At 61.9% G+C, this 104,820-nt stretch carries 94 protein-coding genes, 3 tRNA genes, 2 rRNA genes and 3 pseudogenes (2 of these 102 cut by a window edge); 71 read left to right on the top strand and 31 right to left on the bottom strand.

Annotated features, from left to right (window positions below; all coding sequences use genetic code 11):
* The 6 genes from FE240_RS15475 to FE240_RS15450 form a co-directional block, all read left to right on the top strand.
* Positions 1-2,193: ribosomal RNA gene (locus FE240_RS15475) — 23S ribosomal RNA — on the top strand (it extends 697 nt beyond the left edge of the window).
* Positions 2,194-2,297: 104 nt separating this feature from the next.
* A 5S ribosomal RNA gene (rrf, locus tag FE240_RS15470) occupies positions 2,298-2,412 on the top strand.
* A gap of 30 nt (positions 2,413-2,442) precedes the next feature.
* Positions 2,443-2,519 (top strand) — tRNA-Asp (locus tag FE240_RS15465).
* Positions 2,520-3,118: 599 nt separating this feature from the next.
* Complete coding sequence (gene tmaR, locus FE240_RS15460; RefSeq protein WP_193002243.1) at positions 3,119-3,436, top strand: PTS system regulator TmaR; 318 nt, start codon at positions 3,119-3,121, stop codon at positions 3,434-3,436.
* A 190-nt stretch (positions 3,437-3,626) separates the two neighbouring features.
* Positions 3,627-6,713 (top strand): transglycosylase domain-containing protein, encoded by a 3,087-nt coding sequence (locus tag FE240_RS15455; RefSeq protein WP_193002240.1) that lies wholly within the window; start codon positions 3,627-3,629, stop codon positions 6,711-6,713.
* A gap of 39 nt (positions 6,714-6,752) precedes the next feature.
* The gene (locus tag FE240_RS15450) at positions 6,753-7,241 is read left to right on the top strand and encodes a methylated-DNA--[protein]-cysteine S-methyltransferase (protein ID WP_193002238.1); all 489 of its coding nucleotides are present in this window, start codon (positions 6,753-6,755) and stop codon (positions 7,239-7,241) included.
* Between the two features lie 193 nt (positions 7,242-7,434).
* Here the strand turns inward: FE240_RS15450 and FE240_RS15445 are convergent, their stop codons facing one another.
* From FE240_RS15445 to FE240_RS15425, 5 genes are all read right to left on the bottom strand, one after another.
* Positions 7,435-8,634, bottom strand: a complete 1,200-nt coding sequence (locus tag FE240_RS15445) for a NupC/NupG family nucleoside CNT transporter (protein ID WP_193002235.1) — start codon at positions 8,632-8,634, stop codon at positions 7,435-7,437.
* Between the two features lie 169 nt (positions 8,635-8,803).
* On the bottom strand, positions 8,804-9,757 hold the full coding sequence (locus FE240_RS15440; RefSeq protein WP_193002233.1) for a LysR family transcriptional regulator: 954 nt from the start codon (positions 9,755-9,757) through the stop codon (positions 8,804-8,806).
* Between the two features lie 61 nt (positions 9,758-9,818).
* Positions 9,819-10,346 carry a glutathione peroxidase gene (locus FE240_RS15435; protein ID WP_042044922.1) on the bottom strand — a complete coding sequence of 176 codons (528 nt, stop codon included), beginning with the start codon at positions 10,344-10,346 and terminating at the stop codon, positions 9,819-9,821.
* A gap of 38 nt (positions 10,347-10,384) precedes the next feature.
* On the bottom strand, positions 10,385-10,954 hold the full coding sequence (locus FE240_RS15430; RefSeq protein ID WP_193002231.1) for an NnrU family protein: 570 nt from the start codon (positions 10,952-10,954) through the stop codon (positions 10,385-10,387).
* 99 nt (positions 10,955-11,053) lie between these two features.
* Complete coding sequence (locus FE240_RS15425) at positions 11,054-12,190, bottom strand: glycerate kinase (protein WP_193002228.1); 1,137 nt, start codon at positions 12,188-12,190, stop codon at positions 11,054-11,056.
* A gap of 246 nt (positions 12,191-12,436) precedes the next feature.
* On the opposite strand from FE240_RS15425, the gene FE240_RS15420 reads away from it, so the two are divergent.
* Positions 12,437-12,808, top strand: a complete 372-nt coding sequence (locus FE240_RS15420; protein WP_193002225.1) for a YacL family protein — start codon at positions 12,437-12,439, stop codon at positions 12,806-12,808.
* A 31-nt stretch (positions 12,809-12,839) separates the two neighbouring features.
* Positions 12,840-13,091 (top strand): hypothetical protein, encoded by a 252-nt coding sequence (locus FE240_RS15415; protein WP_042044926.1) that lies wholly within the window; start codon positions 12,840-12,842, stop codon positions 13,089-13,091.
* A 95-nt stretch (positions 13,092-13,186) separates the two neighbouring features.
* Here FE240_RS15415 and FE240_RS15410 read toward each other — a convergent pair whose 3' ends face one another.
* On the bottom strand, positions 13,187-14,266 hold the full coding sequence (locus FE240_RS15410; protein ID WP_193002222.1) for a protein kinase family protein: 1,080 nt from the start codon (positions 14,264-14,266) through the stop codon (positions 13,187-13,189).
* A gap of 124 nt (positions 14,267-14,390) precedes the next feature.
* Positions 14,391-14,723, bottom strand: coding sequence for a cupin domain-containing protein (locus tag FE240_RS15405; protein WP_193002219.1), 333 nt, complete (start codon positions 14,721-14,723; stop codon positions 14,391-14,393).
* Positions 14,724-14,924: 201 nt separating this feature from the next.
* Here FE240_RS15405 and FE240_RS15400 point away from each other — a divergent pair, with 201 nt between their 5' ends.
* The 4 genes from FE240_RS15400 (at position 14,925) to dhaM (ending at position 18,931) form a co-directional block, all read left to right on the top strand.
* Complete coding sequence (locus tag FE240_RS15400) at positions 14,925-16,280, top strand: NCS2 family permease (protein ID WP_042044929.1); 1,356 nt, start codon at positions 14,925-14,927, stop codon at positions 16,278-16,280.
* A 212-nt stretch (positions 16,281-16,492) separates the two neighbouring features.
* Positions 16,493-17,563, top strand: a complete 1,071-nt coding sequence (gene dhaK / locus FE240_RS15395) for a dihydroxyacetone kinase subunit DhaK (RefSeq protein WP_193002216.1) — start codon at positions 16,493-16,495, stop codon at positions 17,561-17,563.
* 10 nt (positions 17,564-17,573) lie between these two features.
* A complete protein-coding gene (gene dhaL, locus FE240_RS15390; RefSeq protein ID WP_193002213.1) occupies positions 17,574-18,209 on the top strand; it encodes a dihydroxyacetone kinase subunit DhaL in 636 nt (211 codons plus the stop codon).
* Positions 18,206-18,931: a dihydroxyacetone kinase phosphoryl donor subunit DhaM gene (gene dhaM, locus FE240_RS15385; RefSeq protein ID WP_193002210.1), complete on the top strand. Its 726-nt coding sequence runs from the start codon at positions 18,206-18,208 to the stop codon at positions 18,929-18,931. Before dhaL ends, dhaM begins: the two co-directional genes overlap by 4 nt.
* A 104-nt stretch (positions 18,932-19,035) precedes the next feature.
* Here the strand turns inward: dhaM and ydiK are convergent, their stop codons facing one another.
* Entirely contained in the window at positions 19,036-20,121 is a 1,086-nt protein-coding gene (ydiK, locus tag FE240_RS15380; RefSeq protein ID WP_193002207.1) for an AI-2E family transporter YdiK, read from the bottom strand.
* On the bottom strand, positions 20,102-21,448 hold the full coding sequence (locus tag FE240_RS15375) for a bifunctional NUDIX hydrolase/phosphatase PAP2 family protein (protein WP_226798851.1): 1,347 nt from the start codon (positions 21,446-21,448) through the stop codon (positions 20,102-20,104). The genes ydiK and FE240_RS15375 overlap by 20 nt, the downstream gene beginning before the upstream one ends.
* Before the next feature lie 150 nt (positions 21,449-21,598).
* Here FE240_RS15375 and FE240_RS15370 point away from each other — a divergent pair, with 150 nt between their 5' ends.
* Positions 21,599-22,000 carry a hypothetical protein gene (locus FE240_RS15370; RefSeq protein ID WP_042044935.1) on the top strand — a complete coding sequence of 134 codons (402 nt, stop codon included), beginning with the start codon at positions 21,599-21,601 and terminating at the stop codon, positions 21,998-22,000.
* Between the two features lie 82 nt (positions 22,001-22,082).
* On the opposite strand, the gene FE240_RS15365 is transcribed toward FE240_RS15370, so the two are convergent.
* Positions 22,083-23,189, bottom strand: coding sequence for a hypothetical protein (locus FE240_RS15365; RefSeq protein WP_226798849.1), 1,107 nt, complete (start codon positions 23,187-23,189; stop codon positions 22,083-22,085).
* Positions 23,190-23,400: 211 nt separating this feature from the next.
* Between FE240_RS15365 and FE240_RS15360 the strand changes: the two genes are divergently transcribed.
* Positions 23,401-23,712, top strand: a complete 312-nt coding sequence (locus FE240_RS15360) for a DUF1496 domain-containing protein (protein WP_193002201.1) — start codon at positions 23,401-23,403, stop codon at positions 23,710-23,712.
* A gap of 197 nt (positions 23,713-23,909) precedes the next feature.
* Here FE240_RS15360 and FE240_RS15355 read toward each other — a convergent pair whose 3' ends face one another.
* From FE240_RS15355 to FE240_RS15340, 4 genes are all read right to left on the bottom strand, one after another.
* Positions 23,910-24,398 carry an arginine repressor gene (locus FE240_RS15355; RefSeq protein WP_193002198.1) on the bottom strand — a complete coding sequence of 163 codons (489 nt, stop codon included), beginning with the start codon at positions 24,396-24,398 and terminating at the stop codon, positions 23,910-23,912.
* Between the two features lie 201 nt (positions 24,399-24,599).
* The gene (gene pyrI, locus FE240_RS15350) at positions 24,600-25,058 is read right to left on the bottom strand and encodes an aspartate carbamoyltransferase regulatory subunit (protein ID WP_193002195.1); all 459 of its coding nucleotides are present in this window, start codon (positions 25,056-25,058) and stop codon (positions 24,600-24,602) included.
* Between the two features lie 10 nt (positions 25,059-25,068).
* On the bottom strand, positions 25,069-25,989 hold the full coding sequence (gene pyrB, locus FE240_RS15345; protein WP_193002192.1) for an aspartate carbamoyltransferase: 921 nt from the start codon (positions 25,987-25,989) through the stop codon (positions 25,069-25,071).
* Between the two features lie 271 nt (positions 25,990-26,260).
* Positions 26,261-26,803, bottom strand: coding sequence for a hypothetical protein (locus FE240_RS15340; protein WP_193002190.1), 543 nt, complete (start codon positions 26,801-26,803; stop codon positions 26,261-26,263).
* A gap of 228 nt (positions 26,804-27,031) precedes the next feature.
* On the opposite strand from FE240_RS15340, the gene FE240_RS15335 reads away from it, so the two are divergent.
* Positions 27,032-27,108, top strand: a tRNA-Trp gene (locus tag FE240_RS15335).
* A gap of 416 nt (positions 27,109-27,524) precedes the next feature.
* Here the strand turns inward: FE240_RS15335 and FE240_RS15330 are convergent.
* Complete coding sequence (locus tag FE240_RS15330) at positions 27,525-28,451, bottom strand: AraC family transcriptional regulator (protein ID WP_193002187.1); 927 nt, start codon at positions 28,449-28,451, stop codon at positions 27,525-27,527.
* Between the two features lie 115 nt (positions 28,452-28,566).
* Between FE240_RS15330 and yqhD the strand changes: the two genes are divergently transcribed.
* The 4 genes from yqhD to FE240_RS15310 all read left to right on the top strand — a co-directional run bounded on the left by yqhD (position 28,567) and on the right by FE240_RS15310 (position 34,130).
* Complete coding sequence (gene yqhD, locus FE240_RS15325; RefSeq protein WP_193002185.1) at positions 28,567-29,730, top strand: alcohol dehydrogenase; 1,164 nt, start codon at positions 28,567-28,569, stop codon at positions 29,728-29,730.
* Positions 29,731-30,214: 484 nt separating this feature from the next.
* Positions 30,215-31,741, top strand: coding sequence for a Re/Si-specific NAD(P)(+) transhydrogenase subunit alpha (gene pntA / locus FE240_RS15320; protein WP_193002183.1), 1,527 nt, complete (start codon positions 30,215-30,217; stop codon positions 31,739-31,741).
* An 11-nt stretch (positions 31,742-31,752) separates the two neighbouring features.
* Positions 31,753-33,237: a Re/Si-specific NAD(P)(+) transhydrogenase subunit beta gene (gene pntB, locus FE240_RS15315; RefSeq protein ID WP_193002179.1), complete on the top strand. Its 1,485-nt coding sequence runs from the start codon at positions 31,753-31,755 to the stop codon at positions 33,235-33,237.
* Positions 33,238-33,359: 122 nt separating this feature from the next.
* Complete coding sequence (locus FE240_RS15310) at positions 33,360-34,130, top strand: substrate-binding periplasmic protein (protein ID WP_193002176.1); 771 nt, start codon at positions 33,360-33,362, stop codon at positions 34,128-34,130.
* On the opposite strand, the gene asnC is transcribed toward FE240_RS15310, so the two are convergent.
* Positions 34,127-34,588: a transcriptional regulator AsnC gene (gene asnC / locus FE240_RS15305; RefSeq protein WP_042044950.1), complete on the bottom strand. Its 462-nt coding sequence runs from the start codon at positions 34,586-34,588 to the stop codon at positions 34,127-34,129. The genes FE240_RS15310 and asnC overlap by 4 nt on opposite strands.
* Positions 34,589-34,742: 154 nt before the next feature.
* Here asnC and asnA point away from each other — a divergent pair, with 154 nt between their 5' ends.
* Complete coding sequence (gene asnA / locus FE240_RS15300; RefSeq protein WP_042044951.1) at positions 34,743-35,735, top strand: aspartate--ammonia ligase; 993 nt, start codon at positions 34,743-34,745, stop codon at positions 35,733-35,735.
* A 153-nt stretch (positions 35,736-35,888) separates the two neighbouring features.
* On the opposite strand, the gene clpB is transcribed toward asnA, so the two are convergent.
* The 8 genes from clpB to rpsU form a co-directional block, all read right to left on the bottom strand.
* Positions 35,889-38,462 (bottom strand): ATP-dependent chaperone ClpB, encoded by a 2,574-nt coding sequence (gene clpB, locus FE240_RS15295; RefSeq protein ID WP_193002173.1) that lies wholly within the window; start codon positions 38,460-38,462, stop codon positions 35,889-35,891.
* A gap of 123 nt (positions 38,463-38,585) precedes the next feature.
* On the bottom strand, positions 38,586-39,326 hold the full coding sequence (pgeF, locus tag FE240_RS15290; RefSeq protein WP_193002170.1) for a peptidoglycan editing factor PgeF: 741 nt from the start codon (positions 39,324-39,326) through the stop codon (positions 38,586-38,588).
* 267 nt (positions 39,327-39,593) lie between these two features.
* Positions 39,594-41,771 (bottom strand): catalase/peroxidase HPI, encoded by a 2,178-nt coding sequence (gene katG, locus FE240_RS15285; protein WP_193002167.1) that lies wholly within the window; start codon positions 41,769-41,771, stop codon positions 39,594-39,596.
* A gap of 311 nt (positions 41,772-42,082) precedes the next feature.
* Positions 42,083-42,158: transfer RNA gene (locus tag FE240_RS15280), tRNA-Ile, on the bottom strand.
* Between the two features lie 149 nt (positions 42,159-42,307).
* Entirely contained in the window at positions 42,308-44,170 is a 1,863-nt protein-coding gene (gene rpoD / locus FE240_RS15275; protein WP_042047741.1) for an RNA polymerase sigma factor RpoD, read from the bottom strand.
* A gap of 236 nt (positions 44,171-44,406) precedes the next feature.
* Entirely contained in the window at positions 44,407-46,191 is a 1,785-nt protein-coding gene (gene dnaG / locus FE240_RS15270) for a DNA primase (RefSeq protein WP_193002165.1), read from the bottom strand.
* 79 nt (positions 46,192-46,270) lie between these two features.
* Complete coding sequence (locus FE240_RS15265) at positions 46,271-46,714, bottom strand: GatB/YqeY domain-containing protein (RefSeq protein WP_193002162.1); 444 nt, start codon at positions 46,712-46,714, stop codon at positions 46,271-46,273.
* Positions 46,715-46,729: 15 nt separating this feature from the next.
* A complete protein-coding gene (rpsU, locus tag FE240_RS15260; RefSeq protein WP_005350755.1) occupies positions 46,730-46,945 on the bottom strand; it encodes a 30S ribosomal protein S21 in 216 nt (71 codons plus the stop codon).
* A 181-nt stretch (positions 46,946-47,126) separates the two neighbouring features.
* Here rpsU and tsaD point away from each other — a divergent pair, with 181 nt between their 5' ends.
* On the top strand, positions 47,127-48,140 hold the full coding sequence (gene tsaD / locus FE240_RS15255) for a tRNA (adenosine(37)-N6)-threonylcarbamoyltransferase complex transferase subunit TsaD (RefSeq protein WP_193002158.1): 1,014 nt from the start codon (positions 47,127-47,129) through the stop codon (positions 48,138-48,140).
* 65 nt (positions 48,141-48,205) lie between these two features.
* On the opposite strand, the gene putA is transcribed toward tsaD, so the two are convergent.
* Together putA and FE240_RS15245 are read right to left on the bottom strand one after the other, a co-directional pair.
* On the bottom strand, positions 48,206-51,370 hold the full coding sequence (gene putA, locus FE240_RS15250; protein WP_193002155.1) for a bifunctional proline dehydrogenase/L-glutamate gamma-semialdehyde dehydrogenase PutA: 3,165 nt from the start codon (positions 51,368-51,370) through the stop codon (positions 48,206-48,208).
* Positions 51,371-51,632: 262 nt separating this feature from the next.
* Complete coding sequence (locus FE240_RS15245; RefSeq protein ID WP_193002152.1) at positions 51,633-52,232, bottom strand: TIGR04211 family SH3 domain-containing protein; 600 nt, start codon at positions 52,230-52,232, stop codon at positions 51,633-51,635.
* Positions 52,233-52,527: 295 nt separating this feature from the next.
* On the opposite strand from FE240_RS15245, the gene FE240_RS15240 reads away from it, so the two are divergent.
* From FE240_RS15240 to fliE, 32 genes and pseudogenes are all read left to right on the top strand, one after another.
* Positions 52,528-53,778 carry a methyl-accepting chemotaxis protein gene (locus tag FE240_RS15240; protein WP_193002149.1) on the top strand — a complete coding sequence of 417 codons (1,251 nt, stop codon included), beginning with the start codon at positions 52,528-52,530 and terminating at the stop codon, positions 53,776-53,778.
* Between the two features lie 42 nt (positions 53,779-53,820).
* Positions 53,821-54,252: a GNAT family N-acetyltransferase gene (locus tag FE240_RS15235; protein WP_193002145.1), complete on the top strand. Its 432-nt coding sequence runs from the start codon at positions 53,821-53,823 to the stop codon at positions 54,250-54,252.
* A gap of 58 nt (positions 54,253-54,310) precedes the next feature.
* Positions 54,311-57,175, top strand: a complete 2,865-nt coding sequence (gene glnE / locus FE240_RS15230) for a bifunctional [glutamate--ammonia ligase]-adenylyl-L-tyrosine phosphorylase/[glutamate--ammonia-ligase] adenylyltransferase (protein WP_193002141.1) — start codon at positions 54,311-54,313, stop codon at positions 57,173-57,175.
* Between the two features lie 75 nt (positions 57,176-57,250).
* Complete coding sequence (locus tag FE240_RS15225) at positions 57,251-58,252, top strand: sensor domain-containing diguanylate cyclase (RefSeq protein ID WP_042047751.1); 1,002 nt, start codon at positions 57,251-57,253, stop codon at positions 58,250-58,252.
* 113 nt (positions 58,253-58,365) lie between these two features.
* On the top strand, positions 58,366-59,139 hold the full coding sequence (locus tag FE240_RS15220) for a DeoR/GlpR family DNA-binding transcription regulator (protein ID WP_042047752.1): 774 nt from the start codon (positions 58,366-58,368) through the stop codon (positions 59,137-59,139).
* Positions 59,140-59,166: 27 nt separating this feature from the next.
* The gene (gene glmS, locus FE240_RS15215; protein WP_042047753.1) at positions 59,167-60,999 is read left to right on the top strand and encodes a glutamine--fructose-6-phosphate transaminase (isomerizing); all 1,833 of its coding nucleotides are present in this window, start codon (positions 59,167-59,169) and stop codon (positions 60,997-60,999) included.
* A gap of 414 nt (positions 61,000-61,413) precedes the next feature.
* Complete coding sequence (hypF, locus tag FE240_RS15210; RefSeq protein ID WP_193002138.1) at positions 61,414-63,684, top strand: carbamoyltransferase HypF; 2,271 nt, start codon at positions 61,414-61,416, stop codon at positions 63,682-63,684.
* 11 nt (positions 63,685-63,695) lie between these two features.
* The gene (locus FE240_RS15205; RefSeq protein ID WP_193002135.1) at positions 63,696-63,953 is read left to right on the top strand and encodes a HypC/HybG/HupF family hydrogenase formation chaperone; all 258 of its coding nucleotides are present in this window, start codon (positions 63,696-63,698) and stop codon (positions 63,951-63,953) included.
* The gene (hypD, locus tag FE240_RS15200; protein WP_193002132.1) at positions 63,947-65,068 is read left to right on the top strand and encodes a hydrogenase formation protein HypD; all 1,122 of its coding nucleotides are present in this window, start codon (positions 63,947-63,949) and stop codon (positions 65,066-65,068) included. The genes FE240_RS15205 and hypD overlap by 7 nt, the downstream gene beginning before the upstream one ends.
* Positions 65,055-66,047: a hydrogenase expression/formation protein HypE gene (gene hypE, locus FE240_RS15195; RefSeq protein ID WP_193002128.1), complete on the top strand. Its 993-nt coding sequence runs from the start codon at positions 65,055-65,057 to the stop codon at positions 66,045-66,047. The genes hypD and hypE overlap by 14 nt, the downstream gene beginning before the upstream one ends.
* A 9-nt stretch (positions 66,048-66,056) precedes the next feature.
* Entirely contained in the window at positions 66,057-66,398 is a 342-nt protein-coding gene (hypA, locus tag FE240_RS15190) for a hydrogenase maturation nickel metallochaperone HypA (protein ID WP_193002125.1), read from the top strand.
* Positions 66,399-66,400: 2 nt separating this feature from the next.
* Entirely contained in the window at positions 66,401-67,381 is a 981-nt protein-coding gene (hypB, locus tag FE240_RS15185) for a hydrogenase nickel incorporation protein HypB (RefSeq protein WP_193002122.1), read from the top strand.
* Positions 67,382-67,828: 447 nt separating this feature from the next.
* Complete coding sequence (gene hybO, locus FE240_RS15180) at positions 67,829-68,974, top strand: hydrogenase 2 small subunit (protein ID WP_193002119.1); 1,146 nt, start codon at positions 67,829-67,831, stop codon at positions 68,972-68,974.
* A gap of 2 nt (positions 68,975-68,976) precedes the next feature.
* On the top strand, positions 68,977-70,032 hold the full coding sequence (gene hybA, locus FE240_RS15175; RefSeq protein WP_193002116.1) for a hydrogenase 2 operon protein HybA: 1,056 nt from the start codon (positions 68,977-68,979) through the stop codon (positions 70,030-70,032).
* A complete protein-coding gene (hybB, locus tag FE240_RS15170; RefSeq protein WP_042044498.1) occupies positions 70,019-71,215 on the top strand; it encodes a Ni/Fe-hydrogenase cytochrome b subunit in 1,197 nt (398 codons plus the stop codon). Before hybA ends, hybB begins: the two co-directional genes overlap by 14 nt.
* Positions 71,212-72,915 (top strand): hydrogenase 2 large subunit, encoded by a 1,704-nt coding sequence (gene hybC / locus FE240_RS15165; RefSeq protein WP_193002113.1) that lies wholly within the window; start codon positions 71,212-71,214, stop codon positions 72,913-72,915. Before hybB ends, hybC begins: the two co-directional genes overlap by 4 nt.
* Positions 72,915-73,427 (top strand): HyaD/HybD family hydrogenase maturation endopeptidase, encoded by a 513-nt coding sequence (locus FE240_RS15160; protein ID WP_226798847.1) that lies wholly within the window; start codon positions 72,915-72,917, stop codon positions 73,425-73,427. The genes hybC and FE240_RS15160 overlap by 1 nt, the downstream gene beginning before the upstream one ends.
* Positions 73,424-73,903, top strand: a complete 480-nt coding sequence (gene hybE, locus FE240_RS15155) for a [NiFe]-hydrogenase assembly chaperone HybE (protein WP_193002110.1) — start codon at positions 73,424-73,426, stop codon at positions 73,901-73,903. The genes FE240_RS15160 and hybE overlap by 4 nt, the downstream gene beginning before the upstream one ends.
* 28 nt (positions 73,904-73,931) lie before the next feature.
* A complete protein-coding gene (locus FE240_RS15150) occupies positions 73,932-75,491 on the top strand; it encodes an ABC transporter substrate-binding protein (protein ID WP_193002106.1) in 1,560 nt (519 codons plus the stop codon).
* Positions 75,492-75,496: 5 nt separating this feature from the next.
* The gene (locus tag FE240_RS15145) at positions 75,497-76,462 is read left to right on the top strand and encodes an ABC transporter permease (RefSeq protein ID WP_226798845.1); all 966 of its coding nucleotides are present in this window, start codon (positions 75,497-75,499) and stop codon (positions 76,460-76,462) included.
* Positions 76,452-77,255, top strand: coding sequence for an ABC transporter permease (locus FE240_RS15140; RefSeq protein WP_193002100.1), 804 nt, complete (start codon positions 76,452-76,454; stop codon positions 77,253-77,255). Before FE240_RS15145 ends, FE240_RS15140 begins: the two co-directional genes overlap by 11 nt.
* Entirely contained in the window at positions 77,255-78,037 is a 783-nt protein-coding gene (locus FE240_RS15135; protein ID WP_193002098.1) for an ATP-binding cassette domain-containing protein, read from the top strand. Before FE240_RS15140 ends, FE240_RS15135 begins: the two co-directional genes overlap by 1 nt.
* Positions 78,031-78,618, top strand: coding sequence for an ATP-binding cassette domain-containing protein (locus FE240_RS15130; protein ID WP_193002096.1), 588 nt, complete (start codon positions 78,031-78,033; stop codon positions 78,616-78,618). Before FE240_RS15135 ends, FE240_RS15130 begins: the two co-directional genes overlap by 7 nt.
* A 131-nt stretch (positions 78,619-78,749) precedes the next feature.
* Complete coding sequence (locus tag FE240_RS15125; protein ID WP_193002093.1) at positions 78,750-79,616, top strand: FliM/FliN family flagellar motor C-terminal domain-containing protein; 867 nt, start codon at positions 78,750-78,752, stop codon at positions 79,614-79,616.
* A 4-nt stretch (positions 79,617-79,620) separates the two neighbouring features.
* Positions 79,621-79,998 carry a lateral flagellar motor switch protein LfiN gene (gene lfiN / locus FE240_RS15120; protein WP_042044507.1) on the top strand — a complete coding sequence of 126 codons (378 nt, stop codon included), beginning with the start codon at positions 79,621-79,623 and terminating at the stop codon, positions 79,996-79,998.
* On the top strand, positions 79,998-80,729 hold the full coding sequence (fliP, locus tag FE240_RS15115; RefSeq protein WP_193002091.1) for a flagellar type III secretion system pore protein FliP: 732 nt from the start codon (positions 79,998-80,000) through the stop codon (positions 80,727-80,729). Before lfiN ends, fliP begins: the two co-directional genes overlap by 1 nt.
* 1 nt (position 80,730) lies before the next feature.
* Positions 80,731-81,000 (top strand): flagellar biosynthesis protein FliQ, encoded by a 270-nt coding sequence (gene fliQ / locus FE240_RS15110; RefSeq protein WP_042044510.1) that lies wholly within the window; start codon positions 80,731-80,733, stop codon positions 80,998-81,000.
* Entirely contained in the window at positions 80,997-81,779 is a 783-nt protein-coding gene (lfiR, locus tag FE240_RS15105) for a lateral flagellar biosynthetic protein LfiR (RefSeq protein ID WP_193002088.1), read from the top strand. The genes fliQ and lfiR overlap by 4 nt, the downstream gene beginning before the upstream one ends.
* The gene (gene flhB / locus FE240_RS15100; protein WP_042044512.1) at positions 81,776-82,909 is read left to right on the top strand and encodes a flagellar biosynthesis protein FlhB; all 1,134 of its coding nucleotides are present in this window, start codon (positions 81,776-81,778) and stop codon (positions 82,907-82,909) included. The genes lfiR and flhB overlap by 4 nt, the downstream gene beginning before the upstream one ends.
* A gap of 3 nt (positions 82,910-82,912) precedes the next feature.
* A pseudogene (lfhA, locus tag FE240_RS15095) lies at positions 82,913-84,995 on the top strand (lateral flagellar biosynthesis protein LfhA).
* Positions 84,996-85,545: 550 nt separating this feature from the next.
* On the top strand, positions 85,546-86,790 hold the full coding sequence (locus FE240_RS15090; RefSeq protein ID WP_042044514.1) for a sigma-54-dependent transcriptional regulator: 1,245 nt from the start codon (positions 85,546-85,548) through the stop codon (positions 86,788-86,790).
* Between the two features lie 12 nt (positions 86,791-86,802).
* Positions 86,803-87,129, top strand: a complete 327-nt coding sequence (gene fliE / locus FE240_RS15085; protein WP_084214651.1) for a flagellar hook-basal body complex protein FliE — start codon at positions 86,803-86,805, stop codon at positions 87,127-87,129.
* A gap of 54 nt (positions 87,130-87,183) precedes the next feature.
* Here fliE and FE240_RS19015 read toward each other — a convergent pair whose 3' ends face one another.
* Positions 87,184-87,318 carry a hypothetical protein gene (locus FE240_RS19015; protein WP_264293216.1) on the bottom strand — a complete coding sequence of 45 codons (135 nt, stop codon included), beginning with the start codon at positions 87,316-87,318 and terminating at the stop codon, positions 87,184-87,186.
* Between FE240_RS19015 and fliF the strand changes: the two are divergent.
* Positions 87,256-88,511, top strand: a pseudogene (gene fliF, locus FE240_RS15080) (flagellar basal-body MS-ring/collar protein FliF); the annotation flags it as partial. The gene FE240_RS19015 and the pseudogene fliF sit on opposite strands and share 63 nt — an antisense overlap.
* 36 nt (positions 88,512-88,547) lie before the next feature.
* Here the strand turns inward: fliF and FE240_RS15075 are convergent.
* A protein-coding gene (locus FE240_RS15075; protein ID WP_102948393.1) for an IS3 family transposase occupies positions 88,548-89,752 on the bottom strand; the annotation gives its coding sequence in 2 pieces (ribosomal slippage) (positions 88,548-89,434 and positions 89,434-89,752; 1,206 coding nt in all).
* A 112-nt stretch (positions 89,753-89,864) separates the two neighbouring features.
* Between FE240_RS15075 and FE240_RS15070 the strand changes: the two genes are divergently transcribed.
* The 5 genes and pseudogenes from FE240_RS15070 to FE240_RS15050 all read left to right on the top strand — a co-directional run bounded on the left by FE240_RS15070 (position 89,865) and on the right by FE240_RS15050 (position 93,676).
* Entirely contained in the window at positions 89,865-90,230 is a 366-nt protein-coding gene (locus tag FE240_RS15070; RefSeq protein ID WP_193002086.1) for a hypothetical protein, read from the top strand.
* Positions 90,223-91,251, top strand: a complete 1,029-nt coding sequence (locus tag FE240_RS15065) for a FliG C-terminal domain-containing protein (protein WP_193002083.1) — start codon at positions 90,223-90,225, stop codon at positions 91,249-91,251. Before FE240_RS15070 ends, FE240_RS15065 begins: the two co-directional genes overlap by 8 nt.
* Positions 91,252-91,254: 3 nt before the next feature.
* On the top strand, positions 91,255-91,941 hold the full coding sequence (locus FE240_RS15060) for a FliH/SctL family protein (protein ID WP_193002081.1): 687 nt from the start codon (positions 91,255-91,257) through the stop codon (positions 91,939-91,941).
* Positions 91,934-93,266 (top strand): annotated as a pseudogene (lfiI, locus tag FE240_RS15055) (lateral flagellar FliI-like assembly ATPase LfiI). The gene FE240_RS15060 and the pseudogene lfiI overlap by 8 nt, the downstream one beginning before the upstream one ends.
* On the top strand, positions 93,260-93,676 hold the full coding sequence (locus tag FE240_RS15050; RefSeq protein ID WP_193002078.1) for a flagellar FliJ family protein: 417 nt from the start codon (positions 93,260-93,262) through the stop codon (positions 93,674-93,676). Before lfiI ends, FE240_RS15050 begins: the two are co-directional and overlap by 7 nt.
* Here FE240_RS15050 and flgN read toward each other — a convergent pair.
* The 3 genes from flgN to flgA form a co-directional block, all read right to left on the bottom strand.
* Complete coding sequence (flgN, locus tag FE240_RS15045) at positions 93,659-94,096, bottom strand: flagellar export chaperone FlgN (RefSeq protein ID WP_226798843.1); 438 nt, start codon at positions 94,094-94,096, stop codon at positions 93,659-93,661. The two genes, FE240_RS15050 and flgN, sit on opposite strands and share 18 nt — an antisense overlap.
* Positions 94,093-94,371, bottom strand: a complete 279-nt coding sequence (gene flgM / locus FE240_RS15040) for a flagellar biosynthesis anti-sigma factor FlgM (protein ID WP_193002075.1) — start codon at positions 94,369-94,371, stop codon at positions 94,093-94,095. Before flgM ends, flgN begins: the two co-directional genes overlap by 4 nt.
* A 71-nt stretch (positions 94,372-94,442) precedes the next feature.
* Positions 94,443-95,138 carry a flagellar basal body P-ring formation chaperone FlgA gene (flgA, locus tag FE240_RS15035; protein ID WP_193002071.1) on the bottom strand — a complete coding sequence of 232 codons (696 nt, stop codon included), beginning with the start codon at positions 95,136-95,138 and terminating at the stop codon, positions 94,443-94,445.
* A gap of 162 nt (positions 95,139-95,300) precedes the next feature.
* Here flgA and flgB point away from each other — a divergent pair, with 162 nt between their 5' ends.
* The 12 genes in view from flgB to FE240_RS14975 are tightly spaced (at most 27 nt apart) and all read left to right on the top strand, a layout consistent with a single transcriptional unit that may run on beyond the window.
* Entirely contained in the window at positions 95,301-95,678 is a 378-nt protein-coding gene (gene flgB, locus FE240_RS15030) for a flagellar basal body rod protein FlgB (RefSeq protein ID WP_193002068.1), read from the top strand.
* Positions 95,679-95,680: 2 nt separating this feature from the next.
* A complete protein-coding gene (gene flgCL / locus FE240_RS15025) occupies positions 95,681-96,103 on the top strand; it encodes a lateral flagellar basal body rod protein FlgCL (protein ID WP_193002065.1) in 423 nt (140 codons plus the stop codon).
* A 5-nt stretch (positions 96,104-96,108) separates the two neighbouring features.
* Positions 96,109-96,846, top strand: a complete 738-nt coding sequence (locus FE240_RS15020; RefSeq protein WP_193002063.1) for a flagellar hook assembly protein FlgD — start codon at positions 96,109-96,111, stop codon at positions 96,844-96,846.
* 19 nt (positions 96,847-96,865) lie between these two features.
* Entirely contained in the window at positions 96,866-98,059 is a 1,194-nt protein-coding gene (gene flgE / locus FE240_RS15015; protein WP_193002061.1) for a flagellar hook protein FlgE, read from the top strand.
* A 9-nt stretch (positions 98,060-98,068) separates the two neighbouring features.
* Entirely contained in the window at positions 98,069-98,803 is a 735-nt protein-coding gene (gene lfgF, locus FE240_RS15010) for a lateral flagellar basal-body rod protein LfgF (RefSeq protein WP_165821710.1), read from the top strand.
* 27 nt (positions 98,804-98,830) lie between these two features.
* A complete protein-coding gene (gene lfgG / locus FE240_RS15005; RefSeq protein WP_193002058.1) occupies positions 98,831-99,616 on the top strand; it encodes a lateral flagellar basal-body rod protein LfgG in 786 nt (261 codons plus the stop codon).
* A gap of 3 nt (positions 99,617-99,619) precedes the next feature.
* Complete coding sequence (flgH, locus tag FE240_RS15000; protein ID WP_404800033.1) at positions 99,620-100,291, top strand: flagellar basal body L-ring protein FlgH; 672 nt, start codon at positions 99,620-99,622, stop codon at positions 100,289-100,291.
* 8 nt (positions 100,292-100,299) lie between these two features.
* Positions 100,300-101,418 carry a lateral flagellar basal body P-ring FlgIL gene (gene fgIL / locus FE240_RS14995; protein ID WP_193002055.1) on the top strand — a complete coding sequence of 373 codons (1,119 nt, stop codon included), beginning with the start codon at positions 100,300-100,302 and terminating at the stop codon, positions 101,416-101,418.
* Positions 101,419-101,817 (top strand): rod-binding protein, encoded by a 399-nt coding sequence (locus FE240_RS14990; protein WP_193002052.1) that lies wholly within the window; start codon positions 101,419-101,421, stop codon positions 101,815-101,817.
* Complete coding sequence (gene flgK, locus FE240_RS14985; RefSeq protein ID WP_193002049.1) at positions 101,814-103,136, top strand: flagellar hook-associated protein FlgK; 1,323 nt, start codon at positions 101,814-101,816, stop codon at positions 103,134-103,136. Before FE240_RS14990 ends, flgK begins: the two co-directional genes overlap by 4 nt.
* A gap of 10 nt (positions 103,137-103,146) precedes the next feature.
* Positions 103,147-104,046: a flagellar hook-associated protein FlgL gene (flgL, locus tag FE240_RS14980; protein ID WP_193002047.1), complete on the top strand. Its 900-nt coding sequence runs from the start codon at positions 103,147-103,149 to the stop codon at positions 104,044-104,046.
* Positions 104,047-104,058: 12 nt separating this feature from the next.
* Positions 104,059-104,820, top strand: the 5' portion of a protein-coding gene (locus FE240_RS14975; RefSeq protein WP_193002044.1) for a hypothetical protein. It continues 243 nt past the right edge of the window; only the first 762 of its 1,005 coding nucleotides appear in the window; its start codon is at positions 104,059-104,061; the stop codon falls past the right edge of the window.

The following is a 104,820-nucleotide window of genomic DNA, read 5'->3' as shown; positions in this document are numbered from 1 at the left end:
TGAGTAACATCAACTGGAGGACCGAACCCACTAACGTTGCAAAGTTAGGGGATGACCTGTGGCTGGGGGTGAAAGGCCAATCAAACTCGGAGATAGCTGGTTCTCCCCGAAAGCTATTTAGGTAGCGCCTCGGACGAATACTACTGGGGGTAGAGCACTGTTAAGGCTAGGGGGTCATCCCGACTTACCAACCCTTTGCAAACTCCGAATACCAGTAAGTACTATCCGGGAGACACACGGCGGGTGCTAACGTCCGTCGTGAAGAGGGAAACAACCCAGACCGCCGGCTAAGGTCCCAAAGTTCTGGTTAAGTGGGAAACGATGTGGGAAGGCTCAGACAGCTAGGATGTTGGCTTAGAAGCAGCCATCATTTAAAGAAAGCGTAATAGCTCACTAGTCGAGTCGGCCTGCGCGGAAGATGTAACGGGGCTCAAACCAGGCACCGAAGCCGCGGATTTGCACTCAGTGCAAGTGGTAGGGGAGCGTTCTGTAAGTCTGCGAAGGTGTATCGAGAGGTATGCTGGAGATATCAGAAGTGCGAATGCTGACGTAAGTAACGATAAAGGGGGTGAAAAGCCTCCTCGCCGGAAGACCAAGGGTTCCTGTCCAACGTTAATCGGGGCAGGGTGAGTCGACCCCTAAGGCGAGGCCGAAAGGCGTAGTCGATGGGAAGCAGGTTAATATTCCTGCACGGCATGTAATTGCGATGGGGGGACGGAGAAGGCTAGGTGGGCCAGGCGACGGTTGTCCTGGTGAAAGTGCGTAGGTGGTGTTTCTAGGCAAATCCGGAGACACAACACTGAGACACGAGACGAAGCCACTACGGTGGTGAAGCCATTGATGCCCTGCTTCCAGGAAAAGCCTCTAAGCTTCAGATTGCATGTCATCGTACCCCAAACCGACACAGGTGGTCGGGTAGAGAATACCAAGGCGCTTGAGAGAACTCGGGTGAAGGAACTAGGCAAAATAGTACCGTAACTTCGGGAGAAGGTACGCTCTTGATGGTGAAGTGACTTGCTCACGGAGCTGTTGGGAGTCGCAGTGACCAGATGGCTGGGACTGTTTATCAAAAACACAGCACTCTGCAAACACGAAAGTGGACGTATAGGGTGTGACACCTGCCCGGTGCCGGAAGGTTAATTGATGGGGTTAGTGGTAACACGAAGCTCTTGATCGAAGCCCCGGTAAACGGCGGCCGTAACTATAACGGTCCTAAGGTAGCGAAATTCCTTGTCGGGTAAGTTCCGACCTGCACGAATGGTGTAACCATGGCCATGCTGTCTCCACCCGAGACTCAGTGAAATCGAAATCGCCGTGAAGATGCGGTGTACCCGCGGCTAGACGGAAAGACCCCGTGAACCTTTACTACAGCTTGGCACTGAACATTGAACCTACATGTGTAGGATAGGTGGGAGGCTTTGAAGCGATGACGCTAGTTGTCGTGGAGCCGACCTTGAAATACCACCCTTGTATGTTTGATGTTCTAACGCAGGTCCCTGAATCGGGATCGCGGACAGTGCCTGGTGGGTAGTTTGACTGGGGCGGTCTCCTCCCAAAGAGTAACGGAGGAGCACGAAGGTTGGCTAATCCTGGTCGGACATCAGGAGGTTAGTGCAATGGCATAAGCCAGCTTAACTGCGAGACGGACAGGTCGAGCAGGTGCGAAAGCAGGTCATAGTGATCCGGTGGTTCTGTATGGAAGGGCCATCGCTCAACGGATAAAAGGTACTCCGGGGATAACAGGCTGATACCGCCCAAGAGTTCATATCGACGGCGGTGTTTGGCACCTCGATGTCGGCTCATCACATCCTGGGGCTGAAGTTGGTCCCAAGGGTATGGCTGTTCGCCATTTAAAGTGGTACGCGAGCTGGGTTCAGAACGTCGTGAGACAGTTCGGTCCCTATCTGCCGTGGGCGTTGGATGATTGAAGGGAGTTGCTCCTAGTACGAGAGGACCGGAGTGAACGAACCTCTGGTGTTCGGGTTGTCACGCCAGTGGCACTGCCCGGTAGCTAAGTTCGGAATCGATAACCGCTGAAAGCATCTAAGCGGGAAGCGAGCCCTGAGATGAGTCATCCCTGACCCCTTGAGGGTCCTAAAGGGCCGTTGGAGACCACAACGTTGATAGGCGGAGTGTGTAAGCGCAGCGATGCGTTGAGCTAACCCGTACTAATTACCCGTGAGGCTTAACCATACAACACCCAAGAAGTGTTTTGAGCGCTTGTGACGAAGTGAGAACGACTTTAGTGCTTGTGATGAGAATCATGAGTGCAATCAGCTTTTCGGATTACGATTTTGCCTGGCGGCCATAGCGCGGTGGACCCACCTGTTCCCATGCCGAACACAGAAGTGAAACGCTGTAGCGCCGATGGTAGTGTGGCAGATGCCATGCGAGAGTAGGACACTGCCAGGCACCCAATTTAGCAATAAGCTAGCCGAATGCGGAGCGGTAGTTCAGTCGGTTAGAATACCGGCCTGTCACGCCGGGGGTCGCGGGTTCGAGTCCCGTCCGCTCCGCCACTAACTATTGAAGGCCTTCCCTGATGGGAAGGCCTTTTTGCTTTTGCATGGGGCGTTTATTGCTGTGTATCGCTGTATTGCGAATCGCCGGACGACCACAGAGGTGGTCATCGCCTCGGCCTTCGGATACCCCCTAATCCCTGCATCTCACCCTCTGCCACTCGCGTGGCAGCCACCCCGTCGTGCAAGAGAAGCCCAGTCGAGCGACTGGTTTTTTTGTTTGGTGCGAGAGGGGCGGCGCTCTTGAATGTATTTAAGGCGCCAACGTAGCCGACGCAGGGCCTGTTGGCTTGACGCTCCGAGAAGGATGGTTTTTAGGGCGCGCTTTGCCATGAAGGAAAGGCCATTTTTCTAAACGGTGCTCTTTTCATGTTAGGGAAAAGCGTCCCATATCATTATCTTGTCGTTTTTTGAACATAGGATAAGGGACAACGTTCGACCGATTTTTACCGCCTGCGATCAACAAAAGCCTGCATTTGTGGTCATTCCAGACGGTGTGGGGTTTGTTTCGCTGCGTGAACTCGGTAAAGTAGGGGGATGTCTGCGAGGCTGGCAGGCCTCCTCGCCAATTTCTCTGACACTTAACATGCGGTATTGCTATGGAACCAGTAAACAAGTCTGCATTCAGCGATGTATTGGAATATGTTCGTATGTCCCGTCGCCAGAATAAGCTCAAGCGTGAGATTCAGGATATCGAGAAGAAAATCCGTGATAACCAGAAGCGGGTACTGCTGCTCGACAACCTGAGTGACTACATCAAACCCAACATGAGCGTGGAAGAGATCCAGGCTATCATCGCCAACATGCGCGCCGACTATGATGAGCGTGTTGACGAGTACATCATCAAGAATGCCGAACTCTCCAAGGAGCGTCGTGAGCTTTCTACCAAGATCAGAGCGATGAGCTCCCAGAAGTAAATGCGAACCGGCCGATAGGCCGGTTTTTCATTTTTCCGCTGACGATGAAGGCTCCAGATAGCAACCCTCAGGGCTGCTTTGCCTTTTTGCCCCACCCCCTGTTACCATCAATTCAGACACGCATCCTTCTCTGCATGCGTGAGCACGGATAACAATTCTTATAAGTTGCGCAACCATCATGGAGCTTCATATGGGCGCATCAAAACAGACGGATTCAAACATAGTGGCACCTGAGGATAACTCCGAGGTTAAGCCGGTTAAACGCCGCTTTTCCTGGTTTAAATGGATATTTTGGCTGCTCGTTCTCCTCATCGTCGGAGCTGCAATAGCATTGCTGTTATTCGAGATGAAGACCTCGACTCTGCAGTCGCGTGAGTTCTCACGCTATGCCTCTGACCTGACCTATCAGGTTGAGCCTGGCCCCAGCTCCCATATTGTGTTTCCAAGTGCAGGCCCTTTTGATAAGCGTTTGGGTTATGTTGCCCTGCCTGATATTCAGGAGCGCTTACAACAGCGTGGCTTCGAGGTGCATCAACAAGTGCGCTTCTCCGATGAGCTCCAGAACTATGCGGAGCACGGCTTCTTCGTGCCCTATACCGAGAAGGTGCAGGCGGGTCTCACACTGCATGATTGCCGCGCCGACACCGTCTATCAGTTCCGCTATCCCAGTCACCACTATCCCAAATTCGATTCGATCCCCGAATTGGTTGTTCAGTCGCTGCTGTTTATCGAGAACCGGGATCTGCTCAGTGATGAGGAGCCGCTGGCCAACCCCGCTGTAGATTGGCCCCGCTTCGTCAAGGCTGCCGTCTCGCAGTTAGGCAAGGCGCTGGATGTGCAGGAGCAATCCGCAGGCGGCAGTACGTTGGCGACTCAAGTGGAGAAGTATCGCCACTCACCGGATGGGTTGACCCTCTCTCCCAAGGAGAAGCTGAAGCAGATGATCTCCGCCAGTATCCGAGCCTACCGTCTTGGCCCGGAAACGCTGGAGGCACGCAAGCTGGTCGCCTGGGCCTATCTCAACTCGGTGCCGCTTTCGGCAGCGCCCGGTTATGGCGAGGTGCATGGGTTGGGTGATGGTCTGTGGGTCTGGTTTGGGGCCGATTTCGAACGAGTGAACCAGTTACTCGATCCGTCCCTTGACTCTGAGGCCAGCCTGGCCGAGCGTGGCCTGGCTTTACGCCAGGTTGTGTCGCTGATGATAGCGCACCGCCGCCCCTCTTATTACTTGGCTCAAGGACGTGAGGATCTGGCGACATTGACCGATAGCTACCTGCGCCTGTTCCTGCAGGAGGGGATGATCGATCCCCCGCTGATGGAGGCCGCTCTTAAGGCTCAGCTTAAGTTCCGTCAGTTTGCTGCGGCCCCCGCCATCGTCCGGGTCAACAATACCAAGGGATTGCAGGTGGCGCGCCTGCGTCTGAGTCGTCAGCTTGGGGTGCAGCTCTACGATCTCGATCGCATGGATCTTACCGCCGATACCAGCCTCAATTTCGAGTTGCAGGATAAGGTCACCGCCTACCTGCATCAGTTGGCGGATCCTGCCTTTGCCGCGCAGGTCGGGTTGTTTGGCGAGCGTCTGCTCTCGCCTGAGAAGACTGGTGACGTGCGCTACAGCTTCACCCTGTTCGAGCGTACAGCAGATGGTTTCCGGGTGCGGGTGCAAACGGATAACACGGATCAACCGTTCGACATCAATGAAGGCAGCAAGCTAGAGCTGGGCTCTACCGCCAAGTTGCGGGTACTGACCACCTATCTCGAGATCATCGCCGAATTGCACGATCGCTATGCTGAGATGCCGGCGGAGTCTCTGCGCAAGATGGAGCAGGAGGCGCAAGATAACCTGAGCCGCTGGGCCATCGGTTGGCTGCGAACCAGCAAGGATCGCGGGCTCTCCCCCATGCTAGAGGCGGCGCTGGATCGCAAGTATTCGGCCAGCCCTTATGAGGGGTTCTTCACTGGTGGTGGCATGCATACCTTCAACAACTTCCGCAAGGAAGATAACGGCCGCATGCCGACCCTGCGCGATTCGCTGCGCGAATCCATCAACCTGCCTTTCGTGCGGCTGCTGCGCGACATCGCCCGCTATAGCCTCTACAAGGAGGGCAACCGAGCCCAGCTAATGAAAGATGACAGGGATCCGCGCCGCACCGAGTATCTGGTGCGCTTTGCGGACAAGGAAGGGCAGACCTACCTGTTGCGCTTCTGGCGCAAGTATCAGGGCAAAACTGCGGAGCAGCGGATGGACACCTTCCTAGATGGCCTTAAGCCAAGTGCGGTGCGTCTGGCTGCGGTACACCGCTATCTCTTCCCCCAGGCTGGGTTGGACGAATTCAGGGCTTTCCTCGACACGCGGTTACCCAAGGCGCAGCGCAATGTGTTGACCGAAAAGCGGATCCAGCAGCTCTATAACACCTACGGCCCCGGCAAGTACTCCCTGCCGGATCAGGGCTACATCGCACGGGTGCACCCGCTCGAGTTGTGGTTGCTCGGTTACCTGAAGTCTGCGGAGCAGGCGACCTTCCGCGATGCGGTAGAAGCGAGCAGGGATGAGCGCCAAGAAGTCTACGGCTGGCTCTTCAAGACCCGTCATCGCAGTGCCCGCGACAGTCGGATCCGCACCATGCTGGAGGTTGAGGCGTTCCTCGATATTCACCAGCGTTGGCAGCGGCTGGGTTATCCCTTCGATCATCTGGTGCCTTCACTGGCCACCGCGCTGGGTAGCTCAGGCGATCGCCCGGCCGCACTGGCGGAGCTGATCGGGATCATCGTGAACGATGGGGTCAGGCTGCCGACCTTGCGCATCGATCGCCTCGAGTTTGCCAAAGGCACGCCGTTTGAGACCGAGTTCCTGCCCAAGCGGGATGCCGGGGTTCGGGTGTTGCCAAGCGAAGTCGCCACGGCATTGCGTGGGGCACTCTCTCAGGTGGTGGAGGCCGGTACGGCGCGCCGTATTTCAGGGGCCTTCAAGCTGGCCGATGGCTCGCCTGTTGTCATGGGAGGCAAGACGGGGACGGGGGATAACCGGATCCAGAGCGTGGGGCGCTATGGCAATGTCATCAGCTCCCAGGCACGCAACCGGACGGCAACCTTTGTCTTCTATCTGGGCAGTGATCACTTCGGCACCCTGACGGCCTATGTACCGGGAAGCGCCTCAGACAAGTTCCGCTTTACCTCGGCGCTGCCGGTGCAGGTGCTCAAGGGCATGGCGCCGGTATTGGTCCCCTATCTGGAGCCCGGCACACACACCCAGTGCCGGGCGCCACTCACTCACTGAACAGGGGCCGAAAGGCCCCTTCTTACTGCTGGAGCCCCGATGTTATACAGCTTTTGCGCCACCGACCGTGGTCCGCTGCTGGTTGCCGTCGATGACGATGGCCTGCGTCATGTGGAGTTTTGTGAGGGAGAGAGCCCACAGCCGATATTGCCCGAGTGGCGACGCGACGACGGGGGGCTACGCCCCTATCTGGAGCAGTTCGAGGCCTATTTTAGCGGGCGCTTGACCCGATTTGATCTACCGCTCGCGGCGCGTGGCACCCCGTTTCAGATGGCGGTATGGGCCACCTTGTGCGAGATCCCCTATGGCCAGACCGTGAGTTATCGCGAGATTGCCGAGGCTATTGGTAACCCGAAGGCAGTGCGGGCCGTGGGGGCGGCCAATGGACGCAATCCCCTCAGTGTGATCGTGCCCTGCCATCGGGTCATTGGCAGCGGGGGGGCATTGACCGGCTATGCCGGCGGTTTGCCGATCAAGGCGTGGCTGCTCGAGCATGAGCTGCGCGTTGCAAAGATGAACGCGGGATGAAGTGATGGCTCATATCACCTTCAGAGAGGCGGGCGTAAAGTGAGTCTGCACTCAAGGCCGATAACGGTTTGGGTGGCACCATGTGACGCTTCCAATCTGTTTTTTCCCCAGCGCCTCTTCGAGGCGCTTTTTTTGTCTCTCATCGCCATAAAAAAGCCCGCCGAATGGCGGGCAGAAATGACAAGGTGCTTTGTCAGGAAAGAGTGAGGAAGAGGCCGGCGAGGCAGGCGCTCATCAGGTTGGCGAGTACCCCGGCCAAAATGGCGCGCATACCAAAGCGGGCGATGAAGGCTTTGCGTTCGGGCACCATGGCGCCGAGGCCACCGATCAGAATGGCCATGGAGGAGATATTGGCAAAGCCGCACAGGGCAAAGGTGACGATGGCCTTGCTCGCCTCGCTCAGGGTCTGATCCTGAACCAGGGCGATGAAGGCGACGAATTCGTTGATCACAATCTTGGTGCCGATGAGGGCCCCGGCAGCGTGCGCCTCATGCCAGGGAATACCGATCAACCAAGAGACGGGGGCGAACAGCCAACCGAGCAGGAGCTGGAAGCTGAGATCGAAGCCAAACAGGGCTCCACCCCAGCCGAGCAGGCCGTTGAGCAGGGCGATGATACCGACGAAGGCGAGCAGGGTGGCTCCGACCGCGACGGCGATGTTGAGGCCAGCCATGGCTCCATCGGCAGCCGCCTCGATCACGTTGGTTGCGCGCGGGATCACCACATCTTCATGGTGATCCTCCTCGGCTTCGGTCGGCGGCACCAGGATCTTAGCCATGGCAAGCCCTGCGGGTGCCGACATAAAGGCGGCCGCGATCAGGTACTTGAGTTCAACACCAATGCTGGCGTAGCCCACCAGGGTGCCCCCGGCGACGGAGGCGAGGCCGCAGCTCATGACGGCGAAGAACTGGGAGTCGGACATCTTGGCCAGGTAGGGTTTGACCACCAGGGGGGCCTCGACCATGCCGACGAAGATGTTGGCGGTGGCGGAGAGGCTCTCGGCACGGCCGGTACCGAGCAGCCGGCGCAGTGCCCCGCCGAGTAGGGCGATCAGGCGCGGCATCAGGCCGATGTGGTAGAGGATGGCGATGAGGGCCGAGAAGAAGATGATCACCGGCAGCACGTTGAAGGCGAAGATGAAGCCGAGCTTGAACTTGGCCAGATCACCGAACAGGAAGGCGATCCCCTCCTGGCCGTAGTCGATCACAGAGCTGACCCCCTGGCTGACCGCGTTGAGCACGGCCTGGCCGGCTGGCAGCCACAGCACCAGAGCGGCGAAGGCCAGTTGCAGCAGCAGGGCGAAAGAGACGGTGCGCAGTGGGATGTGGCGGCGGTTGTTCGAGCAGAGGGTGGCAACGGCCAGGATGGCGAGGATGCCGAGCAGGGCAATCATGGCGACTCCGGGTGAGGTGATTGGATGGGCGCGGATTCTGCGCTGCCCCACCCCCACCTGCAAGCGGCACCTGTTGCCACCCTGTTACCATCCCCTGTAAATCGTTTTTTTGCCCTATAACCGTATGATTTTAAACGGTTGAATCAATTTCGTTTCTATATGGGAACAATCATTTTGCGCTGGTGGACAATCGATTCAGCCAGGGGGACTGGCGCAGCGCCCAATAGGGAGGGTGGCCGAATTCCACCTTGAGGAAGTCGATGAAGTGACGGATCTTGGGGGCCAGGTGTTCGCGCCGGGCGTAGACGGCGTGTACCGCCATCTTCTGGCTCGGCGTCCATTCTGGCAACAGGGGAATGAGCCGCCCCTGGCGCAACTCGTCATCGAGCAGGTAGTCGGCAATATAGGCGATCCCAAGCCCGGCCAGTGCGGCATCGCGCACCGCCTCGGCCAGATCCACCCGGTAGTTGCCGCTCACCTGCACCGTCTGGCGCTCGCGGCCATGACGAAAGTGCCACTGGTCATAGCGGCGCTCCCGGCTCTGGTAGGTGATGCAGTTGTGCTGATGCAGCTCTTGGGGTGTCTGTGGTGCCCCATGCTGCAACAGGTAATCAGGCGAGGCGGCCAGCACGAAGCCGATGTCGGCCAGTCGCTGTCCCACCAGCCCCTCCGGTTTCTCCTCCACCGTGGTGATCCACAGATCCAGTCCCTTATCGACCAGGTTGCTGCTGTGATCGAACAAGGAGATCTCCAGCTCGATCTCGGGATAGCGGCGCTGAAACTCCAGCAGGCGTGGCACCACGTGCAGGTGGCCAAACGACTGACCCACTCCCAGATGGAGGACACCGCTGACCCGGCCTTGGTGTTCGGCCACCATGGCATCGGCCTCCTGGGCGAGGGCGGTGAGATCGCGGCAATAGCGGGCATAGGCCTCGCCCAGTTCGGTAAGCGCGAAGCGGCGCGTGGTGCGCTGCACCAACTGGGCTCCTAAATTGGCCTCGAGCTGGGCCAACTGTTTGCTGATATAGGACTTGGAGACACCGAGGCGGCGGGCGGCGGCAGAGAAGCCCTGCTCGCGCACCAGGGCATCGAGGATCAGCATCTGGGGCAGCCGTTGCAGCATCGTTGTTTCCTATGGTGGACAAAGCGCCATTATGACAAAGCGCTCAGGGCCACGACAGCCCTCATTGGCCGAGGTGTTGCACTATCTCGCGCAGCACCGGGTTGCGATCCGGCGTCTGTCCTGCGTTGAAGCGGGCGATCAGCTTGCCATCGCGGCCAATCAGGTACTTGTTGAAGTTCCAGTCGGGAGCCTTGGACTGGGCGGCCAGCGCCTTGAAAAGGGGGTTGGCGTCGGCGCCTTTCACGTGGCTGAAGTTGAACATGGGAAAGGTGACCCCATAGTCGCGCCGGCAGAGGGTGGCGGCCTTCTGTTCGCTGCCATCCTCCTGATTAAAGTCATTGGAGGGGAAGCCGAGCACCACCAGCCCCTTGTCGGCGTACTGTTGGTGTAGACGCTCAAGGGAGGCGAACTGCTTGGTGTAGCCGCAGTAGGAGGCGGTATTGACCACCAGCACCACCTTGCCTTCAGTCAGTTGGCACAAGTTGTGGCGGGTCGTGCTGGCCAGCTCGCGCAGTTCCAGGTTGAGGTAGTCGGGGCAGGCCTGGGCGCTGGCGGCGCCGAGCAGGGCCGCAATCACGAGAGGCTTCATCAGGGGACTCCTTGGCTTGAATAGGAAAGAGGGTCGGTTCAGTGCAGTTGCAGGGCCATGCCGGTCAACCATTGGTGGCCGCCCAGCAGCAGACCGCTCACCAGCAGTATGGCAGTCACTAGACTGACGAGATCGGCGCGCCAGTCAGCCCTTGAGGGGGGCGAATGCCAGCCGTCGCGGCGGAGGATCAGCACCAGTGTGAGCAGCGACCAGAGTGCAAGGGTACCAAAGAGCAGCAGGGCGCGTCCCTCGTGATTCACCAGCAAGTGAGCCATGGCCCATAGCAGCACGCCGAGCAACTGGGGATGGCGTAACCACTGGCGTAGATGGGTGGGGCCGAATGAACCGCAGATGAGCCAGATCCCCAGTGGCAGCATGCCCATGGCCGCCGGCCAGCCCCAAGGCGGCGGAGTGTAGAGGGGGAGCGGCGCACTGGCGCGCCAGCCGGCGAAGATGAGGGCGCAGGCGAAGAGGACACCGAGCGAGAAAAGGCCTTTGTAACGCGATTCGCCGAGGCGCTTGCACAACATGGCGCGCGGCGCCGGCCAGAGGTTGGGGGAGAGGTGGAGCAAGGCAAACAGCAGGAGTCCGAGGGTGAGCAGTAGCATGAATGCCTCCGTGGCGAAATGCTGGCGCCTATGATGCCGCAAGCCTGCGTCCTTGGGCAGCGGCGCGGATAAAAAAGCCGGCCTGCTGGCCGGCGTTGGCTAACGGGCGCCGAGCCGCCACAAGGCCGCCACGTTGCGGGCCGTCAGTTCGATATTGCTGCGCGCATTGGCGAGCGCCTCCGGCAGGGTCATGGGCCGGTTGACCACGGCAAACACCGCATCCAGCCCGTGCTCATGCACCACGGCGTAGTCGTCGCTGAGGCTGCCGACGATGGCGAGCACCGGCTTACCGTACCGTTTGGCGCAGCGAGCCACTCCGATCGGGGTTTTGCCGTGGAGGCTTTGGCTGTCGAGGCGTCCCTCACCAGTCACCACCAGATCCGCCTCGGCGACGGCCTCCGCCAGCCCCAGGGCGTCGATGACGAGGTCGACCCCGGGGGTGAGCGTGGCGCCGAGTAGGCCAATCAGGGCGGCCCCCATGCCGCCGGCCGCTCCCGCACCGGGGCGGTTTATCACCGCAATACCGCATTGGCGCTCCATGCAGGCGGCGTAGTGGGCTAGGTGGGCATCGAGCGCGGCCACCATGGCCGGGGTGGCGCCTTTTTGCGGGCCGAAGATGGCTGAGGCGCCCTGGGGGCCACACAGGGGATTGTCCACGTCGCAGGCTACCTCAATGTGCAGCTGTGCCAGACGCGGATCGAGCCCACTGAGATCGATGCGGGCCCGCTGGCCGAGCGCGCCGCCACCGGGTGGAAGTTCTGCGCCCTCGCCATCGAGCAGGCGGGCACCGAGGGCCTGCATCATGCCGGCGCCCCCGTCGTTGGTGGCGCTGCCACCGATGCCGAGGATCAGCTGCTCGACCCCGAGATCGAGGGCCGCCAGGATCAGCTCGCCGGTGCCGACGCTGGTGGTGAGCAGGGGGTTGCGCCGCTCGGGCGGTACCAGGTGCAGGCCCGAGGCGGCCGCCATCTCGATGACGGCGCGCTTGCCATCCCCGAGCAGGCCGAGAAACCCAGCGACCCGGTTGCCAAGCGGCGCGGTCACCTCGACCGAGACGATGCGCCCACCGGTGGCGTCCACCAAGGAGTGCACCGTGCCTTCGCCGCCATCGGCCATCGGCAGCTTGAGGTAGGTAGCATCGGGCAGCACCTGGCGAAACCCGGCCTCGATGGCATCGGCCACCTCCATGGCACTCAGGCTCTCTTTGAAGGAGTCGGGGGCGATGACGATGTGCATGACATTTCTCCTCAGGCGGGGGCAAGGCTGGCGCCCTATCGGGGATGAGACAAGGGGGAGGCGCCATCCTCGCGCTTTTCATCAAGACGCGGTGTACTTGGTGGGCTCTCATGGCGCCGCGGGAGGTGGCGGGGCGCTGCGGTCGCCCCGTTTCCTGCTCTTTACGGTGCGATTGGCCGACCGGGCTGTCGCTGGCGGGCCCGTGCCGCTAGAATAGGCCCCACTTTACCCCAGTTGGACTCCACGATGGATTATGAATTTCGGCGTGACGGCTTTGGCGGCTATCGCGCCCGCTTCTCCATGGGGCATGAGGCCATCGGCCAGTGGCTGATCGACGAGGTGGGCAAGGACGAGGGCGTGCTCGAGGAGCTGTTCGCCGCCATCGACCGTCTCTCTGCCCGCCAGCAAGAAGAGGTACGTCGCCCCGGTCGTGACTATTCACTGACCCTGACCCAGGAGGAGGCCGAGGTAAAGGCCAACGTGCTGAACATCAGCCTGGACGAGGATCTCGACGATCTCGCCTACTATGACGATGAGCAACTGGCCCTGTGCGGCCTCGAAGATTTTGCCGCCGTGTTGACCTCATGGCGCGCCTTTATTCGCAACGAGGACTGGTAAGTCCCGCATCACACAACAGGATTGCATCACTATGTCTGATATCGACAGCAAGAAGGCCGACAAGGCCAAGAAGAAGGGCTCCCCGCTCACCCTGCAACTGACCCTGGGGCCGAAGGATGCCAGCCGTCTGCACTCCCTGCATCTGGACGCCACCATCACTTTTGACGACATGAGCATTCCCAAGGGGGTGCTGATCAAGGCCGCCTTGATCGCCTTGCAGGAGATGGAGCCCAGTAAGCGCGCCGACATCGTCGCCCGCGTGATCGCCGAATCGGGCCGCTAAGCGAGCGGCCGCCCATGAAAAGCCCCGCCTCGGCGGGGCTTTTTGCATCTTATTGTGGCGGGAGGCCGCATCCTTGATGGCGCCCTTGAGCAGGGTTAGTCATCAGGATAGAGCTGGCAGGCCTCCACCCGGCGACGCAGATCCCGGTAGCGGGCGCGCAGCTGTTCGCGCGAGCGCCCCGCGTCGGCGGCGCAGAGGTGCTCTTGCAGCAGATGAAAGTCGCGCTCCAGATACTGTTCAATCCAGTCGAGCCGCTTGAGGGTGAGGGGGGTGGCGCTCTGACCGCTGAGGTCGTCCTGCACGTCGAGCTGGTGGCTGCGGTACATGTCCTGTAGCCAGTTGGCCCATAGGGCCTCGGGGCCGGCGAGGGCTGCGCGCCAGCGATCGCGCAGCCGCTCCAGTCGCTCCAGCACGGCAGGAGAGGCGCCGCGCCGGCTCAGGCTGGCCAACTCCTCACGAGCCCACTCGAGGCAGAGCTCGCGCCATAGCTGGAACTGGGGCAGGGGATCGTCCATTCCGAGCCAGAGTCCTGAGAGGGTGCGGGTCTCGAGGCGCTCGGGAACGTGGAAGTCCGGATCGCACAGGCCGTTGGAGTTGAATTCGTGCAGGGGATCGAAGGGCCACATGTAGCCAAAATCGAACAGGCGAACCTGCTGGCCATCGTCGAGCAGGTTACCTGGGCTTGGGTCCCAGTCGAAGAAGCCCCAGCGGGCCAGCTCGGCCTCGGCATTGAGCATCTGGCTCAGGTTGCGTTCGCTGATGCGCTGAATGGGGCGGCCGGGCAGCCAGGGGGAGAGCAGCAGCCCCATGCGCAGTGAGCCAAACCAGGTGCACACCACCTGGGGCAGAGCGCCTGGGTGGTGTTCGCGCAGGGACTCGATCTCGCTGCGCCGCTCCAGCTCGGTGAGGAAGGCGGTCTCGCCGTCCACATTGGCTACCCGCGAGATGGGGCGCGCCCGTTTTAGGCACCACTCGTGGCCGTCGATGTCGAGATGCAGCACATCGGCGGTGAGGCCGCCTCCATGCACGGCGCGCACCATGGGGTGGCCGGCATCGAGATCTTGTAACTGCTCGAGGGGGAGAGGACAGTCCCGCTCGTCGCCGATGCGCAGCTCCTCACCGGAGGCGAGTACGGCCTTGAGTCGGGCGTGACGGGCATGGATCTTGGGATTCATGGCTTACCCCTTGCTAGGCGTGTGAGGACAGGCTAGAGCCTTTATCCGGCTGGGGCCAGCGAGGGGAAGGCATGGTGACGGTTTCATCACACATAAAGATGAAGGGATGCGTAAGAGCCCTTTTTTAGTAGAAGATGGCGAGCCAGACGGTGACCCGATCCGGCGCAGTCCACTCCACCCGGTGACGGCAGCGGGCCGGCAGGTTGACGTAATCACCGGGGCCAAGGCGCAGGGTGGCCGGTTCATCCTCGCCAGGGAGCACAATGGCCAGCAGTGCCTCTCCGTTGACCAGCAGTACCCACTCGTGCTCCTCCTGCTCATACCACTCCCCCTTCGGCGTGCTCTGGCCGCGGGAGAGGATGCGCTCGATGCGCAGGCGATCGGTGCTGAGGAGGGTTTCAAACAGCTCGGTGGGCAGGGTGTCGGGCAGGGCGCCGAGCAGATTGCCGCTGTGCATGACGCAGATCTCCGGTTCCGGGTTTGCCCTGAGTATAGATAGGGGAGGGTGACCCCTTGCTGCCGCAGGTCGTCATTTGAGGATAACTGCGGCGAAAAATAGGAAAACGTTTGAGGAAGTCGCTGCAATTTGCTGCATTTCCTGCTATTTTGCGCGGCCATAAAACAAACGATTTCCTTCATACTTTTTGCGAGAACCACTATGGCAGAGCAGCATACGGTCGCCTCAGGAAGAGGCGGTTTCCTGGACAGCTATTTCTCTATCCATGCGCGCGGCAGTTCGGTACGCCAAGAGGTGGTCGCCGGCCTGACGACCTTCCTCGCCATGGTCTACAGCATCATCGTCGTGCCCAACATGCTGGGGGCGGCGGGCTTCGAGCAGGGGCCGGTGTTTGTGGCGACCTGTCTCATCGCCTCTTTCGGCTCCTTGCTGATGGGGCTGTGGGCCCGCCTGCCGCTGGCCATCGGCTGCGCCATCTCTCTCACCGCTTTCACCGCCTTCAGCCTGGTGCTGGGGCAGGGGATCTCGATTCCGGTCGCCCTCGGCGCCATCTTCTGGATGGGGATCCTGTTCACTCTCATCAGCGTGACCGGCGTGCGCCAGTGGATCCTGACCAACCTCCCTTCCGGTATTGCCCACGGCACCGGCATCGGCATCGGTCTGTTCCTGCTGCTGATCGCCACCAACGGCGTCAATCTGGTGATCAAGAATCCGGGCCCCGGCCTGCCGGTACAGCTCGGTGACTTCACCTCCTTCCCGGTCATCATGACCCTGCTCGGGCTGGCGGCCATCTTCGGCCTGGAACGCCGCCGTGTGCCGGGCGGGATCCTGATGGTGATCGTCGCCATCTCCCTCATCGGCCTGTTGTTCGATCCCAAGGTGAGCTGGCAGGGCTTCTTCGCCATGCCGAGCCTGACCGGCGAGAAGGGGTCTCTGGTGGGCAGCATGGACATCATGGGGGCCCTCAACGCCGCCGTGATCCCGAGCGTGCTGGCGCTGGTGATGACCGCCGTGTTCGACGCCACCGGCACCATTCGCGCCGTGGCAGGGCAGGCCGGGCTCATCAATGAGCGTGGCCACATCATCAGTGGTGGCAAGGCGCTGACCGCCGACTCGGTCAGCAGCATCGTCGCCGGCGCCGTCGGTGGGGCGCCGGCCGCGGTCTATATCGAATCGGCGGCCGGTGCTGCCGCAGGCGGCAAGACCGGCCTGACCGCCACCGTGGTCGGCGTGTTGTTCCTGATGATGATTTTCCTCTCCCCGCTCAGCTACCTGGTGCCGGCCTATGCCACCGCCCCGGCCCTGATGTATGTGGGTCTGCTGATGCTTGGCAACATCACCAAGCTGGACTTCAAGGACAGCGTCGACGCCCTGGCTGGCATGTTGTGCGCCGTCTTCATCGTCCTGACCTGTAACATCGTTACCGGCATCATGATCGGCTTTGCCTCCCTGGTGGTGGGCCGCCTGTTTGCCGGTGAGTGGCGCAAGCTCAACCTCGGCTCTGTGCTCATCGCCTTGGCGCTGGTGGCCTTCTATGCCGGCGGCTGGGCCATCTGATCCCCGACCGTTTAAAAGGGCGCCTGCGGGCGCCCTTTTTGTTGGTGCGCTGGGCCCGATTTTCGCCATTGCCAGCCGGCGCGGGGGCAGGGCGACAAGGTGGTGATGGCGGATCCGTTTCGTTGCGAAACGTGATCGCCCCCTCTTGGCAGGGGGCAATGACTCCCTAGACTGGCAACATCATTCATGCCCGCTGGGCAGGAGGAGTCGAGATGAAGAAGCTGATCAATGCGGTCGATGCCGTGGTGCGCGAACAACTGACGGGGATGGCGGCGGCTCATCCCGAGCTAAAGGTGCGCATCGAGCCCCATTTCATCACCCGCGCCGATGCCCCGGTGGCCGGCAAGGTGGCCCTGGTGAGCGGTGGCGGCAGCGGCCATGAGCCGATGCACGGGGGCTTTGTCGGGCGGGGCATGCTCGATGGCGCCTGTCCCGGCGAGGTGTTCACCTCACCGACCCCGGATCAGATGTACGAGTGTGCCCACGCCGTTGATGCCGGTGAGGGGGTGCTGTTTCTGGTGAAGAACTACACCGGTGATGTGTTCAACTTCGAGACCGCGGTTGAGCTGCTGCACGGGGAAGGGGTCAGGGTCGGCTTCGCCCTGATCGATGACGACGTGGCGGTCAAAGACAGCCTCTACACCGCCGGCCGGCGCGGGGTCGCCGCCACCGTGCTCATCGAGAAGCTGGTGGGGGCCGCCGCCGAGGCGGGTTATGATCTGGATCGCTGCGAGGCGCTGGCTAGGCGCATCAACAACCAAAGTCGCAGTATAGGGGTCGCCCTGCACGCCTGCACCGTACCGGCGGCCGGCAAACCCTCTTTCACCCTGGCGGATGACGAACTGGAGTTTGGGGTCGGCATCCACGGGGAGCCGGGTATCGAACGGCGCTCCTACCAAGACCTCGACACCCTGGTCGAGCAGATATTCCTGACCCTGACCGAAGAGGGACACTACCGCCGTACCCTGCGCTACTGGGATCGGGAGCGCGGCCGCTGGCTGGAGGCGCCGCTCACCATCGAACCGCTCGGCAAGGGGGATAGGGTCATCGCCCTGGTCAACAGCCTAGGGGGAACGCCGCTCTCCGAGCTCTACGGGGTCTATGGCAAGCTGGCCCAGCTGTGTGACGAGGCGGGCATCCACATAGTGCGTAACCTGATTGGCCCCTACTGCACCTCCCTCGACATGACCGGCATCTCCATCACCTTGGTGAAGGTGGATGACGAGCTGATGCAGTTGTGGGATGCCCCCGTTCATACCCCGGCCCTGCGCCGTGGCTGCTGAGGAGCCGGGCATGCTGACCAGAGAGCAGATAGTGACCTGGCTGATGGCCTGTGCCGAGGTGTTTCAGCAGGAGCGGGATTTTCTCACCGGTCTCGACAGCGACATCGGTGATGGCGACCACGGCATCAACATGCAGCGCGGCTTTGCCAAAGTGGCCGAAAAGCTGCCGAGTGTGGCCGATCAGGAGATAGGCCAGATCCTCAAGACCACCGGCATGACATTGCTCTCGTCGGTGGGTGGGGCGAGCGGGCCGCTTTACGGCACTTTCTTCATTCGGACGGCTCAGGTTGCCGATGGCCACCAGAGCCTGACCTTGAGTGAGCTGCACGCCATGCTGCGCGAAGGGGTCGAGGGCATAGTGGCGCGTGGGCGCGCCGAGCCTGGCGACAAGACCATGTGCGACGCCTGGTGGCCGGCACTGGCGGCGCTAGCCGACGCCGAGGCGAGGGGAATCGCGCTCGCTCCGGCGCTTGCCGCTGCACTGAGCGCGGCCGAGAAAGGGGTTCAGGCGACCATAGGGATGCAGGCCCGCAAAGGGCGCGCCAGCTACCTCGGTGAGCGCAGTATCGGTCATCAAGACCCTGGCGCGACCTCGAGCTGGCTGCTGCTGCTCACGCTCGCACGCATCGTGGAGGAGGCGGCATGATAGGCATAGTCGTGGTTTCCCACAGCGCGACCCTGGCGGCCGGCATTCGTGAGCTGGCGGGCCAGCTCGGCTCACCGGCCAGACTCGAGGTGGCGGCAGGCGTGGATGATGTGGAGTATCCCATCGGTACCGATGCGGTGGCGGTGATGAGCGCCATCGAGGCGGCGGATGATGGCAGTGGTGTGCTGGTGCTGATGGATCTCGGCAGTGCGCTGCTGAGCGCCGAGACGGCGCTTGAGTTGTTGCCCTCCGAGCTGAGCGAGCGGGTGCGCCTGTGTCCGGCGCCGCTGGTGGAAGGCACCCTGGCCGCCGTGGTGGCCGCCGGGGCGGGCCTGAGCTTGGAGGCCGTCGCGGCTGAAGCGCTGGGGGCGCTGGCGCCCAAGCTGGCGATGCTGGGTCACCAGGAGCCCGAGCCGGTACAACTGGCCGAGCCTGAGCCCGCCCCTGAGCCATGGCACAGTTGTCAGGTGGTGGTGGAGAACCGGCACGGTTTGCACGTGCGCCCGGCGGCGCGTTTGGTGGCGGCGCTCAAGCCGTTTACTGCCGAATTACGTCTGCTCAAGGGGGGCAAAGAGGCCAATCCGCGCAGCCTAAGCCGGCTGGCGCTGCTGGATGTGAAGCGTGGCGAGGTGCTGACCTTGCAGGCCCGTGGCCCGGACGCCGAGGCGGCGCTGACCTGTTTTCGTCTGCTGGCCGCCGAGCGTTTCGGTGATGGGCTCTGAATGGCCCGGCTCAGGCCGGCGCAATGCCAAGTGCCCTGAGCCGGCGTGATGGGGGCGCCGCCTAGGCGGTTGGGCTCCGTGACGGGGTCAGGAGCCCGATCGTCTTAGTGCGGCGTGTCAGCGATCTGCTGGCGGGCCTCGGCCTCTTCTCCTTCCTGGATCCAGGCGTCGAGCAGGGTGTAGGCCACGGCCAGCACGACGGGGCCGATGAACAGGCCGATGATGCCGAAGGCGAGCAAACCGCCGATGACGCCGACCAGGATCAGGATCAGTGGCAGATCCGCCCCCTGCTTGATGAGGTAGGGGCGCAGGAAGTTATCCATGCTGCCGGCGAAGACGGACCACACCAGCAGGAAGGTGCCCCAGGTGTTGTCGCCGCTCCAATAGAGGTAACCGACGCAGGCCAGCAATACCGGCAAGGCTCCGATCTGGGCGATGATCAGCACGAACATCAGAACGGTCAGTACCATGACGTAGGGGATACCGGCGATGAGCAGGCCAAATCCAGCCACGGTGGCCTGCACCAAGGCGGTCACCACCACGCCGAGGGCGACGGCACGGATCGCCTGGGAGGCGAGCACGGTGGCGTTGTCGCCGCGTTCCCCGGCCAGCCGGTGGGCGAAGCGGCGGATCTCGCAGGCGGCCTTCTCACCGGAGTGATAGAGCAGACCGCACACCGCCACCGTCAGCAGGAAGTGGATCACCAGCATGCCGAGGTTACCGGCCTGAGAGGCCAGCCACTTGGCGGTCTGCCCCATGTAGGGGGAGAGCTTGGCAAACAGCACCTGGCCGCCGCTGGCGAGGATCTGGCGCCACAGCTCGAGCAGGCTGTCACCGACCAGCGGGATCTGACTGAGCCAGAGCAGCTCGGGCGGCGTGGAGTGGCTCATGGTGCTGGCCCACTCCAGCAGGAGGGGCACCTTCTCGGCCATGGTGGCGAGCGCCATCGAGAGGGGGATGACAAACAGCAGCAGCAGGGCGCTGGTCATCACCAGCACCGCCAGTGCCCGTTTGCCCCACAGCAGGCGCTGCACCAGCCGCAATACCGGCCAGGTGGCGATGGTGATCATGGTGCCCCAGATGAGGGCGGGCAGGAAGGGGCGCAGCACCCACAGGCTGGAGATGATGAGCATCCCCATAAAGAGGATCCCCAGGGTGATCTTGGCCAAATCACGCTTCTTGTCGTTCATGCTCTTCTCGTCCAAACAGGGGGAGGGTCAGGCACCACCAGATGCCGGCGCTCAGCCACAGGCCGAGCAGTAACAGGGCAAGCCATTGCAGACTCAGGATCAACAGGGTGCTGCCAAGCAGATAGGGTAGCTGCCACATCAGCAGGCCGCACAGCAGGCTGCCGGTCAGTGCCAGCAGGGCCAGTAGCAGGTGAGCGCCGCTCTGGCGTTGCAGTGGCAGGCTCTGGCCCAGGCTGATGCCGACCCCGAGGCTGGCCAGTGCCGCCAGCGCCGGGATCTGGGTCGGCCAGGCCGCCAGCATGGCAAGCAGGCTCAGGGCCCACCAGGCGCGTGGTCGTTCGGCCAGCCGGGCGAGTCGCTCGCTCTGGCTGAGCAGCGCGGCGCCAAGCAGCATGCCGCCAGCCACGTCGCTGGGGAAGTGCACTCCGAGCCGGATGCGGGCCAGCCCGGTCAGCAGGGCGATAAGGCTGGCCCACAGCATGGGGTGGCGGCAGCGCGGCCATCCTTGCAGCAGCAGGCCCCAAAACAGCAGGGCGGTGGCGGTGTGGCCGCTTGGCATACCAAAGCCGCTGCTGGCCTGACTGGCCAATGCCGGATCCAGATGGAAGGGGCGCGGCCAGCCGATGCTGATCTTGAGCAGGGTGATGGCCAGCGCCAGGGTGCCGAGTGCAAACAGCAGACCCCGCAGCCGTTGCCAGCCGAGCCAGGGTAGCAACAGAGGCAGCAAAATAAGGTAGAGCGCCTGCTCCCCAAACAGATTGGCCGCTGCCAACAGGGGGGAGATGGGCTCGAGCCCGTGTTGCAGCAGGCGCAGCCAGGGTAGTTCGGCCCGGTGCAGCAGCATACCTTGTTGGCTGAAATCGCTCAGCTCGGTGATGGCGCTGTCCGATTGGCCTGGCAAGTGGGCGAGCAGCCAGTCGGCATGTTCGGGGAAGCGCAGCGCCACGTCGGGAGCGGTCAGATTGACCAGCCGAGCGCTGAGGATCTCCCCCCCTAGGTTGGGGGCGCCAAGCAGGTTGACGGCGCCATCGGCGGTCACCTGCAACGGCTCGCGGGTGCGGCAGGCAAACACTTCGGTGCGGGAGTGCTCAATGCGCCCGAGATGGCTCAGCACCTCGCCAACGAGGCCGGTCTCTTCGTGCAGCTCGCGCACGGCGGCCTGTTCGGGCGTCTCGCCCCCATCGATGTAACCGCCGGTGATGCCGAAACGATCGGAGACCCGATCCTGCACCATCAGCACCTTGCCCTGATGCTGTACGACGCAGATGGCGGCCACGGGCCCCTCGGCACGGCTGCCAAAGGCCAGTAGCAGCAGCGACCATATCAACCAGAATCTCACCGGGTGTTTCTCGCAAAGGATAAAAGTGCCCATAGGGTCACAGAAAGCACTGACGTCGACAAGGGTTACCGACCCTGCCATGACAGGGAGGGCCTGAAACGGTTATAGTTCTGCCACTCCCTTTAGACTGGTTCACCCATGAAACAATTTGCCTTTTTTGCCGGGATCACCCTCGGCGTCATCTTGATTCTGTTTGGCTGTGTGGTCATCTTTCAGGCCCTGCCGGCGGCGCTCGATGTGTTGGAGATGCCAAGCCGCATCCCCTTCGTGCGCGAGGTCTATGAGTGGTTGATGACCAGTGCCAACGGGCTGACCGCCCAACTCGAGCAGAACTTCCTGGAGGCATTCCAGACGGTACTCAAGTTGATCCTGTTGATGGCGTTCCTGTGGGTCTGCGTCAAATTGGTTCACATGGGGGTATTGCTGATCCGTGCCGGGGTCGATCTCGTTCGTACCGCCATTGAACATGGCGCTCGTGAGAGCACCCCTGCGGTGGAGCCGGTGAGCCGTGAGCGCGCTCACGATCGCTATCAGCCTTAAGCGCGCCCCGCCCAATCAAAAGGCCACCGTGAGGTGGCCTTTTGGTTTTCATCGAAGGTGAGAGTGGCCCTGTCGGCATGACTCAGTTGAGTAGCTGCTCCAGCGCCGCCTCGGCGGCAGCCCGTTGCTGCTCCTGGGTTGCGACGGCGCCGCTGGCCGCCTTGTCGGCGCTCTGCTGAGCCTGACCGACGGCCTCGCTGGCTGTCTTGCTGGCGCTTTGCTGGGCCTGAGTGACGGCCTCGCTGGCTGTCTTGCTGGCGCTTTGCTGGGCCTGAGTGACGGCCTCGCTGGCGGCTTGGTTGGCGCTTTGCTGTGCCTGAGTGACGGCCTCGCGGGCTGTCTTGCTGGCGCTCTGCTGGGCCTGAGTGACGGCCTCGCTGGCGGCTTGGTTGGCGCTCTGCTGGGCCTGAGTGACGGCCTCGCTGGCGGCTTGGCTGGCGCTTTGCTGAGCCTGAGTGACGGCGTCGCTGGCTGCCTTGTTGGCACTCTGCTGGGCCTGACCGACGGCGTCGCTGGCTGTCTTGCTGGCGCTTTGCTGGGCCTGACTCACGGTGTCACTGGCCGCCTGCACCGCTTTTTGTTGCACCCCGTCGACCAGTGACTGGGTGCTGCCCTCAATCAACTGGCCCACCGCCTGCTGTGGATTGCTCAAGACGCTCAGGGTGGAACTGACGGCAGAGAGGCCGCTGCCCACGGCGCTGGCGCTATCGCTCACGGTTTGAACGGCGTTACGGCCTGTGGCCTGCGCGGCGCCGTTGGCGCTGCCCCACCCCTGCATGGCGGTGGGCCAGATCGGGCTTTGGCCGGGTTCGGCAAAGACCTGGGTGCCCTGCTTGTCGACCAGCATGACGGCCATCTGGTTGCTGTCGGCATTCCAGACCAGTCCGGCTTGGTCGGTCACGCCGGGGGCGATTTGGGAGAGGGCGTAGAACAGGGGGCCCTCCTGTTGTAGCTCGTTGGCGGTCTTGAGCAGGTTCAGGGTGGTGTCATAGTGGGGGCCGAGGATGGCGGTCATGCGATCCTTGACCAGCGGCTGCTCGAACAGGTTGGCCTCGTTGGGATCGAAACCGACCAAGGGCTTTAGCAGGGCCCACATCAGTTGGCCGGCCGGGTTGATCAGCAAGGGGGCCACGCAACCGCTCAGCGTCAGGCCGAGCAGTGCCACCTTGAGAAGGGATATGATACGCATCAAAATACGTCCAGGTAATTGATATAATAGAGATTATTGGAACCTTTCCGACGGTGTCAGCGGGCGGGATGAGCTGTTCACCAATTGCTCAGGCAGGTCGGCGCGCAGGCTATCACAACCGTTTGGGAAAGCCAGCGCGGGGGCGCGAATAGATCAACTTTTTGCCGCAATTGGTCGCTTTGATCAGGTAAACCGAGAGTGGGAGCGTGCAATGAGAAGAGTTGGGGTATGGCTAGCGGGGCTGCTGGCCCTCGGCATGGTCGGCGGGGCGAGTGGAGAGATCCTCGCTCGCGGTAACCACGGAGGGACGCGTCTCTTGTTGCCGGCCAATCCGGGTGAGCGGGTCTGCTGGTATGCCGAGCAGCGTTATTCGGAAGGCGCAGTGCTCAACTTGCCGGAAGGGGCCTTGATCTGTGCGCCGCAGAATGAGCAGGAGAGCAATGGCCCGCTCATGTGGCGTACACCAGAGCCGGGCAAGGAGCCCCAACCTGCACCAAAAAACCGGCTGCGTACCGGAGCATGAGGATTTATTGATCCAGCTAAAGACAGGGGGGAGGGGATTGCCGCATAATTCCCGCCCCGGCTAGCAACCTAGGATAGAAGCTCATGGCCCGTCGCTCCTCTTATACCCATCGTCGCCGCAACAGCTGGTGGTTCAAGCGTCTGTTGGCCCGCGAGCGGGCCGAGAGGGAAGATCGTTCGGTTCGTTCCTGATCGGAGTCAGTGGGCCTTGAGTGTGCGGATCACCGCCTCCAGGGTCTGACGGGTTCGACTGATGTGGCGTGGTGCGACCAGCACCACGTCGTTACCGGCCACCGCCCCCATGATCTCCGGGTTGGCGTGGCGATCGAGCATCCGCGCCACCACGGTGGCGGCCCCCGGCGTGGTGTGGATCAGCACCAGCTGCTGGTTGTGCTCCACCGATTTGACCATGTCATGGATCGAGTGGGTGCTGTCTACGTTCTCCAGCTGTTCATCGACTATGGTGTAGACCTTCTTGCCACTGGCATTTTGCGCCTTGGCGACCCCGAGGCGACGCAGCAGGCGCGACACGGTGGACTGGCTGATGTCGGGGAAGCCGAAGTGGGCCAGCTCGCGCCGGATCTCCTCTTGCGTGCTGTAACAGTGGCGGGCAATGATCTGCCGGCAGGCCTCGAGTTGGGCGGTGTCGTGGGCGATCTCGCCGGCGTTCGACAGGCTCTTGGCCATCCTGCATCTCCTTGCTGGCATGCGGGGCATGCGTCTGGTTGAATGGAATTTATGCAGGGCATTGCTCTGAATATTTTCTGATCTTTACAAAAATCCGCTGCATCGCGCGAAAATTATAGCGTTCTGGCCGTTTCCCGATGTGACCGGCTTCAAAAAAGGGGCCAGCCGGCCCCTTTTTAGTCATTTTTCTGCATAAACCTCTTAGAAGAGGGCGCTGACGATGTCCTGAGTGAAGGACTTCTCGCAATATTTGCACTTCATGCGCACCGCCCCTTTCACCTCACGCACCGCAAAGTGGCTGGCCACCGGCTCGTTGTGGGAGATGCAGTTGGAGTTGGGGCACTCGAATACCCCCTCGATGCACTCCGGCAGGGTCAGGTGGTGCTTCTTGACCACCTCGAACTCCTCAATGATGTTCACGGTGGCCTTGGGAGCGAACAGCGCCAGCTGGTTGGCCTGCTCTTCGGTCAGTTGGGTGTTCTCGATCTTGATGAGATCCTTCTTGCCCAGCGCTGCGGATTTGAGGTTGAACCCGACCGTGATGCGCTCACGGGTCTCGATCAGCTGGAACAGCTTGAGGATCTTGATGCCCTGGCAGGCCGGGATGTGGTCGATGACGGAGCCATTGCGGATGGCTTCAACTTGCAACTTCTCGGACATGATCTTCCCCTCAGACAGTTTCATTCAGTACCAGTGACAGCAGGGCTTGGCGTGCATAGACGCCGTTTTCGGCCTGTTCGAAGTAGGCCGCGTGGGGGGTCTTGTCGACCGCCACGGTGATCTCGTCGACCCGCGGCAGCGGGTGCAGGATCTTCATGGTCGGCTTGGCACCCTCCAGGGTCGGCAGGTCGAGGATGAACTTGGCAGCCATGTGCTTGTACTCGGTCTCATCGAAGCGCTCTTTCTGTACCCGGGTCATGTAGAGCACGTCGAGCTCAGGCATCACCTCTTCCATGGTCTCGTGCACGCTGAAGCGGATCCCCTTCTCCTCCAGCTCCTCGCACAGGTACTCCGGCATGGCCAGCGCCTCCGGCGAGATAAAGAAGAAGCGGCAGTTGAACAGGCTCAGCGCCTGGGCCAGCGAGTGCACGGTGCGGCCGTACTTGAGGTCACCGACGAAGGCGACATTGAGGTTGTCCAGACGCCCCTGGGTCTCGCGGATGGTGAAGAGATCGAGCAGGGTCTGGGTCGGATGCTGGTTGGAGCCGTCACCGCCATTGATCACCGGCACGCGGGAGAACTCGGAGGCGAGGCGGGCAGCCCCCTCTTTCGGGTGGCGCATCACGATGGCATCGGCGTAGGAGCCGATGATTTGAATCGAGTCGGCCAGGGTCTCCCCCTTCTTGGCGCTGGTGTTGCCGCCATCGGCGAAGCCGATGATGTTGCCGCCGAGGCGCTGCACCGCCGTTTCGAAGGAGAGGCGGGTACGGGTGGAGGGCTCGAAGAAGCAGCTGGCAATCAGCTTGTCCTGCAACCAGCGGGCGTTCGGGTCGGCTTTCAACCGTTGTGCGGTTTCAACCACCAGTTCCATTTCAGACCGGGTCAGGTCGGAGATGGAGATGACGTGTTTCTTATAGAGCGGATTGGTCATCGTCTGCATTCCCTATGACAGAGGAGAGGTGGAGAGGCAAAAAAAAAGCCCCTGAAACAGGGGCCTTTTTCCAAAACAATTCGGGATCTGCGGGTCGGGAACCGGTAACAACGGCATCGCACCGGGAGAATTCTCCCGCCAGAACCTGAGGCTTCTGAGCGAAAATCGGCGACAACATGACCAGTCCCTTTGCAAAATCGGAAGGATTATAGTGGTGAAAAAAAGTTTGTCAAAACTTTATTTTTGATACCATTTTTGGCATGAAAAACGTTTAAATGTCGTCAACGTGTCGGCATACCCACAAAGCATGGCGATGTTGCAGTGGATGCTGCTGCTGCGCCAGGGTCTGTAGGTAAGCGAGGCGATGGTGCCCCTCCAGCAGGGCCAGTGGGTGTGGCATGGGCGTGCCGTCCGGGTAGCATTCATCGGCGCGGGGGACGAGCACTATGATGGGCTCGGGCCAGGTGCCGTGGCTGGCCATGTACTCAGCCAGCCAGGAGCGGCGCACGTAACGGTTGCTGCGCAGCAGCTCGCTCCAGCGCTCGACCACCTCCATGTGGCGGGTATCCACCTCGGCGAGCAGTTGCTCTGTCTCCAGCATCAAGGGGGAGACTCGCAGCCGGGCCAGATCGATAAAGCTCCAGTTGGACTCGAAACCGCGCCAGTGGCGGTAGAGCCACTGTGCCAGCAGGTTGGGGGGTATATGTGGCAGCAGGGGGGTCACCCGGCTCAGGTAGTCGGGCAGCGACTCGGTGCGATCCTCATAGCGGAAATTGAGGGGAGCAAGCTGTTGCAGTAGGCGGTAGTTGAGCACGGGGCACCTCCCTGTCCGATGCCTTCGTCTCTACCCTACCCCCAAAGGTATGAGTTGCCCACCCCAATGAGGCGCAAGCCGCTCCAGTCAGATGCAAAATCAGATGGTTAGGGATGGAATGTACGAAAAATAGCGGGAAGTGCGTTAACTTTGTGCAATCAGGTGTTGCCAGACAAAAAAAGCCTTTACCTTTGATCCGCGCTTTGTATACTACGCCTCGTTTGTTGCAGGGGCGTAGTTCCAATTGGTAGAACAGCGGTCTCCAAAACCGATGGTTGCGGGTTCGAGTCCTGCCGCCCCTGCCATTAAATTCAAGAAAAGCCGGCCTAGTGCCGGCTTTTTGCTTTTCTCGCCCTCCTCATCTTGCCTTCCCCTGTTCCGGCCATGGCCTAGATCCCCGCACGCGGGCACTCTGCCCTTCGTTGTGGTCATCGGCGCCTGAACACACCGATGAAGAGATCAGCCCTTTTTCCGCTTTGCCTCAACGGCGTTGCCGCAGCACGTTTCAAACATGGCCACTGTGCCGTAGGGATCCTCGTGTCGCCGTCACTGCGCTGGCGGTAGCTGGCGGTCACTTGGTTCAGGGCGCATTCGAGTAGTGTCGAGGCGGGTTATCTCGTACCAGGCGCCGAGGTCGTGTTCGAGATAAAACGGCCAGCCGGGAGCCCGGTGCAGGCGCAGGCCAGCATGGCCAAGAGCAGGATCACCGCGGTGCCCATCGCTATCCCTCCACAATACGCAGCTGCCCTTCGCGAAAGCGGGCCGCCTGTTCGCTCGGCGGGGTGCCGAAGAAGCGTTTGTACTCGCGGCTGAACTGGGAGCCACTCTCGTAGCCGACCCGGCTGGCGGCGGTGCCCGCCTTGAGGCCATCGTGCAGCATCATCAGGCGCGCCTTGTGCAGCCGCAACGACTTGATGTATTGCAGCGGTGAGGTGGCCGTCACCGCCTTGAAGTGGTGGTGGAAGGCCGAGACGCTCATGTTGGCCTCGCGCGCCAGATCTTCCACCGTCAGGTTTTCGGTGAAGCGTTGCTCCATCACCCGCAGCACCCTCGCTATCTGGCTCACCTGGCTGTGGCGGCTGGCCATGGCGAGCAGGGCAGGCCCGCCCCCCTCGTGCAGGGCGTGGAACAGGATCTCGCGCACGATCTGGGGGCCAAGCACCCGGGCGTGCAGTGGCTGGTCGAACACCTCGACCAGCCGCTCCACCGCGCACAGCATGGTCTCGGAGAGGGGCACAGAGTGGACCCCGCGCTCGGGCTCGGCAACCGTGACCGGAGCCGCGTCCCCCATCTCCAGCAGCAGCGCCTGTAGCGCCGCGATGTCGATATCGATGGAGAGCCCGACCAGCGGCTGTGCAGGAGAGGCGAAGCACTCGCACTCGCAGGTCAGCGGCAGGGTCATCATCAGGTAGTGCTCGGGGTCATAGCGGAAGGTGTGCTCGGCCAGATAACCCACCTTGTGCCCCTGCAAGATGACGATCATGCGTGGCCGGTAGAGAACCGGGATGCGCTCATGGTGCTCCGTGGTGTAGATGAGGTGCACCCCGGCGACCGGAGCCGGGGTGATGCCGTGGCGCGGTGCCAGGGTGGCGAGCCGGGCCGCGAGGGTGGACTGGCGTGTGGCGGATGCAGGCTGTTTGTTGTTCATGTCTGGGGAAAAGTAGAAATAGGCAAAAGATAGGCAGAATATTGCCTTGATGGTAGGGCTGTGCTGGAGAAAAATGCAACCATCAAGTTTTATCCTTTTCCTGCTAGGAGAGACCATGCACAACTTTACTCTGCACACCCCGACCAAGATCCTGTTTGGTGAGGGGCAGATTGCCGCCCTGCGCGAGCAGCTCCCTTCCGATGCTCGCATCCTCATCACCTACGGCGGTGGCAGCGTGGTGCGCAGCGGTCTGCTGACGCGCATCCGTGAGGCCCTAAGCGGCATGACCCTGTTCGAGTTCGGCGGCATCGAGCCCAACCCCTCGTACGAGACCTTGATGGGGGCGGTCGAGCTGGCCCGCGCCGAACGTGTCGACTTTCTGCTGGCCGTCGGCGGCGGCTCGGTGCTCGATGGCACCAAGTTCATCGCGGCGGCGGCGCCTTATGAGGCGGCGGACGACCCTTGGCACGTCCTCGAGACCGTTGGGGAGAAGGTGAAAACGGCCATTCCACTCGGTTCTGTGCTGACCCTGCCGGCGACTGGCTCTGAGATGAACATGGGGGCCGTGATCACCCGCAAGAGCACGGGTGACAAGCAGCACTTCTTCTCCCCCTGCGTGATGCCGCGCTTTGCCGTGCTCGATCCGGTGCTCACCTATACCCTGCCGGCCCGTCAGGTCGCCAACGGCGTGGTGGATGCCTTTGTGCACGTGGTGGAGCAGTACATCACCTTCCCGGTGGATGCCAAGGTGCAGGATCGCTTCGCCGAAGGGCTGCTGCTGACCCTGATCGAAGAGGGCCCCAAGGCGCTGGCCGAGCCGGAGAACTATGCGGTGCGCGCCAACCTGATGTGGAGTGCCACCATGGCGCTCAACGGCCTCATCGGTGCCGGTGTGCCGCAAGATTGGGCCACCCACATGCTGGGCCATGAGCTGACCGCCCGCCACGGCCTCGACCATGCCCAGACCCTGGCGGTGCTGCTGCCGGTGCTGCTCGACGTCAAGCGCGATGCCAAGCAGGACAAGCTGCTGCAATACGCCGAGCGGGTGTGGGGGATCACCACGGGTGACGAGGCACTGCGCATCGATCTGGCCATCGCGGCGACCCGAGCCTTCTTCGAGCGGATGGGGGTACCGACCCGGCTGCGCGACTATGGCGTCGATCAGCCGGATGTGACGACCATGCTGGCCAAGCTGCAAGAGCGTGGTTATACCGCCCTGGGTGAGCATGGGGATATCGACCTCGAAACCAGCCGGCATATTTATGAAGCAGCCCGCTAAGGGGCGCACATTGGAAAGAAGCGTCGTAAGTCGCTTCCTGTGACGAGTAGGCGGGCCCGTCGAACGGCTCGCCTGTTACAAAAGTGTTGTTTTTTGAGACATCATCCCCTTACTACCCCAGATCCTGACATTTCTAAGAACAAAATCAGCTAAGATAATGTTCCAGAAAAACATTTTTTTATACTGGTTGGAGCACTGTTGGCGACCAATTCCGCCATCATGGGGCGCTCATTTGGTTTGTTTTTTTGATACTCTGCTCAGACCGGGTGAAAAACCGCCTGTGGACTGAAGACAGTTCGGTTGTCATAAAACTCCAAAATTTGATACTAATCACCTTCGCGCCTGGAAAGCGGGGGAGGGGAGGTAACAGGAGGTTGCCGTGCCTGAGGCCGATTTTCTTCATCAAGGTCCTGTTCGGCCGGCTCAGCGGCCGGGTGGCAACAGACAAAGGTAGCGATTATTTACTAACCATCAGGGAATAGTCATGCAGATTGGAATACCGAGAGAGAGTCTCGCCGGTGAGACCCGGGTCGCAGCGACTCCGGCCACCGTTGAGCAGCTGAAAAAGCTCGGCTTCGACGTGGTGGTGGAGAGCGGCGCCGGCCGTTTCGCCAGCTTCGATGACGCCGCCTTCGTGGCCGCAGGGGCCGAAGTAGCCGAGCGCGTCTGGAACGCCGACCTGATCTTCAAGGTCAACGCACCGAGCGACGCCGAGATTGCCCAGATCAAGGAAGGGGCGACCCTCATCAGCTTCGTCTGGCCGGCCCAGAATCCCGAGCTGGTTGAGAAGCTCTCCCAGCGCAACATCAACGTGATGGCGATGGACATGGTGCCGCGTATTTCCCGTGCTCAGGCACTGGATGCGCTCTCCTCCATGGCCAACATCGGCGGCTATCGTGCCGTGATTGAAGCCGCCCACGAGTTTGGCCGCTTCTTCACCGGCCAGATCACCGCCGCCGGTAAGGTTCCACCCGCCAAGGTGCTGGTCATCGGTGCTGGTGTGGCCGGTCTGGCCGCCATCGGTGCAGCCGGTTCCCTCGGCGCCATCGTGCGTGCCTTTGACACCCGTCTGGAAGTGGCCGAGCAGATCGAGTCCATGGGCGGCGAGTTCCTCAAGCTGGACTTCGGCGGCGAGGATGGCTCCTCCTCCGACGGTTACGCCAAGGTGATGAGCGAGGAGTTCATCGCCGCCGAGATGGCTCTCTTTGCCGAACAGGCCAAGGAAGTGGACATCATCGTCACCACCGCCCTGATCCCGGGCAAGCCGGCTCCCAAGCTGATCACCAAAGAGATGGTCGACAGCATGAAGCCGGGCTCCGTGATCGTGGACATGGCGGCCCAGGCCGGCGGCAACTGTGAATACACTGTGCCGGGCGAGCTGCATGTCACCGACAACGGCGTCAAGATCATCGGTTACACCGACCTGCCGGGTCGTCTGCCGGCCCAATCCTCCCAGCTTTACGGCACCAACCTGGTGAACCTGATGAAGCTGATGTGCAAGGAGAAGGACGGTAACGCCGTCATCGACTTTGACGACGTCATCATGCGCAACATGACCGTCATCAAGGCCGGTGAAGTGACCTTCCCGCCCCCCGCCATCTCGGTCTCTGCGGCCCCGCAAAAACCCGCCGCTGCCAAGCCGGTGGCGAAGAAGGAAGAGGCCAAGCCCTCCAACAAGAAGTTCATCTGGGGCGCACTCGGCATCGCCGCGTTCGGCTGGATCGCGTCTGTGGCTCCGGCTGAGTTCCTGGCTCACTTCACCGTCTTCGTGCTCTCGTGCGTGGTCGGTTACTACGTGGTGTGGAACGTTTCCCATGCCCTGCATACCCCGCTGATGTCCGTGACTAACGCCATCTCCGGCATCATCGTTGTCGGTGCGCTGTTGCAGATTGGCCAAGGGTCGCCCCTGGTAACAGGGCTTGCATTCGTGGCCGTGCTGATTGCCAGTATCAACATCTTCGGCGGTTTCACCGTCACTCAGCGCATGCTGAAGATGTTCCGTAAGGATTAAGGGGGTTTAACGTGTCTCAAGGACTGGTAACAGCATCCTATATCGTTGCCGCCGTGCTCTTCATCCTCAGTCTCGCGGGACTGTCGAAGCAGGAGACGGCCAAGCATGGCAACCTGTTTGGTATCGCCGGTATGGCCATCGCTCTGGTGGCTACCGTGTTTAACCCGGAAACCAGTGGCGTGCACTGGATCATTCTGGCCATGGTTATCGGCGGCGCCATCGGCGTGCGTCTGGCACTCAAGGTCGAGATGACCGAGATGCCCGAGCTGGTGGCCGTGCTGCACAGCTTCGTTGGTATGGCCGCCGTGCTGGTGGGCTTTAACAGCTTCATCGACCTGCACCCGGCTGCCCCTGGCGAAGTCGTGGTCAGCGTAGGCTCTAACCTGGATGCCACTCTGGCCGCCGCCCGTGCGGCGTTCGAGCAGGCCGCCCAGGCGGTACAGGCCGATCACCTGACCGGCGCCATGCTGAACATCCACCTGGTCGAGATTTTCCTCGGCATCTTCATCGGTGCGGTGACCTTCACCGGCTCCGTGGTGGCCTTTGGCAAGCTGCGTGGACTCATCTCCTCCAAGCCGCTGATGCTGCCGCATCGCCACAAGCTGAACCTGCTGGCTGTGCTGGTTTCCCTGGCCCTGATGGTTTACTTCGTCAAGGTTGGCGGCTCCACCACTGCCCTGCTGATCATGACCCTGATCGCCTTCGCCTTCGGCTGGCATCTGGTGGCCTCCATCGGTGGCGCCGACATGCCGGTGGTGGTTTCCATGCTCAACTCCTACTCCGGTTGGGCAGCGGCGGCGGCGGGCTTCATGCTCTCCAACGACCTGCTGATCGTGACCGGTGCTCTGGTGGGCTCCTCCGGTGCCATCCTCTCTTACATCATGTGTAAGGCGATGAACCGCTCCTTTATCTCCGTTATCGCCGGTGGCTTTGGCACCGACGGCGCCGCTTCCAGTGGCGATCAGGAGATGGGCGAATACCGCGAGACCAGCGCCGAAGACGTGGCCGACCTGCTCAAGGGCGCCGGCTCCGTCATCATCACCCCGGGCTATGGCATGGCGGTGGCACAGGCTCAGTATCCGGTGGCCGAAATCACCCAGAAGCTGCGCGATCGCGGCATCAAGGTGCGCTTTGGTATCCACCCGGTTGCGGGTCGTCTGCCGGGCCACATGAACGTGTTGCTGGCGGAAGCCAAGGTTCCTTACGATATCGTGCTGGAAATGGACGAAATCAACGAGGACTTCAGCGACACCGACGTGGTGCTGGTGATCGGTGCCAACGACACCGTGAACCCGGCCGCTCTGGAAGATCCGGGCAGCCCCATCGCCGGCATGCCGGTGCTGGAAGTGTGGAAGGCGCAGACCGTCATCGGCTTCAAGCGCTCCATGAACACCGGTTATGCCGGTGTGCAGAACCCGCTGTTCTTCAAGGACAACACCCAGATGCTGTTTGGCGATGCCAAGGCCAGCGTCGAGGCGATCCTCAAGGCACTGTGATCCTGATGCAAGGATGGAAAAAGGAGGCTGCGGCCTCCTTTTTTTTATCCCGGTTTCTGCATTACCCTCTCAGACTCGGTCTGACATCGTGTTGACCGCTCTTGAGGCCCCACAGGGAGTGTATGCGAGTGAAGTGGTGCTGTTTGCTTCTGGGTCTGCTGCTGGCGCCATTACAGGCGAAGACCCTGCTCATCGGCGGGCTGCTGGAGCCGCCGCTCAAGTACCTGGATCAGGCTGGCAATCCTACTGGCCTGGATGTCGACATTGTCAGCCGCATCTTTGGCACCCTCGGCCAGCCGTTTCGCATCGAGCTGATTGATTCGGGGGCTCGCCTCAGTCGCAGCGCCCGGGAGGGCCGCTACGACATGCTGCTGAGCTACTCCTATCGCCCCGAGCGGGAGGCCTATCTCATCTACCCCGCTGAGTCTCACATCATCCACAGTTGGTATTTCTTCGTGCGCAAGGAGGAGAGGGGGCGCATCCAGTTTGGGCGTCTCGAGGATCTCAAACCATGGCGGCTGGGGCTGACCCGCGATTTTGCCTACACCCCCGAGATCAATGCGATCGAGGGCGATGCATCCTGGCAGGTGCAGGTGGTCAGCATGAACATGCTGCAACTGCGCAAGTTGGCACAGGGGCGCATCGACGTGGTGCCGATGCAACTGGCCAGCGCCTTCGCTCAGATCCACGCCGAGGGGCTGGCGGGGAAGCTCGACTACCTGCCGCGCCCGATCCGCTCGAGCACCTATTTTAACGTCTGGTGCAAGGCCCGCGCCGATGCAGGCACCCCGACCCTGATGCGAGCCTATGATGCCGAGCTGCGGCGGATGAAGGAGGATGGCCGCTTGCAGGACATCTACACCAAGTACGGGGTGCCCTACCGCGAACCCTAGGGTTTGACGTCGCGCTGGATGGGGTTTTGCAGCGAGATCAGGGTCTCGGTGGACTGGATCTCGTCGATGCTCTGGATCTTGCTGATGAGCACGGTCTGCAACTCGTCGATGGAGCGGGTCATCACCTTCATGAAGATGCTGTAGTGGCCGGTGGTGTAGTAGGCCTCGACCACCTCGTCCAGCGCCCGCAGCTTGGCCAATGCCGAGGGGTAATCCTTGGCGCTTTTCAAATTGATGCCGATGAAGCAGCAAACGTCGTAACCCAGCTTCTTGGCGTTCACCTGTACCCGCGTCCCCTCGATGATCCCCGCCTGCTTCATCTTCTCCACCCGCACATGGATGGTGCCTGGGCTGACCGCGAAGCGCTTGGCCAGTTCGGCATAGGGAATGCGCGCATTCTCCATCAGGGCGCTCAGGATGCCCTGATCCAGATTATCGATTCGATAATTTTCAGCCACTTTTTCGACCGCTCTTTAACGATTTGAGATTAAATGGCAGGTTATATTGAATTAAAAAAGGCGTAAAGCGTAAATCTATTATTGATTATTGAATTGTGGTGTCGTTTTGTTGAAGAATCATCACCAGCAACGCAGTTTGATACAGGGATTCACCATGAAACAGCACTACATTCGCAGCCAGCAGCAGATCACCCTCGTGAAGGAACTCTTCTCCCGCCACCTCGCCCAGCAGCTGGGTCTGATGGAGGTGCAGGCTCCCATCCTGAGCCGCGTCGGTGATGGGACTCAAGACAACCTGTCCGGCAGCGAGAAAGCGGTGCAGGTCAAGGTGAGAACCCTGCCTGAGCACACCTTCGAGGTGGTGCATTCGCTGGCCAAGTGGAAACGCCAGACCCTGGGCCGTTTCGGTTTTGCTCCGGGCGAGGGGCTCTACACCCATATGAAGGCCCTGCGTCCGGATGAGGAGCGCCTCTCACCGATCCACTCCGTCTATGTGGATCAGTGGGACTGGGAGCGGGTGATGCCGCAGGACCGCCGCGATCTGGCCTACCTGAAAGAGACGGTGCAGGCGATCTGGACCGCCATTAAGACCACCGAGCGCGCCATCTGCGCCGAGCATGACCTGACCCCCTTCCTGCCGGAAGCGATCCAGTTCATGCACAGTGAAGAGCTACTGCGCCGCTATCCGGAGCTGGATGCCAAGGGGCGTGAGCGCGCCATCGCCAAGGAGTTGGGGGCCGTGTTCCTCATCGGCATCGGCGGCGATCTCTCCCACGGTGAGCGCCATGATGTGCGGGCCCCTGACTATGACGACTGGAGCTCCGAGAGCGAGCTGGGTCTGGCTGGCCTCAACGGCGACATCCTGGTGTGGAACCCGGTGCTCGAAGACAGCTTTGAAATCTCCTCTATGGGGATCCGCGTGGACGCAGAGGCCCTGCGTCGTCAGCTCGCCCTCACCGGTGACGAGGACCGTCTGGCCTATGAGTGGCACCAGGAGCTGCTGGCCGGGCGCATGCCGCAGACCATAGGTGGAGGGATAGGACAATCGCGTTTGGCCATGTTGCTGCTGCAAAAGGAGCACATCGGGCAGGTGCAGGTTGGTGTGTGGCCGTCCGAGGTGAGGGAGCGTATCTCCGGACTGCTTTAAGAAGGCTTGCCTTCCCCGGGGGAGGTTCCCCCTGTGGCCCGCTCATCCCATGTCCGGCCGCATTCACTACATTCCTCTCGGCAATCTTCGGATTGCCGTTTTTTATGGATAAAAAACGCCGGCTCGGAGCCGGCGTTTTGGTTTTTGCGGTGTTTACTGCTCCAGCGTCAGACCGTTGCTGTCAGCCCCCAGGCGCAGCAGCTTGTCCGGTACCACCCGGCCGGAGAGGATGGCCTGGGCGAGCGGGTTTTCGACCTTCTGCTGGATGGCGCGCTTGAGCGGACGCGCCCCGTAGACCGGGTCGAAGCCGGCATGGGCCAGGCGGGTGAGCAGATCCTCGCTGACCTCCACCTGATAGCCCTGCTGCTCGAGGCGGGCCACCAGCCCCTTGAGTTGGATGCGGGCGATGGACTTGATGTGCTCCTCGCCGAGCGGGTGGAAGACCACGGTCTCGTCGATCCGGTTGATGAACTCGGGCCGGAAGCTGTGGGTTAGCACCTCCATCAGCAGGGCCTTCATCTCGTCGTAGTCCTTCTCGCTGTGGTGCTCCTGAATGAGATCCGAGCCCAGGTTTGAGGTCATGATGACCACGGTATTGCGAAAATCGACGGTGCGGCCCTGACCATCGGTGAGACGGCCGTCATCGAGCACCTGCAACAGGATGTTGAACACATCCGGGTGCGCTTTTTCCACCTCGTCGAGCAGGATCACCGAGTAGGGGCGGCGGCGCACCGCCTCGGTCAGATAACCCCCCTCCTCATAGCCCACGTATCCGGGAGGCGCCCCGACCAGACGCGAGACGCTGTGTTTTTCCATGAACTCCGACATGTCGATGCGCACCATGGCATCTTGGGTGTCGAACAGGAACTCGGCCAGCGCCTTGCACAGCTCGGTCTTGCCCACCCCGGTGGGGCCGAGGAACAAAAACGAGCCGATCGGGCGGTTCGGATCGGAGAGGCCGGCGCGGGAGCGGCGGATGGCGTTGGAGACCGCATCGACCGCCTCGTTTTGGCCGATCACCCGGCTGTGGAGCTGATCTTCCATGCGCAGCAGCTTCTCTTTCTCGCTCTCGAGCATGCGGGCCACCGGGATACCGGTCCAGCGGGCCAGCACGTCGGCGATCTCTACGTCGGTGACCCGATTGCGCAGCAGGCTGGTCTCCTGCATCTCGGCCTGGGTCGCCAGATCGAGCTGTTTCTCCAGCTCGGGGATGCGGCCGTATTGCAACTCGGACATGCGCCCCAAGTCGCCTGCGCGGCGGGCCACATCGAGATCCTGACGGGCCTGCTCCAGCGCCGCCTTGATGTGCTGGGTGCCGGCCAGGGCGGCCTTCTCGGCTTTCCACACCTCTTCCAGCTCGTTGTATTCAAACTCCTTCTCGGCCAGCTCTTGGTTGAGCAGGTCGAGGCGCTTGCGACTGGCATCGTCAGACTCCTTGTTCAGGGCCTGCTGCTCCAGCTTGAGCTGGATGATGCGCCGCTCAAGGCGATCGAGCGCCTCGGGCTTGGAGTCGATCTGCAACCGGATGCTGGCGGCCGCCTCGTCGATGAGGTCGATGGCCTTGTCCGGCAGTTTGCGATCGGCGATGTAGCGATGGGAGAGCTGGGCCGCCGCCACAATCGCAGGATCGGTGATCTGCACGTGGTGGTGCAGCTCATAGCGCTCTTTCAGGCCGCGCAGGATGGCGATGGTGTCTTCCACCGTCGGCTCTTCGACCAGCACCTTCTGGAAGCGGCGCTCGAGGGCGGCGTCTTTCTCCACGTACTGCCTGTACTCATCGAGCGTGGTGGCACCGACACAGTGCAGCTCACCGCGCGCCAGGGCGGGTTTGAGCATGTTGCCGGCGTCCATCGCCCCTTCGCCCTTGCCAGCGCCGACCATGGTGTGCAGCTCGTCAACGAAGAGGATGACGTTGCCCTCTTCCTTGGCCAGATCGTTGAGCACCGCCTTGAGGCGCTCCTCAAATTCGCCGCGGTACTTGGCGCCGGCCACCAGCGCGCCCATGTCGAGTGAGAGCACCCGCTTGTTCTTGAGTCCCTCCGGCACCTCGCCGTTGATGATGCGCTGGGCCAGTCCCTCGACGATGGCGGTCTTACCGACACCGGGTTCGCCGATGAGCACAGGGTTGTTCTTGGTGCGGCGTTGCAGCACCTGGATGGTGCGGCGGATCTCGTCATCTCGGCCGATGACCGGATCGAGTTTGCCGATCTCTGCCCGCTCGGTGAGATCGATGGTGTATTTCTCCAGCGCCTGGCGGTTCTCCTCGGCGTTGGCATCATCGATCTTCTTGCCGCCACGCACTTTGTCGATGGCCGCCTCGAGTTTTTCCTTGGTCAGCCCCTGGGCACGCAGCAGCTCGCCGAGGTTGCCCTTGTCGTCGAGGGCGGCCAGCACGAACAGCTCGGACGAGATGAACTGATCCTTGCGTTGCTGGGCCAGCTTGTCGCAGACGTTGAGCAGGCGGCCGAGGGCCGGGGAGAGCTGTACGTCGCCATCCACACCGCTGACGCGCGGCAGGCGATCGAGTTCTTCGCCCAGGCGCGAGCGCAGGGCGTTGACGTCCAGGCCGGTCAGCGTGAGCAGCGGACGGATAGAGCCGCCATCCTGATTGACCAAGGCGGTCATCAGGTGGACGGGGTCGATAAATTGGTGATCACGACCCAGTGCGAGTGACTGGGCATCGGAGATGGCAAGTTGGAACTTGCTGGTGAGGCGATCAAGACGCATCGCATTCCCCTTATAGAGACGCCGCTGTGCGGCAAAAACAACTTTCTGCAAGCAAAGATGAGGGCCGATAAGGGGATTTCAAGGGATCCGCTGCTGATTTTTTCTTCAGCAGCGGATCGCCGGTCACTCGAGCCAGATGAGCGAGGCCATACGACCGGTCTGACCGTCGCGGCGATAAGAGTAAAAACGGGTGGCATCGCTCACGGTGCAGAACTCGCCGCCGTAGATGGCGCTGACACCGGCGCGTCTCAGGCGTAGGCGCGCCAACAGGTAGAGATCGGCCAACCACTTGTCGGCGTTGGTCGAGGGCTTGAAGGCCTCGCTGGCCTCTGCTTGTTCGGTGATGAAGGCGGTGCGCACCTCGCTCCCCACCTCGAAGGCATCCGGGCCGATGGCCGGGCCGAGCCAGGCCAGCACCTCGGCCGGATCGCAGCCCATGGCCGTGATGCTTGCTTCCAGTACCCCGGCGTGCAGGCCGCGCCAGCCGGCGTGGGCGGCAGCGACGACGGTACCGGCGCGATCGCAAAACAGCACCGGTAGGCAGTCGGCCGTCATTACCACGCAGGGATGGCCGGGGGCATGGGCGCAGGCGGCGTCCGCCTCTGGCGCCGTGACAGACGGCGTGGCCGCAGGGTGCACGGTAATGCCGTGCACCTGGCTCAACCAGGGCAGGGTGTCTGGGATGGCGGCTTCGCGTTGCAGCAGGGCGCGGTTTTCCTCGACCCGCACCGGGTCATCGCCCACATGATCGCCCAGATTGAGACCGGCAAAAGGCCCCACACTGAGTCCACCCAAGCGAGTGGTGGAGAGGGCATGCACATTGGCCGGGGCCGGCCAGTCGGGCTGAATGAAGGAAAGCGGCATGATGGATTCCGATTCGGGTCAGGGATTGAGACCATAACGGCAGCGGAGTGCGGCGGCAAGCCCCGCAGGTCTCTTCTCCGAGAGCCTGATGTTTCGCTTCGAGCGAAGAGGTGGCGCCGTTGAGTCCGCCATGGCCAATGCCCGGCATGGTGAAGCAATAGATCGGGGCCTAGCCCCATGGAGGAGGCAAAGGGACTCTGACGATAAGGTGGGGGAGGTTAAGTTCGGGCGTTGAAAAAGAAGGGCCCCGTTGCGGGGCCCTCTGGATCACGGGTGCAGATCGAAGCGATCGGCGTTCATCACCTTGGTCCAGGCCGCGACGAAGTCGCGCACGAATTTCTCCTGGTTGTCATCCTGGGCATACACCTCGGCATAGGCGCGCAGTATGGAGTTGGAGCCGAACACCAGATCGACCCGGGTCGCGGTCCACTTCAACGCGCCGCTCTGGCGATCGCGGATCTCATAGAGATTGCTGCCCGCCGGTACCCACTGGTAGGCCATGTCGGTCAGGTTGACGAAGAAGTCGTTGCTGAGCACCCCGACCCGGTCGGTAAACACCCCGTGGGCCGTGCCGCCATGGTTGGTGCCGAGCACCCGCATGCCGCCGATCAGGGCCGTCATCTCGTGGGCGGTGAGGCCGAGCAGTTGCGTCTTGTCGAGCAGCATCTCCTCCGGAGTGACCACGTAGTCGCGCTTGAGCCAGTTACGATAACCATCGTGCAGCGGCTCGAGTACCTCGAAGGAGTCGACGTCGGTCATCTCCTGCGTGGCATCGCCACGGCCAGGGGCGAACGGTACTTCGAGGGGGACACCGGCCGCCTTGGCGGCCTGCTCGACCCCCAGGTTACCGGCCAGCACTATCACATCGGCCAGACTGGCACCACTCGTGGCGGCGATAGGCTCGAGCACGGCGAGCACCTTGGCCAGGCGTGCCGGTTCGTTCCCTTCCCACCCTTTTTGTGGCGCAAGGCGGATGCGGGCACCGTTGGCGCCGCCACGCTTGTCGGAGCCACGGAAGGTGCGGGCACTGTCCCAGGCGGTGGCGACCATCTCGGCGATGGAGAGGCCGCTCGCGGCGATCTCGGCCTTGATGGCTGCCACGTCGTAGTCCTTGCGACCGGCCGGCACCGGGTCTTGCCAGATGAGATCCTCACCCGGCACGTCGGGGCCGAGGTAGCGGGCCTTGGGCCCCAGATCTCTGTGGGTCAGCTTGAACCAGGCGCGGGCGAACACCTCGGAGAAGTAGGCCGGATCCTGATGGAAGCGTTCGGCAATTTTGCGGTATGCAGGATCGACCTTCATCGCCATGTCGGCGTCGGTCATGATCGGCATGCAGCGGAGGGAGGGATCTTCGACATCAACCGGCTTGTCCTCTTCCTTGATGTCGATGGGGATCCACTGCCAAGCGCCGGCCGGGCTCTTGGTGAGCGTCCACTCGTGACCGAGCAGCATGTCGAAGTAGCCGTTGTCCCAGCGGGTGGGGTGGGTGGTCCATGCCCCCTCAATGCCGCTGGTCACGGTATTGCGGCCGATGCCACGGGAGGTCTTGTTGAGCCAGCCGAGGCCTTGATCCTCTAATCCTGCGGCCTCCGGCTCCGGGCCCAGCAGCTTGGCGTCGCCATTACCGTGGGTCTTGCCGACCGTGTGCCCCCCGGCGGTCAGCGCCACCGTCTCTTCGTCGTTCATCGCCATGCGGGCGAAGGTGACACGGATGTCATTGGCGGTGCGCTGCGGATCGGGCTGGCCATCGACCCCTTCCGGGTTGACGTAGATTAGGCCCATCATCACGGCTGCCAGCGGATTTTCCAGGTCGCGCTGGCCAGAATAACGGCTGTGCTCACCGCCGCTCGGCGCCAGCCACTGCTTCTCCGAACCCCAGTAGATGTCTTTCTCCGGATGCCAGATGTCTTCCCGGCCAAAGGCGAAGCCGTAGGTCTTGAGGCCCATCGACTCATAGGCGATGGTGCCGGCCAGTACGATGAGATCGGCCCAGCTTATCTTGTTGCCGTACTTTCTCTTGATGGGCCAGAGCAGGCGGCGGGCCTTGTCGAGGTTGGCGTTGTCGGGCCAAGAATTGAGCGGAGCAAAGCGCTGGTTGCCGGTGGCGGCGCCGCCCCGTCCGTCGGCGATCCGGTAGGTGCCGGCAGAGTGCCATGCCATGCGGATCATCAGGCCGCCGTAGTGGCCCCAGTCGGCAGGCCACCAGGGCTGACTGTCGGTCATCATGGCGTGCAGGTCGCGCTTGAGGGCCGCAATATCGAGGCTCTTGAGCTCTTCCCGGTAATTGAAAGAGGCGCCCATCGGATTGGTCTTGCTGTCATGTTGATGCAGGATGTCGAGGTTCAGCGACGTGGGCCACCAATCGGTGTTCGAGTTGCCTGACTCGGTCATGGCGCCGTGCATGAATGGGCACTTACCCCCGGAATTTCCACCGTGCGTACTCATATTGCTCTCCCTTGAGTTGCGATACCGGTAGCCAGTCGTCTGAGGCTGCTACCTTGCTTGAACTAGGACTTTTATGAATCTATTGAGGTCACACTATAACGACAACGTTGGTTAATTGTGGATGAATACGGTTTCATTTTTATCGCTGAAGCAGTGTAGACCTTGGCGGAGTCCTTGAGCGGAGGGGGATGTATCCTGCGATGACGTACTTAGGAGGGGAGGAGGGGGTGCGTCAGTTTTTTACTGGATAAAGGATAGGGGCAGATAAAACAAAGAGCCCCGCAGATGGGGATCTGCGAGGCTCTCTGAAGTGGTGGCCCCTCCCAGACTTGAACTGGGGACCAAGCGATTATGAGTCGCCTGCTCTAACCACTGAGCTAAGGGGCCGAAATCGGCATAAGTGGCGGCGATTATAGGAGAATCGCCTTGGGCAGTCTATAGGTGGATCAATCACTTGTCGAAGCTTTGAGCAGGTTGGGGCCTGTCAAAACGGAATGAAAAAGGGCCCTGATGGGCCCTTCTAAAACACGAGACGTTTACTCGTCGAGGAAGCTACGCAGCACCTCGGAGCGGCTCGGGTGACGCAGCTTACGCAGCGCCTTGGCTTCGATCTGACGGATACGCTCGCGGGTCACGTCGAACTGCTTGCCCACTTCCTCAAGGGTGTGGTCAGTGTTCATGTCGATCCCGAAGCGCATGCGCAGCACCTTGGCTTCCCGTGCGGTCAGGCCAGCCAGCACTTCGCGAGTGGCGTTGCGCAGGCTCTCACTGGTGGCCGCATCAGCCGGCAGGGCGAGGGTGGTATCCTCGATGAAGTCGCCAAGATGGGAGTCTTCGTCATCACCGATGGGGGTCTCCATCGAGATAGGCTCCTTGGCAATCTTCAGCACCTTGCGGATCTTGTCTTCCGGCATACCCATGCGAATAGCCAGCTCTTCCGGACTTGGTTCACGACCCATCTCTTGCAGCATCTGACGAGAGATACGGTTGAGCTTGTTGATGGTCTCAATCATGTGAACCGGGATACGGATGGTTCTGGCCTGATCCGCGATGGAGCGGGTAATGGCCTGACGGATCCACCAGGTCGCATAGGTCGAGAACTTGTAGCCACGACGGTATTCGAACTTATCGACGGCCTTCATCAAACCGATGTTGCCTTCTTGGATCAGATCCAGGAATTGCAGACCGCGGTTGGTGTACTTCTTGGCGATCGAGATAACCAGACGCAAGTTGGCCTCAACCATCTCTTTCTTGGCGCGGCGGGCCTTGGCCTCACCGATGCTCATGCGGCGGTTGATGTCTTTAATCTGGGCGATAGAAAGACCGGTCTCTTCTTCGATCTGCTGCAATTTGCCAATAGAGCGCAGCACCTCTTCTTCCATGGCCACGAGCGGAGCAGACCACGCCTTGCCGGCTTGCTTCTGGTATTCGAACCAGGCGGTCTCGCACTCGTTATTGGTGAAGGCGCTGACGAAGGTCTTCTTCGGCATCTTGGCCTGCTCGACGCACAGCTTCAGGATGATGCGCTCTTGCACGCGCACGCGCTCCATCATCTCGCGCATGTTGTTGACCAAGCGATCGAACTGCTTGGGCATCAGGCGGAATTGGCGGAAGATGTCGGCCAGCTTGGCAATCTCAGCCTGGGTCTCGTCGTGAGCGCGACCGTTGGTGCGGATCGACTGACGGGTCACTTCGTACTGGGTGCGCAGCTCGGCAAACTTCTCGCGAGCGACTTCCGGATCCGGGCCACCGTCGCTGTCATCATCACTGCTGTCGTTGCCGTCTTCGTCCTCGTCCTCTTCTTCATCGTCGGAGCTGTCTTCGTCGGCAAGGTCATCCTCGCCCAGCTCGGAACCGATGTGAGTCGCGGAAGGACCCATCTCGTCCGCCTCATCCGGGTTGACGAAACCGGAGATGATGTCAGACAGGCGCAACTGCTCTGCCTCGAACTTGTCATACTGCTCGAGCAGGTAGGTGATGGCTTCCGGGTACTCTGCCACGGAGCTTTGTACCTGGTTGATGCCGTCTTCGATCCGCTTGGCGATGTCGATTTCACCTTCGCGGGTCAGCAGTTCAACGGTACCCATTTCCCGCATGTACATGCGGACCGGATCGGTGGTACGGCCAATCTCGGATTCAACAGAGGCCAGTGCCTGGGCTGCGGCTTCGGCCGCATCCTCATCAGCAGTGGCATCGGTCATGATCAGGTCGTCGGCATCAGGGGCGTTTTCCACCACTTGGATACCCATGTCGTTGATCATCTGAATGATGTCTTCGATCTGATCGGAGTCGACGATGTCCTGCGGCAGGTGGTCGTTCACCTCGGCATAGGTCAGGTAGCCCTGTTCTTTACCTTTGGCGACGAGGAGTTTAAGCTGCGACTGCGGGGTTTGCTCCATAGAACTCATCCGGTTGGTGATGCTAGGTTGCGCGATTCAATGCAATGAATGCGCTGACGCGCAAATAACCAATTCTAATAGAAAACCGCCAGACATGCTATGCCCGGTGGTGCGGTAGCGGTGAGAAACCCCTGCCCTCTGTATTGTTGGGGCCAGGCGGTCATCGGTCATATTGCTTCTTTTCATCCCGTCGATTCGGGTAACAGCACTGGATATAGGGGCTTGAGCTCTAAATATCAAGCCCCGTTGTCATTTCTTTTTTCCTGAGCCACCTCTTTGAGCAGCAACAGCAGCTCCTGGGTCTCATCTTGAGTCAGCCCTTCCTGGCTCACCTTGGCCTGTAGCTCCTCGATGCGTTGCTTGAGGAACAGGTTAATGAAGCCGATGAAGGTATCTTCCAGCTCCTGACGAACCGCGTCTGGCTCAATGTCCATTCCTTCATAGAGATCGTGCATGGCCAACTGAGCCAGGATCTCCCCCTCCTTGGTGCCACGCCAGTGCTCCAGCAAGATTGCGGTGGTGATGGCCGGTTGCGCCAAAATCTGCTGATGCAGTTGCAGCAGGAAGCTCATTCCTGCCACATGCAATCCCTCCAGTTCCGGCATGGCCGGCAGCTCTGCGGTGAGTGCAGGGTATTGCACCATCAGGGCCAGCGCCCGGCGCAGTGGCGTCAGTTTCCCCCGCTGGGGACGCAGGATATCGCTCTTGGGCTGACTATGGCGGGCAAACAGCTCGTCGAGACGCTGTTTGTTCTCCCCCCAGCGCATCATGCGTGAGAGGCGGGTGATGAGCCCTTCGCGGGTGAACCCTTCCGGCACGCGGCGAATTAGATCCGCGGCCTTGTTGGCCACCTCGTACTTGCCCGCTTCCCCTGAAAGGGCGGCATCGCGCTCGAGACGCTCGAACATGAACTCGGCGAACGGTTGAGCCTGATCGAGCAGTTCTTCAAATTCACTCTTGCCAATCTGGCGCACCAGGGAGTCAGGGTCCTCCCCGTCAGGCAGGAACACGAACTTAAGCTCGCGTCCGTCCTGTAGGTGGGGCAGGGCGTTGTCGAGCGCCCGCCAGGCCGCTTCGCGACCGGCGTTGTCTCCGTCGTAGCAGCAGACCACCTCGGCGGTGGTGCGAAACAAGGTGTGGATGTGATCGCTGGTGGTGGCGGTGCCGAGCGCCGCCACGGCGTAGTCGATGCCGTACTGGGCCAGGGCCACCACGTCCATGTACCCCTCAACCACCAGAACCCGGCGCACCTCTTTGTGGGCCTGACGCACCTCATAGAGGCCAAACAGCTCGCGTCCCTTGTGGAAGATGGGGGTCTCGGGCGAGTTGAGATACTTGGGGGTGCCATCACCCAGAACTCGTCCGCCAAAGCCGATGACCCGGCCACGTTTGTCACGGATCGGGAACATGATGCGATCGCGGAAGCGATCATAGCTGCCCGGGCCGTTGTCGCGCTGGATCAGCATGCCACCTGTGATGAGCTGCTGCTCCTGCTCACGGCCGGCGCCAAAGCGGCGGCGCACTTGATCCCATTCGTTTGGGGCGTAGCCGATGGCAAATTTCTTCACCACCTCACCCGTCAGACCGCGCTGCTTGAGGTATTCCACGGCCTGGGAGGCTGACTTGAGGTTGGATTCGTAGAAACGGGCAATCTGAGCCATCAGTTCGAACAGATCCTTGCTGACGGCAGGCTGGGATCCATAGGATCCGCCACCGCTCTGCTCGCGCGGTACTGTCATGCCATGCAGGCTGGCCAGTTCGTCGATGGCATCGGGGAATTCGAGGCCGTCATAGGCCATGACAAAGCCGATGGCGTTGCCGTGGGCTCCACAACCGAAGCAGTGGTAGAACTGTTTGTCGGGGCTGACCGAGAAGGAGGGGCTCTTCTCGTTATGAAAGGGGCAGCATGCCTGATAGTTTTTACCGGCTTTCTTGAGGCGCACCCGGCTGTCGATCAGCTCGACAATGTCGGTGCGATTCAGAAGGTCATCGATAAAGGATTGCGGGATGCGGCCTGCCATGGTTGCCCTTGTTCAGAGAATAAAAAAGCCGCGCATTCCGGAGAAGCACGGCTTCTTTTGACTAACGCAAGTTCCTGCCTTATGCCAAACGGGCTTTCACCTGAGCGCTGACAGCGCCTACGTCGGCACGTCCCTGGATCTTCGGCTTGAGAACGCCCATTACCTTACCCATGTCAGCCATGACGGCGGCACCGGTATCGGCAACGGCCTGCTCGATCAGGGTGGCGATCTCCTCGGCGGTCAGCTGCTGCGGAAGGAACTCCTGCAGTACAGTAATCTCGGCGGCTTCGACGTCGACGAGATCCTGACGGCCGGCGGCCTCGAATTGAGCGATGGAGTCGCGGCGCTGTTTGACCATCTTGGTCACCACAGCCACGATCTCCTCGTCACCCAGTTCGGTGCGGCTATCCACTTCACGCTGCTTGATCTCGGCCATCAACAGACGGATGGTGCCAAGGCGGGCCTTATCTTTGGCCAGCATGGCAGCCTTCTGTTGATCCTTGAGCAGATCTTTCAGAGACACGGCAGTTAACCTGGATTAGTACAGACGGATGCGGCGTGCGTTCTCGCGAGCCAGCTTCTTGGCGTGACGCTTAACTGCGGAGGCCTTGGCGCGCTTGCGGATGGTGGTCGGCTTTTCGTAGAACTCACGGCTACGAACTTCGGACAGGATACCGGCCTTTTCGCAAGAACGCTTGAAGCGACGCAGGGCTACGTCAAACGGCTCGTTTTCACGGACTTTAATTACGGGCATGTGCCTTTCACCTCGGTGATAAATGGGTTGCTGGGCGCAAGGCGCGAACAGCATGACTTAAAATGGTGCGAAATTATACTCAGCTTCGGGAATGAAAGTAAACCCGGCAGAGATCGCTGGTCTAAAAAACTCGCGAAGGGTACCATAACCGCCACATTTTAGCAGTGAAAAATTTGAAGCAATGCGTGTATTGGGTATCGAGACGTCCTGTGACGAAACCGGGATCGCGATCTTCGACGATCAACATGGGATCCTCTCCCATCAGCTCTACAGCCAAGTCAAGCTCCATGCGGATTACGGCGGTGTCGTACCCGAGCTGGCGAGCCGCGATCATGTGCGCAAGACGATCCCCTTGATCCAGGCCGCATTGAAGGATGCCGGCCTTGATAAAGATGGCATCGACGGTATCGCTTACACGGCCGGCCCCGGCCTGGTCGGAGCCCTGCTGGTCGGCGCCACCATAGGCCGCTCACTGGCCATGGCCTGGGGCAAGCCGGCGGTGGCGGTGCACCACATGGAGGGGCACCTGCTGGCCCCCATGCTGGAAGAGAACGCCCCCGCGTTTCCGTTTGTTGCTCTGCTGGTCTCCGGTGGCCACTCCATGCTGGTGCGGGTCGATGGCATCGGTCGCTATCAGGTGCTCGGTGAATCCATCGATGACGCCGCCGGCGAAGCCTTCGACAAGACTGCCAAGCTGATGGGACTCGATTATCCGGGTGGCCCGCTGTTGTCGCGCCTGGCCGAGCAGGGCACGCCGGGGCGCTTCGTCTTCCCCCGCCCCATGACCGATCGCCCCGGGCTCGACATGAGCTTCTCCGGCCTCAAGACCTTTGCCGCCAACACCATAGCGGCCGAAGGGAGTGACGAGCAGACCCGTGCCGACATCGCCCACGCCTTCCAGGCGGCGGTGGTCGATACCCTCGCCATCAAGTGCCGCCGTGCTCTGAAAGAGACCGGTCTCAAGCGTCTGGTGGTGGCGGGGGGGGTCAGTGCCAACCGTTACCTGCGTGCTCAGCTGGCTGAGATGATGCAAGATCTCGGCGGTGAGGTGTTCTACCCGCGCACCGAGTACTGCACTGACAACGGCGCCATGATCGCCTACGCCGGCATGCAGCGCCTCAAGGCCGGAGTGTTTGAGCCGCTTGAGGTCAAGGCGGTGCCGCGCTGGCCGTTGGACACGCTGGATCCCGCCTGATCTCTAGGATCTTGCGATAAAAAGAGCCGCCCTCGGGCGGCTCTTTGCATTGTTGGCGCCGGCAATCAGGCATCGCCCATCGCCAGCAGGGTAGCGTTGCCCCCCACCGCCGTGGTGTTGATGGTGCGGGTCTTCTCGGTCACGAAGCGGTGCAGATAGTGAGGGCCGCCAGCCTTGGGGCCGGTGCCGGAGAGCCCCTGGCCGCCGAAGGGCTGAACCCCGACCATGGCGCCGATCTGGTTGCGGTTGATGTAGACGTTGCCCACGTTGAGGCGGTTTGCCAGTGCCTCGGCATGGGACTCGTTTCGGCTGTGAATGCCCAGAGTCAGGCCATAGCCGGTACCGTTGATCTCATCGATGACGTTATCCAGCTCACGGGCGGCATAGCGCACCACGTGCAGGATCGGGCCGAACTGCTCCCGTTCTAGCTCCTTGATGGAGCGGATCTCCAGCGCCGTCGGCTGCACGAAGTGCCCCTCCTGGGTCGCCTTGGGCATGGGAGCCTGGGCGATCAGGCGGCTTTTCGGGATCATTCGGGCGAGATGCAGATCCAGCCCCGCCTTGGCCTCGGCGTCGATGACAGGGCCGACATCGGTGCTGTGCTCGGCCGGGTTGCCGACTTGCAGCTCCTGCATGGCGCCACTGAGGATCTCCAACACCCGCTCGGCGATCTCCTCTTGCAGATAGAGCACCCGCAGGGCCGAGCAGCGCTGGCCGGCGCTCTGGAAGGCGGCACTCACCACGTCGCGCACCACCTGCTCGGGCAGGGCGGTGGAGTCGACGATCATGGCGTTCTGGCCGCCGGTTTCGGCAATCAGCGGCAGGATGGCGCCCTCGCGGCTGGCCAGGGTCTGATTGATGAGGCGGGCGGTCTCGGTGGAGCCGGTGAAGCAGACGCCGCCGATGCGGCGATCGGCGGTCAATCGGGCGCCGACGCTGGCGCCATCCCCCGGCAGCAGGTGCAGCACGTCAGCCGGAATGCCGGCCTGGTGGGCCAGGGTCACCGCCAGGTGGGCGATGAGGCCGGTCTGCTCCGCCGGCTTGGCCACGACCGTGTTGCCGGTGGCAAGCGCCGCTGCCACCTGACCGAGGAAGATGGCCAGTGGGAAGTTCCACGGGCTGATACAGACGAACACGCCGCGCCCTTGCAAGAACAGCTCGTTCTGCTCGCCGGTGTAGCCGGGCAGCAAGGTGGCCTTGCCCATCATGGTGCGGGCCTGTTGGGCGTAGTAGCGACAGAAATCCACCGCCTCGCGCACCTCGTCGATGCCATCTTGCAGCAGCTTGCCCGCCTCGCGGGTACACAGGGAGATGAGCGGCTCGCGGTTCGCCTCCAGCAGATCGGCGAGCCTTTCCAGGGCGGCGGCCCGCTCGGAGACCGGCGTCTCGCGCCAGTGCGGGAAGGCGGCGTGGGCCGAAGCCAGCGCCTGCTCGACGGCGGCCCCGTCGGCCCAGTGGATCTTGCCCACCACTTGGCTCACGTCTTGCGGGCTCAGCACGGCGTGGGCCTCGCCCGTGGTCAGGGTGGTGCCGTTGACGATGGGGCCTCCTTGCCACGGCTTGCCCTCCAGCTCCTTGAGCTTGGCGAAGAAGGGGCGCTGGATGGAGACGATGTTCATGTTGACGCCGCTTGAGTTCTTGCGGTCGCTAAACAGGCTCTGCGGCAGCGGGATGCGATCGTTGGCCAGGGTCGGGTAGCGCTTGAGGGTGCGCAGCGGATGTTCGGCCAGGCGGTCGGCCGGGGTGTTGGGGTCGACCAGCTTGTGTACGAACGAGGTATTGGCGCCGTTTTCCAGCAGGCGGCGCACCAGATAGGGCAGCAGATCCTTGTGGGCGCCGACCGGGGCATAGATGCGGCAGGCCTGTCCCGGATGCTCCTTGAGCACTGTGTGGTAGAGCTCGTCCCCCATGCCGTGCAGACGCTGGAATTCAAACTGACGCTCGCCGGCCATCTCGAGGATGGTCACCACAGTGTGGGCGTTGTGGGTGGCGAACTGGGGCGAGATGGCGCCCAGGGTGGCATCGCTCAGCAGGTAGCGGGCGCAGGCCAGATAAGAGACGTCGGTGCCCGCCTTGCGGGTGTAGAGGGGATAGCCGGGCAGACCGGCCTGCTGGGCATACTTGAGCTCGCTGTCCCAGTAGGCGCCCTTGACCAGCCGCACCGGGATCACATCCCCCTGCTCGCGGGCTAGGGCCGTCAGCCAGCACAGTACCGGCAGGGCGCGCTTGGAGTAGGCCTGCACCACCATGCCGAGCTTGCCCCAGCCGCGGTTGGCCTCACTGCGGTAGAGCTGCTCGAACAGATCGAGGGAGAGCTCGAGTCGGTCCATCTCCTCGGCATCGATGCTGATGGCCACGTTCCGCTCCCGGGCCAGGTGCACCAGCCCGGCGAGCCGCTCGCACATCTCGCCGAGCACCCGAGCGCGGTTGGCCACGTCGTAGCGCGGATGCAGGGCCGAGAGTTTGATCGAGATGGAGGGGGCCGGGCCGCCGTCGTTGATGCGCTCGGCACCGACCGCTTCGATGGCGTTGCGATAATCGCCCAGGTACTTGTCGGCGTCCTGCATGGTCAGGGCCGACTCCCCCAGCATGTCATAGGTGTGGGTGAAGCCCTGCTCGCGCTGCTTGCGGCTGGCCTTGAGCGCCTCTTTCATGTCGCGCCCCAGCACGAATTGCTTGCCCATGATCTTCATGGCGGCATACATGGCCGAGCGCACCACCGGCTCCCCCAGCTTGTTGACCATGCGCCCCAGCAGGTTGGCCGGGTTGCCGTCGAGTTTCTTGTCGAACTTGATGATCTTGCCGGTCAGCATCAGGCCCCAGGTTGAGGCATTGACCAGGGTCGAGTCACTCTTGCGAAAGTGGGCTGCCCAATTGGCGCCGGAGAGCTTGTCTTTGATCAGGGCGTCGGCGGTCTCGGCATCCGGGACGCGCAGCAGCGCCTCGGCCAGGCACATCAGGATGATCCCTTCCTGGGTATCCAGGCTGTACTCCTGCAAGAAGGCATCGATGCCGTCACCGGCCCCGTTCTCTTGGCGCACCTTGCCCACCAGAGCCGTGGCGCGGCGGGTGATGCGCTCCAAGGTGGCGCCGTCGCTCGGCAGCATGGCGGACAGTTCGGCGAGGTAGGCGTTCTCGTCCACCACATAGTTCTGGGTGATGGCCTCGCGCAGGGCGGCGAGATCGGTAGGGCGGTAATCGGGGGCAAGCACTTGGGTCGCGTTGAACATGTGGGGTCTTCCTGTACACCCTGAGGGATTGATGGGAAGGCGCTCGGCGCCAGTATGCCGGTAATGTATACAATTTTAATGAAGGGATGAAATGAAAATGTTGCCACTTCATTAAATTAAAGGCGGTAAAAGGGGGCGCGAGCCCTATTTTCAGTGGATTATCGGAGCGGGAGAAATTGGTGTGGGGTGAAATCGTATACGAAATTAGCCGGCCATCGGCATGAAAAAAGGGCGCTATGGCGCCCCTTTTCGTGCCGGACGTTCAGTCCATCCAGCGATCGCGACGGCGACGTTTGGGCAGCATGGGCAGCATCAGCCCCAGCAGCAGGCCGGCACCGACCATCAGACCACCGCGCACGAACCAATCCATCTGCATGTCATGTTCGCGGTTGTCATAGCTCTGATTGAGCGCATCGTTCTGCTCCTTGAGGCTGGTCACCTGTTCGGTCTGCGCTTGCAACTGAGATTGCAGGGCGGCCAGTTGCTTCTTCTGCTCGGCAATGGCGGCATCCTTCTCGGCGAATTGACGCTCGTTGTCCCCATTGAGGTTTTGCAGGCGGCCTTTGAGCTCGTCGAGCTGCTTTTGCAACTCGGGCAGCTGCTGGCGGTAGCTCGGGGCGGTTTGCAGATCGTCGTTCTTGACCCAGCCGGCACGACCCTTACTGTCCTTGATCTGGACAAAGCCGGCCTCACTGCCACCTTGCAGCTCGACCGGTTCACCGGCCTTGACGCTACCGAGGATGCGGAACTGGGTGCCCGGGCCCCCGTGGATAAAGGTGTAGATGTTGTCGGATACATAGCGGGTCTCGGCCATTGCCTGGTTGGCAAGCAGGGCGAGCAGGATCCCGATCAGGGCGCGCATGGTCAGTTCAATTCTCTTTTGGCGGTGGAAAACAGATGGGATGTTAAGCTGCCGGCCCCCCAAACCACAAGCACCAGAATACGGGAGTGTGACCGCTTCTGGCTGGAAACAGTCCCGATTGCCTCCATTGACCGCGTTTTCACTTGCGCCGCGCGGCTCCGCGGGCGAGAGAAAAACGGCGTGATCGTGTATGCAAATTCCACTTTTTTACTGAGGTTTTATTAACGAAATGACAACTCGTGTCGATAGCCTTGATCGACAAGGAAAAATGCACATTTCAGAGAGGGAGGATGCGATGCGGTTCAATGTGTTGGAGCGCTACCTGAGCGATATTCGGCTGGTGCCCAAGGTGGTGCTGCTGATGGTAGCGAGCACCCTGTTGTTGCTGGGGAAGCTGTGGTTTGATGCCAGCTATCTGGAGTCCACCCTAACCGAGGGCGGCATCGATGCGGCTCGGGCCGCTGAGATCGCCGGTCGGCTGGTCTGGGCCGGCCTGGTCGAGACGGCGGTGATGGGGGTGTTTTTCGTCATATTCCTACTGGCCGGCTCGCGCTTGATGGTGCGGCAGGTGCGCTATCTGGTCGGCTTGTTGCACCGATTCTCACAAAAGGATCTCAGCCACAGTGTCGAACTCGATTCGAAAGATGAGTTTGGTGACATAGCGCGTGCCGTGGCCGACTCCCAGAGCCATCTGCGTCAGGTATTTGGTGAGCAGCGTGGTATCAGCAAGGAGCTGGGCGATATCTCCTCCCAAGTGACCCTCTGTATGGAGGAGGCCTATGAGTCGATCAATGAGGAGTTTCGCCAGATCGAGCAGCTCGCCGGCGCCATGAGTGAGATGGCGGCCTCGGTGCGCGATGTGGCAGGGCACGCCGAGCAGGCCTCCCAGGCCACCGGCCAGACCCGAGATCTGGCCATCATGGGGCAGGGACACGTGGCCGACACGGTGAGTACCATGGCCAGCCTCTCTAACAACATCCAGCGCTCTTCGGGGGTGGTCAACGAGGTAGAAGAGGGGGTGCAGCGCATCGGCTCAGTGGTCGACACCATCCGCAGTATCTCGGAGCAGACCAACTTGCTGGCGCTCAACGCCGCCATCGAAGCCGCGCGGGCCGGTGAGGCGGGGCGCGGTTTTGCCGTGGTGGCCGACGAGGTGCGCAACCTGGCCAACCGTACCCAGGTGGCCACGGTCGAAATCCAGCAGATGATCGAGCAGTTGCAGCAGAGCGCGCGTCAGGCCACCGATCTGATGGCGCAGAGCGTGGTTCAGGCCGACACCGGCTTGGAGCAGGTCAACCGGGCCGGCTCCCAGCTCGAAACCATAGTGCAGCGGGTGCACGAGGTGGCCGACATGAATGAACAGATCGCCTCCGCCGCCGAGCAGCAGAGCACGGTGGCCGAAGATATGGAGAGCAACCTCACCCAGGTCAAACAGGTGGTGGAGGGATCGGTGGTGGTGATCCGCGAGCTGCTCGAGGCGAGCGGCATGGTCGAGGGGCATTGCCGCCGGCTGGACGGCACCATTCGCGCCTTCAAGCTGGACTAGGGGAGGGGGAAGGGCGATAAAGAAGCTCCCTTCCTCGACAGGATGTCATCCATGGAGATCAGCACGCAGCAGGATCGCCTCGATCTTGACCTCATCCATCGCTATTTGGCGGAGCAGAGCTACTGGGCGCGTGGTATCCCGCGCGCCACCTTAGATCAGGCGCTGCGCCACTCCCTCTGTTTCGGCCTCTACGAGGCGGGGCGCCAGTTGGCGTTTTGTCGCGTCATCACCGACTACGCCACCTACGGTTACCTCTCCGATCTCTTTGTGCTGCCCGAGTCGCAGGGGCGCGGGCTCGGCAAGGCGCTGATGGCGGCGGTCATGGCACACCCCGAACTACAGGGGCTGCGCCGCTTCTGCCTTGCCACCTCGGATGCCCACAGCCTGTATGCCCGTTTTGGCTTCGGCGCACCGGCCAAACCGCAGACCCTGATGGAGCGCTACGATCCCGATATCTATCAGCGTTCCCTATGACTTGAACCGGGCGGGATGCTAGATTGGCTGCCATTGTCCGCTGCAAAGGAAGCCCGTCGTGACCCTGCCCGCCTCTCTGCTCTCCCTGGCCGAACGCCAGTGGCAACGCCTGCTGGAGCAGGCTCCTGATTATGCCACCTTGCCGGCGTCACAGCGGGAGCGCCTGCTGACCCTGCTCGGCCTCTCCGATTTTATCGGTGAGTCGCTGATCCGTGAGCCCGCCCTGCTCGGCGAGGTGCTGGCCAGCGGTGAGCTGGAGCAGGCCGAGCGCTGGCCGCACTATCCCGCCTGGCTGGCTGGGGCGCTGGCCGAGGTGCAGGACGAAGAGGCGCTCAAGGGGGCGCTGCGCCGTTTTCGCCGCCGCCACATGGTGGTGATCGCCTGGCGCGAGCTGCTGGGGCTGGCCTCGGTGGAGGAGAGTTTCGTCCATCTGACCCGGCTCGCCGATGCCCTGATCGGCCAGACCCGCGACTGGCTCTACGCCTTGCAGTGCCGCGAGCTCGGTACCCCCATGGATGGGGAGGGGAATCCGCAACCGCTGTTGATCCTTGGCATGGGCAAGCTGGGCGGCGGCGAGCTTAACTTCTCCTCCGACATCGATCTCATCTTCACCTTCCCCGAGAACGGCTACACCCACGGCGGGCGGCGCGAGCTGGCCAACCAGCCGTTCTTCATCAAGCTCGGCCAGCGCATCATCAACGCCCTGCATCAGAACACCGTCGATGGTCAGGTGTTCCGGGTCGACATGCGGCTGCGCCCGTTTGGCGATGCCGGCCCGCTTGCCATCTCGTTTGCCGCCATGGAGGACTACTACCAGCACCACGGCCGCAACTGGGAGCGTTACGCCATGGTCAAGGCGCGCCTCATCGGGGGGGAGTGTCACTATGGCCAGGAGCTGGGGGAGCTGCTGCGCCCCTTCGTGTTCCGCCGCTACATCGATTTCGGGGTGATCGACGGACTGCGCCAGATGAAGGCGATGATCGCCGCCGAGGTGCGCCGCAAGGGGTTGCAGGGCAACATCAAGCTGGGGGCGGGCGGCATCCGCGAGGTGGAGTTCATCGTGCAGGCCTTGCAGCTGATCCGGGGGGGCCGTGAGCCGGCGCTGCGGGTGCGTCACCTGCCCGATGCCCTGGCGGCCATCGCGGCCTCCGGCGCCCTTGGGGAGCCGGAGTGTGCCCGCCTGCTCACCGCCTACCGTTTTTTGCGCAAGGTCGAGAACCTGTTGCAGGAGATAGGCGATCAGCAAACCCAGATGCTGCCGGTGGAGGAGCGCGATCGCGAGCGGCTGATCCATGCCATGGGGTTCTCCTCCTGGCCCGCCTTCATGGCGACCCTGGAGCAGGAGATGGCGGCGGTACACGACGAGTTCATCAAGGTGGTCGGGGAAGAGAAAGAGGCGCCGGCCCACCTCGAACAGGTGTGGGTCGATCTGTGGCGCACCGCCCTCGAGCAGGAGGAGATCGTGGCGCTGCTGGCCGAGCAGGGGGCCGGTGAGGCCGAGGCATTGGCGACCCACCTGATCCACTTCAAGGAGGAGGCGACCCGCCGTCAGGTGGGGCCGCAGGGGCGCACCGCCCTCGACTGGCTGATGCCGGAGCTGCTCAAGCTGGTGGCGGGCAGCCGCGAGCCGGGGCGCCTGTTCGAGCGCCTGTGCCAGCTGCTGGCGCGCATCTTCACCCGCAGCGCCTACCTGCAACTGCTGGCCGAAAACCCGGGGGCGCTGCGTCAGCTGGTACGGCTGTGCGAGGCCAGCCATCTGGTGAGCGAGCAGCTGTCGCGCTACCCCATTTTGCTCGACGAGCTGCTCGATCCGCAGCACCTCTACCACCCGACCCCGCTCGATCACTACAAGCCCCAGCTGCGCCAGTTCCTGCTGCGCATTCCTGAAGAGGACGTGGAGCAGCAGATGGAGGCGCTGCGCCAGTTCAAGCAGGTGCAGCTGCTGCGCATCGTGGCGGCCGACATCGCCGGCGCCCTGCCGCTGATGAAGGTGAGCGACCATCTCACCTGGCTGGCCGAGGCGATCATCGGCGAGGTGGTCAACCAGGCATGGAGCCAGATCAGCGAGCGTTACGGGGTGCCGCCCGAGGTGGCCGAGAGCGGTGAGCGCGGCTTTGCCGTCGTCGCCTATGGCAAGCTCGGAGGTATCGAGCTTGGCTATGGCTCGGATCTCGATCTGGTGTTCCTGCACAGCGGCGCCCCAGGCGGCTACACCAATGGGCCCAAGTCCATCGACAGCCGGCAGTTCTACATCCGCTTGGCGCAGCGGGTGCTGCACCTCTTTAGTACCCGCACCCCCTCCGGCATCCTCTATGAGATCGACATGCGGCTGCGCCCCTCTGGCGATGCCGGCCTGCTGGTCTCCTCCCTTGAGGCCTTCGAGCGCTACCAGCAGGAAGAGGCGTGGACCTGGGAACATCAAGCCCTGGTGCGGGCCCGCCCCGTCTATGGTGACGAGCGGCTGCTGGCCGAGTTTGCCCGGGTGCGCCGCGAGGTGCTGGCCCACGAGCGAGACCCGGCCGAGCTGGCCAAGGCGGTGCGCGAGATGCGCGCCAAGATGCGCGATCATCTGCTCAAGGCGGGGGAGGGGGAGTTTGACCTCAAGCAGTCGCCGGGCGGCATGGTGGATATCGAGTTCATCGCCCAGTATCTGGTGCTGGCCAACGCCTGCGAGCATCCCCAGGCGCTGACCCGCTGGTCCGATAACGTACGGATCTTCGACGAGTGCGTGATGGCCGGCGTGATGGATCTGGCCGATGCCGAGGGGCTCAAGCACGCCTATCTGGAGATCCGCAACCTGGGCCACCGCCTCAACCTCTCGGAGGTTTCGCGCCGGGTGGGTGATGAGCAGTTGCTCACCGAGCGCCAGCATGTGCTGCGGCTGTGGCAGCAGTGGCTGGAGTGTGGCGCAGACGGGGTATGACCCTGTCATTTTTACGGGTACCTCTCCTACACTTGTGATCAATGCCCAGGGATGGGATACGTGAGGTAGAAAGGCATGCTCGGAGAAAGCCAGGAGATCTCGCTGCAAGAGGTCGATGAGAAGGCGCTGCACGCCATTCTCGAGGTGATCAGCGATGGCGTGTGGGACTGGAATGCCAACACCGGGTTCGTCTATCGCAATCCGGGTTGGTACACCATGCTGGGTTATTCCCCGCACACCCTCGGCAATACGGTGTTTACCTGGGAGGGGGTGATCCATCCGGAGGATCTGGAGCGGGTCATGACCCACTTCGATGCCTACATCAACGGCCTCTCCGATCACTACTGCATCGAATACCGCTGCCGTACCCAGAGTGGTGACTACATCTGGATCGAAGATCGCGGCCGCATCGTGGCGCGCAACGGCGACGGCTCGGTGGCGCGGATGATCGGCGCTCACCGCGATATCCACGCCAGAAAGCTGCTGCTCGAGCGGCTCGAGTCGCGCAATGTCTCCCTCGAACGGCTGGTCGAGGAGCGCACCGCCGAGCTGATCCAACTCAATGCCGAGCTCAAGTCTCAAGTCGAGCTCAACCGCCAGTTGGCCGAGACCGACTGCCTGACCCAGGCCTTCAACCGGCATGGCATGGAGAAGGCGCTCAAGCGCGAGTGTGAGCGGGCCAAGCGTTTCAATCACCCCCTTTCGCTGGTCATCATGGACGTCGATGACTTCAAGGCCATCAACGACAGGTACGGCCATGCGGCCGGCGATCGCGCCCTGGTACAACTGGTGGCGCTGGTGCGGCTGCATGTGCGCGAGATTGACCTCATCGCCCGCTGGGGCGGCGACGAGTTCATGATCATCTTGCCGAGCACTCCACTTCATTCGGCGCGGGTGGTGGCCGAGAAGATCCAAGAACTGATGCTCTACCACCCCCTCATCGAGGAGGAGCCGGTGACCCTGAGCGTGGGGCTGGCCGAGTATCGGCGCCATGACACCCCGCAGGAGCTGACGGTGCGCGCCGATCGGGCCCTTTATCGCGCCAAGAGCAGCGGCAAGAACCTCATCTGCCACTGACGACGGCAACCCGAAGGGGCCCCTTGGGGCCACTTTTTTTTTCTTTTCCCTCTTCTCAAGGCTTCGGTTTCACTGCTAACATTTCGCAATTCTTTCGAATCGAAACTTATTCTGTGACCAAACGTAACACCCAACAACGCCGCCATGCCATCGTCGCCCTGGTTCAGGAGCTGGGTGAGGTGAGCGTCGACACCCTCGCCAAACGGTTCTCTACCTCTGAAGTCACTATCCGCAAGGATCTCGCCGTGTTGGAAACCGGGGGCCTGCTGCTGCGCCGTTACGGCGGTGCCGTGCCGCTACCGAGCGAGATGGTGACCGAGGAGAACCCGGAGCAGGTTTCGAAACGAAAGCGGGCGATTGCCCGCGCGGCCGCCGAGCGGATCCGCGATCACAACCGCATCATCGTCGACAGCGGCACCACCACCAGCGCCATGATCCCGCTGCTGGGCGCCAAGCGGGGACTCATCGTGATGACCAACTCCCTCGGCGTGGCCGGTGCCCTGCGCGAGCTGGAGAACGAGCCGACCTTGCTGATGACCGGCGGCACCTGGGATCCCCACTCCGAATCCTTTCAGGGGCAGGTGGCGGAGCAGGTGCTGCGCTCCTATGACTTCGACCAGCTCTTCATCGGCGCCGACGGCATCGATCTGGAGCGCGGCACTACCACCTTCAACGAGCTGGTGGGGCTGTCACGGGTGATGGCCGAGGTGTCGCGCGAGGTGATCGTGATGGTTGAGTCGGAGAAGATCGGCCGCCGCATTCCCAATCTCGAGTTGCCATGGAGCCGCATCCAGACCCTGGTGACCGATGACGAGCTGGCTCCCGCAGCCAGAGAGCAGATTCAGGCACAGGGGGTGACGCTGATCTGCGCCCCCCTCAATAGCTAATAACGTTCAAGTTCAAGGAGAGTCTCTATGTGTGGCATCGTCGGGGCCGTGGCCCAGCGTGATGTGGCTGAAATTCTGGTCGAGGGGCTGCGCCGCCTCGAGTATCGCGGCTATGACTCGGCCGGGGTGGCGGTGTTCAGCGCCGAGCACCCCTTGCAGCGGGTGCGTCGTCTCGGCAAGGTGGCCGAGCTGGCCAAGGCCCTCGACGAGCAGGCGGTGCACGGTGGCACCGGTATTGCCCACACTCGCTGGGCCACCCACGGCGAGCCCTCCGAGCGCAATGCCCACCCCCATGTCTCCGAGCATATTGTGGTAGTGCACAACGGCATCATCGAGAACCACGAAGTGCTGCGCGAGCGCCTCAAGGGACTGGGTTACGAGTTCAGCTCCGACACCGACACCGAGGTGATCGCCCACCTGGTACACCACGAGCTCAAGAGCGCCCCGAGCCTCATCGCCGCCATGCAAAAAGCGGTCAAGCAACTGCGTGGCGCCTACGGCACCGTGGTGATGGACATCCGTGACGACAGCCGTCTGGTGGTGGCCCGCTCCGGCTCGCCGCTGGTGATTGGCCGTGGCATCGGCGAGAACTTCATCGCCTCCGACCAGTTGGCCCTGCTGCCGGTGACCCGCCGCTTCATCTTCCTCGAAGAGGGGGACGTGGCCGAGGTGACCCGCCGCGACGTGCAGGTGTTCGACATCGAGGGTAACCCGGTGGCGCGCGAGGAGAAGGAGTCCGACATCTCCCATGACGCCGGTGACAAGGGCGAATACCGCCACTACATGCTCAAGGAGATCCACGAGCAGCCCTCCGCCATCAACCAGACCCTGGATGGGCGCCTCGGTCTCGATCACGTGGTGGTCGAGGCGTTCGGCAACGGCGCCCGCGCCATCTTCGATCAGGTGGAGCACGTGCAGATCGTCGCCTGCGGCACCTCCTACCACTCCGGCATGGTGGCCCGCTACTGGTTCGAGTCGATCGCCGGGGTCTCCTGCGACGTGGAGATCGCCTCTGAGTTCCGCTACCGCAAGTCGGTGGTGCGTCCCAACAGCCTGCTCATCACCCTCTCCCAGAGCGGTGAGACCGCCGACACCCTGGCCGCCCTGCGTCTGGCCAAGGCGTCCGGCTACATGAGCTCGCTGGCTATCTGCAACGTGCCGGGGTCGTCGCTGGTGCGCGAGTCGGCGCTGGCCTTCATGACCCGCGCCGGGGCAGAAATTGGGGTGGCCTCCACCAAGGCCTTCACCACCCAGTTGGCCGGCCTGCTGATGCTGGTGGCCGCCATCGGCCGCTGCCGCGGCAACCTGGATGCCGCCGCCGAGGCCGCCCTGGTCAAATCCCTGCAAGCGCTGCCCCAGCGCATCAAGGAGAGCCTCTCCTTGGCCAAGCAGATCGAGACCCTGGCCGAGGAGTTCGCCGACAAGCAGCACAGCCTGTTCCTGGGCCGTGGCGATCAGTACCCCATCGCCATGGAGGGGGCGCTCAAGCTCAAGGAGATCTCCTACATCCACGCCGAGGCCTACGCCGCCGGTGAGCTCAAGCACGGCCCGCTGGCCCTGATTGATGCCGAGATGCCGATCATCGTGGTGGCACCGAACAACGATCTGCTGGAGAAGCTCAAGTCCAACGTGGAAGAGGTGCGCGCCCGTGGCGGTATCCTCTACGTCTTTGCCGACGCGGCCACCGGCTTCAAGAGCGACGAGACCATGCGAGTGATGAACCTCAACCATGTGGAAGAGGTGATCGCCCCCATCGTCTATACCGTGCCGTTGCAGTTGCTCTCCTACTACGTGGCCCTGATCAAGGGCACCGACGTGGATCAGCCGCGTAACCTGGCGAAATCCGTGACGGTGGAATAACCCGCTATCACTCGTAAAAGGGGAGCCGACGGCTCCCCTTTTTTATGGGCGCGGCGGCAAACCTCGCCGAGCCGATATTGCATAACTATTGAATGTGAACATGGGGTCACCCCCGGCCATGACGCCCGCATGGGAGGGGGCATCGAGCCCCTTTCCATACACCGTCATGAAAGCCTTTTCTGTGATGCCTGGCACACAATGAAATGCCCCATCACCGGAAATTTTAAGGTGTTATTTCTCGTCCTATTTGGTTCTTGATTCAGGTTAGGTTTGCGCCCAGATCGGGGGCGTAGAGTGGTCCTCATCGTGAGCGGTGGCGAAGTGGCTGACGGAATATGCATATCCCACCGCATTATTCTCGCCTTGTGACCCGGAGATGGTCATTGGGTGACGAGTCGTGGCTCCGCTTTCGAGATGAACAGACGCAAACTGGTCGAGATCACCGGCATAGTGCAGGGGGTGGGCTTTCGCCCCTTCGTCTACGGTCTGGCCCACGCCCGCTCTTTGAGCGGTTGGGTGTGCAACGACGCGCACGGCGTCACCCTGGAGGTGCAGGGGGACGATCCGGCTCTGGACGGCTTTCTGCACGCCCTGACCCATGCGCTGCCGCCGCTGGCCCGCATCGACCGCTGCACTGTGACCGATAGGCCGGCGTTGCCGGACGAGCGCGGCTTTGCCATCCGCCAGAGCCAGCCGACCGGGGATGCCTGCGCCTGCATCTCGCCGGATCAGGGGGCCTGCCCCGCCTGTCTGGCTGACGTGGCCAACCCGCTTGATCGCCACTACCGCTACCCCTTCACCAACTGCACCCACTGCGGCCCGCGCTACACCATCATCCGCCGCCTGCCCTACGACAGGCCGGCCACCGCCATGGCGGACTTTGCCATGTGCCCGCGCTGCGCCGCCGCCTACCGCGATCCGCTCGATCGCCGTTATCACGCCCAGCCGGTGAGTTGCCCCGAGTGCGGGCCGCAGCTCACCCTGCGCGGCCCGGATGGCCGGCCGCTGGCCGAGCGTGAGGCGGCCCTGGCGGGGGCGGTAGCCGCCCTGCGCGATGGGGCCCTGGTGGCGGTCAAGGGGATGGGGGGCTTTCACCTGATGTGCGATGCCGCCGATGCGGCGGCGGTGGCGCGCCTGCGCGCCCTCAAGCGCCGCGCCCGCAAACCGCTGGCGGTGCTGTGCCGGGATCGGTGCCAGGCCGAGCCGCTGGTGCAGGCCAGCGAAGCCGAGTGGCAGCTGGCGCTCTCCCAGGCGCGCCCCATCACCCTGATGCGCAAGGGGAAGGCCGTGCTGGCCCCTAACCTGGCGCCCGGCGTCCCCTATCTCGGCCTCTTTTTCCCCTATACCCCGCTGCACCAGCTGCTGCTCGAGGGTTGCGATCGGCCGCTGGTGGCCACCAGCGCCAATCGCTCCGGCGCGCCGATCCTGACCGAGGGGGAGGCCGTGCTGCGCGAACTGGGGCACGACCTCGACCTGCTGCTCGATCACAACCGGCCGATCCTGCACCCGTGCGACGATAGTCTGGTGCAGATTGCCGGCGGCCGGCGCCAGATGCTGCGCTTGGCCCGTGGCTATGCCCCCTGGTCGCCGCCGCTGTCCCAGCCGCTGGTGGCCCCCGTGTTGGCGGTCGGCGCCCAGCAGAAGGTGAACCTGGCGCTGGCGTTTGGCCGCACCCGCCTCTACGGCCCCTACCTGGGCGATCTCGGCTCGCTCGCCATGCAGCAGGAGTTCGAGACCCAGCTCGCCCTCTACCGGGATCTCTACCGTTTCCGCCCGGCCCTGCTCGCCTGCGATGACCACCCCGGCTATGACACCTCCCGCTGGGCGCAGGCCCAGGCCGACGCGGGGCTGAGCCTGCTCAGGGTACAGCACCACCATGCCCACCTGCTGGCGGTGATGGCCGAGCACGGCATCACGGGCCCGGTCAACGGCATCGCCTTCGACGGCACTGGGCTGGGGGCGGACGGCACCCTCTGGGGCGGCGAGTGGCTGCGCGCCGACGTGCACGGTTGCACCCGGCTGGGCCACCTCAAGCCGTTTCGCCTCATCGGCGGCGAGCAGGCCATCCGTGAGCCGGCCCGGCTGCTGCTGGGCTGGCTGCTCGAGTCGATGAGCCCGGTGGCGATCCGCGCCCTGCGCCTCCCGGCCATCGAGCGCCTCGGTGAGGCGCGCTTTGCCAACCTCTGCCAGCTGTGGCGGCTTGGGCGCAATGCCCCTTACGCCAGCTCGGTCGGGCGCCTGTTCGATGCCCTGGCGGCCCTGCTCGATGTGGTCGAGACCCTCGACTACGAGGGGGAGGCGGGGCTGCTGGTCGAGGGAGCGGCCATGGGGGCCGAGCCGCTGCCGATGGCCTTTGCGCTGGATGAGCAGGGGGTGTTTGACGCCGCCTCTCTGTTACCGGCCCTGCTCGGGCCCGCCCCGGCGGGGCAGAAGGCCGCCGGTTTTATCGCAGCCCTGGCCGATCTGGTGGCCCGGCTGGCCGAGCGCGAGCCGGGGTTGCCGCTGGTGCTGGCCGGCGGCGTGTTTCAAAACCGCTTGCTGATGGAGCAGGTGGCGGCCCGGCTGCCGACCCCCTTTCTGGTGAGCGAGACCCTGCCCCTCAATGACGGCGGGATCGCCGCGGGTCAGCTCTGGTATGCCATTCATCACCCGGACGCGGCGCGGCCGGGTCTCACGCACGAGTAAGGAGTCTTTGCATGTGTCTCTCCATCCCCTCTCAGGTGGTGGCCCTGCATCCGGAGCGGGAGCAGGTGACGGTCGACACCCTGGGGGTGACCCGCGAGGTGAGCACCCTGCTGCTGGGTGAGCCGCTGACGATCGGCGACTATGTGCTGCTGCACGTGGGGTTTGTCATGAGCCGGGTTGATGAGCACGAGGCGGCCGAGAGCCTCGCCTACTACCGCCAGATGCTGGCCGCCGACGATGAGGCGGAGAGCGGGGTGGCCCCATGCTGAGCCTGGATGATCTCTACCGCGGCTTTCGCGAGCCCGAGGTGATCCGCGCCATGGCCGGCGAGATCCGGGCACTGGCGCCGCGCCTGCCCGAGCCGCTGCGGGTGATGGAGGTGTGCGGCGGCCACACCCACACCATCATGAAGTTCGGCCTGACCCAGCTGCTGCCGCCCGAGGTGGAGTTCATCCACGGCCCCGGCTGCCCGGTCTGCGTCATGCCCAAGGAGCGCATCGATCAGGCGATCGCCCTGGCCGAGCAGCCCGGCGTCATCCTCACCACCCTGGGCGACATGATCCGGGTGCCCGGTTCACGGGGCTCGCTGGCCCAGTGCCGGGCGCGCGGCGCCGACGTGCGCCCCCTCTACGATCCGCTTGATGCCCTCGCCATCGCCCGCGACAACCCGCAGCGCACCGTGATCTTCTTCGCCATCGGCTTTGAGACCACCACCCCCATGAGTGCGGCGCTGCTGGCCGAGGCGGAGTGCCTCGGTATCGACAACCTCTTGCTGCACATCAACCACGTGCTGGTGCCGCCGGCCATCGAGGCGGTGATGGCCGAGCCCGCCTGCCGGGTCAACGCCTTCATCGGCCCCTCCCACGTCAGCGTCATCACAGGGGCCGAGATCTACCGCCCCATCGTCCAGCGCTATCGCCTGCCGCTGGTGGTGAGCGGCTTCGAGCCGGTCGATGTGATGGAGGCGCTGCTGATGCTGGTGCGCCAGCGGGTGGCGGGGCGCTGCGATCTCGAGGTGCAGTACCGCCGCGCCGTGACCGCCGAGGGCAATCGGCTGGCCCGCGAGCTGGTGGCGCGCTATTTCGAGGTGCGCGAGCACTTTCGTTGGCGCGGGCTGGGGGATATTCCCGCCTCGGCCCTGCGGCTGCGCGGCGAGTTTGCCCACCGCGATGCCGAGCGCCGCTTCGCGCTCGATCAGAGCCCGATCGAGGATCACAAGGCGTGCCAGTGCGCCGACATACTGCGCGGGCTGGCCAAGCCGAGCGACTGCCGGGTGTTTGGCCGCGGCTGCGATCCGAGCCGCCCCATGGGGAGCTGCATGGTCAGCTCAGAGGGGGCCTGCAATGCCTATTACCGTTACCGGGGGCTTAATGAAGACCATTGAACTCAGTCACGGCGGTGGCGGCGTACAGATGAACCGGCTGATCCGCGATCTCTTCTTTCACCACTTTGGCAACGAGATCTTGCTGCGCGGCGAGGATGCCGCCGTGCTGGCGATGGCGGGCCCGCTCGCCTTTACCACCGACGGCTTCACCGTCTCGCCGCTGCGCTTCCCCGGTGGGGACATCGGCAAGCTGGCCATCGCCGGCACGGTCAACGATCTGGCCATGATGGGGGCCCGCCCCGAGTACCTGGCCTGTAGCTTCATCATCGAGGAGGGGTTTGCCCTCGACGAGCTGGCGCAGATAGTGCGCTCCATGGCCGACGAGTTGGCGGTCAGCGGGGCCCGCATCGTCTGTGGCGACACCAAGGTGGTGCCGCGCGGGGCGGCCGACGGCCTCTTCATCACCACCAGCGGGGTGGGGAGCGTGCGCTGCCCCGGCATCTCGGCCGGCGCCGTGCAGGCCGGGGATGCCATCTTGGTGTCGCGCGACGTGGGGCGCCACGGCGCCTGCATCCTGATGGCGCGCGACGGGCTGCAACTGGGCTCGGATCTCAAGAGCGACTGCGCCACCTTGTGGCCGCTGGTGGAGGCGCTGCTGGCCGAGGGGATAGTCCCCCACGCCCTGCGCGATGCCACCCGTGGCGGCCTCTCGGCGGTGCTCAACGAATGGGCGACCGGCTCCCAGGTTGGGCTGGCCCTCGCCGAGGCGGCGATCCCGGTCAGCGATCCGGTGCGCGGCCTGTGCGAGCTGTACGGCTTCGAGCCGTTCGATCTGGCCAACGAGGGCACCCTGATCCTGGCGGTGTCGGCCGAGCAGGCTCCCGCCGCTGAGGCGGTGCTGCTGCGCTTCAATGCGCAGGCGGCCTGCATCGGCGAGGCGGTGGCCGATCATCCCGGCAAGGTGGTGCTCACCTCGCCGTGGGGCAGCCGCCGCTACCTAGAGCTGCCGGCCGGCGAGCTGCTGCCGCGTATCTGCTAAGGAGTCACCATGCACGAAATGTCGCTGGCCATGAGCACGGTCGATCTGGTGGTCGAGACCGCCACCCGGCAGGGCTTTAGCAAGGTCACCGGGGTGTGGCTCGAGGTGGGGCGCCTCTCCTGCGTCGAGGCCGACACCATCGCCTTCTGTTTCGAGGCCGCCGCCCGCGCCACCCCGGCCGAGGGGGCCCGGCTGCACATCGAGCACAAGGGGGCCGAAGCTTGGTGCTATGAGTGCCATCTCACCGTCACCCTCGAGCGGCGCGGGCAACCCTGCCCGCAGTGCGGGGGTTTTCAGCTGCGGGTCGCCCAGGGCGACAGCCTGCGCGTCACCAACATAGAGGTAGCCTGAACATGTGTACTGTCTGCGGTTGCGGCGAGGCCAGGGTGGCCGACGCCGAGTACCATGACCACGAGCCGGCCAGGGTGGTGATCCACCACCATCACCACTACCACCACCAGGGGGATGTGCATCATCACTACCATGGTGCGCCGGTAGAGCATGGCCATTCGCATGCCCATGGGCATCATCACCACGAGCACGAGCACGAGCACGAGCACGAGCACGAGCACGAGCACGAGCACGAGCACGGGCATGAGCACGGGCATGACCACGAGCACGGCCACCCGCAGGGGTTGGAGCTGCACTACGGGCGCGGGGCGGCCGGCGTCTCGGTGCCCGGCATGAGCCAGCGCTCCCTGATCGCGGTCGAGCGCGACGTGCTCGACAAAAACAACCGGCTGGCCGAGCACAACCGGGAGCACTTCGCCGCCGCCGGCCAGCTGGTGCTGAACCTGGTGTCGAGCCCGGGCTCGGGCAAGACCACCCTGCTGTGTGAGACCCTGCGCCGTCTGGCGGGCCACCGCCCGTGCGCCGTCATCGAGGGGGATCAGCAGACCAGCAGCGATGCCGAGCGGATCCGCGCCACCGGCGTGTCTGCGGTGCAGATCAACACCGGCAAGGGGTGCCACCTGGATGCCCAGATGATCCACGACGCCTGTCATCGCCTCGAGCTGGCCCAGGGCGGCATCATCTTCATCGAGAACGTCGGCAACCTGGTCTGCCCGGCCGGGTTTGATCTCGGCGAGCGGGCCAAGGTGGCGGTGCTCTCGGTCACCGAGGGGGAGGAGAAGCCCCTCAAGTACCCCGACATGTTTGCCGCCGCCAGCTTGATGATCATCAACAAGACCGATCTGCTGCCCTATGTGCAGTTCGACGTGGCGCGCTGCATCGAGAATGCCCGTCGCGTCAACCCGGCCATCCAGGTGTTGCAACTCTCCGCCAGCAGCGGCGAGGGGATGGATGCCTGGCTCGCGTGGCTGGCGAAAATGTAAATGGAATGATGAGGCATACCGTTTTCGGCATGCCTGGTACGCTATTCAAAAGGGGAGTTTATCCATGTATTAACATTTGCCGTTTATTATTCGCATGGATGTCGAATGATGTGACATTAATATTAAAACCACGGCACTGGTTTTTATTTTCAGAAAAAGAATTTTGGTGCCGGTTTAATTCTGTCTCTATCCCGCCAAGTTTAGGGTTGATGGGAGGGGTTTGTATTTAATCTATTGTTTTCAAATGTGTTATTTGTTCTGTGTGATGTTCTTTTTATCAGGTGGTTGAGCGCTGAGATATTTGTCATGGTCTGGGTAACTTTCCATGATTAACATCACAGTGTGTCTGGTTTTTATTTGCCACACTAATAACAATAAAAAGATGAAGCCATCATTCATCACCTTAGTTTCTTGAACTTCCTCCACGAAAAAAGCGAAGTGACAATAATGGATAATAATGATTCATTGCTCACCCGATTGGGTGTGAGCCGTCGTGACTTCATGAAATTCTGCGCCGGGTTGGCGGCCACCGCCGGCCTGCCAATCGGCGCGGCTGAGCAGGTGGCGGCGGCCCTGAGCGCGCCGCAGCGCCCTCCCGTCATCTGGATTGGCGCCCAGGAGTGCACCGGTTGCACCGAGTCCTTGCTGCGGGCCACCCACCCCACCCTGGAGAACCTGGTGCTCGACACCATTTCGCTTGAGTACCACGAGGTGCTCTCGGCCGCCTTCGGCCAGCAGGTGGAGGAGAACAAGCACCGGGCGATGGCGCGCTACCAGGGGCGTTACGTGCTGGTGGTGGACGGCTCCATCCCGCTCAAGGATGGCGGCATCTACTGCATGGTGGCGGGCAAGCCGATCGTCGAGCACATCCGCGAGGCGGCCGCAGGGGCAGCGGCCATCATCGCCATCGGCTCCTGCGCCTCCTGGGGCGGCGTGCCGGTGACCGGTGGCAACCCGACCGGGGCGGTCAGCCTATCGGAGGCCCTCGGCGGTAAGCCGGTGATCAACATCCCCGGCTGCCCCCCCAATCTACACAACTTCCTTGCCACCGTGGCCCACCTTCTCACCTTCAACCGGGCGCCCGCTCTGGATGCGCAGGGGCGCCCCCTGTTCGCCTATGGCCGCCTCATCCACGAGCACTGCGAGCGCCGTCCTCACTTCGACGCCGGTCGCTTCGCCAAGGCGTTTGGCGACGAGGGGCACCGCAATGGCTGGTGCCTCTACCACCTCGGCTGCAAGGGGCCGGAGACCCACGGCAACTGCTCGACCCTGGAGTTCTGCGACATCGGCGGCGGCATCTGGCCGGTCGGCATCGGCCACCCCTGCTACGGCTGCAACGAGCAGGGGGTGGGCTTTACCAAGGGGATCCATCAGCTCGCCAACGTGGAGAATCCGACCCCGCGGGCCGAGAAGCCCGATCTCAACAGCCGCCAGGGGGGCAGCATCACCCCTACCGCCACGGCCCTGCTGGGCGGCGTGGCCGGCCTGGTGGGCGGAGTGAGCCTGATGACGGTGCGCGAGCTGGGTCGCCAGCAGCGTGAGAAGAGGGACGCCGAGGCTCATCTGATGGCTTCCCGTGATCGGGAGGAGTGAGCGTGGACAGACGACAGTTTCTCAAGTACACGGCGGGCGGCGTGATCGCCACCACCCTCTCCCCCTGCGTGCAGGCGCGGCCGACCAAGACGCCGATCCCGGGGGCCCTCGGCATGCTCTATGACTCCACCCTCTGCGTGGGGTGCCAGGCGTGCGTGAGCAAGTGCCAGCAGGTCAACAGCCTGGCGGTGAACCCCGCCGGGGAGCAGACCTGGTCCAACAACGACAAGCTCGCCCCCTTTACCAACAACATCATTCAGGTGTGGCAGAGCGGGGAGGGCAAGCACAAGGATCGCCTCGACAACGGCTACGCCTACATCAAGAAGCAGTGCATGCACTGCGTCGATCCCAACTGCGTCTCGGTCTGCCCGGTGCAGGCGCTGCGAAAGGACCCCAAGACCGGCATAGTCCACTACGACCCGAGCGTCTGTACCGGCTGCCGTTACTGCATGGTGGGCTGCCCCTACAACGTGCCCAAGTTCGAGTACGACAACCCCTTCGGCCAGATCCGCAAGTGCGAGCTGTGCAACCAAGCGGGGCTGGAGCGCCTTAACAAAGGTGAGCTGCCGGGCTGTGTCGAGGTGTGCCCGACCGGCGCCGTCATCTTTGGCACCCGCGAGGCGTTGCTGGCCGAGGCTAAGCGGCGGCTGGCGCTGCGTCCCGGTGACACCTATGCCTATCCGCGCCAGACCCTGGCCGGGGGCGATAGCTACGAAAAAGCGGTGCCCCACTACCAGCCCTACGTCTACGGCGAGAAGGAGGGGGGCGGCACCCAGGTGCTGACGCTGGCGGCGGTGCCCTACGCCAAGCTCAACCTGCCGGATCTCGACCCCGTCTCCACCGGATCGCGCTCCGAGACGGTGCAGCACACCCTCTACAAGGGGATGGTGCTTCCGCTCGCGGCCTTCGCCGGCCTGGCGATCCTGACCCGCCGCCACACCAAGGGGCATGACAGCCAGGATCACGATGCGCACGACAAGCACGACAAGCACGACAAGCACGACAAGCACGACAAGCATGACAAGCATGACAAGGAGGACAACCATGGCTCACGTTGATGCCAAGCCCCTCGGCGGGCGCCTGCTCAGCTGGCCGGTGCTCTTCTTCGCCCCCTTCGTGGTGCTGTGCGGCCTCATCATCCTCAAGCGACTGGTGCTAGGCATCGGCTCGGTGGCGGATCTGAACGGCGGCTACCCCTGGGGGCTGTGGATCTCGTTTGACCTGCTCATCGGCACCGGCTTTGCCTGTGGCGGCTGGGCGCTGGCCTGGGCGGTCTACGTCTTCAACCGTGGCGAGTACCACCCCCTGGTGCGACCGGCGCTGCTGGCGAGCCTGTTTGGCTACTCCCTCGGCGGCCTCTCCATCACCATCGACGTCGGCCGTTACTGGAACCTGCCCTACTTCTACATCCCCGGCCACTTCAACGTGAACTCGGTGTTGTTCGAGACGGCGGCGTGCATGACGGTCTACATCGGGGTGCTGATGCTGGAGTTCGCCCCCGCCGTGCTGGAGCGCTTCGGCTGGAAGGTGCAGCTCAAGACCCTCAACAAGGTGATGTTCCTGGTGATTGCGCTGGGGGCCTTGCTGCCCACCATGCACCAGTCCTCCATGGGCTCGCTGATGATCGCCGCCGGCCACAAGATCCACCCCCTGTGGCAGAGCTATGAGCTGCTGCCGGTCTTCTCCTTGCTGACCGCCTTCATCATGGGGTTTTCCATCGTGGTGTTCGAAGGATCGCTGGTGCAGGCGGGGCTGGCCGGGCGCGGGCCGAGCGAGAAGTCGCTCTTTTATCGCCTGACCAAGGTGATCGACGTCTTCCTTATCCTGTTTATCGCCTTGCGCTTTGGCGAGCTGGTCTACCACGACAAGAGCGAGCTGCTGTCGAACTTTGACCGCTACTCAATCCTGTTCTGGTGCGAGATAGGGCTGATGCTCCTCCCCTTGCTGATCTTCCACTGGGAGCGCTCGCGCAACGACTCGCGCCTGCTGTTTGTCAGCGCCCTCAGCATGCTGCTCGGGGCGGCGCTGTGGCGTCTCAACTACTCGCTGATCGCCTTCAATCCGGGGGAGGGGTACCACTACTTCCCGACCGCCGAAGAGCTGCTCATCTCGGTCGGCTTCGTCGCCGTCGAGGTGTGCGCCTACATACTGCTTATCCGCATCTTCCCTGTCCTGCCCTCCCTGGAACGTGTCGACCGGGACTATCAGGCCAGCCACCAAGTCGTTCGAGGTAAAGAATGAGCCAACGTATCACCATCGATCCGATCACCCGCATCGAGGGTCACCTGCGCATTGACTGCGAAATCGAGGGGGGCAAGGTCGTCAAGGCATGGTCATCGGGCACCATGTGGCGCGGCATGGAGGAGATAGTCCGCGGCCGCGACCCGCGCGATGCCTGGATGATCATGCAGCGCATCTGCGGGGTGTGCACCAACATCCACGCCATCGGCTCGGTGCGGGCGGTCGAGAGCGCCCTCAAGCTCGACGTGCCGGTCAACGCCCAGTACATCCGCAACATCATAGTGGCGGCCAGCAATGTTCACGACCACGTGGTGCACTTCTACCAGCTCTCGGCCCTCGACTGGGTCGACATCACCTCGGCCCTCAAGGCCGATCCGGCCAAGGCGGCCGGCATGGTGCAGGGGCTCTCCGACTGGCCGCTCAACAACGCCGACGAGTTCACCCGGGTGCAGGCCAAGATCCGCGCCCTGGTCGACAGCGGCCAGCTCGGCATCTTCGCCAACGGCTACTGGGGCCACCCGGCCATGAAGCTGCCGCCCGAGGTGAACCTCATCGCGGTCGCCCACTACTTGCAGGCGCTCGAGTATCAGCGCGATGCCAGCCGCGTGGTGGCCCTGCTCGGCGGCAAGAGCCCGCACATCCAGAACCTGGCGGTGGGCGGCGTGGCCAACCCCATCAACCTCGATGGCATCGGCGTGCTCAACATGGAGCGCTTGATGTACCTCAAGACCTTCATCGATCGCCTCAACGGCTTCATCGAGCAGGTCTACCTGCCGGATGCGGCCATCATCGCCAGCTTCTACCCCGAGTGGTTGCAGATGGGGCGCGGCGTCACCCACTTCCTGTCGGTGCCCGAGCTGCCGACCGATGGCAAGGGGGGCAGCTTCTTGCTGCCGGGCGGTTATATCCGCAATGGCGATCTGAGCACCTTCCGCCCCATCAACCGCCATGACGATGCCTTCCTCATCGACGGCATCGAGGAGAGCAGCAAGCACGCCTGGTATCAGGACGACCAGCCGCAAAAGCCGTGGGAGGGCACCACTGAGCCTAACTACACCGGCTGGCAGGAGGAGGGCAAGTACTCCTGGGTCAAGGCGCCCACCTTCTACGGCGAGACGGTCGAGGTGGGGCCGCTGGCCAACGTGTTGTGCATGCTGGCCGCCGGCCACGAGGGTACCAAACGCCACCTCAATACCCTGCTCGGCCTCTACCAGCGCGTCAGTGGCCGCAGCGTGGCGCCGGCCGATCTCCCCTCCACCCTGGGGCGGGTCATCGCCCGCGCGGTGCGCTGCGCCGTGATGAAAGACACCTTGGCCCAGCAGTGGCAGGCGCTGATCGACAACATCGGCAAGGGGGACACGGTTGCCTACGTCAAGCCGGACATCCCGGCCAAGGGGCGCATCCAGGGGGTTGGCTTCGAAGAGGCGCCGCGCGGCATGCTCTCCCACTGGATCGTCATCGAGGATGGCAAGATTGAGAACTACCAGGCCGTGGTGCCCTCCACCTGGAACTCGGGGCCGCGCAACTACCAGGATGACCCCGGCCCCTACGAGGCGGCGCTGGTGGGCACCCCAGTGGCCGACGCGAGCAAGCCGCTCGAGGTGGTGCGCACCATCCACTCATTCGATCCCTGCATGTCCTGCGCGGTGCACATCGTCGACGCCCGTGGTGAGCCGGTGACCCAGGTGAAGGTGCTGTGATGGGGCTGATGGAGAAGGCGCCGAGCCCGGTGCTGGTGCTGGGGATCGGCAACCTGCTGCTCAGCGATGAGGCGGTCGGGGTGCGCGCCATCGAGGCGCTGGCCGAGCGCTACGAGCTGCCGCCTGGGGTTGACCTGCTCGACGGCGGCACCTGCGGCATGGAACTCATCGGCGACATGGCCGGGCGCGAGCACCTCATCGTGGCCGATGCGGTGCTCACCGGGGCGGCCCCCGGCAGCGTGGTGATCCTGCGCGATGGCGAGGTGCCGGCCCTGTTTGGTCGCAAGATCTCGCCGCACCAGCTGGGGCTGGCCGACGTGCTGAGCGCCTTGCACCTGACCGGCGAGTTTCCCGCTCGGCTCACCCTGGTCGGGGTGGTGCCCCACTCGGTCGCGCCGGCCATCGGCCTGAGCGAGGTGGTGGCGGGGAGTCTCGATACGGTGGTAGCGCAGCTGGTGGCCGCTCTGGCCGAGAGCGGCATCGGCGTCACCCCCAAGGAGGGCAACCCATGAGCGGGCAGGATGAGGTGCGCGGGTTTGACGAGAACCCGGCGGCCCGGCTGGAGGCGGCGTTTAGCGCCGTGGCGGCGGGGGAGATGCACACGCTCCCCTTCTATCAGGAGCAGATCCCCATCAAGGCGGTCGGCTTTGCCCGCTTCGAGGGGGAGTGGCTCGGCGTGATGCTGACCCCATGGACCCTCAGCCTGCTGCTGCTGCCGGGCAGCGCCTGGCCGCGCCGCACCCTGGGCGAGCGGCTGGGGCTGGCGCTCCCCTTTGGCCACGCCACCTTCGTGGTGAGTGAGCTGGAGGGGATAGGCCAGTACCTCTCCTGCTCGCTGCTCTCGCCGCCGACCCCCGGCATGAGTAGCGAGCAGGCGCAGCAGCTGGCGCTCGATCTCAGCCGGCTGGTGACCGCGCTGCCGGTGCGCGATCCGGACGCCCCGCGCGACCCAGCCCGCCGCGCCCTGTTTGCACCGCGCTGTGGCTAGCCTTCGTTTCATCACTCTGGAGATCGTCATGTATCGCGCTCTTGTGCTGGCCGCCTTGTTCTGTCTATCTGGCAATGCTGCGGCGGCCCCCCCGCGAACCCTGACCCTGGCCATCGGCGCCGAGCCCGACGAGGGGTTTGATCCCCTGCTCGGCTGGAGCCACGGCAGCAACCTGCTGTTGCAGGGCACCTTGTTGCAACAGGCGCCGGATCTGAGCTGGCAGCCGCTGCTCGCCGAGTCGGTCAGTCGGAGCCAGGACGGGCTGGCGTGGCGGGTGACCCTCAAGGCCGGACTGCGCTTTAGCGACGGCTCGCCCCTGGGCGCCGAGGACGTGGCCTTCACCTATAACCGAGCGGCCAGGGAGGGGGGCAAGCTCGACATGGGGCACTTCGTCGCGGCGCACGCCGAGGATGCGCGCCACCTGATCCTGACCCTGTCGGCGCCGCAGAGCACCTTCAACCAGGTGCTCGGCTCCCTCGGCATCGTCTCGGCCAAGGCTTATGATCCGCGCCGTTATGCCCGCCATCCGGTGAGCGCGGGGCCGTACCGGCTGGTGAGCTTCCAGCCGGGCCAGCAGTTGGTGGTGGAGGCCAACCCCTACTACGCCGGCCAGGCCAATGACTTCGGCCGGTTGGTGTTTCTGTTCCTCGACGAGGAGGCGGCGGTGGCGGCCGCCATGGCCGGGCAGGCCGATCTGGTGCGGGTCTCCCCCAACCAGGTGGGGCGGGTGCCGGCCGGCCTGACCCTGCTCGAGCGGCCGAGCGTCGAGAACCGCGGCATCATGTTCCCCGTGGTGCGCGCCGGGCGCCGCGATGGTCAGGGGTATCCGGTGGGCAACGACGTCAGCGCCGATGTGTCTGTTCGCCGCGCCATCAACCTGGCGCTGGATCGCGCCCTGCTCGCCGAGCAGCTGTTCGACGGCCATGCCACGCCGGCCTACAGCGCGGTCGAGGGGCTGCCCTGGCAGGGGGAGGGGAGCCGGTTTAAGGATGGCGACCTTGCGGGAGCCAAGGCGCTGCTGGAGCAGGCCGGCTGGCGGGTGGGTGAAGATGGCATCCGGGTGAAGGGGGACGTGCGCGCCGCGCTCACCCTCTGGTACGCCAGCGGTGACACGTCGCGGCGCGATCTCGCCCTGGCGCTGCGCGCCCTGCTGGCGCCGCTTGGCATCGAGCTGCAACTGCAATCCGGCAGTTGGGAGCGGGTCGAGCGGGAGATGCACGCCAACCCCGTGCTGTTTGGCTGGGGCAGCCTGGACCCGAGCGAGCTGCTGCACCACTACGGCTCACGGGCGCGCGGGGTGGGCTACTACAACCCCGGCTACTACGCCAACGCGGCGGTCGATCGCCACCTCGCCCAGGCACTGGCCGCCCCCGATCCGGCCAGTGCCGAGCACCACTGGCAACAGGTGGAGTGGGACGGCGCCGAGGGGGCGGGCTTTCGCGGCGATGCCGTCTGGGCCTGGCTGCTCAACATCCGCCACACCTATCTGGCCAACCCCTGCCTGGATCTGGGCAAGACCCAGCCCGAGATCCACGGCAGCTGGTCGCTGCTGAGCAACCTGCCGGCCTGGCGCTGGACCTGCCGATGAGGGGGGTGGGCAGCCTGCTGCTGCGGCTCTGTCTGCTGCTGACCCTGGTGGCGGCGGGCACCTATCTGCTGCTCTGTTTCTCGCCGGTCGATCCGGTGCGGGCCTATATCGGCAATGATCTGCTGCACGTGCCGCCGGCCCAGCAGGCGCTGATCGCCCGGCGCTGGGGGCTGGATCAGCCGCTCTGGCTGCGCTTCGCCCGCTGGGCCGGTCAGGCGTTGCAGGGGGAGTGGGGCTACTCCTCTCTCTATAACGCGCCGGTGCGGCAGGTGATCGCCGAGCGGCTGCCCACCTCGCTCGGCCTGCTGGCAGGGGCGTGGCTGCTCTCCGGGCTGGGCGGGGTGGCTCTTGGCCTTCTGGCCGGCCGCTATCACGGCCGCTGGCCGGATCGCCTGCTGCGCCGGCTCATCTACCTGATGGCCTGCCTGCCCACCTTCTGGGTGGCCCTGCTACTGCTGGCGCTGCTGGCCGTGGCGTGGCCTGTGCTGCCGGTCTGCTGCGCCTGGCCGGCCGGGCTCGAGGCTGAGCAGGCCACCTTCACCGAGCGGCTGCGCCACCTGATCCTGCCGCTGCTCTCGCTCAGCCTGATCGGCATGGGCAACGTCGCCATGCACACCCGCGAGCGGGTGGTGGAGGTGCTCGCAAGCGAGTTCGTGCTCTATGCCCGCGCCCAGGGGGACGGTGGCTGGTCGCTGCTGCGCGGCCACGTGCTGCGCCACGCCCTCGGCCCCGCCCTGTGCTTGCAGTTTGCCTCGTTTGGCGAGTTTATCGGCGGCTCCTTGCTGGCCGAGAAGGTGTTTGCCTACCCAGGGCTCGGCCAGGCGAGCGTGGATGCCGGGCTGCGCGGCGACATCCCGCTGCTGATGGCGGTGGTGCTGCTGTGCACCCTGCTGGTGTTTGCCGGCAACCAGTTGGCCGGCTGGCTGCTGCACCGCCTCAACCGGCCGTTGGCGCTGCCCCATGTTGCGTGATCCACGCCCGGCCATGGGCCGCCTGCTGCTGGCCATACTGCTGCTGGCCCTGCTCGCCGGCTACGGCCTCGTGCTCGGCAGCGGCGATCTGCCCCTCGATCTGGCCTTGCGTTATCAGCCCCCCTCATGGGCCCACTGGTTTGGCACCGACTATCTGGGGCGCGATCTCTGGCGGCGCTGCGTGCAGGGAGCCTTGAGCTGCTTGCAGACCGGCCTCGGCGCTGCCCTGCTCAGCGGTGCGCTGGCATTGGCGGTGACCGCCCTCGGCCGGCTGGGGCGGCGCGGGGCCCAACTGGCCGCGCTGCTGACCGACAGCCTGCTCGCCATGCCGCACCTGCTGCTGCTCATCCTCATCGGCTTTGCCGCTGGGGGCGGGCGTCAGGCGGTGATCCTGGCGATCGCCCTCACCCACTGGCCACGGCTGGCTCTGCTGCTCGGGGCCGAGGCGGCCAGGGTGGCAGAGAGCGACTATCTGCGCCTGTCGCGGCGCATCGGGCTCACCCGGTGGCAGTGCTGGCGGCGCCACCTGTTGCCGGCCCTGCTGCCCCAGTGGCTCATCGGGGTGCTATTGATGTTTCCCCACGCCGTGCTGCACAGCGCGGCGCTGAGCTTTCTCGGCTTCGGGCTGGCACCCCACGAGCCCTCGCTCGGCCTGATGCTGGCCGAGGCGCTGCGCTACCTCAATGCCGGCGCCTGGTGGCTGGCCCTCTTCCCCGGTCTGCTGCTGTTGGGACTGGTTTTGCTGTTTGATCAGTGCGCCCGCTCGGTGCGCACCCTGTTGCTGGAGTCGTGATGCTGGAGCTGGAACGGGTATCCATAGCGGCGGCCCACTACCGCTGGTTTGGCCGGCGCAAGTGGCGCCCCTTGCTGCGCGAGGTGTCGCTGACGGTTGCCCCCGGCGAGGTGGTGGCGCTGGTCGGTGGCAGCGGCGAGGGCAAGAGCCTGCTACTGCTGGCCGCCCTCGATCTGCTGCCCGCCAATCTGCGGCTGGAGGGGGCGCTGCGCTTCGCCGGGGCCCCGCTCGACCGGCAGCGCAGCCGGCAGCTGCGCGGGCGCGAGATAGGCTACGTGCCGCAGGGGGTGGGGGCCCTCAACCCCTTGTTGCGCATCGAGGGGCAGCTGACCCGTGGCTTGCGCCTCGGTGGCTGGCGGGGAGAGCGAGCCGCCCTCGAGGCGCAGTTCGCCCGGCTGGCCTTGCCCGCCGCAGCCCTCGATCTCTACCCGCGCCAGCTCTCCGGCGGCATGGCCAAGCGGATCTTGGCCTGCCACGCGGCGCTGTCGAATGCCCGCCTGATCTTGGCCGACGAGGTGACCGCCTGGCTCGACGAGGCGGCGGCCAGCCTGCTGCTGGCCCAGCTGCGCGGCCTCGCTGCCCAAGGCTGCGGCGTGCTCTGGGTGACCCACGATCTGGCGCTGGCAGCCCGTTTTGCCGACCGGGTGGTGGCGCTGCATCAGGGGCGGGTGAGCGACACCCTGGCGGTAGAGGCGCTGCGCCGGGGGGAGGGGAGCGCCCCGCTGCGCGCCCACTGGCAGGCGCTGCCGGAGCAGCGTGGCTGGGAGGCGCTCTCGTGCTGAGGGTGCAGGGGGTGAGCGTGCGCCAGGGCGAGCGCACTTTGTGGCAGGGGCTCGATTTCACTCTGGCCCCCGGTGAGCGGCTCGCTATCGCTGCCCCCAGCGGTCATGGCAAGACGACCCTGGGCCGGGTGCTGGCCGGCTGGCAGGCGCCCAGTTGCGGCCACATCCTCTGGCAGGGGGCTCCGCTGCCGGCGAGCGGCTACTGCCCGGTACAGCTGGTGCCCCAGCACCCCGAGCTCACCTTCAACCCTTACCGCAGCACGGGGGCGGCGCTGTACGATGCCTGGCAGCCTACGGCGGCGGATCTCGTCGCTTGCCGGATCGATCCCGAGTGGCTGCGGCGCCGCCCGCACGCCCTCTCGGGGGGCGAGCTGGCGCGCATCGCCCTACTGCGCGCCCTCGACCCGCGCACCCGGGTGCTGATCGCCGACGAGGTGACCGCCCAGCTCGATCCGGCCATCCAGCTCGCTATCTGGCAGCACCTGGTGCGGTTGTGCCGCGAGCGGGGACTGGCGATGATCATCTTCAGCCATCAGCAGGCCCTGCTGGATCAAGTGGCGACCCGCAGATTGAAATGGTGATTTTTTCTCTTAAAGCAAAATTGGCGCGATGCATGCATGGAGATAATTAGCATGCTGTGTCAATGCACATGGTTTACATTTATCGGATGAGATACCCGCTGTCTCTCATCCCTGATCAGGATTCTCTCTCCATGCCATCCTCTCTCGTCAAATCGGCGCTCATCCCGGCTCAGGTGGGCAGAACTCTGCCAACCTATGACCTGTTGGGTGCTGAGCAAGCTGACCAGATTCAGCTGCGACTCTTTAACGTCAGCCTCGGCGGTGTGGCGGCCCAGGTATCGACCTGCCTCTCCCAGCTGTTTCACAGCTCTGACTGTGAATTATCCCTGCCGCCTTTTGCTGTGGCGCAGCCCGGTTTACCCGAAGGGGAAAGGCTTTGGGTCCAGGCGCGAGCCAGTAACTTAGAGGCGGTGCAGGCTTGGTTTGCCATCACCCCCGCCCATCTTTACCGGATGGCGATCCTTTTCTTCGGCGGGAGTTTGCAGCCCGGTGCGCAGGTGGTGGTGAGCAAGAGTCCGAGCGACTCGGAGCTGCGTCTGTTCCTGCGTCTGTGTCGCTATCAGCTGGAGAATATGTCCTCTGCGCTGGGCTGGGGCGACATGGGATGGGAGCTTGAAACCTGCGCGCCGCCGGCGTTGGATGACGCCGGCCCGTTATGGCACAGCGAGGCCGATTTGACTCTGTCTGGTCATCATCAGGGGTGGAATATGTGGTGGCGGCCTCCCTGTGTCGAGGAGGGGGAGTCGGACGCCGAAAACAAACTGGCGGGCAAATTGCATACATCTTTGCCTTATACCCCAGTACGTCTGCGAGTGGTTCTGTCTCAGATGCAAATGACCCTTGCTGAGTTGGAGCAGTTACAGGTGGGAGAGGTGCTTGCCCTCGATCTGAACGAGTCGGCCCCTGCACTTATTGGTACCAAGGTCTGTTTGCGTGGGCGTGTCGCCGAGCAGGCAGGCAATTTAGTTTTTCAAATTAATACGGTGGAAGAGGAGTGATTGAATGAGTCAGGAACAGAACCAGAATTTCCTGGAGTTTGACGGACTGGATCAGCTCTTCGACGAAGGGCAGGAGCCGTTTTCTGCACCGCAGGAAAGTATGGCCCCGCTCGCTGCCAAGCCCCGCGATCTCTCGTTTTTCCGCCATATCCCGGTCAAGGTGACGCTGGAGGTAGCGAGTGCCGAGATCTCGCTTGGCGATCTGATGCAGGCCGAGAGCGGTAGCGTGATTGAGCTCGATAAGATGGCGGGCGAGGCGCTCGACGTGCGGGTGAACGGCAGACTGCTGGCGCGTGGTGAGGTGGTGGTCGTCAACGGTAAGTACGGCCTGCGGCTGGTTGAGGTGCTTGACGCTGGCATGTTGAGCAATTTGGAACACTGATGAAAAGAGTACTGCCGCTACTGCTCCTTATCGGTTTGCCCGCCTGGGGAGCGGAGATCCCGCTGCTGTCGATGACGCCTGGCGCCGGCGGATCGGAAGAGTACAACATCAAGATGCAGATCCTGCTCTTGATGACCCTGCTCGGCCTATTGCCGACCTTGCTGCTGATGATGACCAGTTTTACTCGCATCATCATAGTGTTGGCGATCCTGCGGCAGGCATTGGGGCTACAGCAGAATCCCCCTAACCGGGTTCTCCTCGGGATCAGCTTGATCCTGACGGTCGTGATCATGCGTCCCGTGTGGACCGATATTTATCAGAATGCTTTCCAGCCTTTCGACCGGGAGGAAATTACACTTCCGCAGGCGCTGGGAAAGGCTGAAGTTCCTCTTCGCCATTTCATGCTGGCGCAGACCCGTGAGCAGGATCTGGAGCAGATGCTGCGCATTGGTGGTGAGTCGACCTCTCTGCCGAAAGAAGAGGTGCCATTTGGGCTTCTTGTTCCGGCCTATGTGCTCAGTGAACTCAACACCGCCTTCCAGATTGGCTTCATGCTGTTTATTCCCTTTCTGGTGATCGATCTGGTGGTGGCGAGCGTGTTGATGGCAATGGGGATGATGATGCTCTCGCCGCTCATCATCTCGCTGCCGTTTAAGTTGATGGTCTTTGTACTGGTGGATGGCTGGGCCATGACGGTGGGCACCTTGGCCGCCAGTTTCAGCGGAGGTTGATATGACGCCAGAGCAAAGCGTGTCTCTTCTGGGAGGAGCGGTCAATCTGGTGGTCATGATGGTCAGCGTGCTGGTGGTGCCTGGCCTGCTGGTGGGGCTGATGGTCAGCATCTTCCAGGCGGCCACTCAGATCCAGGAGCAGACCTTGAGTTTTCTGCCTCGTCTGATTGTGACCCTGCTGACCTTGATCTTCACCGGCCACTGGCTGGTGGCGCAGCTTGCTGCCTTGTTTCACGACATCTTCCAAAAAGTGCCGGGCATGATTGGATGAGTGCCCTGGTTACCGTTAGCAGTGCCGAGTTGACAGCCTGGTTGGGGCAGTGGTGGTGGCCGTTTGCGCGCCTTGCCGCCACTTTCTGGATGTTGCCTATCTATGGCGATGGGCGGGTGACTCCGATGGTGCGGCTATTTCTAGCCTTCACCATCAGCCTTGGCATGGCCCCCATGATGAAAAACATGCCGGCGTTTGATCCCTTTTCGCTAGAGGCGATCGTCGTGACGATCGAGCAGATTGTCTTCGGTCTGTTGTTTGGCCTGACGGTGCAACTGCTGTTTGCGGTGATGACGACGACGGGGCAGATTTTGGCCATGCAGATGGGCTTGGCGATGGCGGTCATGAATGATCCCCAAAATGGCGACTCGGCCCCTCTGATCAGCCAGTTGATGCTGATCTTCTGCACCTTGTTGTTTCTCGGTATTGATGGCCATCTGGCCGTGCTCGACATATTGGTGCGCAGTTTTCAGGCCTGGCCTCCTGGCGCGTCGCTCTACCGGCTCGATCTCATGGGCGTGGTGGGGTTGTTTGGCTGGTGCATCGGCGCCGCCCTGATCCTGGCGCTGCCGGTGGTGATTGCCATGTTGATGGTGAACCTCACCTTTGGCGTGATGAACCGCTCGGCACCTTCACTCAATGTGTTCTCCCTGGGTTTTCCCATGACCCTGTTGCTGGGTCTGTTGACGCTCTCCATCTCGGTCAGTGGTGTGCCTGATCGTTATCTCGATCTGGTGACCCATGTGCTGGATCAGTTGACTGGGCTGGTCATACGATGAGTAAAAATAGCGCTCAGGACAAGACCGAACAGGCGTCGCCCCAGAAACTCCGCAAGGCCCGCAAAGACGGGCAGATCGCCCGTTCCCGTGAACTGGGCTCGGCAGGACTCCTGGTGATAGGCGGTATGCTGATCCAGTGGATGGTGCCAGGCTTTGGACGCTTTTTTGGTGCCTTGATCAATCAACCGATTCGATTCGACTGGCTGCGCAACAATCCTGAGATGATGATGCAGGCGCTCGGTGATGCACTTTTCGGCATGATATTGATTTTATTGCCGTTATTTGTCGCCTTGGGGCTGCTGATGCTCATTCTCGGCGTGGTGCCTGGCGGCATGATCTTCGTATGGAAAAACTTGATGCCAAAGGGGAGCAAGCTCAACCCCATCTCTGGCCTCAAGCGGATGTTTTCCTCTCGCAGCTTGATGGAGCTGCTCAAGTCGATGCTGAAGATATCGCTGCTGGGCGGCACGTTGGCGCTGCTGTTGCAGCACCACTGGGGGACGCTGCTGATGATGAATCGCATGCCTCCCTCTGCCGCCATGGAGCAGGCGTTGCAGATCCTGGCTCAAGCGTTTATTGCGCTGGGCTCGGTGCAGATGCTGGTTGCCGTTATCGACGTGCCCTACCAGCGTTGGTCGCTGCTCAAGCAACTGCGGATGACCAAGCAGGAGGTCAAGGATGAGTACCGCAACTCCGAGGGTAAACCCGAAGTAAAGGCCCGTATTCGTCAGTTACAGAACATGATGTCGCGGGCGCGCATTGATCAGCGGGTGCCTCAAGCGGATGTGATCATCACCAACCCAACCCACTATGCGGTGGCGTTGCGTTATGACCCCGACAAGGCCAACGCCCCTTATGTGGTGGCGAAAGGGATCGATGCCATGGCGGCACGTATCCGCGAAGTGGGGCAGCTGCATGACAAGACCATCATGGCCTTGCCCGAGCTGACCCGGGCCATTTATCACTCGACTCGTATCGACCAAGAGGTGCCGGCCGGGCTCTATACCGCCGTCGCCTATGTCCTCAACCATGTGCTGCAGCTACAGGCTTACCAAGCCGGCCGTGGCCGGCGACCGGCCCCGCTGGCCCCGCTCCATGTTCCGCCCGAACTGCGTCAACCTGAGAGGTAATCCGTGAACTGGCGTGTATTGACCCAATCTTACATCGGCATCCCCGTGATGCTGCTGGCCATCTTGGCCATGATGATCTTGCCGCTACCGGGCTGGCTGCTCGATGCCCTGTTTACGTTCAACATCGTGCTGGCGGTACTGGTGTTGCTGGTGTCCGTGTCGGCCAAAAAGCCGCTCGACTTCTCCATCTTCCCCACCGTGCTGCTGGTGGCCACCTTGATGCGACTATCGCTCAACGTGGCCTCCACCCGGGTGGTATTGCTCAACGGCCATGAGGGCAGTGATGCCGTCGGTAAGGTGATCCAGGCCTTTGGTGAGGTGGTGATAGGCGGTAACTACGTCGTTGGTCTGGTGGTCTTTATCATCCTGATGATCATCAACTTCGTGGTCATCACCAAGGGGGGAGAGCGGATCTCCGAGGTCTCGGCCCGCTTTACCCTGGATGCCCTGCCGGGCAAGCAGATGGCTATCGATGCGGATCTCAACGCCGGTTTGCTCGATCAGAACCAGGCGCGTCTGCGCCGCCAGGAGATCGCCCGTGAAGCTGACTTCTACGGCGCGATGGATGGTGCCTCCAAGTTTGTGCGCGGCGATGCCATCGCCGGCCTGTTGGTGCTCATCATCAACCTGATCGGTGGTCTTGCCATCGGTATCTTCCAGCATGCCTTGCCAGTGGCGGAGGCATTCCAACGTTATGCCCTGCTGACCATTGGTGATGGTCTGGTCGCCCAGATCCCCTCGCTGCTGATGTCGACCGCCGCGGCCATTATCGTGACTCGGGTTAACGATGAGGGGGAGATGACCGATCAGGTGGGGCAGCAGCTGCTGGCCTCCCCACGGGTCATCTATACCGGCGCCGCCATCATGACCATCCTGGGCCTGGTGCCCGGCATGCCGACTCTGGCCTTCCTCAGCTTTGCGGCAGCGCTGGCCTGGAGTGGCTGGCGAGTGAGCCAGCGTAAACCGGACGTCCCTGAACTGGAGGCGGCGGAGCAGATCTCCAGACAGATGGATCTGCGCGAGCCGCAGGGGTTGGAGTGGCAGGACCTGCCGGCGCTCGATACGGTCGCCATCGAACTGGGCTATCGACTGGTGTCATTGGCTGAGAAGGAAAAGGGGGCTGAATTGCTGGCGCGGGTGCGCGGCATACGTAAAACCCTCTCCGAGCAGCTCGGTTTCCTGCTGCCCGAGGTGCGTGTTCGCGACAACCTGCAATTGCAGCCGGAGCAGTACCGTATTCTGCTCGGTGGCGTGCCACTGGCCTCTGGCCAGGTGGATTGCCAGCGATTGATGGCGATCAGCAGTGGTGAGACTTATGGCAACCTAGATGGTGAGCTGACCCGCGATCCGGCCTTTGGCATGGAAGCGGTGTGGATTTCACCTGAACTCAAGGCGAAGGCGCTCAACCTGGGTTACTCGGTAGTGGATGCGGCGACCGTGGTGGCCACCCACCTTAGCAAGTTGTTGCGTGAGCATTTGGATGAGCTGTTTGGTCACGATGAGGTTGGTAAATTGGGCCAGTACTTGTCGAGCCAGTCGCCCCGTCTCGGGGAGGAGCTCAACCTGGCCCTGACCCAGATGCAGCAGCTGCGGGTCTATCGTCAGCTGCTGCGCGAGCAGGTGAGCCTGACCGATATTCGTACCATTGCCACCACCCTGCTCGACTCGAGCGAGATCACCAAGGACCCGGTGTTGTTGGCCTCTGATGTGCGCTGTGCGCTGTGCGCTGAAGCGTCAGTTGGTACGCCAAGCCATCGGTAATCGCGACGTACTGGCCACCTTCACCCTGGATGAGCGGTTAGAGCAGACCTTGCTGACTGCGTTGAGCCAATCCCAGCAACAGGGAAAAACGGCTCTGGATAGCTTCCCCATCGATCCTCAGCTGCTGTCCCAGTTGCAGCAGAATATGCCGTTGGTAAAAGAGCAGTTGCAGCAGCAGGGCCACGCACCTGTCCTGGTGGTCATGCCCCAGTTGCGCCCTTTGCTGGCACGATATGCACGTTCGTTCAGCCGCGGTCTAAAAGTGCTTTCCTACAATGAAATTCCAGAAGAGCTGAGGGTGGAAGTAGTCGGAACTCTGGGTTAAATGCGGAAATTTAAGGTTAAATGCGGAAGTTTAGAAAACGGTTTTCCTTAAAACGGAATTAAAATTTCCTAATGGGCGCTTGAAAATCTTAAAAAGTCATTTATCATTATCAGCATAAGATGTTGAAAAAAGACATCTAAGCAAGGTTTTAAACTTAAAATTAACTTTTAATCAATATATTTAAATCTGAATCCTCGCTGAACCGCATGACAGGTTGTTCAGTGAGTAAAGGCAAACTGGATTGAATCGACAGGACGTAAAACCTCCAGTTCAAGGGTGTTGGGTGACACCATGATAGTGGGTATGTCAATGACAGCTTGACTCCGTATGAATCTAGTTTGATTCGTGCAGATGTTATGCCTGTTTATTGCGTCCACTCCTCGGTTTCCAAACTCGTTGGGGTGTTTGATTTATGTCTGGTTGCACACAAGTCTGGGCAACCGGCACGGAAGAGATCCCGTGTCCGGTGGCTTCACGTCTGCTGTGGATCGGTGCAGAGGCTGATGTTTCCTTTGCCCGACACGGCGCTTCTTCTCCGCTCTCCTGCGAGGTGACCGCTTGCTCCTCCCTGGAACAGGGATTGGCTTGGCTGGCCACCAACACATGTGATCTGGTTCTGCTCGATCTTGATCGTCAGCCCCCCTACTCCTGCCGGGAAATCGCGACCCTGGTCGCCGCCGCAGGCGAAGGTCTGGTGCTGGTTGTCATCAACGAGCTTCAGGGTGAGCAGGCAGCTGATGCCATGCGCTGCGGCGCCATTGACTACGTCATTAAACCCTTTAGCGCCCGCCAGTTGAGCGACGCCATCCTGAGTGCGCTGCGCCTTGGTCAGGCCACCCACAACCTGGTGTCTGTTTCCCAAGTCAGCAAGCAGGTGTTGCAGCTGGCGCGCCGTGCCGCCAAAACGTCGGCCTCAGTCCTGATCAGTGGGGAGTCGGGGACAGGTAAAGAACGCCTGGCTCGCTACATCCATGACATGTCTGAGCGCTCTGATAAGCCGTTCGTGGCGATCAACTGTGCGGCCATCCCCGAATCCATGCTCGAGTCGATCCTGTTTGGTCATGCCAAAGGGGCCTTTACCGGCGCCGTGGTGGCCCAGCCGGGTAAATTTGAGATGGCCAACGGTGGCACTCTGCTGCTCGATGAAATCTCAGAGCTTCCCCTCACGTTGCAGGCCAAGTTGCTGCGGGTGTTGCAGGAGAAAGAGGTGGAGCGCCTTGGCAGCCATCGTTTGATCCCGCTCGACGTGCGTATCATCGCGGCCAGCAACCGTGATCTGCGTGAGCAGGTGGCGTGTGGTGAGTTTCGGGAAGATCTCTTCTACCGACTCGATGTGCTGCCACTCTCTTGGCCCGCATTGCGTGATCGCCCGGATGATATCTTGCCGCTGGCCCGCTTCTTTTTGGATAGATACGCCCAGCAACAGGGCTATCGCTTCAGCGCAGACGCTGAGGCCCACCTGCAAGCCCATCCCTGGCCCGGCAATGTACGTGAATTAGAAAATGTCATTCAAAGGGCATTGGTTATGGCGCGTGGTTTGCATATCCAAGCCGTCGACCTGATGCTGCCCGGCTCGCTTCCCCCACAAGATGTCTCCTGTTCGCCCGAGGCGGAATGCCTCTCTGATTCGCGGCGCCAAGCGGAATTTCGCTTTGTGCTGGAGACGCTGCGACGTTGCAACGGCCATCGCACCCGCACGGCGGAAGCGCTCGGCATGACGACGCGGGCATTGCGTTACAAGCTGGCGGCCATGCGTGAGCAGGGCATCGACATTGAACAGCAGATTCAACAGTAAGGAATAGATCGCTTGAAGATCGAGATGATGACCTCCCAAGTAACCCTGATGAATCGGATGCAGGAGATGCAGCGCATCGCTGCTCAGCCTCAGGAGATCATGCCGGCCGCTGGGGAGAGTGTCTCCTTCGGAGATGCCATGCGTAATGTGGTCAATCAAGTTAACTCACAGCAGAACTTGGCCTCTAGCATGATGTCGGCCGTTGATGCCGGACAGAGTGATGATTTGGTGGGCGCCATGGTGGCTAGCCAGAAGGCGAGTCTCAGCTTTTCAGCCCTGATGCAGGTGCGCAATAAGTTGATGACCGGATTTGATGAAGTCATGCGTATGTCGCTGTAAGGATAAGGGATGAGTGAACTGGTAACTAATCCCACGACGGCGACTGGGCCTGATTTACGCCAGCGCCTCGAGACGGGTCTTAAAAAGTGGCGTCGCCTCTCTAGCGACAACAAGTCGGTACTGGCGATTGCCCTGCTGGCGGCGATTGTCGCCGGCACCATAGTGGTGATCCTGTGGACCTCCAGCCATAACTACGTTCCCCTGTACGGTAAGCAGGAGCTCTACGACACGGCCAATATCATGGAGCTGCTGGAAAAAGAGCAGATCCCGTTCCGCCTGGAAAAGAGCTCAGGACAGGTGCTGGTTCCTGAGAGCCAGCTGGCTCAGGTGCGGATGGCGCTGGCTGCCCGTGGGGTACGCGCCGCGATGCCCTCTGGTCTGGAAGGGCTGGATAATGCCACCGGGCTTGGCACCAGTGAATTTATGGAAGGGGTGCGCTATCGCCACGCCTTGGAAGGGGAGTTGGCGCGGACCATCATCTCCCTGGATGCGGTGCGCAGCGCCCGCGTCCACCTGGCTATCCCCAAGCGGACCCTGTTTGTCGGCCGTGATGAGGAGAAGCCGACCGCCTCCGTCATGCTGGACATGCAGCCTGGGCAGAGCCTCGAGCCGGGCCAGGTGGATGCGATCACCAACCTGGTGGCGGGCAGTATTCCGGGCATGAAGCCGGGCATGGCTCGGTGGTGGATCAGTCAGGACAATTGCTCACGACGGACAGTGGTGACAAGGCGGTGTTTGGCAAACTCAGCGTCCAGCAGATGGACTACGTGCGCAAACTCGAGCAGTACATCCGCCAGCGTGCCAGCGACATGCTCTATCCCATGCTGGGGACGGGGAATTTCCGGGTGCAGGTCGCCGCAGACGTTAACTTCAATGCGATTGAAGAGACGCAGGAGCAGCTCGATCCCAACAGCGTCGTCACTCAGGAGAGTGGCAAGAACGACAAAACGGTCGATTCACTCGCCATGGGGATTCCGGGGTCTCTCTCCAATCGCCCTCCCCAGACCCAGGCTAACCAGAATACCAATGCGGGTAATGGGCAGGCGGCCGCTGGGCAGCAGTCCAATGACACGCGCAGTGAGCGCAACGAGTTCAGCAAGCAGTATCAGAACAGCCGTTCTATCACTCACACCCGTTATCACCAAGGGCGGCTCGAGAAGCTCAACGTCTCGGTACTGCTCAACAATCAGGTCGCCCCGCAAGAGGGGTGGAATGAGGAGCAGCTGGTTCAAATCCGCCAGATGGTGGAGCGGGCCGTGGGGTTCGATGAGGCTCGCGGAGATCAGATTAGCTTGCAGAGCTTTGCCTTTAGCCCCGAGCTGATGGTGGTGCAGCCTGAAAGCAGTTGGTGGGAGTTGCCGGTTTGGCATAACTCACTGCGTGGATTTGACCCCATAGGTCCAGACACTTTTTCCCGCTTAGGGTTGTGATACCCGACTGCGCAGAAATTCCCGTGGTGAACGGTATCCCAAGGCGCTGTGCGGGTGGTGCTCGTTATAATGCTCAAACGCGATAGCCAAATTGCCTACCGCTGTTCGGCTATCCGGTTTTGGCATCATCTCGATATAGTCTCGCTTCATCGTCTTCACGAAGCTCTCCGCTATACCGTTACTCTGTGGGCTTCTCACTGCTGTCGTTCTGGGCTCCAACCCGATTTCTCGTGCAAACGCGCGGGTCTCATGGGCTCGATACGCCGAGCCATTATCAGTCAGCCACTCCACCGGTGATGCCGGCAACGAATCCCCAAAGCGATGTTCGACAGACCTCAGCATGACATCTTGCACAGTGTCACTATCGTAACCCCCAGTACTGGCCGCCCAGTCCAACGCTTCCCTATCGCAGCAATCCATGGCGAACGTGACACGTAGTTTTTCACCGTTATCGCAGCGAAACTCGAAGCCATCTGAGCACCACCGTCGATTGCTCTCCTTGACGGCAACACGCCCCTTATGTGCCTGCTGGGCCAATGGTGCAGCTGGTTTTCTTTCCAGCAGCAAGCCATGTTCGCGCATGACGCGATATACCCGCTTAGCGTTTACCACAGGTTGTTCTGTTGCCTCAGACTGACGCCGTAACAGCGCCCAGACCCGGCGATAGCCATAGGAGGGAAGCTCTGCCATCGCCTCCATGATACGGCCAAGTAAGGCTGCATCATCACGCTGGCGATGATGACGACCATCTTGCCAACCCGGTTTTCGATGAACACGAACGGATAGCTGCGCACGCGATACATTAAGAGCCTGGCTCACAGCACTTAATCGTCGTCCCCCGGCAACAAGGGCGCATGCGCAATCCATTTTTTTGCTCGACCATACTCCACGGCTTCTTTGAGGATCTCGTTCTCCATGGTCTTCTTCCCGAGCAGACGCTGAAGCTCTCGGATCTGCTTGATGGCAGCAGCCAACTCGGAAGCAGGAACAACATCCTCACCGGCGGTGATCGCCGTGAGAGACCCTTCTTGGAATTGCTTACGCCATTTGAAAAGCTGGTTTGCGTTGACGTCGTGCAAGCGAGCAACATGAGAGACGGTCATCCCGGGCTCAAAGGTCTGCTGCACGATGGCGATCTTTTCTTGTGGAGTCCGGCGTCGACGGCGCTCGGCCCCTGTTAACACTTCGACCATCTTCTCGTTGTGACTAGTACTGAACATAGCTCCAAGACTACCTCTTAAGTTAAGAGGGGCGAAGTGTCTGGATCTTCAAGGGGCCAATCTACTGCGCTATCTGGTGGGTGGGTTGCTTGGCCTGGTCCTGGTGATCTTCGGTATTCGTCCGTTGGTGAAACACCTGATCCGGCCGCCACAGCCCGAAGGGGCGGAGGCGAAAGAGCAAAATCAAGAGTTGGCGCTGTCGGGTGAACTCGAATCCGCAGTCGGCATCGAAGGCCAACTCGGTGAGGGTGAACAGGTTGAGTCTGCATCTAGCCGTGGGTTGATCCGCGGTGAGGAGAAGGTCGCCCTCGATGACCTGATGGATCTCGATGCCTTGCCTGAGCCTGGCTCGGAGTTGGAGGTGCAATTGCGTCACCTGCAACTGCTGGTAGAGAAAGATACGGATCGGGTAGCGGAAGTCATCAAGCAGTGGGTGGGTGGTAATGAGTAACATCAACTTCAATCAGGCTGCCATCGATATTGATATCGACAGCATGGAAAAGGCCGCCATCTTGCTGCTGAGTATGGGCACCGAGGCCGCGGCCAAGGTGATGCAGCGACTCTCACGGGAAGAGGTGCAGACGCTGATCGGTAAGATGGCGAGCATGCCCAGCGTCAGCTCGCATGAGGCGCGCTGGACATTGCAGCAATTCTTCCAGCAATACCGTGAGCAAAGCGGTATCGGCAGCGCGTCGCGCGAATACCTGGAGCAGACCCTGGATATGGCGCTGGGCTCCAAGCTGGCGCGTAGTTTGCTCGATAGCTTGTACGGTGACTCCGTCAGTAAAGATATCCAGCAATTACAATGGGTTCCGGCTGAAGTGCTGGCGCGCTTCTTCCGCAATGAGCATCCCCAGATGCAGGCGGTCTTGCTCTCTTTCTTGCCGCCGACCATCGCCTCTGCGGTGCTCGATGAGCTTCCGCAGTCCTTGCATGATGATCTGCTGCTGCGGGTCGCCAACCTGAGTTCGGTGAGCGAGCATGTGCTCAGCGAATTGCGTCTGACGCTGGATCGCTGCCTTACCTTCGTGGCGGAGCAGTCGGGTGCCAAGGTCAATGGCATCAAGCAGGCGGCCGATATTCTGAACCGCTATCAGGGCGATAAGGAGTCCATGCTCGGCCAATTGCGTCAGTACGATCTCGACATGGCGAATGAAATCGAGAAAAACATGTTTGATTTCAGCTCCTTGCGTCGTCAGTCGGACGAAACGCTGCAAAATCTCCTGCAAGAGATCCCACAAGATCTGCTGGCGGTGGCGCTCAAGGGGGCCGAAGAGCCGTTGCTGCGCGCTGTGCTGGGGGCGATGCCCAAGCGGATGGCCCAGTCGCTGGAGTCTCAGATCCAGGGCCAGGGCTCGGTCTCGCTGCGTAAGGTCGAGCAGGCTCGTGAAGAGATCATGGCTCAGGTACGCAAGCTGATGGAGCAGGGTGCGATTGAATTCCAGCTCTTTGAAGAGCCGACGGTGGGCTAATGAATGAGTAGCAAGTTGCGCAAAATGGCGCCCGGAGCGACTCGGCTCTACCGTTTTCCCCCCCTGCTTGGTCAGGGGGATGAACAAGGAGAGCAGGCTCAGTTTGAATTTGGCTACCGTCAGGGGGTCGAGCAAGGGGTCGAACAAGGTTATCAGGATGGCCTGCAACAGGGCCGTCAGAGTGGACACCAAGAAGGGGTGCGGCAGGGGCATGACGAGGGCTACCGGATGGGGCTCGAAGAGGGTCGTGTTCAGGGCAGCGCTCGCTTCGAAGAGGCGCAGCGCCCTTTCACCGCCTTGCAGGAGCAGTGGGGATCGCTCACCCAGCAACGCCTGAGAGAGCAAAAAGAGCTGCTGGCTCAGGTGGTGGCACAGGTCGCCCGTCGGGTGATCCAGGCCGAATACACCCTCAATCCCACCCAGATCTTGCAGCAGGTGGAGCAGGCATTGACGAACCTGCCGCCCCAGCAAGAGGCGATCACCATCTACCTGAACGAAGGTGACTGGAAGCGACTCGCCGAGCTGGGCATGCACGACTGCCAGGGCTGGCCACTGAAGGCCGACAGCGAACTGGGGGTGGGTGATTGCCGGATCGAGAGCAGTGCAGCCGTGATTGAGGCTCGCACCGAGGAGCGTCTCACCGCCTGTCTGGGAGAGGTGGAACAAATTTTGGTAAGTGATCATGCATGAGCGCCTGCAACAGGCGCTGGAAAGCCTCTCACAGGAGCCGCAGGGCGCCCCGACCTTTCGTCGCTATGGCCGGCTGGTTCGCGTCACAGGGCTGACGCTGGAGGTCGTGGGGTGCCAGCTGGTGATCGGCCAGCGCTGCCAGGTCGAGTCGGCCTCGGGACAGCCGCTGATGGCCGAAGTCGTCGGCTTTAATCGCGATATAGCCTTCTTGATGCCGTTGCAACCGATGAGTGGCTTGTACGCGGGAGCCCGGGTGTTGCCGATCGACGGTGAGGAGATGCTGCACATTGGCACGCATCTGCTCGGCCGAGTGCTTGACGGCACATTGCAGCCACTGGATGGCCGCCCTCTTGAGCCGGCTGGCGAAAAAGTGGCCCTGTTTAACACCCCCCCCCAACCCTTTGCTTCGTACACCGGTCAGTGAGCCGCTCGATGTCGGCGTGCGCTCGATCAACGGGTTGCTGACGGTCGGGAAGGGGCAACGCCTTGGCCTGTTTGCAGGCTCAGGGGTGGGCAAGAGTATGCTGCTCGGCATGATGACGCGTAACACGACCGCCCAGATCGTGGTGGTGGGTCTCATCGGCGAGCGGGGACGTGAGGTGCGCGAATTTATCGAACATAGTCTGGGGGCGGAGGGCCTGGCCCGTTCTGTGGTCATTGCCGCCCCGGCCGACCAGTCCCCCCTGATGCGCTTGCGGGCTGCCCAGCTCTGCCACCGTATCGCCGAGTATTTCCGTGACAGCGGGCAGGACGTGTTGCTGCTGATGGATTCGTTGACCCGTTATGCCCAGGCACAGCGGGAGATTGCGCTGGCCATCGGTGAGCCGCCGGCCACGCGCGGTTACCCCCCTTCGGTGTTTAGCTTGCTGACCCAGCTGGTTGAGCGCGCCGGTAACGGTGAACATCCCGAAGGCAGCCTGAGCGCGTTTTATACCGTGCTGGCCGAAGGGGATGATCAGCAAGATCCCGTGGTGGATTCTGCGCGCGCCATCCTGGATGGCCACATAGTGTTGACCCGCCGCCTGGCAGAAGAGGGCCACTATCCGGCGATCGATATCGGCGCCTCAGTGAGCCGGGTGATGACCCAGATTGTGTCGCCTGAGTGGCATAAGCAGGCCGTACAGCTGCGGCAGTTGTGGGGGCGTTATCAGCAGGTGCGCGAGCTGCTGCCGCTCGGTGGCTATCAGGCTGGGGCGGATCCACAGATGGATGAGGCGGTGCGCTGTTACCCCCAGATTGCCGCCATGCTGCAACAAGGCATTCATGAGGCCTCCCCGCTGGGGAGTGTGTTGGAAGAGATGAAGCGAGCGGTAGGGCCATGCTAAAGCGTTACCTGACATTGCAGCAGCAACGACTCAATGACCTTGGTAAAGAGCGTCTGCGTTTACGCGAACAGGCGGACAAAGAAGCGCAAAGGGTCAGGAGTTTGCAAGAGTTGCAGGAGCGGTTACAGCGCCGTCCCGAGCGTTACCACTCTTTGTTGCTGCAAAACCAATTAAGGATGGGGCAACAGGTGCAACATCTGGTCGAGAGCCAACAGCAGCAAAGTGCGCTGGCCCAGCTGGATCTTGCCCATCATGAGACTCAACTTCGGCGGGAGTTTGGCAGGGTCAAAGGCTTGCAACAGGTGGTGGCTCGTCGCGATACCGAGGCGCAGCACAAAGCAGAGAGTCTGGCTCAGCGCCAGCTGGATGAACTGGCGACGCGGCGCTTTTTATTAAATTCCAAGGGATGACTCGCCATAGCTCGGCGTCTGCCCCAGCAGTCGACGAATCGTCTCAACCTGGCTGGCAAGGAGCTGTCCATTGCGCTCGTTCTTCTGCTTGCATTGCAGCAGCAGATTTTCCAGCCGCAACCACAGGGGTGAGAAGCGGGCCTGGATCGGGTCGGGCAACTGCTCGATCAGACGCGCCATTCCCCGCTCGTTGGGATCAAAGCCGAGCGCATTGAGCTGCTGGCTGCGCGTCTGCGCCTGTTGCTGGATCTCTTTCATCAGCTCGGTGTGATTGAGATTGAAACGGTTCAACCCTTCCACGTCATGCTGACCGAGCAACAGGTATTGCTCATCAAGCTGCACGCTGAGCTGTTGATAGCGCCCAACGTCTTGTTGGACGCCCTGAACCAGAGATTGCAGATATTGGCGACGCTTGTTCATCGGCAGTGCATCTCAATGATGGCGCGGCCAAGCGCGTCCATATCCAGCTCTAAGGTGCCTTCGGCCAGCGCGCGGCTGATTTGTTCCACCTTGTCCATATCCACGTCAGACAGTTCCTGCATGCGTTGATGAGCCTGTTCCAGTCCCTGTGCCTGCACGCTGATGTCAGCCTGGGCCGGAGCGGGGGTTTGTGCCGATGCGGTCATCGCGGCTGCTTCCTGACGGCGCGATTGGGCCGATTGCAGCAGGGAGGCATCGGTGCGTTGAATTTTCATAATGATGTCTGTCATTCCTGTGGGCCTATCAGCTATCAACGACCAGTTAAAACAATAACTTTAACATTGGGTCAGAATCGGGTCTCAACCTCCCCTGGGCCGCTAATCCAGGCCTGGATCTCTTTGCCCGATGAGAGGTTACGGACGCGAATCGCATCACCGCGTTGCCCCCCTTGTAACGCCTCGCCGCGCATGGAGGCGCTCAGGCCGCCAGTCCCGGCGCGAATGAGCACCTCGTCGCCTTTGTTCACCACCAGCTTCACTTGCAGATCATGCTCGCCGATGAGCTGGCCCGCCCGCATCCGGCGCGTCGTGGTGGCCCCCAATAAGTCGCGTGAATGGGGAATGATGCTGCGATGGATGCGGCTGACTTCCACCTGTTTTCCCATCACATCCGCCGCACCAATCTGATGGCCGCGCTCAATGTTGCGCGCGGCGCTCCAGACGGTGAGCCACACACTGACATCGACGCGCCCCCGCAGCTCCCACGCCGGCTGTGGGCAGCGGATCAAGTAGGGGCGGCGCCCGAACGGTTCCCGGTGTTGGCCGCCGGCGATCAGCTCCGGTGGCTGCTGGCAGGGGGGAAGTCCGGTGCCGGCGGGGGCCAGCCAGACGCGATACTCGGCTTCAACGTCCTGCCAACCTTGGTTGGCCGCGTAGTGCTCCAGCGTCTGGCGGGCATCCTCCTCGAGTTGCTGCTGCAACGTGGCATGTGTTGGGGGGCAGAGCAGCAGTTGGGCAAGCAACCACGGGAGTGATTTCCTCATGGGAAACATGACTTCCTCTTTGGCTTGTTTATTCGGGGTTAAACGATCAATTCCAGCAGCCCGATCAGCTCCATCCTTATTATTTTGTTGATTATTAAGGATAAATACTAACTGGCATGACTTTTGATTAAAGCCTGTCCATAGCATATGACAGGACGAATGATGAGTATCTCATTTGATCGCGCACTGGGGATACATCCCTATGCACTTGAGCTGCGCACCGAACGGGCGCGCATCCTCGCAGGTAACTTGGCTAACGTAGATACCCCCGGCTATCTGGCCCGTGATGTGGACTACAAGAGCATTCTGTCCCGGGTTGCCAGCCAGGTCGAGACGAGCCGCCAATCCGGCAGCGTCTCGATGAGCGAGCTGGATCACCCTCTGTACCGTGTGCCGGAGCAACCCTCTCTGGACGGTAACACCGCAGAACTGGGGGTCGAGCAGGGGAAGTTTGCCAATAACGCGATGGAATACCAAACCACGCTGGCCTTCCTCAACATGAAAATCACCGGTATCGCCAAGGCGATCGAGGGCCGTTAATCATGTCATTTAATCGTATTTATGACATCGCAGGCAGCGCCATGCGAGCCCAGACGGTACGGCTGGATACCGTGGCTTCTAACCTGGCCAATGTAGACAGCATGGCGGGCAGTGAGGAAGAGGCTTTCCGTGCCCTCAAACCCGTCTTCACCACCGTCTATAAGCGGGTGCAGGAGGCAGGGGGCTTGGGCGCCGCCGAGGTGTCCATCTCCGGTGTCGTCCAATCGGACCGTGCGGTAGAGAAGCGCCTAGAGCCGGATAACCCGCTCTCCGACGAACAAGGGTTCGTCTACCTCTCCAACGTCAATACGGTGGAAGAGATGGCCGACATGATGAGCGCCTCGCGCAACTTCGAGACCTCGGTCGAAGTCATGAACCGAATTAGCAGCATGCAGCAGGGGCTGTTGCGCCTTGGACAAGGATAAACAACATGAGTTTGGCTCCACTGAGTACGCTGGATACCGCCCGTAGCAACAGCCAGCGCACCGATAGCGCGATTGCCGCCAACGCCACTGACAACGCCAGCACCAACCGGGCGGCCACCGCCACGGCGACCAGCGGCAGCACCAACAACAATGGTGGTGTGGCGCTGCGCGATGAGTTTTTACAGATGATGGTGGCCCAGATCCAGAACCAGGATCCGACCAACCCTCTCGACGCCACCCAGTATGTCACCCAGCTGGCCCAGTTCAGCATGGTGGAAGGGGTGGAAAACCTGAAGGTATTGCAGCTGCGCTCGCTGGCCATGATGGACACCCAACAGGTGTTGCAGAGCACCACCCTGGTGGGCAAAGAGGTCATGGTTCCCGTCGAGACCATCACGCTGGATGAAGACAAGGCGCTGCGTGGCCAGATTGAACTGCCGGGCGACGCGACGGATCTCACGCTCACCGTATATGACGAGTTTGGTCAGGCCGTACAAACCAAAGAGTGGGGCGAAACGGCGGCCGGCATCATCGACTACGAGCTGGATGAGCTGCCCCCCGGTAAATACACCTTCGAGGTTAAAGCCAGCAGTGATTCCCTGGCGGTACAACCCAAGAACTACACGGCGAGCACGGTCGAGCGAGTCAGCCTGCCTGGCGATGGCTCGATCATGCTCCATGTCACCGGCCTCAGTGAGGACGTATCCCTTTATAGCGCTGTCGAATTCGGACAGGCGAATTAATTAAGTCAAGGAAATCGGAATGTCATTCAATATCGGACTCAGTGGTCTGCGCTCTGTAAACCAGGAGCTTGGGGTCATCAGTAACAATATTGCCAATGTGAACACGGCCGGCTTCAAGTCGAGCCGTGCGGAGTTTGCTGCCCTGTACAGCGGCGGTCAGGCTGGCGGTGTTGAGATGACCAATGCCTCGCAAAACTTCGATCGCAATGGCGACGTGACCAGCACGGGGCGAGCCCTGGATCTGGCCATTTCTGGCAGTGGTTTCTTCGTGCTCAAAGGCGCGGACGGTCAAGAGTCCTATACCCGTGCCGGCATGTTCCAGCGGGATGCGAATAACTACCTGGTCACCCCGTCGGGCGATCGCCTGCAAGGTTACAACGTGAATGACGACGGCACCTTGCAGTCCGGTGTTGTGGGTGATTTGCAGGTGAACTCTGCCAACTTGCCGGCCAAGGCCTCCACTGAGCTGGACTTCAATGCCAACCTCAAGGCGGATGCGGCGGCCATCGATACCGCTGAGAATCCCTTCAGCCCCAGCGACGCCTCCAGCTTCAACTTCTCCCAGTCGAGCAAGGTCTATGATTCGCTCGGTGTGGAGCACACCCTGACTCAGTACTTCGTCAAGACGGGCGATAACGAATGGGAAGTGCATGCCAGCTTCGATGGTGAGGAGATGGACTCGGTGATGGCGATGACCTTTAACACCGATGGCAGCATGGCGACTCCGACCAGCAATCCGGTGCTCAATTTGAGTCCTTCCGGTGCCGATCCCATCGAGCTGACCGTCAACGTCACCCGGGTTACTCAGTACGCCTCTGACTTTAACGTCAGCCGCAACCAGTCTGATGGCTACACCTCGGGTGAAATGACCGGTCTGAGTGTGGACACGGATGGTTGTGTCTATGCGCAATACACCAACGGTCAGACCTTGCTGCAAGGGCAAGTGGTGATGGCGGGCTTTACCAACCCCAACGGTCTGCTCCAGACGGATGGCACCACCTGGCAGCAGAGCTTCAGCTCCGGCCAGCCGGTGATCGGCGTGCCGGGTAGCGGCGCCCTCGGGAGCCTGACGGCCGGTGCCTATGAAAGCTCCAACGTGGATCTCACCGGTGAACTGGTCAACCTGATGACAGCGCAGCGCAACTATCAAGCCAACGCCAAGACCATCAGCGCGGCGAACCAGATGTCTCAGGTGCTGTTTAACACCCTCTAAGGCTGAACCGTGGAAAAATTAATCTATACCGCCATGTCGGGGGCCCAGCACACGCTGATGGCCCAACAAATCCGCGCTAACAACCTGGCCAATGTCAACACGGCGGGGTTTCGGGCTGACTTTGAACGGGTCACCTCCTACGCCCTTTCTGGCGATGGCCATCCGACCCGGGTGTTGGCAAGCGAGCAGAAGGCCGGCTCCAATTTTCAGGCCGGCGCCCTGATGCAGACCGGGCGGACCCTGGATGTGGCGGTACGGGGTAAGGGTTTCTTCACGGTGCAGACTGTCGATGGTAACGAAGCCTATACCCGTGCCGGTAATTTTGAGGTCGATAGTGAAGGCCAGCTCACCCTCAATGGCCTCCCTGTCCTCGGTGATGGGGGGGAGCTGGTGCTCCCGCCTTATCGCAACCTCAGCATCGGCAACGACGGCGTCATCAGTGTGACGCCTCAGGGAGGAGGGGCCGTCTTGGAAGTGGGGCGGCTTAAGTTGATCAATCCTGAAGCGGGTGAGTTAACCAAGGGGTTGGATGGCCTGTTTCGGATGCGTGATGGGGAAGAGGCCGATGCCAGCGAAGAGGTGGTGGTGGCGTCCGGTTTCCTCGAGGGCTCCAATGTCAGCGCCGTGGATGAGCTGATCAACACCATGGCGTTGAGCCGCAACTTCGAGTTGCAGGTGCGTCTGATGAAGACCGCCGATGAGCAGGCCCGACAGGGGGCCAAATTGATTTCTGGCCAAGGCTAAGCCTTGGCCCACGCGGAGTAATGAATCATGCATGCAGCACTTTGGGTAAGTAAGACGGGGCTGGCGGCACAAGATGCCAAGATGGCCACCATCTCTAACAACCTGGCCAACGTTAACACGGTGGCGTTCAAACGTGACCGGATCGCCTTTGAAGATCTCTTCTATCAGGTGCAGCGTCAGCCGGGCGCCCAGCAGGATCAGCAGAACGAGTCCCCGACCGGTATTCAGATCGGTAATGGGGTGCGGGTGGTGGGTACCCAGAAGGTCTTCACGACGGGTAACTTCCAAACCACCGAGCAAGAGATGGACATGGCCATCGTCGGTGCCGGCTTTTTTGGGGTTGAAATGCCCGATGGTGAGACGGGCTATACCCGTAACGGCCAGTGGCATCGCAGCGCCGAGGGCTTGCTGGTGAATGCCGATGGGTTGCCGATGGTGCCGCAAATCGAGATCCCTGAGAATGCGCTCCGGATTGCGGTCGGCACCGACGGCACCGTCAGCGCCACCGTGCCTGGCCAGCAGGAGAACGTCGAGTTGGGTCGTATCACCCTGACCAACTTCACCAACCCGGCCGGCCTTGAGGCGCTGGGGGGGAACATCTACCGCGCGACCGGTGCTTCCGGAGAGGCGCAGGAAGGGGTGGCGGGTGAAGATGGGATTGGCACCCTCAAGCAGTACACACTGGAAGCCTCCAACGTCAACGTGGTGGAGGAGATGGTCGACATGATCAGCACCCAGCGTGCCTACGAGATGAACGCCAAGGTGGTCTCTGCGGCCGACCAGATGCTCAAGTTCCTGACCCAGGCGATCTGAGTCATGACGATATTGCGAACCTTAATACTGGGGCTGGCGTGTGTACTGGCCGGTTGTGCGACCTATGAGCTGGTCCCGCCAGAGCCGGGCGAGTCGGAGTGGACGCCGTCCAAGCCGGTCTTGCCTCCGCCGACCCGGGGTGAGGATGGGAGCCTCTATCAGGGGAACTACATGATGACCCTGTTCCAGGATCGCCGAGCCTATCGGGTCGGCGACATCCTCACCGTGATGCTGGAAGAGCGTACCCAGTCGAGCAAGAAAGCCAATACCACCACCGGCAAGAACAGCAGCATGAATGTGCCGATCCCGACCTTTGGCAATAAGGTGCTCAAGGATCTCAGTGGTGACTATTCGACTCAGCGGGATTTCAGCGGTGCCGCCACCTCCAGCCAGCAAAATACCCTCTCGGGGGCCATCACCGTCACCGTGTCTGAAGTGATGCCCAATGGCATCTTGGCCATCCGTGGTGAGAAGTGGATCCGGCTCAACCAAGGGGATGAGTATGTCCGCCTGGGGGGCATGGTGCGGGTAGAAGACATCGATCAGAGCAACCGCATCTCGTCACAACGTATCGCTGACGCCCGCATTACCTATGCCGGTCGTGGTGCCTTAGCGGATGCCAACCAGATGGGCTGGCTGAGCCGTCTCTTCAACTCGGCTCTCGCCCCCCTGTGAGGTTTTTGATGCGCAATTGGTTATTTCTCTGCTGCTTGCTGCTGCCTCTGTTGACCGAGGCGGCGCCTGCCTCAGCGCCCGCGGCGCGTTCGCGCGCCCTGTTTGATATCGCGGATGTGCAAGGGATCCGCTCCAATCAGCTGGTGGGATATGGTCTGGTGGTCGGTCTCTCGGGGACGGGCGATCGCAACCAGGTCAAATTTACCGGTCAGTCGATGACCAACATGCTCAAGCAGTTTGGGGTGCAGTTACCGGACGATCTGGACCCCAAGCTCAAGAACGTGGCCGCCGTATCGGTACAGGCGAGCTTGCCGGCACTGGCCGGCAAGGGGTTGACCGTGGATGTCACCGTGACCTCCATCGGTGACGCCAAGAGCCTGCGTGGCGGCTCCCTGCTGATGACGCCGCTGCGGGGGATCGATGGTGAGGTGTACGCCGTCGCCCAGGGCAATCTGGTGGTCGGTGGCATGAAGGCCGAAGGGCAGTCTGGCTCCTCGGTCACGATCAACATCCCGACGGCTGGCCTCATCCCCAACGGGGCCATCATTGAGCGGGAGGCCCCCACCAATTTTGGCAGCCACCCCGAAGTCATCCTCAACCTGCATCAACCCAACTTTAAGACGGCCCGTAATGTGGAACGCGCCATCAACCATGAGATGGGGCCGGTTGCCAAGGCCGTGAGCGCTGGACGGATTGAACTGCAAGCCCCCCGTGGCGAGAGCCAGCGCATTTCCTTCATGGCCCTGCTCGAAGACATCCGTGTCGACATGGGGCGTGACCGACCCAGGGTGGTGTTTAACAGCCGTACCGGCACCGTGGTGATGGGAAGCGATATCAAGGTGCACAAGGCGGCCGTGAGTCACGGCAACCTGACGGTGACCATCTCTGAGAGCCAGAGTGTCAGCCAGCCCAACGCCTTCTCGAACGGGAAGACGACCACGACACCCAACTCCAAAGTACAAGTAGATAGAGAGCGCAATAACATGTTTGTCTGGCCGGACGGCACTTCGCTGGAAGTGATCGTCAACGCCATCAACTCACTCGGCGCTACTCCGGACGACATAATGGCCATATTGCAGGCGCTGGACGAAGCTGGCGCCCTCGACGGTGAACTGGTGGTGATCTAAATGACGCGTATTACGGCCCATGAGCCAACTTTTTATCAGGATGTGGGTGAGCTGCAGAAGATCAAGGCGAACCCGGATCAACGGGCAGCACTTGAAACGGTGGCGAACCAGTTTGAGGTCAACTTCCTGCAGAGCGTGCTCAAGCATATGCGTGCGGCATCTGACGCACTGCAAGATGACGAAGATAAGCTGATCCGGGGAAATGAGCTGTACCGGGACATGTATGACAGCCAGCTGTCGATGAGTCTCGTCAAGCGAGGTGGGTTTGGCATCGCCGAACAGATGGTGCGTCAACTTGATACCGGATTAAAGAATTCGGCACAAGTGGTCGCTCCAAATGAGGAACCTGTGGCTGCCTTGCAGCAGCCGTTGACTCACCCCGTGAGGAATGAATCATGAGTTCCCTGATAAATATTGGCTTCTCCGGTCTGAACTCGTCCCAAATCGCGCTCAACGTGGTGGGACAAAATATCGCCAATGCCAACACGATTGGTTATTCACGCCAGGAGGCTCAATTTGGCAGCCTCTCTGGTTTTGGCCGCCTGGATAATGGTCTGGGGGTTGAGGTCACTGGCGTGCGCCGTATCAGCGACAGCTATCTGTTGAACCAGCAGTGGCGAGCCACCTCCTCACTGGGTTACTCCAACTCCTATCACCAATACATCAATACCACCGAACAGGTTTTCGGCAGTGAATCGATGGGATTAACCGGTGGTCTGGATGGGTTCTTCGCCGCACTGAATGCCGCCGTGGATAGCCCCGAGACCAGCGCCCCGCGTGATCAGGTGATTAGTTCGGCCAATGCGCTGGCCAATCGTTTTCATATGCTAGATAGCAATCTGGTGACGCAGGAGCGACAACTCGAGGAGCACCTCGACAGTTCGATCAATCAGGCCAACAGCTATATGCAGCAGGTCGCGGATCTCAACGCGCAAATCAGAGAAGTGTCCGCGAGAGGGGGGAATACCTCCGAGCTTGAAGATCGCCGGGATGAGGCGGTGCGCGAGCTCTCCAGCCTGATGGAAGTGAGGGTTACCACGCAGCCGAATGGGGATTACGACCTCAGCCTGCCGCAAGGGCAACCACTGGTACTGGGCTCTTCTTGCAGCGAATTGAAGCGCAATGGTGACGAGCTTTCCCTGACGTTTGGCACCCAGACGATGGGCGTCAGCTCGTTTGGACAGGGGTCGATCGGCGGTCTGATTGACTACCGCGATGAGGTGGTGCGCCCACTGCGTGATGAGCTGGGGGAGATTGCCGTCAAGTTTGCCGATGACTTCAATGCCAAGCAAGAGGGTGGCCTCGATCTCAATGGCAACCCAGGTAAGCCCATGTTTGTGTATGACCCGGCGAATCCGGCGGGTTCGTTGCGTATTGCCGATGGCTTCACGGGCAGCGATCTGGCCTTTGCCAGCAGTGATGGCGGCGCTGGTGATAACCGGAATTTGCAGGAAATGTTGACGATCAAAGACAGCCAGTATGACGCCTATACCAATCTGTTGGGTCGGTTGGCGATCAGAAGCAGCCAGGCTAAGTCGGACCTGAATGCCAATGCCCAGATGGAGGCGCTGGCGACCGATCAGGTCAGCAGTGTCAGCGGTGTGAACGTCGATGAGGAAGGGATCAAGCTGATGACGTACACCAAGGCCTATCAGGCTAATGCCAAGGTGATCAGCACCGCCGATCAACTGTTAAGCACCGTATTGGGGATGTTCTGAGGAGAAAATCATGCGCATTAGTACTGCACAAATTCAAAACAGCATGCTGAGTAACCTACAGAATGGGTACTCTGAATATGGTCGGCTTGCCCAGCAAATCGCGACTGGCAAGCGAATTTTGCAACCCTCTGATGATGTGATTGGTAGTGTTCAGTTGATTGGCTTGCAGCGGGAACAGGCTGCCATTGCTCAATATCAAAAGAATATTTTCAACGCCCAGAATCAGTTGGCTCAAGCTGAGACCCAGCTCGATACCATGGTGGATATGTTGCAGCGGGTACGTGAATTGACCCAGAGTGCAGCAAACGGTTCCGTGAGTGCGGGCGATCGGGCCGGTATTATTGCCGAGCTGAGCAGTCTGCGTGATGGTCTCTTCGATTTGGCCAATGCGCGCAATGAATCGGGCTCTAGCCTGTTTGCCGGTAGCCAGGTGGATAAACCCGCGCTGGTTAAGGATGAAGATGGTAATTACATCTACCAGGGCGATGATCTCGCGCGGGAAGTGGTCGTGGGCAACGGGGTCACGGTGTCACTGAATGAAGGGGCCGATAAGCTGTTTCTCAACGGCGGCGACTTCTTTAAACAGCTCGATGAGTTTATTATTCTGCTCGAAGATCCTGATTCTGATGTGAGTGAGGCTGCGGGGGCGCTGCTGGATCGTTCACTCGAGGTGTTGGATGATGTCTCCTCGATGATCAGCCGTATCGGTGCCAAGGTAAATCTGCTGGATCAGCTTGATAATGCGCATTCAGAGATGAACCTCTATAGCCAGGAAGTGAGCAACGAGATCGAGTCGCTTGACTACGCCGATGCGGTGACTCGCCAATATAGTGTTCTGATGGTCCTTCAACTGCAGCAGCAATCTTTTTCCAAGATAAACTCTCTTAGCCTGTTCAACTATATGCCCTAAGTAAGGGGATGCATGCAGATCCAATCCACCCGCCTCGGTAAGGTAGGCGAAGCTGGTCAGACTCCCGCGTCACAAGGTGTCTCCTCCGGTAAGGCGAGCAAGAGTGCTCGTAACCAGAGTCGTGAGCGACAGCCTGACCTCAATCGTTTTGAACGTTGGGTGCTTATTGGCACGACCCAGCAACGTATCTCTTCGGCCCAGAGTAGCGAGCAGGCTCTCGGGGTGGCGTGGAACGAACTCAAGCGGCTGGAGCCCCAGCTAGGCCGGCAACAAAACAAGGCCTTGGAGCTCAATGGTCGCCTGCAACAGCTTGAGGAGAAGATCAGCGGTGATAACCGTCCGCTGACCCGTGAGTTGCAGCCGCGTTTACTGCAAGGGTCAGCTCCCCAACTGGCTCACTATCGTCTTGATAAGATTGATCTATTAACGCCACGTAGTGAATCAGAGCGGATCTTGCTCTCCTTTCCGGTCAGCGGCAGCTCTGTGGAAGTGCAATTTCCTGCCAATGCGAGTGAAGAAGAGGTATTGCGGCGCCTCAACACCGCCTTGCTGGGGGAGAAGATCCAAGTCAAGCGGGATGGCAAAGGCTCGCTTGAGTTCAGCTTGCCCGAAGAGCTGAGGCGTAAGCTCGACGAGCCAGTGCTGCTGCGTGGCGAAGGGATCCGGATGCCGGCCGGTAATCCGATCCCTGTTCGCCTCAGTCAGCGTGAAGGCGTGCTGAGCCGCATTGAAGATGGGTTGGCTCGCGGTGAGCTGCGCCAGGAGCAGAAACGG

Source organism: Aeromonas simiae, assembly GCF_014892695.1.
Taxonomy (GTDB): Bacteria; Pseudomonadota; Gammaproteobacteria; order Enterobacterales; family Aeromonadaceae; genus Aeromonas; species Aeromonas simiae.
Note: the sequence above shows the minus strand (reverse complement) of the source record. Positions and strands in the feature narration are given on the sequence as shown.

Excerpts from the sequence above, each read along its gene's own strand:
- tmaR (WP_193002243.1), top strand. The coding sequence starts at position 3,119 with ATGGAACCAGTAAACAAGTCTGCATTCAGCGATGTATTGGAATATGTT.
- FE240_RS15455 (WP_193002240.1), top strand. The coding sequence starts at position 3,627 with ATGGGCGCATCAAAACAGACGGATTCAAACATAGTGGCACCTGAGGAT.
- FE240_RS15450 (WP_193002238.1), top strand. The coding sequence starts at position 6,753 with ATGTTATACAGCTTTTGCGCCACCGACCGTGGTCCGCTGCTGGTTGCC.
- FE240_RS15445 (WP_193002235.1), bottom strand. The coding sequence starts at position 8,634 with ATGATTGCCCTGCTCGGCATCCTCGCCATCCTGGCCGTTGCCACCCTC.
- FE240_RS15440 (WP_193002233.1), bottom strand. The coding sequence starts at position 9,757 with ATGCTGCAACGGCTGCCCCAGATGCTGATCCTCGATGCCCTGGTGCGC.
- FE240_RS15435 (WP_042044922.1), bottom strand. The coding sequence starts at position 10,346 with ATGAAGCCTCTCGTGATTGCGGCCCTGCTCGGCGCCGCCAGCGCCCAG.
- FE240_RS15430 (WP_193002231.1), bottom strand. The coding sequence starts at position 10,954 with ATGCTACTGCTCACCCTCGGACTCCTGCTGTTTGCCTTGCTCCACCTC.
- FE240_RS15425 (WP_193002228.1), bottom strand. The coding sequence starts at position 12,190 with ATGCACATCGTCATCGCCCCCGACTCCTTCAAAGAGAGCCTGAGTGCC.
- FE240_RS15420 (WP_193002225.1), top strand. The coding sequence starts at position 12,437 with ATGGATTATGAATTTCGGCGTGACGGCTTTGGCGGCTATCGCGCCCGC.
- FE240_RS15415 (WP_042044926.1), top strand. The coding sequence starts at position 12,840 with ATGTCTGATATCGACAGCAAGAAGGCCGACAAGGCCAAGAAGAAGGGC.
- FE240_RS15410 (WP_193002222.1), bottom strand. The coding sequence starts at position 14,266 with ATGAATCCCAAGATCCATGCCCGTCACGCCCGACTCAAGGCCGTACTC.
- FE240_RS15405 (WP_193002219.1), bottom strand. The coding sequence starts at position 14,723 with ATGCACAGCGGCAATCTGCTCGGCGCCCTGCCCGACACCCTGCCCACC.
- FE240_RS15400 (WP_042044929.1), top strand. The coding sequence starts at position 14,925 with ATGGCAGAGCAGCATACGGTCGCCTCAGGAAGAGGCGGTTTCCTGGAC.
- dhaK (WP_193002216.1), top strand. The coding sequence starts at position 16,493 with ATGAAGAAGCTGATCAATGCGGTCGATGCCGTGGTGCGCGAACAACTG.
- dhaL (WP_193002213.1), top strand. The coding sequence starts at position 17,574 with ATGCTGACCAGAGAGCAGATAGTGACCTGGCTGATGGCCTGTGCCGAG.
- dhaM (WP_193002210.1), top strand. The coding sequence starts at position 18,206 with ATGATAGGCATAGTCGTGGTTTCCCACAGCGCGACCCTGGCGGCCGGC.
- ydiK (WP_193002207.1), bottom strand. The coding sequence starts at position 20,121 with ATGAACGACAAGAAGCGTGATTTGGCCAAGATCACCCTGGGGATCCTC.
- FE240_RS15370 (WP_042044935.1), top strand. The coding sequence starts at position 21,599 with ATGAAACAATTTGCCTTTTTTGCCGGGATCACCCTCGGCGTCATCTTG.
- FE240_RS15365 (WP_226798849.1), bottom strand. The coding sequence starts at position 23,189 with ATGCGTATCATATCCCTTCTCAAGGTGGCACTGCTCGGCCTGACGCTG.
- FE240_RS15360 (WP_193002201.1), top strand. The coding sequence starts at position 23,401 with ATGAGAAGAGTTGGGGTATGGCTAGCGGGGCTGCTGGCCCTCGGCATG.
- FE240_RS15355 (WP_193002198.1), bottom strand. The coding sequence starts at position 24,398 with ATGGCCAAGAGCCTGTCGAACGCCGGCGAGATCGCCCACGACACCGCC.
- pyrI (WP_193002195.1), bottom strand. The coding sequence starts at position 25,058 with ATGTCCGAGAAGTTGCAAGTTGAAGCCATCCGCAATGGCTCCGTCATC.
- pyrB (WP_193002192.1), bottom strand. The coding sequence starts at position 25,989 with ATGACCAATCCGCTCTATAAGAAACACGTCATCTCCATCTCCGACCTG.
- FE240_RS15330 (WP_193002187.1), bottom strand. The coding sequence starts at position 28,451 with ATGAACAACAAACAGCCTGCATCCGCCACACGCCAGTCCACCCTCGCG.
- yqhD (WP_193002185.1), top strand. The coding sequence starts at position 28,567 with ATGCACAACTTTACTCTGCACACCCCGACCAAGATCCTGTTTGGTGAG.
- pntA (WP_193002183.1), top strand. The coding sequence starts at position 30,215 with ATGCAGATTGGAATACCGAGAGAGAGTCTCGCCGGTGAGACCCGGGTC.
- FE240_RS15310 (WP_193002176.1), top strand. The coding sequence starts at position 33,360 with ATGCGAGTGAAGTGGTGCTGTTTGCTTCTGGGTCTGCTGCTGGCGCCA.
- asnA (WP_042044951.1), top strand. The coding sequence starts at position 34,743 with ATGAAACAGCACTACATTCGCAGCCAGCAGCAGATCACCCTCGTGAAG.
- clpB (WP_193002173.1), bottom strand. The coding sequence starts at position 38,462 with ATGCGTCTTGATCGCCTCACCAGCAAGTTCCAACTTGCCATCTCCGAT.
- pgeF (WP_193002170.1), bottom strand. The coding sequence starts at position 39,326 with ATGCCGCTTTCCTTCATTCAGCCCGACTGGCCGGCCCCGGCCAATGTG.
- katG (WP_193002167.1), bottom strand. The coding sequence starts at position 41,771 with ATGAGTACGCACGGTGGAAATTCCGGGGGTAAGTGCCCATTCATGCAC.
- rpoD (WP_042047741.1), bottom strand. The coding sequence starts at position 44,170 with ATGGAGCAAACCCCGCAGTCGCAGCTTAAACTCCTCGTCGCCAAAGGT.
- dnaG (WP_193002165.1), bottom strand. The coding sequence starts at position 46,191 with ATGGCAGGCCGCATCCCGCAATCCTTTATCGATGACCTTCTGAATCGC.
- rpsU (WP_005350755.1), bottom strand. The coding sequence starts at position 46,945 with ATGCCCGTAATTAAAGTCCGTGAAAACGAGCCGTTTGACGTAGCCCTG.
- tsaD (WP_193002158.1), top strand. The coding sequence starts at position 47,127 with ATGCGTGTATTGGGTATCGAGACGTCCTGTGACGAAACCGGGATCGCG.
- putA (WP_193002155.1), bottom strand. The coding sequence starts at position 51,370 with ATGTTCAACGCGACCCAAGTGCTTGCCCCCGATTACCGCCCTACCGAT.
- FE240_RS15245 (WP_193002152.1), bottom strand. The coding sequence starts at position 52,232 with ATGCGCGCCCTGATCGGGATCCTGCTCGCCCTGCTTGCCAACCAGGCA.
- FE240_RS15240 (WP_193002149.1), top strand. The coding sequence starts at position 52,528 with ATGCGGTTCAATGTGTTGGAGCGCTACCTGAGCGATATTCGGCTGGTG.
- FE240_RS15235 (WP_193002145.1), top strand. The coding sequence starts at position 53,821 with ATGTCATCCATGGAGATCAGCACGCAGCAGGATCGCCTCGATCTTGAC.
- FE240_RS15225 (WP_042047751.1), top strand. The coding sequence starts at position 57,251 with ATGCTCGGAGAAAGCCAGGAGATCTCGCTGCAAGAGGTCGATGAGAAG.
- glmS (WP_042047753.1), top strand. The coding sequence starts at position 59,167 with ATGTGTGGCATCGTCGGGGCCGTGGCCCAGCGTGATGTGGCTGAAATT.
- hypF (WP_193002138.1), top strand. The coding sequence starts at position 61,414 with ATGAACAGACGCAAACTGGTCGAGATCACCGGCATAGTGCAGGGGGTG.
- FE240_RS15205 (WP_193002135.1), top strand. The coding sequence starts at position 63,696 with ATGTGTCTCTCCATCCCCTCTCAGGTGGTGGCCCTGCATCCGGAGCGG.
- hypD (WP_193002132.1), top strand. The coding sequence starts at position 63,947 with ATGCTGAGCCTGGATGATCTCTACCGCGGCTTTCGCGAGCCCGAGGTG.
- hypE (WP_193002128.1), top strand. The coding sequence starts at position 65,055 with ATGAAGACCATTGAACTCAGTCACGGCGGTGGCGGCGTACAGATGAAC.
- hypA (WP_193002125.1), top strand. The coding sequence starts at position 66,057 with ATGCACGAAATGTCGCTGGCCATGAGCACGGTCGATCTGGTGGTCGAG.
- hypB (WP_193002122.1), top strand. The coding sequence starts at position 66,401 with ATGTGTACTGTCTGCGGTTGCGGCGAGGCCAGGGTGGCCGACGCCGAG.
- hybO (WP_193002119.1), top strand. The coding sequence starts at position 67,829 with ATGGATAATAATGATTCATTGCTCACCCGATTGGGTGTGAGCCGTCGT.
- hybB (WP_042044498.1), top strand. The coding sequence starts at position 70,019 with ATGGCTCACGTTGATGCCAAGCCCCTCGGCGGGCGCCTGCTCAGCTGG.
- hybC (WP_193002113.1), top strand. The coding sequence starts at position 71,212 with ATGAGCCAACGTATCACCATCGATCCGATCACCCGCATCGAGGGTCAC.
- FE240_RS15160 (WP_226798847.1), top strand. The coding sequence starts at position 72,915 with ATGGGGCTGATGGAGAAGGCGCCGAGCCCGGTGCTGGTGCTGGGGATC.
- hybE (WP_193002110.1), top strand. The coding sequence starts at position 73,424 with ATGAGCGGGCAGGATGAGGTGCGCGGGTTTGACGAGAACCCGGCGGCC.
- FE240_RS15150 (WP_193002106.1), top strand. The coding sequence starts at position 73,932 with ATGTATCGCGCTCTTGTGCTGGCCGCCTTGTTCTGTCTATCTGGCAAT.
- FE240_RS15140 (WP_193002100.1), top strand. The coding sequence starts at position 76,452 with ATGTTGCGTGATCCACGCCCGGCCATGGGCCGCCTGCTGCTGGCCATA.
- FE240_RS15135 (WP_193002098.1), top strand. The coding sequence starts at position 77,255 with ATGCTGGAGCTGGAACGGGTATCCATAGCGGCGGCCCACTACCGCTGG.
- FE240_RS15125 (WP_193002093.1), top strand. The coding sequence starts at position 78,750 with ATGCCATCCTCTCTCGTCAAATCGGCGCTCATCCCGGCTCAGGTGGGC.
- lfiN (WP_042044507.1), top strand. The coding sequence starts at position 79,621 with ATGAGTCAGGAACAGAACCAGAATTTCCTGGAGTTTGACGGACTGGAT.
- fliP (WP_193002091.1), top strand. The coding sequence starts at position 79,998 with ATGAAAAGAGTACTGCCGCTACTGCTCCTTATCGGTTTGCCCGCCTGG.
- fliQ (WP_042044510.1), top strand. The coding sequence starts at position 80,731 with ATGACGCCAGAGCAAAGCGTGTCTCTTCTGGGAGGAGCGGTCAATCTG.
- lfiR (WP_193002088.1), top strand. The coding sequence starts at position 80,997 with ATGAGTGCCCTGGTTACCGTTAGCAGTGCCGAGTTGACAGCCTGGTTG.
- flhB (WP_042044512.1), top strand. The coding sequence starts at position 81,776 with ATGAGTAAAAATAGCGCTCAGGACAAGACCGAACAGGCGTCGCCCCAG.
- FE240_RS19015 (WP_264293216.1), bottom strand. The coding sequence starts at position 87,318 with ATGGCTGGAGGTCCACAGGATCACCACTATGGTGCCGGCGACAATCGC.
- FE240_RS15065 (WP_193002083.1), top strand. The coding sequence starts at position 90,223 with ATGAGTAACATCAACTTCAATCAGGCTGCCATCGATATTGATATCGAC.
- FE240_RS15060 (WP_193002081.1), top strand. The coding sequence starts at position 91,255 with ATGAGTAGCAAGTTGCGCAAAATGGCGCCCGGAGCGACTCGGCTCTAC.
- FE240_RS15050 (WP_193002078.1), top strand. The coding sequence starts at position 93,260 with ATGCTAAAGCGTTACCTGACATTGCAGCAGCAACGACTCAATGACCTT.
- flgN (WP_226798843.1), bottom strand. The coding sequence starts at position 94,096 with ATGAACAAGCGTCGCCAATATCTGCAATCTCTGGTTCAGGGCGTCCAA.
- flgM (WP_193002075.1), bottom strand. The coding sequence starts at position 94,371 with ATGAAAATTCAACGCACCGATGCCTCCCTGCTGCAATCGGCCCAATCG.
- flgA (WP_193002071.1), bottom strand. The coding sequence starts at position 95,138 with ATGAGGAAATCACTCCCGTGGTTGCTTGCCCAACTGCTGCTCTGCCCC.
- flgB (WP_193002068.1), top strand. The coding sequence starts at position 95,301 with ATGAGTATCTCATTTGATCGCGCACTGGGGATACATCCCTATGCACTT.
- flgCL (WP_193002065.1), top strand. The coding sequence starts at position 95,681 with ATGTCATTTAATCGTATTTATGACATCGCAGGCAGCGCCATGCGAGCC.
- FE240_RS15020 (WP_193002063.1), top strand. The coding sequence starts at position 96,109 with ATGAGTTTGGCTCCACTGAGTACGCTGGATACCGCCCGTAGCAACAGC.
- flgE (WP_193002061.1), top strand. The coding sequence starts at position 96,866 with ATGTCATTCAATATCGGACTCAGTGGTCTGCGCTCTGTAAACCAGGAG.
- lfgG (WP_193002058.1), top strand. The coding sequence starts at position 98,831 with ATGCATGCAGCACTTTGGGTAAGTAAGACGGGGCTGGCGGCACAAGAT.
- flgH (WP_404800033.1), top strand. The coding sequence starts at position 99,620 with ATGACGATATTGCGAACCTTAATACTGGGGCTGGCGTGTGTACTGGCC.
- fgIL (WP_193002055.1), top strand. The coding sequence starts at position 100,300 with ATGCGCAATTGGTTATTTCTCTGCTGCTTGCTGCTGCCTCTGTTGACC.
- FE240_RS14990 (WP_193002052.1), top strand. The coding sequence starts at position 101,419 with ATGACGCGTATTACGGCCCATGAGCCAACTTTTTATCAGGATGTGGGT.
- flgK (WP_193002049.1), top strand. The coding sequence starts at position 101,814 with ATGAGTTCCCTGATAAATATTGGCTTCTCCGGTCTGAACTCGTCCCAA.
- flgL (WP_193002047.1), top strand. The coding sequence starts at position 103,147 with ATGCGCATTAGTACTGCACAAATTCAAAACAGCATGCTGAGTAACCTA.